This is a genomic window from Pseudomonas pichavaramensis (assembly GCF_050473265.1).
Classification (GTDB): Bacteria; Pseudomonadota; Gammaproteobacteria; order Pseudomonadales; family Pseudomonadaceae; genus Aquipseudomonas.
The window spans coordinates 1-109529 of the sequence record NZ_JBJKFJ010000007.1; the positions used below are offsets into that span (position 1 = coordinate 1).

A 109529-nucleotide genomic window follows, 5' to 3' on the forward strand; every position below is an offset into this window, starting at 1 on the left:
ATGCGTATCTGAAGTGAACTACCCAGGGAGCTCTCTACGCGTTCAGTGCTTCAGTGCTTTGGGCTATTCAACCTCGCTTTGCTAAGCGCACAGAGACCGGGATATCCCGGTCTCTGCGTACACAGGCTTCGTCACGAGCAGTCAGCATTGTTGCTGGATATCACTCGGCTAGCTCATGTGAGTAAAGTCATCGCTACCCAGGCGCATTGAGCGGCGCCTGTATTGCCGTTGTGATTACTCGCCAGCGACCTTACTCGTTCTCTTCCTGGCAATACGCTCGACCAGATACTCGGCATCCCGGGCGATCCCGGAAAAACGCCCTGAGCCCCAGGTGTAGAGCCAAGGCAGGCCAAGGAAATAAAGGCCCGGAACCGAGGTCACGCCACGGCTGTGTACCGGATGGCCACGGCCATTGAAGACGCCGGCGTCTACCCAGGAAAAATCCGGGCTGAAACCGATGCACCAGATGATCGTGGTAATGCCTGCTTCATGCAGATTCAGTTGCGTGCTTACCTGCTGCGGATGCCACACAGGTTCATACGCTTCACCAGCAGGTGCGTCTATGCCCTGCTCTGCTATGTAGCCATCGATAGTCGCGTTGATCCGGTTGTAAACCGCATCCGCCGCATCCAGCTTGGCTGCCAGATCACCGCTGAAGTGCAGCGTTTCACCTTCGAGATCCTGCAGCAGCCCAAACAGCTGCATGCCTTCGCTGGCAAATTTGCGCAGGTCTATATCGCGGCCTCCATCGCGGCCGGTGACATAGTGATTGGTGTTGTCGCGCACGCCTTCACGCAGCGGGTGCTGATCGACACCGATGTCGTAATAGCCCATGTCCGCCAGCCAATCGACCACATCTCGGCCCCGGTAAAAGCGTGCGCAGCGTGGTGCGTCGCCAACCGCCAGATAGACCTTGCGGCCTGCCAGGTGAAGGTCTTCGGCGATTTGAGCACCTGATTGCCCTGAGCCCACGACCAGCACGTTGCCAGCGGGCAGCGCTTGCGGGTTTCGATACTGCTCGGAGTGCAGCTGGGTAATGCCCTTGGGCAGGCGCTCGGCCAGCCGCGGGATGATCGGTGAGTGGTATCCACCAGATGCAACGATGACCTGATCGGCAGTGAAATCGCCGGCGCTGGTCTGTACTGCGTAGCCCCCTTGCGGACGCGGGCTGACACGTTGCACGGCAACGCCCTCACGTACAGGCGCATTCACTCTGCGGATGAAACCGTCGAGGTAGTCGATGATTTCTTCACGCTTCATGAAGCCGTGTGGGTCGTTCCCTGCATAGGGATAGCCCGGCAGCGCACACTGCCAGTTGGGAGTGACCAGGCAAAAGGCATCCCAGCGCTGGGTGCGCCAGCTGTGAGTAAGGCTGTGCTTTTCCAGCAGCAGGTGATCGATGCCCTGCTGTTGCAGGTAGTAGCTGGCAGACAACCCGGCCTGCCCGCCACCCACGATGATGACCTGATGATGAGGCACTTGAACGGATTTGAGATGGCCTGGCATGTGGCGCTCCTTTGGCGACTTGTAGTGATGAATGGCGTTGCTAGAACGAGCTCCAGCCGCTGTTTACCTGTCCTGCATGGGCCGTTTGCATGTCGAGAATCTGCACGTTGCCACCGTCGTAACGGCGCGCGTGGTAACGCAGGGCACTCAGCGTGTCCATGGCCGAGCTGCAGTAGAAGCCCTTCACCGCCCTGACCCGCTCCGAAGCTGTGTTCAGGGCGTTCTCGGCGCGCAGGAGGAAGTCCTCCAGGGCATAACTGGTACCGGCATTGAGGTGCTCGTAGATCACCGTCGAGGGTGAGTAACCGGACATTTCCTGGCCATCCGGCCAGCGCAGCTTGAAGTTGACGGCAGGCATTTCAGCGCCCCTCGTGTGTAGTGATTGATTGGGTGAACCCGGTGAATGGAGTCTCGGCCAGGTCCCAGAACGTCAGCGCCTCACTCCCCTGCTCCACTTTCAGGCAGGCGCTGGAGTCGATGCGGCCAACCCTGGCGCACGTCAGCCCCTCCATGGCAAAGGCGATTTGCACATCGCTCCAGGCGTCTTCGGCAAGCGTCATGAGGAAGCCAAAGCTGGGGAATGCCTGCAGCCAGCGCAGCAGCTCCCCATCAGGCGGACGCGGCAGCGCATCGAGTTCCAGCGTGGCCCCGCAGCCAGTTGGTTCGAGCAACATCAACAAGGTGCCCAACAAGCCGGCATTGCTGATGTCCTTGGCGGCGGCCAGCAGGCCGCTTTCGGCAAGACGCGGCAGCACATCGAGCTGGCTGCGTAGCCGCTCGGGCGAGCGCTGTTCGAAAGCCTTCCAGTACGGCACGCCGGGATGCCACTGACCATCCAGGTCGACGACCATCGCCAGCACCTGGCCGGGGGCGACATGCAGGGTGGACAGCAAACGGTGGGCAATCCCCGTGATGGCCACTGCCAGGCCGGCATGCGCATCTGCACTGTGATGGGTGTGTCCGCCCGCCCAAAGCAGGCCGTAGGCCTGGCAGGCGTCATGAATGCCGCGCAATAACGCGTCGGCCTTGCGCTCGTCGTGATGCCAGTAGGCATTGACCACCGCACTTGGCCGCCCGCCCATGGCTGCGATATCGCTGACATTGGCCATGACGGCTGACCAGCCAGCGAACCAGGGAGCGGACTCGACGAACGCTGGCAGCATGCCCTCGATAGCCAGTAACTGGTAATGATCGCCGCAACGAATGGCTGCAGTATCGTCGCCCGGCAGCGCGTATCGCGCGTCGCCCTCTCGCACCTGGCCGGTAAAGCTGTGGGCTGGCCGCTGAATGGCCTGTTTGGCGCGCATCGCCGGCGTTTCATGCAATGCGGCCAGCAACTCGCCCAATTCGCTGGAGCCTGCCCTGCGCAATGCATCAGCCATGGCGCGGCTCCTTGACGGGCAACAGCGAGACCTCGCGTGGCATGAAGGGGTAATGCTGCAGTTGCGCCTGCATCAGCACATGTGGACGCTCGAGCAGCGTTATGTGTTGCAGACTGTCCCAGTGCAAGCCCTGGAAGTAGGCTTCATTGGTCTGTTGTACGGTGGCCAGGAACCTGCGGCAGCCCAGGTCGATGGCGCGAGAGACGGCCTCGTTGACCAGCGCCTTGCCGATCATCCGGTGGCGGCGGTACTCAGGCTCAACGCACAGTCGACCGCCGTACCAAAGCCCTTTTTCCTGTTCATAGATGCGCACGGCGCCGATGACTCGATCAGCCACGCCGCAGTTGTAGGCGACGGCAACGATCGGCAGCGCCTGGAAGTCGTGGGCATCGCGATCCTGAGCGAACAATCCCTGTTCCTCGGCGAAGACTGCCCGGCGCAGCCGGTAATACGCTTCCCGCTCCCAGCGCTCGGTGGCCGGCTTGACCAGCAGATCGCCAGCGAGAAAATCGCGGAAGGTATCGTCGTTCAGGGCAAAGGCATGTACGGACATGATTGTTCTCCCCTACTCATGGCGTTTCAGGGCTGAACAGGCTCCGCACTTGGCGCAACCAGCCTTGTTCTGTTCGGAGTGCAGCTGGTGCCGTCGCAGGCTGGCACCAATGCGTGGGTAGAGGCGCTGCATGAAGGCGTTGTCAGGCTTCGGATGCTGCGCCAGCGGGGTGCCATCGATGGGTACGAATGGCACGACAAAGGGGTACACACCGAGTGCAGCCAGCCGCTCGGCCATGTCGGTGATGGCCTCTTCGCTATCGCCCAACCCCGCCAGGATGTAGGTACTGACCTGACCACGGCCGAAAACCTCGACGGCGGCGGCGAACGCCGAGAAATAACGCTCCAGCGGCACCTGCGCCTTGCCCGGCATGATGTGCTGGCGCACGGTCTCGGTAACCGCTTCCAGGTGCATGCCCAGCGATACCACGCCGCTGTCGTGTAGCCGGCGAAACCAGGCGTCATCATCGGGCGGCTCGCATTGCGCCTGAATCGGCAGGTCGACGGCGGCGGTGACCGCTGCAGCCGACTCGCAGAGAATCGCCGCGCCCCGATCGGACGTCTGCGGTGTGCCGGTGGTCATCACCATGTGTTTGACGCCGTCGAGCTCTACAGCGGCCTTGGCCACTTCGGCGAGTTGGGCCGGGCGCTTGCGCGCTATGGTCTTGCCGCTGGCCAGGGACTGGCCGATGGCACAGAACTGACAGGCCGTGGCTGCGTCGTTCATGCGGATGCAGTGCTGCAGGAGCGTGGTGGCCAGCACGTCATGGCTGTGCAGGGTGGCGATCTTCCAGTAGGGAATCCCCTCGGCCGTGCTTCGCGAATAAAAGTTCGGCACACCCGGAACATGCACTTGCCCGACCTGCTCACCGTCGCGGTAGATCAGCGCAAGTTCGCCCGCACCTTGCGGCCGCACCACATAGGGTGAATCCATCGATGCCTGGTTGAGCATCGGCACCATGGCGGTATGGCCGTCCAGCGATAGCGCCTTGTGATCCGAAGGGCCGGCGCCACCCTTGCGCGACAGGCCGGGGCTGTCGTCTTGCCAGCGCACGCCGTGACACTGCAACTCGCTAAGCAGGTCGAGCGCGGCGATACGTTCAGAGGCAGGCATCTTCGACCTCCTCCACGCCACGTCGGTCGCTAGCGGCGCCGACGCGTTCATGCACATGCGCCGCGGGGGTGCGGTCGATGAGCAGGCTGAGTAGCTCCGGCCGGCTGTAGTGTCCGACCGAATCCATCATGCGTTTACGTTTGTCGATCAGCGCCAGGTCCAGGTCTGCAATCACCTCCCCTTCACCACTGCGCAGCGGCTCGCCCAGCAACTTGCCTTCGGGGCTGACGATGGCGGTGAAGCAACCTCCTGAGATCGGTCCCAACGCACAACCGGTATCGGCCATGATGCGCTGCTGTTGCTCAGGCTCCAGCCATGCGGTGGCGTTGACCACGAAGCACCCGGATTCCAACGCGTGGTGGCGGATGGTGACCTCGATTTGCTCGGCGAAGATGTCGCCCACCAGTGAACCGGGGAACATCGCGGCGTGGATCTGTTCGCCGTCGGCCATCAACGCATAGCGTGCCAGCGGGTTGTAGTGTTCCCAGCAGGCCAGCGAGCCGATGCGGCCGACCTGACTATCCACCGCACGCAAACCGGAGCCATCGCCCTGCCCCCAGACCATGCGCTCATGGTAGGTCGGCGTGATCTTGCGACGATGCTGAATCAAGCGGCCATCTGCGTCGAATAGCAACTGAGCGTTGTAGATCGTGCCGCCATCGCGCTCGTTGATACCGAGCGATACCACCATCCCAGCCTCGCGGCAGGCTTCACCGATGGCGGCAGTGGTCGCAGATGGCACCTGCACCGACTCATCGAGCAGACGCAGGTGTTCCTTGCCCATCATGAACGGTGGCTGCACGAAGGAGAAATAGGGGTAGTAAGGCACCACCGTTTCAGGGAAAACGGCGAATTGCACACCTTCGCGACCAAGTCGCAGGATGGTCTGGACGATTTTTTCCACGGTCCTCTCGCGACTGTAAAGCACGGGCGAGAGCTGCACGGCAGCTGCGCGAACGATGGCCATGTCGGGTTCCTTTTTCGAACGAAGCCCCTCCAGGCGGAGGGGCAAGAGGGATCAGGCAGTCCAGGTATCGATGATCATCGCGCCTTCACGACGCATCAGCAGGCGCAGGTCCATCACGTCCAGCGGATTGATCGCACGAATGCCCTCGATCAGCGCTTTCTCGGTCTGTCCGTACAGGGCCTGCAGGGCGAATCGGCAGGCGTAGACCTCACCGCCCTCTTCGATGAAAGCCTTGATTTGGTTGTTGACCGCCAGGTGCCCCGGGAACGCTTCGCTACCCAGGGTCGGGAAGCCACGCTGTACACCCAGTTGCACGCCCGGTCCGTAGAGCAGCACCTTGGTCTCGAAACCTTTGCGCAGCAGACGCTTGGCCTGCAGCATATTGACCAGACCGATGGAACCCTCGAAGGCAATGGTGTGGAAGGTGATGAGGGCCTTTTCGCCCGGTTCCGCCTTAACGTCCTCGAAGACTTTCTCTTCGTAATTGACCAGGAAGTCGCCGTCCTTGTATTGGGCGATATCGACGCTCGGCATGAGTGCTCTCCTCTTCTGCTTATCTTCACGGTGGAAGTCACCGTGCTTGCGAGGACTAGAGCGAAGGCTGTGCCAAGTTTTCAGAGAGTTTATTTTTTATATTTTTAATCAATGAGTTAGCCATCTGATTCGCTTTTTTGAGATCTATCTGCGCCTGTTCATCGACTACGAAGTCTCGTATAAAAACGAAAGTTCGTAGAGCTGATCACGAGGTTTCGTAGCATGAATCCCAGCGAGCCAGACTATCTCGCGGGGTGGGCCGACATGGCCTACTCGTCACGGCACATGGTGTTCGAGCACTGCAGCGAGGCCATCGTGCAGTTCGACCCGGTGGCCAATCGATTCGTCGACATGAACATCGCGGCCAGCAGGCTGTTCGGCTATGCCCGTCACGAGTTGCTGAACATGACGGTCACCCGTCTGTTCGGCCATCAGTTGCCGGAACTGATCGTATTCACCCAGGCATTGCTGGAGAGCGGCAAGGGCTGGAGCGACGAGTTCAGTTGCACGTACAAGGATGGCGAGCGAATCATGCTGGAGATCTCCGCCACCACCCTGCTACTGAAGGGTGTGCACTACCTGATTCTGGTGCTGCGTGAGCGCAACGAGCAGCGCTACCTGCTTGACCAGGCGCAAACCGAGCGCACCATGCGTGGCGGCCTGCTCGAGTGGCGCAACATTCTCAACCTGTTCCAGGAAACCGAGCGCGACAACCACCTGTTGCTCAGCGCTGTCGGCGACGGCATCTACAGCATCGATAGCGAGGGGCTGGCCACCTACGTCAACCCAGCAGCCGCCCGCATGCTCGGCTGGGAGCCGGACGAGATGATCGGCAAGAACATCCACCGCATTCACCATCACAGCCATGCAGACGGCAGCCACTACCCGGTAGAAGACTGCCCGATCTACAAGGCAGTACACGACGGACTGGTGCATGAAGGCCGGCAGGAAGTGTTCTGGCGCCGAGACGGCAGTATGTTCCCGGTGGAGTTCACCAGTACCCCGGTGATCGCCGACGGTCGTATCGTAGGTTCGGTTGTGGTGTTTCGCGATATCACCGAGCGCATGAGCACCCAGCGGCGTCTGCACGATGCGCTGGAGGAACTGAAGGAGCTCAAGCAGCGCCTGGAGCAGCAGAATGCTTACCTTCAGGAAGAAATTCGCATCGAGCACAGCTATCGCGAGATCGTCGGCCAGAGCGAACCCATTCTGAAGATCGTGCGGCAGATAGACGTGGTCGGCCCCACCGATGCCAGTGTGCTGATCAACGGCGAGTCCGGCACCGGCAAGGAGCTGATTGCCAGAGCCATCCACCAATCGAGCCGGCGCGCCGAGCATCCGCTGATTCGGGTCAACTGCGCGGCGATACCGGCTGATCTGTTCGAGAGCGAATTCTTCGGTCATGTCCGCGGCGCCTTCACCGGCGCCCTGCGCGATCGTGTCGGCCGCTTCGAGCTGGCCGACGGCGGTACGCTGTTTCTCGACGAGGTCGGCGAAATTCCGTTGGAGTTGCAGAGCAAACTGCTACGCGTGTTGCAGGAGGGTCAGTTCGAACGGGTTGGCGAGGAGCGTACGCGGCGCGTCGATGTGCGCATCATCGCGGCGACCAACCGCGACCTGCGCGCCGAGGTAGAAGCCAAACGTTTTCGCGAAGACCTCTATTTCCGCCTCAATGTATTCCCGCTGCAGTCACCTGCACTGCGTGAACGTCGTGAAGACGTGCCCTTGCTGGCCAGCCATTTCATCGAGCAGATTGGCCAACGTCTCAACCTCCCCGGCCGGCGCCTGAGCAATGGCGATATCAACCGCCTGCAAAACTATGCCTGGCCCGGCAACATTCGCGAATTGCAGAACGTTATCGAACGCGCCTTGATCACTTCTAATGGCCCGGAACTGCGCGTTGATTTGCCCAGCCCTCCGGCCATGCCCAGCGACACGAGCAGCCTGGAGAACGTCGCTCAAGGCTGCGCTGGCGTGCTAACCGAGCAGCAGATGCGTGAGTTGGAAATGAATAATCTACGCGCGGCGCTTGCGGCAGCGGCAGGCAGGTTGTTTGGGCCTGGCGGCGCAGCGGAACTGCTTGGCATCAAACCAACGACTCTGGCATCGCGGCTGAAGAAACTGGGGCTTTCCCGCCTGCAGGACTGAAGCAAAAAAAGACCGCACAGGTTGCCCGGTGCGGCCATAAGTTTTCTTAACCAAAAGAGATGAAGCGGAGCCAGAGCGAGGGTATTTGCAGTTGGATCAAATCCCCTCGCCCTCGGAATCTTCATCGCGGCGAAGCCTACTAGTCGTGCCCATGTCATGGCCCATCGAAGTCATTGATAGTGATCATCGATCAGCTTAAATAGTCTATGTGCCAGCATGCTGGTAACTCTAAGCGCGCCGTCTAGGCCGGGCTTTACCTCGATGTGACGCCCGTTAAGAACAGCACACCAACACCGGGAGCCCCCATGAACAAGAAGCACTGTCTCGCGCTGGCCTGCGGCCTCGCGCTTGGCGGGCCGTTGGCGCATGCCAGCAGCCAGTCGCAAGCCAACGGATTCGTCGAAGACGCCAGTCTCAATCTGTTGCTGCGCAACAGCTACTTCAATCGCGATTACAAGGACCGCACCAATGACGCCAAGACCTGGGGTCAGGGCTTCATCGCCACCTTCGAGTCGGGCTTCACTCAAGGTACGGTCGGTTTTGGCGTCGATGCCTTCGGCCTGCTGGGCATCAAGCTCGATAGCGGCCGTGGCCGCAACTACAGCGCGTTCTTCGACACTGATAGCGACGGCCGCCCTCTGGACGATCTGTCGCAGGCAGGAGGTGCCGTCAAACTGCGCATTTCCAACACGGTGATCAAGTACGGCAACCAGTTCCCGTCCCTGCCGGTCCTGGCCCATGACGACAGCCGCCTGCTGCCACAGTCCTTCACTGGCACGCTGGTTACCAGCAACGAAATCGAGGGCCTGGAGCTCAATGCCGGTCGCTTCACCGCTGACAGCCCGATGGGCGATGCCGCGCGCGACCCCAATCGCCTGAAGAGCATCGATGTGCTCGGCGGTAGCTACAGCGTCAGTGACGACCTGAGCGTGGCGCTTTATCACTCCGACCTCGAGGACGTCTACAAGCGCTACTACGCCAACGTCAATTACAACCTGGCGCTGGCGGCCGATCAGGCGTTGAACTTCGACTTCAACATCTATCGCACCAAGTACGACACCGGCTCCGACGCGGCGCTGGATTTCGGTGGCGACGGCGAAGGTGATCGCAACACCATCTGGAGTCTGGCGGCCAAGTACAGTGTTGGCGCACATGCCTTCATCCTGGCGCATCAGCGCAACACTGGCGATGCCGGTTTCGCCTATGACTATGGTGACGGCGGCAGCAGCATCTACCTGGCCAACTCGTACTACTCGGACTTCAACCTGAAGGACGAACGTTCCTGGCAGGCCAGTTACGAGCTGGACTTCGCCGATTACGGCGTGCCGGGCCTGCGTTACAAGTTCGCCTATGTTCGTGGCGACAATATCGACACCGGTACCGACAACAAGGGTACCGAGCGCGAGATCTTCAACCAGGTCAGCTACACCATCCAGAGCGGTGCAGCCAAGGATCTGTCGATGCGTCTGCGTAACTCGATCTATCGTTCCAGCACCGATGTGGGTCCGGACCTCAACGAGATTCGTGCTTTCGTCGAATACCCGCTGAGCATCCTCTGATGCAGCCTGCCCCGGCTGCGGCCGGGGCAGTTCACTGCTCTCGCAGCACCGATGCGAGCAACTTGGCCGATTCCTCTATCGCCTTTTCCTCATAGGGTGCGAACCCCATCACCAGCCCCGCTGGCCGGGCGTGGCTGACCCAGTAGCGCGACAAGGGTATGACGCCTATGCCGGCGTCGTGCAAGCGCTTGCAGGCGTGCACCTCATCCTCGACCTGCAGACGGCAGGCAATGTCCATTCCCGCACGAATTTCCGGCACCTCGATCAGTCCTTGCCAGTGCTTGTGCGCGGCCTCGGCGAAGGCCTCGGCGCGCGACGCGTAAATCTTGCGCATACGCCTGACATGGCGATCAAAATGTCCCTCGTTGATAAAGTCGGCCAGCACCGCCTGCGCCAGGGTATTGCTGTGTCGAGCCATCAATGTGGCTGCGCGGACGAAGCTCAGGCTCAGATGCTCCGGCACGACCAGATAGGCCAGGCGAATCGAGGGGAACAGCAGCTTGCTGAAAGTGCCGGCGAGGATTACCGACTGCTCTGCCCCCGGCATCGAACGCAGGGCCGGGATGGGTTTGGCGACGAAGCGATATTCACTGTCGTAATCATCCTCGAAGATGTAACTCCCCTGCTGCTGCGCCCATTTCAGCAGGGCCAGTCGTCTTGCCGGCGACAACTCACCGCCAAGAGGCGCCTGACGTGATGGCGTGACATAGGCCAGCCTGGCATTGGGCGCGAGGCGTATGGCTTCCTCGACCTTGATTCCGGCGCTGTCCACCGGCACATCCACACGGTTCACACCGGAGATTTCCATCAACTGACGAGCACCGGGGTAACCCGGATCTTCCATCCACACCTGAGCATCGCCGGGCACCAGCAAGCGCAGACAGATATCCAGCCCCTGCTGGACGCTATTGAGCACCAGTACACGCTCGGGTGACACCTGCACACCGCGGGCGATGGACAGGTAACCGGCGATGGCTTCACGAAGCTCCGGCAGCCCGGCGGGGTCGGAGTCGAGCAACATGGACAGACGCGAACTGCGCAGTTGCTGAGTGTGCAACTTGCGCCAGAGGTCGATCGGAAATGCCTGAATGTCGCCACGGTGCGGAAAGAACGGCCTCGCACCTGTAGGCAAGGTGCGCCGGGCAAATATGGGCTCCAGCTGACTCAGTCGGTTCACCCAGGGCGTATCGGGTGCCGTGCGCATCTCTTCTGTCGCGGCGACGACCTTGCGCCGGACATAGCCGGCATTGAGCGTAGGGTCTGGCAGCACTTCGCTGACCCGCGTGCCGCTCCCCGTGCGTGCTTGCAGGTAGCCCTCGGAAAGCAACTGCTGATAGGCAACCTGCACCGTGCCGCGAGCCAGCTTGTAGTAATCGGCCATGAAACGCGTGCTGGGCAGTTTGCTGCCGGCGGGTAGGCGCCCGAGCAGAATCGCACTGCGCAGCGACTCGTATAACCAGCTCTGCAGGCTGACACCCTCATCAGGTGTTCCCAGAGGCAGAAACACGACCTCGGGAGGTGTTTTTCCGGTCGGCATGGCAGCTCCAAAGTGGACCAATAAAGTACGAAGATATTGGATCAATACTATGATCCAAGCCAGCCGCAAAATCACTTCCGTAGTCAGCCAACGACGTTCTTCTCTACGGGAGCTCACGATATGAAACAACAAATTCTGATCATCGGCGCAGGCTTCGGCGGCATGTGGAGCGCGCTCAGCGCCATTCGCCTGCTGGATCAACACCAGCGCCTGGATGTCACCGTCACCCTCCTCGCTCCGCAAGCCGAACTGCGCGTTCGTCCACGCTTTTACGAAACCGATCTGGCCAGCACCGTTGCCCCGCTGGGCCCGCTGTTCGATGCCGTTGGCGTGCAGTTCGTACAGGGCTGCGCGACTCGCATCGATGCGCAAAACCAGAGCGTTTTCTATCGCGCCGCATCGGGGGAGCAGGCTCAGTTGAGCTATGACCGCCTGATTCTGGCTTCCGGTAGCCAAGTTGCTCGTCCACCGCTGGCAGGCATCGACCGTTTTGCTTTCGATGTGGACAGCCTGGAATCGGCACAGAAGCTCGAAACCCATCTGCAAAGCCTGAGTCAGCGTCCATCCAGCCAGGCACGCAATACGGTGGTGGTGGTCGGCGGCGGCTTTACCGGTATCGAGACTGCCACCGAGATGCCCGCACGGCTGCGCGCCATTCTGGGTAATGAGGCCGATGTCCGCGTAATCATCGTCGACATGGGCACGCACGTCGGCAGCGTCATGGGCGAGCAGATCGCCTCGGTCATCGCCGAAGCCAGCGATACCCTGGGCGTGAGCTGGAAGCTGGGCAGCCCGGTGTCGATGGTTGACGAGCATGGTGTACAGCTCGACAACGGCGAGCGAATAGACGCCAGCACAGTCGTCTGGACCGTCGGGGTCAAAGCCTCGCCACTGACGCAACAGATCGATGGCGAGCGTGATGCCAACGGGCGTCTGCATGTCGACCGCAACCTCAAGGTGCTGGGCCAGAGTGCCATCTATGCCACTGGCGATACGGCATACGCAGCCGTGGACGACTTGGGCAATCATGCCCTGATGACCTGTCAGCACGCCATTGCACTGGGCCGTTCCTCAGGCAACAACGCCGCTGCGGATTTGCTCGGAGTCGAGCCGATTCCCTACAGCCAGCCCAAATACGTGACCTGCCTGGACCTGGGGGCCTGGGGCGCCGTGTTTACCGAAGGCTGGGAACGCAAGGTGGTGCTGACCGGCAAGGAAGGAAAGGAGCTCAAGACCCAGATCAACACCCAGTGGATCTATCCGCCGCAGGCCAATCGCGAGATCGCGCTGGCTGCCGCTGACCCGCTGATCCCGGTAGTCGCCTGACCCAACAACTACAACCGGTCTTGGGCGACATCGCCCAAGACCGGCCTAACGACACTATTCGGAGCCGTTCATGACCGACTCTTATACCCCCGACAGCACGCCAGATGCTTGGGCATCGCCCAGTGTCAACCGCTGGCCCCTGTGGTTGGCACCCACGATCGCTGCGTTCTATCCCTATCTGCTCGATGGATTTCATCTGCTGGTGGCTCGCAGCGGCGTTATCGATCTGGCGGCCGCGCTACTCCTGCTGAGCGTTTTCATCGTCCCTGCGCTGGGTTTCTTTTTCGCTTGCAAGGCAAACGGAACCAGCACGCTCGACACCCGTACCCGGCGCCTCGGCCTGCTACTCGTAGCCGCCCCGACGCTGTACTGCTTCGTCGGCGTGAATCTTTACATGCTCGGCAGCCCTGTCAGCGATGGCTGGATATGGACACCCGCCTGGCTGGCACTGGCGTTGCTTGCCGCCTTCCGCCCTGGCACGGGGGCCGCTCCGCGTACCGTCCGTACCAGTCCGGCTTTGCGTGTAGCCCATGGTGTGTCGGGGCTGCTGGTTACGGTCTTCGTGGCCTTCCACCTGTTCAACCACCTGTTCGGCCTGCTCGGTCCTGAGCTGCACGCAGAAGTCATGGACTGGGGGCGCACCGTCTACCGCTCTGCGCTGATCGAACCGCTGCTGGTCGTGGCCCTGCTGTTTCAGGTTACCACCGGGCTGCGCCTGGTCTGGCAATGGAGCGCGGCTCCCGGCGATCTCTATCGTCTGTTCCAACTCGCGTCCGGCGTATTTCTCGCGGTGTTCATTCTCGGGCACCTGAACGCAGTCTTTGTCTTTGCACGTCTGTGGGCGGGTATCGAAACGGATTGGGCATTCGCCACTGGCGCACCAACTGGCCTGATCATGGATCCCTGGAGCATTCGCCTGCTACCGCACTACGCGCTTGGCGTGTTCTTCGTCCTCGCCCACCTGGGATCGGGGCTGCGCATCGTGATGCGTGCTCACGGCGCTTCTGAGAAGGCCGCCAACACGGTCTGGTGGAGCATCGCAGCCGTATCGGCCCTGGTGTCGCTGGCCATCATTCTCGGCATGACTGGGCTGCGGCTGACTTGAGCGGCGTGCAAGCACATTGGCTTGGCCGCCCGTTCTGGACAGGGCGGCCATCGCGGACATCAGAGCTGCGGCATGAAGCTCGCGCGCATCAATGCCATGTAGTCGTCTTCCGAGGTTTCCCGGCGCGCCTTTACCAGAGGTTCGATATCTTCGGTCGCGACATAACGCAGACGATCACTGCCGTCGCTGGCCGCCTGCAGAATGACCTCGGCGACCTGCTCGGACGTCGCGTTCCGCGTCGCGCGAATGGAGGCAAATACCCGCTCGGCACCGGTAACGAAAGCGGCGTAGTCATCCGGCGTCTCGGTAAGGCTGGCTTCGGCGGCGACCCGCTCGGAGAAACGCGTATCGAGCACCCCGCCCGGCTCGACCAACTTGACCCGTATGTTCTGGCTGGCGAGTTCGAATGCGAGGGATTCGGAGAATCCCTCCAAGGCGAATTTGCTGGCGTTGTAGGCGCAGATCATCGGCAGGCCGAATACACCGGCGCCGGAGCTGATATTGATCAGCGTGCCACGCTGACGCTGGCGAAAATGCGGCAGTATGGCTCTGGTCACCTCCATGACGCCGAAGACATTGACGTCGAACTGCTCGCGAATTTTCTCACGCGACAGCGACTCGAACACGCCATAGAGACTGAACCCGGCATTGTTGACCAGCGTGTCGACGGCGCCGAAGCGTTCGATTGCTGCTGCGATCGCCGCCTGGATGCTGGCCTGGTCCTGGACGTCGAGCCTGGTGACCAGCACGTCCTTCAATGCGCTCAGTTCCCTGCCCGCGCTGACATCACGCATGGTCGCCACGACATTCCAGCCAGCCTCGGAAAAACGTCGCGCGCTGTGCAGACCGAAACCACTGGATGCGCCAGTAATCAGTACCGTCTTTTTCATGAGTGCTCACTCCTGCATGGATTCAGCCGCAGGTTAACGGCGCACGCGGCTGGCGATAATCCGCGCTCTCTTGCACGTGTTGATGAGTGATACCGAACAATGAACCGCCCGGCCTTACTTGAACTCAACGCATTCGTCGCGGTTGCCCGACATTGCAATTTTCGCCGCGCGGCTGTGGAGCTGCAGCTTTCGCCCTCGGCCATCAGTCATGCCGTGGCCGCGCTCGAACGACGTATGGGCGTCAAGCTGCTGCACCGCACTACCCGCAGCGTGGCTTTGTCCGAGGCCGGCGAACAGTTTCTGATACGAATCGGCCCTGCGCTCGACGAAATATCGGCGGCCATGGAACAGGCCAACCATTTCCGGCAGACCCCGATGGGTACGCTGCGCATCAACACCTCAGAAGGTGCCGCACAGATGCTGCTGACACCTCTGATCCTCGCCTATACCCAGCGCTATCCAGACATGCAGGTGGAGCTGGTCACTGACGATGCCATCGTCGACATAGTCGCCCAGGGCTGTGATGCAGGCATTCGTTTGCGGGAGCAGGTCCCCCAGGACATGATCGCCGTGCCGGTCACGGCACCGCTGAAGCTGCTGACTGTCGCCGCACCGAGCTATCTGAACCGACATGGCCGACCGGAAACGCCACAAGCGCTCCTGCGGCACAACTGCATTCGCCGACGCTTCCCAAGCGGCGCCATACATAAATGGGAGTTTGCTCAGGCGGAGCAGCAGTCGCTAATCGATGTCGCGGGGCAACTCACGCTGGGCAATCAGCAGCTGATTCTGCAAGCCGCACTGAGTGGCGCCGGCATCGCCATGCTCAGCGAATTCGCGGCCTCCCCCTACCTGCTCAGCGGCGAATTGGTCCAGTTGCTCGAACCGTGGACACCGACGCTCTCTGCTTTGGCCTTGTTCTACCCGGCCAATCGTCATCCGTCGGCAGGCTTGAGAGCATTCGTCGAGCTGGCCAAGACGCTCGGCACAGTGACCGATCAGGGCCAGTTTCGATGAATACGGGCGCTTACCTGCTGGTTCGGCTCCTTGATGGCAGCACGTAACCATTCACCCGGCGGCTGCCCAACCGTCTGGGCGAAAGTGCGCGAGAAAGACGCCTGCGAGCTGTAGCCCACCGCATCGGCGATGATCTTGATCGGCACGCCTTCACGCAGCATGTCCTGCGCGACTTTCATGCGCCATGCCGTCACGTACGCCATCGGCGCCATGCCCATCACATCGGTAAACAACGCGGCAAATTTCGAACGGGACATATTGGCCCGTTCAGCCAGCCGCTCGACGCTCCATTGCCTGTGTGGTTCCTGATGAATGCAGATCAGGGCCGGCCCCAGCTGACTGTCTTGCAAGGCATATAGCAGACCACTGGATATGCGGCCTTCACCCACCGCGCGGCGTACCAGCAACACGAACACATACTCGAAAAGAAGATTCAGCGCCTTGCTCCGCCCTGGTGCCGGCGTCCGAAACTCACTGACAAGGGAACCGATAACTGGCCCAAGCTGCTCCAGCGCAGCGAGTGGAAAGACCAGGGTCTCCATCAGGCCCAGCGGGAAAGGCTGTTGCCCTGACTGACCGAACTGGAAGGAGGCGCAAATCAGATCCGCCCCCCCTGACTCGTGGGCACGCAATTGGTAGCGGCAACTGCTCGGGCAGAACAATACGCTGGGCTCGTTGATGGCGATGCGTGGCAGGTTCGGCTGCACCATATCGACGCCGCCGCGCTCGATCACGTGAATGAAAGCCATGCCAGGTGGCTTGTCCAGAACCAGAGTCCCCTCTACCGGGCCGGCAAATAACAGCCGTCCTTGAAGGTTGGTTCGCTCGAAGAATTCGGAAAGAACATCCATTTGTGGACGACCTGATAAAGATTCTGTACGCGTGGGGAAAAGTCGAACCGGCAGCGGCTCTAGGATGGTCCCATCGCTACGTAAACAAGGCCCAGCGCACAAGTACCGTGGCGAGTGCACCACTTAATCACAGCCAATGGAAGACCGCCATGAGCCAGTTCACCGCACCTTATGCAGATCCAGCAAACCCCGCACTCCCTGCCACCGGTATGCAACTCGATCTATCCCGAGCCGCACTGGTGGTGATCGATCCGCAGATCGACTTTCTCAGCCCGAAGGGCGTGAGCTGGGGCGTGTTCGGCAAGAGCATCACCGAACACGATACCGTCAAGCATATCGGCCAGTTGTTCGCCGCCGCCAAGACTGCAGGTATCACCGTGGCGGTATCGCCGCACTACTACTACCCGTGTGACCATCAATGGCAGTTTGGCGGCCCACTGGAAAAGGTCATGCACAGTATTTGCATGTTTGATCGCAAAGGTCCGCTGACGCTGGAAGGCTTCGAGGACTCCGGTGCCGACTTCATGCCCGAGTACAAGCCGTATATCCTCGACGGCAAGACCATCATCGCCTCGCCCCACAAGGTTTATGGGCCGGAAACCAACGACCTGGCGCTGCAACTGCGTAAGCATGGCGTATCGCAGATAATTCTTGCTGGCATGGCCGCCAATCTTTGCGTGGAATCACATCTTCGCGAGCTGCTCGAACAAGGATTCGAAGTGGCCGTCGTACGAGATGCCACCGCTGGGCCAAGCACACCGGAAGGCGACGGCTACCTGGCTGCACTGATCAACTACCGTTACATCGCTAATGCTTTATGGACGACCGCAGAAACGCTTGAACACTTGTCCGCCCGTTAGCCACAGGAGGCGCAGCATGCCACGTATCAGCCAGCAGTACCGGCCGCAGGTATTCGGGTTGCTGCAGTCTGCCATTACCAGCGCCATCGCCGCCCTTATCGCCAGCCCCAAAGGGATGGCGATAGGCGCCTTCATCTTCGGTTGGAGCACGACCTGGCTGCTGACCTGGCTAAGCATGATTCCGGTAGTTCTGCTGGCTGCCCCTGCCGTGCGCCGGCTGACCGATCTCATCGTGCAGCGCGACAGTTGAGCCAGCGCATAAACGCTCAGCAGCGCATCAGCCAGGTTCAGGCATCGACCACATCAGATTCGTCGCGGTATATCTGCACCTGCAGCTTCGCGGGCTGATTTTCCCCTTCTATTCGCAACCACTCTCCCGGTGGCTGCCCTACCTGCTGGGTGAAGATGCGGGAGAATGAGGCTTGCGAGCCGTAGCCCACGGCATCGGCGATCACTTTGATGGGCATCCCCTCACGCAGCAGGTCTTGCGCCACCTTGATACGCCAGGCCGTCACATAAGCCATAGGCGTCATGTCCATTACCTCGGAGAAAAGCGCGGCGAACCTGGTGCGCGACATCTTCGCCAGCTCTGCCAGCCGCTCCACCTTCCAGGCCCGCTGCGGTTCCTCATGAATACAGATCAAAGCGGGCCCCAGCTGGCTGTCCTGTAGTGCGTAGAGCAGCCCGTTGGTAATGCGTCCCTCGCTCACGGCACGGCGAACCAGCATGACGAATATGTACTCGAACAGTCGAGTCAGCGCCTTGCCGCGCCCTGGTGCCGGCGTGCGAAATTCGTTGACCAACGATCCGATCACCGGCCCAAGCTGTTCAAGGGAGCTCAGTGGAAACACGAGCGTTTCCTCCAGCCCCAATGGAAACGGCTGCTGGCCTGAGCGTCCGAACTGGAACGAGGCGCAGATCAGATCCACACCGCCAGGCTGGTGCGCACGCAGCTTGTAGCAACACGTGCTGGGACAGAACAAAACGCTGGGTTCACTGATGGCGATGCTGGGCTTGTCGGCATCCAGCATATCCAGTGCCCCTCGCTCGATGACATGAATGAAGGCCATGCCAGGGGGCTTATCCAGCACCAGGGTACCCTCTACCGGGCCGGCGAATAACAGTCGCCCTTGCAGGCTTGTGCGTTCGAAGAACTCGGAAAGAACATCCATATTGGGAAGACCTGATAAAGATTCTCTGCGTTGGTGAAATATCTCGTCAGTAGCAGTCCACGGGCTGGACTGCCATCCGATTAGATAGACAATCCAACCCACGAAAATTCCAACTACTGTTCACCGAAATGAGAACTGCAGGCTCCGTTTTCTCAGGTCTGTGCGGGTGTATCTCCGAAAAAACGCCGGCTAACACCTAAACAGGCGCAACCCGCACCGGGCTTAAATCAGAGATGGCGCGGTCATTACGAACCACTATTGGAGGAAGTACCCGCCGCACGCAGGTACTCTCCATATGCAACCCGGGCTGAAAACATCAGATCAAGCCATAAGAATGGCCATCGTCTTGCGCCTGGGCCTGCATCTTGGCGCGCTCCTGCATGCGTTGAGCGATCTCCTCCTCTACCGCTTTTTGTTGCTCAGGCGGTAAGGCATCGATCTCCTCTTCGGTCATGCCTATTTCCTTGAGAATGCTGTCGCGCAGCTTTTCTGCCGGCGTCATTTCCATATAGGCCTTGAACGCTTCCAGCGCGCCGTTGCTCTCGCCATCACCCAGCGGTTTCTCCAAACGCCCCGAGCTGACGCTGGTTTCCACCTTGCCTTCGGACGCGTTTTGCAGGGCGATACGCAAACGGGCAAAACCCTCTTCCGTGGCCTGCTTGGCGCGAAACTCGCGCTCGGATTCAGCATTCGCCGTGCGTACGGTTTTCTCAGCACTGCGAGCCATGAGATCCAACTCGCCCTGCTGCTCACTTTGCTTGCTGCGAAATCCTGTCAGCGATATTCCGCTGTAACTGCCAATCCCTCCGATCGTGCTCATGCTTGCTCCTTGATTGAGTTGCAATTGCCTGGCGCACTCAATCAAAGTTCATGCCAACAGACGCGAAGCACCTAACCTATTGATAGCAATGGCTTTTGTAAGGGAGTTCAGTACAAGAAGGTGGCAATGACTTGCCGAGAAGCGGCAAGGCATTGCCAGGACATCGTCAGACTCAGTGCCGCTCGTTGATCTGCCGAAAGGCGTTCAGCAGCGCCTGACTGAGGTCGACCGAGGAAAACTTGGTGAGCACCGCATTGGCTCCGACCGAGCGCGCCTTTTCGGTATTCATGGTGCTGTCCAGCGAGGTGTGCAGCAACACGTAGGTGTCAGCGATATCGGCGCTGCGGCGGATTTCCCGCACCAGGCTGTAACCGTCCATCTCCGGCATCTCAATATCGGATACCAGCAACTCGAATGGCATGCCTGCCTGGTGATATTCATGCAGCTGCTGCAGTGCCGCCTGGGCACTGCGCACCGCCGTGCAATCGAGTCCCAATTGGCGCAGGACGTTCAGCGTCTGCTGCAGCGCAACCTGTGAGTCATCGACCAGAAGCACGCGACGCCCCTGCAGTATCTGCCCATCCTGACCATCGAGCAGCTGCCCGACCGGAGCTTCTTCGAGCGCGGGAGCGATATCGTGCAGAACTTTCTCGATATCGAGAATCTGCACAATCGAATCGTCGATCTGGGTGACGCCGGTGATGAAAGCCCGGTTGCCGGAGCCCGCGGGCGGTGGGCGCACGTCGCGGGTGGAACATTGCACAATGCGCTCGACACTTTTGACATGCAGCCCCTGCCGGGAGCGGCTCAGTTCGGTGACGATCAGACAACCATCGTCCTCGTTGGCTGCGCCGCGCTCGCCAATGGCGCGGGCAAGATCGATAACCGTCATTGCCGAGCCTCGCAGCGTGGCGATACCCCTGACGTTGGGTTGTCGATTGGGCAGCTTGGTAAGCGGCGGACAGGGGATGATCTCGTTGACCTTGAGTAGGTTGATGCCCAGCAGTCGGCCGCTATGCAAACGAAACAACAACAGAGACAGCGCGTCGCCGGTGATGAGACTCATGAAACTATCCTTGAACTGACGGTGGGCCTACCGGGTATAGCGACCATGTGGCTGCGGACTTTAATCCGCAGCCAGTTGCAGAGCCACTCGTCCGCGCTTCGGACAGGTTTCCATATAGCGATGTGCGGCGACGAAATCTTCAAACTCGAAAACCTTGTCGATCACCGGGGTGAGCAGGCGGTCCGCAGTCATCTGATTGATGTGCGTGAGCGCACGTTGCACCGCCTCATTGTTGGGCTCGATACCCAACTCCGGGCAGCCGGTGAAATCCAGTACGCAATGACGGAAGAACTGCAGGTGCTTCTTGAACGCAGCGCAGGCCGGAAACGCAGTGTCGTTACCACCGTTGATGCCGTACAGAATGAGCTTGCCTCGCGGCGCAGCGATGTCGCCCAGCAGTTTCATCTGCGGCCCGGCGCATTGATCGAGAATCACCTCGACGCCCTTGCCCTCAGTGTAGCGCTCGACTTCCAGCACCAGGTCCTGTTCCTCGGTGGCGATAACCTTGTCTGCACCAAGCCCCTTGAGAAACTCGCGATCCTCCGCTGAGCTGGTGGAGACGATCACTTTTGCCCCCAGCGCCTTGGCCAGTTGCACGGTCTGCGGTGCCATGCAGTGACTGGCTTCGGTAATCAGTACATGCTGACCCGGCTTGATATGCGCGAGGTCAACCAACGCCAGATAGCCGAACAACAGGCTGCTGTAATGCACACTGGCCTCTACCGGGGTAAGCACCTCGGGATAGCGGGTCAGGGCATTGCTGGGCATCAGCACCAGATCACCCCAGGTTGGATAGCGGTTTGGCGTATTGGCCGGGAAACCGGCGACGGCGGTACCGACTTCGAACTCGCTCACGCCCTCGCCCAGCTCGGCCACGATACCAGCCAGTTCGAAACCAGTGCCAGCCGGCAGCTTGGCCTGCTCGGCAGCCAGATTCTGCCGCCACAGCACGTCTTTCCAGCCCAAGCCGACCGCCTGCACACGCACCAGCACCTCACCGGGGCCGGGCACGGGCGTCGGGACCTCTTCGTACTGGAGCACATCGGCATCGCCGAACTTATGAAAACGGATCATGCGGGACATCGCTTACCTCGAGCTTGATCGCGGATTAACACTTCAATGACTGTGGACTCTATCCGCTGTGCGACGGCGACACTATCAGACTCTATCGATAGTCTTCATGCCTGTCAGTGATTCAGCGTCTTTCAATCCGCTGCACACTGCCCGTACTATTTGCCTGGGCAAAGGCTCTCATTTGCAACGCGGTGCTGACAAGGCCCGTCTCCCCTCGAATGGTACCCGGATGAATCGCAACGACCTGCGTCGCCTCGATCTGAACCTGCTGATCGTCTTCGAGACGCTGATGCACGAACGCAGTGTGACCCGGGCTGCAGAGAAACTGTTTCTCGGTCAGCCAGCCATCAGCGCGGCACTCGCCCGCCTGCGCACACTGTTCGACGATCCCCTGTTCGTACGCACCGGCCGCAGCATGGAGCCGACACCTCGTGCGCAGGAGATTTTCGCCCTGCTCTCGCCGGCGCTGGATTCCATTTCCACAGCCGTCAGTCGCGCAGCAGACTTCGACCCGGCCACCAGCAAGGCCGTATTTCGCGTCGGCCTATCCGATGACGTCGAGTTCGCTCTGCTGCCCGCCCTGCTCCGCCGGCTGCGTGCCGAAGCACCTGGTGTGGTACTGGTGATTCGACGCACCAACTACCTGATGATGCCGGGGCTGTTGGCCTCGGGCGAGATATCCGTGGGCGTGGCATACACCGAAGAGCTGCCGGCCAATGCCAAGCGCAAGGTGCTGCGGCGCAGCAAGGCCAGACTGCTGCGCGCTGACACCGTACCCGGCGCACTGAGTCTGGACGACTACTGCGCCCGCCCCCATGCGCTGGTGTCTTTTGCCGGAGACCTGACCGGTTTCATCGACGAAGAACTGGAGAAGCTAGGACGCAAACGTCATGTCGTACTGGCCGTGCCACAGTTCAATGGCCTGGCTACGCTGCTGGCGGAAAGCGATATCGTCGCCAGCGTCCCCGATTACACCGCGGCGGCCCTGACAGCTGCCGGCGGCCTGCGCGCCGAGGCCTTGCCACTGGAAACCCGCTCGTTCGAATTGCACATGGCCTGGCGCGGGGCGCAGGACAATGATCCGGCCGAACGCTGGTTGCGCTCGCGCATCCAGATGTTCTGTGGTGATCCGGATAGCTTGTGATAACCGTCCGAAAATGCCCTTCGATCGTGCATCAGGAACTTTGCCGCACTGTTATGAATCGAAATTGATTCGACGCCGTCTTTCATCATTCCGGATGATATTCAACTTCGCAGTGTTCGATTCGTTCTGAGTAAAACTCCCCCGCAGACTCCGCCCATCCACAAATCCGACTGGCGGAGTCAGCTATGGAACAACAACACAAGAACATCTGGATATTCTCTCTGGCGCTCGCCAGCGTCATCGCTCTGAGCGGCTGCGAGCAGTCTCCGCAGACCCAGGCCCAAGCGCCTGCCCCCAAGGTCAGCGTCGCCGAAGTCATCGAACAGCCCGTCAACGAATGGGACGAGTTCACTGGTCGCCTGGAGGCTCCCCAATCGGTCGAGATTCGCCCGCGTGTCTCCGGTTACATCGACCGCGTGGCCTTCGACGAGGGCTCGCTGGTGAAGAAAGGCGATCTGTTGTTCCAGATCGATCCCCGCCCCTTCCAGGCTGAAGTCAAACGTCTCGAAGCGCAGCTGCAGCAAGCGCGCGCCAATCAGGCTCGCGCCGCCAACGAAGCGCGTCGTGGCGAACGACTGCGTCAGAGCAATGCCATTTCTGCAGAGCTTGCCGATGCTCGTGCCAGCGCAGCCACCGAAGCCAAGGCTGAAGTTGCCGCTATTGCAGCAGAGCTGGAAAACGCCAGGCTCAACCTTGGCTTCACCCGCATCACAGCTCCAATTGACGGCCGCGTCAGCCGTGCCGAGATTACCGAAGGCAACCTGGTCGGTGCCGGCGAGAGCCTGCTGACCTCTGTGGTATCCACCGACAAGGTCTACGCCTATTTCGATGCGGACGAGCGCGCCTTCCTCAAGTATGTGGAACTGGCGCGTCAATCCGGTAGCGATGCCCGTGGTGCCAGCCCGGTTTACCTCGGGCTGTCCGATGAGAGCGACTATCCGCATCTCGGCCAGTTGGACTTTCTCGACAATCAGGTCAATCCGCGTACCGGCACCATTCGTGGCCGCGCCGTGTTCGACAATCAGGACGGCCGCTTCACTCCCGGTTTGTATGCGCGCCTGAAGCTGGTGGGCAGCAAGCCCTACGACGCAACCCTGATCAAGGATGAGGCGGTCGGTACCGACCTGGGCAAGAAGTACGTGCTGGTGCTGGGCGTGGACAACGCCGTGGCCTATCGCTCCATCGAGCTGGGGCCGAAGCTCGAAGGGCTGCGCATCGTTCGCAGTGGCCTCAGCAAGGGCGAGAAGATTGTTGTGAACGGTCTTCAGCGCGCCTTGCCAGGCTCTACGGTCGATCCGCAACCCGTGTCCATGGCCGATGCCGACACCCTCGAACAGCTGGCCCGTATGCGTCAGGCCTTCGAAGGCAGCCAGGCGCCTCGTATCGCCGCCGAAAAAATCGACGATCGCTCTCCGCGCGGCTGATCAAGACCGCGCCCTGAGGACAGACCCATGAATTTCTCGCAATTCTTCATCCAGCGGCCGATCTTCGCCGCCGTGCTGTCGCTGCTGATCCTGATCGGCGGTGCCATTTCCCTGTTCCAGCTACCGATCAGCGAATACCCGGAAGTGGTGCCGCCGACCGTCGTGGTGCGCGCCAACTTTCCTGGCGCCAACCCCAAGGTAATCGGCGAAACCGTGGCGTCGCCACTGGAGCAAGCCATCGTCGGCGTCGAAGGCATGCTCTACATGTCGTCGCAGTCGACCAACGACGGCAAACTGACCCTGACCGTCACCTTCGCCCTGGGCACCGATCTGGACAACGCTCAGGTTCAGGTGCAGAACCGCGTCACCCGCACCATGCCAACGTTGCCCACTGAAGTGCAGCGTCTTGGTGTGACCGTGGACAAGGCCTCGCCCGATCTGACCATGGTGGTGCACCTGACCTCACCGGATAACCGCTACGACATGCTCTATCTGTCCAACTATGCCGCGCTCAACGTCAAGGACGAGCTGGCACGTCTGGACGGTGTGGGTGACGTACAGCTGTTCGGTATGGGCAATTACTCGCTGCGGGTCTGGCTCGACCCGAACAAGGTCGCCTCGCGTGGGCTGACCGCCACCGACGTGGTGAACGCCATCCGTGAGCAGAACCGTCAGGTCGCTGCTGGCGCGCTGGGCGCGCCGCCCGCTGACGCCGGCAACAGCTTCCAGCTGTCGATCAACACGCAAGGCCGCCTGGTCACCGAAGAAGAGTTCGAAGACATCATCATTCGTGTCGGTGATAACGGTGAAATCACTCGCCTGCGTGATATCGCGCGTGTCGAACTGGGTTCCAATCAATACGCCCTGCGCTCGCTACTGAACAACCAGCCGGCGGTCGCCTTGCCGGTATTCCAGCGTCCGGGGTCCAACGCCATCGAGATTTCCGACTCGGTGCGCGAGCGCATGGCCGAACTGAAGCAGAGCTTCCCGCAAGGCATGGATTACGAGATCGTCTACGATCCGACCATCTTCGTGCGTGGCTCCATCGAGGCAGTGGTGCACACCCTGCTCGAAGCCATCGTCCTGGTGGTGCTGGTGGTGATCCTGTTCCTGCAAACCTGGCGCGCCTCGATCATCCCGCTGGCCGCCGTTCCGGTATCACTGATCGGCACCTTTGCGGTGATGCACCTGTTCGGTTTCTCGCTCAACGCCCTGTCGCTGTTCGGCCTGGTGCTGGCCATCGGCATCGTGGTGGACGATGCGATCGTCGTGGTAGAAAACGTCGAGCGCAACATCGCCCTGGGTAAATCACCGGTCGAAGCCACCCGCCAGGCGATGAAGGAAGTGACGGGCCCCATCGTCGCCACGGCGCTGGTGCTCTGCGCGGTGTTCATCCCGACTGCGTTCATCTCCGGTCTTACCGGGCAGTTCTATCAGCAGTTCGCCCTGACCATCGCCATTTCCACGGTGATCTCGGCAGTCAACTCGCTGACCCTTTCGCCGGCTCTCGCCGCTATTTTGCTGAAGGATCACCACGCGCCGAAAGACCGCTTCTCGCGCATCCTCGACAAGCTCTTCGGTGGCTGGCTGTTCGGCCCGTTCAACCGTATGTTCGAGCGGGCCAGCAATGGCTATGTCGGCACCGTGCGCCGCGTGCTGCGTGGCAGCAGCATCGCCCTGCTGGTCTATGGTGGCTTGCTGGTGCTCGGCTACCTGGGCTTTTCCAGCACGCCGACCGGTTTCGTGCCGCAGCAGGACAAGCAGTACCTCGTGGCCTTCGCTCAGTTGCCCGATGCAGCCACGCTGGATCGCACCGAAGCGGTGATCAAGCGCATGAGCGAAATCGCCGGCAAGCATCCGGGCATCGAGAACACCGTGGCGTTCCCTGGGCTGTCGATCAACGGCTTCACCAACAGCCCGAACAGCGGCATCGTCTTCACCCCGCTGAAACCCTTCGACGAGCGCAAGGATCCGTCGATGAGCGCAAACGCCATTGCGGCCGAGCTCAACGCGCAGTTTGCCGACATCCAGGATGCCTATATCGCCATCTTCCCGCCGCCGCCGGTTCAGGGGCTCGGCACCATCGGTGGCTTCCGCCTGCAGATCCAGGATCGTGGCAACCTGGGCTACGAAGAGCTGTACCTGCAGACCCAGAATATCCTGGCCAAGGCTCGCCAGTTGCCCGAGCTGAACCCGATGTCGGTGTTCACCAGCTACCAGGTCAACGTGCCGCAAGTGGATGCCGCCATCGACCGCGAGAAGGCCAAGACCCACGGCGTGGCCATCAGCGATATCTTCGACACCCTGCAGGTGTACCTGGGCTCGCTGTATGCCAACGACTTCAACCGTTTCGGTCGCACCTATCAGGTCAACGTGCAGGCCGACCAGCAGTTCCGTCTGGAGCCGGAGCAGATCGGTCAGCTCAAGGTGCGTAACAACCGTGGCGAGATGGTGCCGCTGTCGACCTTCGTCAAGGTCGAGGACAGCGCCGGCCCTGACCGGGTGATGCACTACAACGGCTTCCTGACTGCGGAAATCAACGGTGCCGCGGCGCCGGGCTACAGCTCCGGTCAGGCGGAAGCGGCAATCGCCAAGCTGCTCGATGAAGAGCTGCCGATCGGCATGACCTACGAATGGACGGACCTGACCTATCAGCAGATCCTCGCGGGCAACACGGCGATCTTCATCTTCCCGCTCTGCGTGCTGCTGGCCTTCCTTGTGCTCGCGGCCCAGTACGAGAGCTGGAGCCTGCCGTTGGCGGTGATCCTGATCGTGCCGACCGTGCTGTTCGCCGCTATCACCGGGGTGATCATTGCCGGCATCGACAACAACATCTTCACCCAGATCGGTTTGATCGTACTGGTGGGCCTGGCGTGCAAGAACGCGATCCTGATCGTCGAGTTCGCCAAGGAGAAACAGGAAGAAGGTCTGGATCGTGTTGCTGCAGTACTGGAAGCCTGCCGCCTGCGTCTGCGCCCGATCCTGATGACCTCCATCGCCTTCATCATGGGCGTGGTACCGCTGGTGTTGTCGAGCGGCGCCGGTGCCGAAATGCGCCATGCCATGGGTGTGGCAGTGTTCTCCGGCATGATCGGCGTGACCTTCTTCGGTCTGCTGCTCACTCCGGTGTTCTATGTCCTGATTCGTGCTTTCGTGGAGAAACGCGAAGCCAAGAAAGCCGCTCGCCTGCAGGAGTCGCATGCATGAAAGTCTTTGCCCCCGCCCTCCTGACCCTGGCGCTGTCGGCCTGCGCCGTTGGCCCGGATTATCGCGCGCCAGATACCGACCCAGCGCATATCAGTGCACTGGAGGCTGCCGACTACGACCGCTCGCGCTTCGAGACGAGCTGGTGGCAGCAGTTCGACGATCCCACGCTGAACCAGCTGGTGCAGCGCTCGCTTGCCGACAACCGCGAGTTGCGCGTGGCCTTCAGCCGCCTGCGCGCCGCCCGTTCTATTCGCGATGATGTGGCCAATGACCGTTTCCCGACCGTCACCAGTCGCACCAGCGGCGAGTTCGGCAAGGCACAGCAGCCGCCGACCAGCGACGAGCGAGTGCGTCAGGAACGCTACGACCTGGGCCTGGACATGGCCTGGGAAGTGGACCTGTTCGGCCGTATCCAGCGTCAGCTGGAAGCCAGTGAGGCGCGTATCGAGCTGGCCGAGGCTGACTACTACCAGTTGCAGGTCAGTCTGATCGCCGAACTGGTCGATGCCTACGGCACGTTGCGCGGCGCTCAGCTACGGGAAAGCATCGCGCGCGAGAACCTGAAGAACCAGCAGGATTCGCGCGCCATTACCGAACAGCTGCGTGACGCCGGCGTCGGCAACGAGCTCGACGTATTGCGCGCCGACGCGCGACTCGCCGCCACCGAAGCCAGCCTGCCGCAGTTGCAAGCGCAGCAGGTGCGCGCGAAAAACCGTATCGCCACCCTGCTCGGGCAAAGGCCGGAGCAACTGGAGATCGATCTGGCGCCGAAACCATTACCCGTGATCGCCAAGGCGCTGCCTATCGGCAACCCTGCCGAATTGCTGCGCCGTCGCCCAGACATCCGCGCCGCCGAGCGCCAGTTGGCGGCGGCCACCGCAGAAGTTGGTGTGGCGACAGCCGACCTGTTTCCGCGGGTCAGCCTGTCCGGGTTCCTTGGTTTCACCGCCGGCCGGGGCTCGCAACTGGGCGCCTCTGCAGCGCGGGCCTGGGGCGTGGCACCGAGCATCACCTGGGCGGCATTCGACCTGGGTAGTGTAAGGGCCCGACTGCGCGGTGCCGAAGCAGAGGCTGACGGTGCCTTGTCGCAGTATGAGCAGCAAGTGTTGCTGGCGCTGGAAGAGTCGGAAAACGCCTTCAGTGATTACGCCAAACGCCAACAGCGTCTGATTGCGCTGGTACGTCAGGCTGAAGCGAGCCGTGCGGCGGCTGAGCAAGCAGCGATTCGCTATCGCGAAGGTACGGTGGACTTCCTGGTATTGCTGGACGCAGAGCGCGAGCGCCTGGCCGCCGAAGACGCCCAGGCCTCGGCAGAGGTCGAGCTGTATAGCGGCATCGTCGCAATCTACAAGGCGCTCGGCGGCGGCTGGCAGCCACAGGCCTGAAACCTTCCTCCGGTTGGCAGCACGATGCCAACCGGAGATCTTCATCGCTCGTCGCACGGTAGAGCAGCCAATTCGTCACTCCCTGGCTGATTTCACTGTCAAATTAGCAAGTCCGCCACATCTCTCGGCTAAAACTGCGCTTGATTCGACATATTGCCATACATCGGTTTTATATAATTAACCTTGCCTTGTTAGACATAACGCTTAAGAATCGTTTTGTCTTAAAATTCATATAGACCTGATAATTATTAAAGCAGGTTGCTTACTAACTACAGGGACACTAAACCTGTTTCCGAGTACGGAAGTACCCATTTGCTCAAAAGGGTACGGTACCGCCAAGGACTGCCTTTCATTTGAACGAATGGCCGTGAGCTCCGCACTCCAAGCGCCAGCGTCCAAGGGGTTAATATGCTTGGCTCACTTGACTACCAGCACAGGCGCTTGTTGATCATGGAGCCTGTCAGCCACTGCGACCAGCTCATCCCAGAATTGCAAAAAAACCAATGGTTGGTTGATCGCGCCAGCCTCGACAGCAATGTCGACTCTGTTTATGACGTCTGCATGATTTGCCTGCAACCTCATCATCTGGACTGTCTGGATCGGATAAAACAGCTAATCCGTGACAGCCAGACAGAATGGATAGCCGTCATGAGTGACAGTCTGCGTCGCAATACTGACCTGGCAAACTTTATATATGAATGGTTCTTCGACTTTCATACGCTTCCATTCGATATTTCTCGCCTGCATTGCGTATTAGGCAGAGCCTCTGGAATGACCCGCCTCTATCGTCGCAGTACCTTGCCCAAGACGACGGAGGAAGGCGAGCTGCTTATAGGGCGAAGCCGCGCGACCCAGGATTTGCGCCGCTTGATCGACAAGATTTCTCCCAGCGATGCCTGTGTGTTGATAACGGGGGAAAGTGGCACGGGAAAGGAGGTGGTCGCGCACCGCCTGCATCGTCTGTCGCGGCGCGCCAATGGCCCTTTTGTCGCGATCAACTGCGGGGCGATTTCCGAGCACTTGATACATTCCGAGCTATTCGGCCATGAGAAGGGAGCTTTCACCGGCGCCAGCCAGCGCAAGACCGGACGTATCGAGTTGGCGGAAGGTGGCACCCTGTTTCTCGACGAGATAGGTGACCTGCCGCCGGAGATGCAGGCCAGCCTGTTGCGCTTTCTTCAGGAAATGACCTACGAACGGGTTGGTTCCAGCAAGAGCATGACGGCCAATGTCCGGGTATTGGCCGCCACCCACGTGGACCTCGAGGCGGCCATCGCGGCGGGACGCTTTCGCGAAGACCTCTACTACCGCCTAAATGTGCTGCAGATACACACGATGCCATTGCGTTCGCGCAAGGAAGACATTGCCCTGTTCGTCGAACATTTTTCTCGTCAGTACGCGAGCGAGATAGGCCGCCGACCACGGAAATTCAGTGACAGCGCGATGGCCGCACTCATGAATCACGATTGGCCAGGCAACGTCCGTGAGCTGACCAACCGTGTCAGACGGGCTCAGGTTCTGGCAGAGGGCCGCCAGATAGAAGCGCACGACATCGGCCTGGCTATCAAGGCCCCGACTTCCTGCCGCCCCCTGGACGAGTATCTGCTGAGCGCCGAACGCCAGGCGCTCGAAGATGCGCTGACTCAGTACTCGACAAACTTGAGCAACGCCGCGCGCTCTTTGGGTGTATCTCGCCCAACCCTCTACCGTTTGCTACACAAGCACCAACTTCGCTGATGCCTGATCAGAAGTAGTAGGGAAACTTGATACTGAACGAAAAGTCCGGCGCATCCGGAGTCAGTCCGATCGACAGATTGGGCACGATGGTCAGGCTGTCACTGGCCGCGAACGTCATGCCGATATTGAAGTAAGCGGCATTCGCATCACTCCCTGCCACGGTCTGCCAGCCCTGCCCTTCCGGCTTGATCTTGCTTTTCTGGCTGATCAACTCGCTGAATGACATCGACATGCTCGCCCGCTCGTTGAGCGCGAAGGCGACGCCCAAGCCAAACTGGAACCAGTTGCCCAGGCTTACCTCTCCCGGCACCTTGACGCCGCGCTGCGGGCTGATGTCGTCGAAGCTCTCGTCGAAGTTGTAGGTGTAAGACAGGCTGCCAAAAACTACAGTTGGATCGAGCGTCTTGACCAGAGTGACGCCAGGCGTGATCGACCAGACGCCATTACCCGTTGGCAGATCCTCCGGGATGCTCAGGTTATCGTTACCAGGTACACGATCGAGCTTGATGCCATAAGGTTCGACACCCGTTGGTGCCTTGACCCTCAGACTGAGCACCACATCGGGTACACCTTCGCTTTCATCCAGCCACTTGTAAGCGATGCCCATATTCACATCGCCCAACCGTGTATCGCCGGTTACGGTCGCCTCGCTGACCGAGGTAGTCGAACCACCCGCACCCGCTGACTGATAGGTGCTTTCGCGGTAGATCCATGGCGTGTTGATATCCAGTTGCCAGCGTTGGGCCCAGTTGTAGCGGCCGGTCAGATCAAAGGTAAAGGTGTCGGCATTGATCTGGTCCACGCCAATATTGCCGAGGAAGATTGCGTCCAGAGCGAGGAAACCGTTGAGAAACAGCTGACGTGAATCGTAATGACTGTAGGTGATACCGGGTTCGATGCTGAAGGTGCCGCCACCAAAGAAACCACTGGCCTCCTGATAAAGGTTTTCCACGCTCGCCGGTGGTTCTGAGCTGTCCTTCAAGGCTGTTCCATAGCCCGCTGCACCATCGGCGCTCGCCACCTGGCCGTTGCGCGACACCGGCGCGGCTCCACTACCAGCCTGGCCTGCCCTGCCCTCCACCTGGCGCAGACGTTGCTCCAGTACCATCAGCGCATTCTGTTGCGTCTGGTAATGCGCCCTGAGCGCCTCCAGCTCTCGTTGAAGAGCTTCGACCTGAGGATCGACAGAGGCGGCTGATACGCCAAGAGCTAAGCAAATAGTCGAACTGAACCCAACTGCGACGCCACATGCATGACGCATACGTCGACCCCTTGTGCCTAAATGGGCACCTGTCAGTAGCCGTGAGGACGCAAGGCCCGGAGTTGCTCGATGCAGGCATTCAGATTGAGGTTCTGCGGATTGTCACGTAGAGCGACGTTGAGAGCCGCGAGATTTTTGACCTCGTTCAGCGAGCCGGAGATATTGGCGTGCTGCGCGACGCCTCCGCCGATTTGCTGACTGCTGAAACCCTGCCCCTGGTTGGCATGCAGCGTTATATTGATTCCACCTGCGCGGCTGCTCACGCTGACCAGGCCTGCGGCGTTGCTGAAGTCCTGGCTACCACTCCATGGCTGCGCATCATCCAGGTTGGTATCGTCGTTCCCGGTCACTATCCGCAGCCGCAGATCATTTAGTCCGGTATTCAGGTCGCCTGCCGTACGGACGCTCTGTACGATGCCTTGCACGCTGTCGAGACCGGCGCCGCCGCTAATCACGCCACTACCGCTGGTGACGCTTGCTCCGCTCTGCCCTTGAGAGCTTATCTGGCGGATGTACAAGGAAGGCTGAACCTGGCCGCTGACCACGTTCAATGCCACCTGCGCCCCAATCACCTGACCCGCACCGTTCTGCCAGGTAGATGTCATCACCACGCCGAAACTGATGATGCGATCCGGCAACACATAGCGGCCACGCAGCTGGGCGAGTTCCTGATCACTGACCTCGATAGGTTGAAACAGTGTGCCGGCGCCAGCCTGCAGGCTGGCAGCCAGGATGCCAGCGGCCAACCATAGCTTGCTGTACATGACCAACCTCCTGGGGTCGTTCCCCAAGTGGGTTAAAAGAAGTCGCTTTGAATGAACCCGAACTCCATCAATTCCGCATCTTTGACAGGGCTGAAGCGATCGATCCGCCGCTTCGCCGTCAATGGTTCGGGCGGTGAAAGCAGTGCGTTATCGCGGTTGTAGCCCGGCCCGATCAGCGCAAAGACAATGCCGTTCCAGCCTTTGCTGAACTCGCTCAGGCCCATCTTCTTGTGTCCCAGCACCGGGTCGCCGATATAGACGTAGCCACGGTATGTACGCTGCAGCACAACGAAATGCTTGTAGCCGCGCACATCGAGCAGAACGATGGCGGGAATCTTGATGTCAGCCAGTTGATCTGCATTGATCCGGTAACCGCGGGCGCGCAAGCCCAACGTTGCGGCATAGTTCTTCATGTCGAGCATGGAGAATCCTTGCGTACGGACCAAGTCGGCATCGGCGCTCGCCAGCATGCCCCTGATCACGTCCTCCTCGCCAAGCGCCAGGCCGTAGGCCTGATTGAGAATGGTCGCCATGGCCGCAGCACCGCAGCTGAAATCAGTCTGCTGCTCGACCAGGTTGGAAAACCGCCGTTCACGGATGCTTTCCACCTGAACATGGGCCAAGCCCCCATTGGGCAGTACGGCAAGGCGGAGTTCCGCGGCCATGCCCAGCTGGCAGAGAGATAAGCAACACCAGCAGAGAAACAAACGACTCGGGGAGCCAGGCATAAGGCCTCCATCGCAATGAAGCGACGCTGGGGACGTATCACCAGCGCCGCTACTGCTCGCTCTACTGCGCTACACAGGCATTGCAACCGGCAGCGATGGCCAGGCTGTTGCTCTGCTGGTTACCGCCACCTGCAGCAATGTTGACACCCACATTGCCCGATGCGTTGGCCAGCGAGTTGCTCAGGCTGGCGTTGTTGACCACAGGGGTCTGGGGCGTGCGCGGGTTATAGCCACCACCACCGAAGCCAAAACCGCTGGCAACGCTGGGCAGCGCTGCGTCGACCTCGAACACATCACCGTGCTTATTATCGGTTACGTTGCCGTAGGAGGTCTGCTGAACGTTCACCGATGCCTCGGCGATCAGTGCATTCTCCGAAGCCGCGATCGACATATCGTTTTTCTGCTGGTTGAAATTGCCGGCTGCCACGTTGATCGCGACGTTCCCTGTTGCGTCATTGGCACTGTCGAGCACGCTGGCGGTGTTGGGGTTGCCGTAGTTGGTGAGGGTGTTGTCGTATGCCTGCTGATTGACCCCTATGCTGGCGCTGGCACTGCTCGAGGCGAAGCCACCAAAAACGAAGGCGGCATCGGCTGTTGCAATGGCCGCCGCATTGGCCTGCTGGTTGTTATCGCCAGCGGCGACGTTGACCCCGACATTACCGGCCGCACCGTCAAGTGAGCCCTCGATGCTTGCCGTGTTTTTGGTTTCGTTGTTGATTACGTTGTTGTCGTGGTTGATCTGCGTATCCTCTACATTCGCGCTGGCACCATTCGGGTTACCGTAACCGCCTCCAGGCCCTGCTGCATGAGCAGTTGTGGCAAGCATGGCGGCCAGTGCAAGAGCCAGAGGGCTGAGAATTGCTGAATGCTTCATGGTTTATCTCCTTGCTGTTTTGGGGAGTTGGCCTTGTAGCGGCAGGGTTCAATCCACCACCCTGATGCTGATTTGATTGGCAGTACGGTTGCCAATCCCAGCACTCTGGTTCACCTGCACCACCCCTCGGCTACCAGCAAAAGCCTCGTTGCTGATATCAACGTGGCGTTCGCCACCCGGCATCGGTGCGGTTGAAATTGGATCATTGGAGCGCGTTACGCTCTGCGCGAGGACGCTGTCGTCGAGACTCTCAGGCACGGCAATGAGCACCACGCGCGTAGAGTTGATTTGTTGGTTGGCAATGCCTGCAGCCTGATTGACGCCGACGATTCCACGCCCATTACTGAATGAGTTACCGCTGATGGAGGCTTGGGTATCAAGCGGCGAAGTGACGTGCGGCAGGTTTTCCTGCACCTGCACGATGGTGGTCGTCGACATTCCGTGCCCTCCAACGCTAAGGGCACGGCTGTTTACCTGTTGCTGTAGAACGCCCGCAGCCTGATTGATCGCCAGGTTGCCCTGGTAATCCTGGCCACTGGAATCGATTCGCGCATTGATGCTGTCAGCGTGGGCAGAAATGCACGCCATTAGCGCAATCGGGATCAGCAACGGGCGCCTCATATCAGCGCCCTCCCAGATGCTGCAACGGACGCAGGCCTTGCTGTACGCTGCGGTTGACTTGCTCCGAAATGCCATTGCCCCGAGTTCGACTGGAGTGACCCGGGCCCATGACAGAAAAAACCTGGTGCGAAGGACCGGGGAGCTGTGTCCCCAGGTGCCCATCCAGCAACCTGCGGGGAAGAGCCAGTCCGCTTGAGATGCCGGCGAAGTCACGGTCACCCAATTCGCCGGTGACGCTGCTGGTGATGTTCCCCGGGTTGATCAGGCGCGGATTTGGGTCCGGCACTATGGGGTTGACCGTGGCAACGCGAGGCTGAACATCACGACTGATGATCACATCACCCTCGCCGGCCTGGGCTGTATTCAGCAGCACCGCTGCACACACCCAGCAATAGTTGTTCAGCTTCATGCCCAACATCCTCTTCCGGGGGTAGTCCTCAACGTACTACTCCACCATCGAAGGCAATGCATGGCCTGCGCCAGAACTAGTTTCTCTTTTTAAAACAATGCGTTGAGAAATGTCCTCTGAGCAACTCAACTCGATCTGTTAAATATCTGAGATACATCTGAGTGGCTACAGTCTCTGAAACAGGCGCAGAAACCGCTCAAACTCGCGGTTCAGGGGCGAAACGGCCGGGCGTTAAGCAATTGATACAGGTTGATTGATGCGCCCCTCTTGAGCGAATCGGATTGCTCATCGCATATCTGACCCGAAGCAGCGGCGATAAGCCCATCTGCGCGTAAGAGCATTTGCAAGACTGTGTTGCGCTAACGGACGCCCCGCGACGCTCTGGATGCTGATCGCCAAACGAAAGTCAGTCGGATCGGTTATTCATTGAGCATCAGCAATGCTCAGGCCCGCTCCACCCGGTTACGGCCTTGAGCCTTGGCCCGATATAAAGCGGCATCAGCCCTGTGCAGAAGAGTTTGCACCTCACTTCCCGCTTCGCTGTGCATAGACGCCACGCCCACGCTTATGCTGACGTGACCCAGCGGTGACTCGGCGTGCGGCAGCGCCAGCGCTTGCACAGCCGCCACCAGCTTCTCTGCCATGTTCTGTGCGCCAAGCAAATCGGTAGAGGGTGCAAGGAAGACGAATTCCTCACCACCAAATCGGGCTACCAGATCGGTCGTGCGGTTGATGTTGAAGCTCAACAAGCCTGCAATCTGCTGCAGACAGGTATCGCCGGCCAGATGCCCATAGTGGTCGTTGTAGGCCTTGAACCAGTCAACATCGATGACCGCCAAAGCGAGTGGCTCACCGACGCGCTGCGCGCGTTTCCACTCCTTCGCCAGCACCTCGTCGAAATGGCGGCGATTGGCGATACCCGTCAAGGCATCGGTGAGGCTAAGGGCCTCCAGGCGTCTGTTGAGCACTTGCAGTTCGGCAGTGCGCTGGTCGACGCGTTGCTCCAGCTCACGCTCGGAGCGTTGCAAGGTCTCGACCAGTTGCTGTTGCGCCTGCAGCAGCGCTACCTGGGCCTGCAGCTTTTCCCGGCGCATGACATTGATACGGTCGGCCAGCGCGAAGGCCAGCAGCAGCATTTCCAGTGATGAGCCCAGTTGCAGACCATCCACCGTCAACACATTGGTCGGCAGAATGCCCATGGCGCGCAATGTCGTCGTAGCCCCACCGAGAATCAGCAAACCGAAAGCGCCGAGAAAGAAGTAGGCGCTGCGTTGGCGTTTGAGCGCACACGCAAGAGCGACGCCCATCATCACTACGGCGGTCAGCAGGTTGATGACGATGGCCGCTCGCGACACCTGCTCCAGCGCAACGGCATAGACCAGCGGAGAAATCAGATATAGGGCAATCAGCCCCAGCAGTCCGCGATCAACCCAGGGCCAGATGCGTGATGTCTGCAACATGCTACGCATGAACAGCAACATGGTACTCAGGGCCATCGACGCCGCTGAATAGTAGGCGACGTTCGAGTTCAGCGGCAGGCCGGCCAGAGTCCAGTCCGGCGCCATGCCATTTTTGATCGTCAGCCCACACAGGGCGCAAAAGACGAAGGTCACGTACAGCAGATAGATGCGTTCACGTAGCGCAACGAACAACATGAGGTTGAACAGAATCATCGCGATCGCGATGCCCATGTAACCGCTACGCGCCATGTAGTCGTTACGCGCGTGAGCATGGAATGCATCGGCCGACCAGAGCTGCAGCGGTACCAGCAGGCCTATGCTCGACTCGACACGCACATAGACCACCTGCTGCGAGCGTGCCGGCAACTCCAGCGGGAAGACGAAATTACGGTTGTCGTAGGCCTTGCGGGTCTGCGGCCGATCCGCCCCGGTGCGCCAAGTGTGATAGCCACCTTGCCCATCCGGAATATAGGCATCTACCTGGGAAACACGCGGGTTATCGACCACCAGCAGGCGTTGCAGCGGCACGCTGCTGGGGTTGCCAAGAACGAGGCGAAACCAGTAGGCCGAACGGGTAAACCCCAGTGCGAACGATGCGCCTTTGGCCGTCCCGTACTCGAAGCGTTCGCCCTTCTCGTCTGCGCGAACGGCGGTGAATGTCAGCGCACGTGTGGGGTCCTCCAGGATCCCTGCATGAGCTGTCAGCGACAGTGGTTGCTGGTTGAGCTGCGCTGCATCGATATGACGACCATCGGACCATGCGGGCAATGAAAACAGCACCAGGCTCAGCAGAGCCCAGAAAAATAACCGAACGTGGTGATAAATGTTCATTGGGCGATATCGACCAGAACGCGCATGACCGCTCACCGGTGAGCAAAATGACCCCAAAGTCTACAAGACAACTTCGCGGTGTCACACCTACCGCAGCAGGGCCACACCGAGCAATGTGGCGAGCGCGACAAGACTGAGCAAAGCCAGCGCGAAGGCCAGCGTACGCCAGGGTTGCCAGCCCGCCAGATACATCACCGTATGCAGGATGCGTGCGCTGGTAAAAACGCAGAACAAAACGCTGGTCAGCTCGACCGGGGTATGCAGCACCACGGCCAGGGCGCCGAAAACGAAGAACACGGGAATGTTCTCCAGGTCGTTCAACCAAGCCCTGGCTGCTCGTTGGACCTGCGGTAGCTCCTGGGCAGCCGCGTTGCGGGAGAAAACGGCAGCGTCCTCGACATTGGCAAATGCCAGATATCTGAGGCGGAAGTACCCCTGATACAGCGAGATCGCCAGCATTTTCAGGGACAGCACCAGCACGCACAGTCCGTAGATTTGCAAAAGCGCGTTCATGCTTGCCCTGCCCGCTGCTGAACACGCGAATAGCCCGTTACCACGATGTACAGCAGAGGCCCGATGGAGAGGAAAACGCTCGTCAGCGCCAGATACGGCAGTATCGACAGCAGTGAGCGGCCGCGCCTGCGCGCATCCTGGTATATCCAACAGCAGGCCATCAGCCCCAGCAGATACAGATCGATCACCACTTGTGCTGTGTCAGGCCTGGACAACAACGCCAGACCGAAGGCCAGCAACGACTGCTCGGCGATTACCATCGTCCATAGGGTGTAAGCGGAAAACACCAGCAGGGCCGTTAGGGCCAGGTGAGGTCTGTTCATGCGCGGCTCCTGATCGATGACTGACCCGGCACAACTTAATGAGTTTGAGCGCCTTCGCTCAATGACCTGTCAAGTCATAGACAAGGCTGGTCGGGGGTGCCAGAGTCTGGCCATGAATGCCCCACAGTTACCTCTACCGACTCCTGCCGCCAGTGCAGGAACACAACTGCGCCTGTTGCGTCGCCAGGCCAATCTGAGTCAACTCGACCTGGCTCTGATCGCGGGGATTTCCCAACGCCACCTGAGCTGCATCGAAACCGGGCGCGCCAGGCCCAGCCCTGCGACCTTGCACGCATTGTTGATGGCACTGGAGGCGCCCCTGCAGCGCTGCAACGGCATATTTGTGGCCGCCGGTTACGCCCCTCGTTACGGCGCCGCCGCGCTGGTTTCACCGTCGCTGGAGGCTGTTCGTGATGCAATCGACCATGTATTGCACGCCAACAACCCAGCGCCCGCTATTGTTCTGGACAGCCAATGGCAGGTGCTGGCCGCCAATGCCAGCACCGCTGCGCTATTTCACTTGCTGGGCCTGCCGGTGCATGCTGTAGACGGTTTGAACCTGCTGGTCACGTTGCTGCAATCCGGTGGCCTGGGCGATCTGCTGCTCAACGCCGAAGAAATTCGTACGGTTGCCTGGCAACGTGCTTCCCGCGAGGCGTTGGCGAACCCTGACTTGGCATGCCTGCTTGCAGAGCTGCCGGCGCCAGTCGGCCCGCCGGCGGCGACGGATGAAACTGCGCCCCTGGTGATGACGCGCATCGATTCGGCGGAGGGCGAGCTGCGCTTTCTCTCTACCTTCACGACATTCGGTATGCCGCTCGACATCACTGTCGCAGCCTTGCGCATCGAGCACCTGATTCCTGCCGATGCACATACCTGGCGAATCATGACTCAGGCCTATGAGCGTGCGCAGGCCGCAGCGCAATGAATCGACAGTTTGAGGGGGCCAGCATGACACCCGAGCAGATCGCCAACTTTTGCCTGGCACTGCCAGGCGCTCGCGAAGACCTCAAATGGGGCAGCAACCGGGTGTTTTCTATCGCAGGCAACAAGATGTTCGCCATTCTCGATTTTCTCGGCGAGGACCTGGCGTTCAAGGTCGACAGCGACCTGTTCCTCGGCTACATCGATCGTCCCGGTATCCGCCCTGCTCCGTACCTGGCTCGCGCTCATTGGATCAGCATGAACGCCAGCCAGTTGCCACTCGGCAAGCACGAATTGCACCAGCTGTTGACGCGTTCGCATCAGTTGGTAGTGCGCCGGTTGCCTAAACGCCTACAGCCGGGATTGCTACTGGACGAATAAGGGAAGGTGCCGGGCGATATAGGCACCATCGAGCAACAGCAGGTCGATCCAGAACAGCTGATGAGCTGCGACAATCAACCAGAACACAGCTTGATAGGACGCCTTGCGCGTCTTGTGCCTGAAGGCCTGCTGCGCAATCAGAGCGCCCGGCCAGCCGCCTGCAAGCTCCACCAGATGCAAGGTATTCTCCGCTGTGCGGCGGCTACCGCTCTGGGCGCTGCGCTTGTCCAGCCAGTACTGCACGAAGCTCAGCAGACTGGCCAGCAGATAAAGTGGAGCGACCCACCAGAAACCTCTGCCGAGCAACTGCCAGGCACCGAACAGTGGCAAGGCGCAGAGCAAGCCGAAGAGTACAGCCTTGACGGAAAAATTCTGGATAGGGCCCTGGGACGCAGCTCTCTTTGCCCGTCTGACGACAGGCTTACGGGGTGTGGGAGTCGCAGTATCGGCATTCCTGGGTTTGCGCCGGATTGCCTGATTATCGAGGCTTAGACCTCCAGCCAAGCGTAGATGCTCAGCGCGGGGCCGACCTCGTTGATCACGCCCTTCGATGAACAGCACCTCATCCCCGAGCTGCGGCCTGCGCTCGCCGCGCATCGCCGAGATATGGGCGAAAACCTCGGCGCCGCCGTCCTGCGGCTGGATGAAGCCGAAGCCCTTGGCATCGTCCCAAGTTTTCAGGCGCCCTCTGCGCTCGTTGCCGATCACGGCTGCGCCGTGCTCCAGTCGATCAGATTTAGCTGCCAGGTCGCGAGAATGAGCAAGCCGAAGGCGATCCGGTACCACGCGAATACCGCGTAACTGTGATTGGTAATGAACTTGAGCAAGGCGCGTACGGTGATCATCGCCACGATAAACGTGCTGACGAAGCCGATGGCGAATATCGGTAGGTCGCTCACCTGCAGAATGTCACGGTACTTGAACAGCGAATAAACAGTGGCAGCGACCATGGTCGGCATGGCCAGAAAGAATGAGAACTCGGTGGCTGCCTTGCGCGACAGGCCAAAGACCAGGCCACCAATAATGGTGGCGCCTGAGCGTGAAGTGCCAGGAATCAGTGCCAGACACTGAGCGAAGCCGACCTTCAACGCCAGCTTCCAGTTCATGTCATCCACCGACTCGGCCTTGATCGAATGCACCCGCTTTTCCGCCCAGAGCATGATGATGCCGCCGATGATCAGCGCCATGGCCACGGTGATCGGATTGAACAGCCAATGTTCGATCAGGTCGGCGAAGGTCAGGCCGAAGATGACCGCCGGGATGAACGCCAGCAGCAGGTTGAAAGTGAAGCGCTGGGCCTTCGGATCGCTGGGTAACCCCACTACTACACCCAGTACTTTCGCTCGAAATTCCCAGATGACCGCCAGAATGGCGCCGAGCTGAATGATGATCTTGAAAGCTGTTGCCGTTTCCCCATTGAAGCCGAGCAGATCGCCGACCACGATCAGGTGCCCCGTACTGGAAATCGGCAAGAACTCGGTCAGGCCTTCCACTATGCCCAGAATCAGGGCCTGAAAGGCCATCCAGATATCCATCAACTCCCCCAAAGCGCGGCGACTCACCTACGCGTAAAACTAGAACATGGAACATAGGCCCCGCCGTGGGACACAAAGCCGTCGCGGAGGTTCCTCGCGAGGTCTAGCTCGGTGCTCGTTCAGGTTCTGCGCCTAGCTGCCGAAATGCTATCAGACAACTAGAGTGAATAATGCCTCGATGTGACAGTATTGCCTTGCCCTCCGAACGAGGCTGCCCTGATCCCGACAATTACAACAATCAGGAACACGTCCATGAACAGCTTGCGTAGTCTTCCCATCAGCCGCCGCTTGTGGCTGATCCTGGTGCTGGCCATCCTGACACTGATCCTGCAGGGGGCCTACATGCTGCGACAGATCCATACCGATCTGTACGCGGGTAAATCTGAGAAAACGGAGCATGTGGTGCAGAGCGCCGCAGGCATTCTCAAGCACTTTCACGAGCTGGAGGTGGCCGGCACTCTGAGCCGCGAAGTGGCCCAGAAGCAGGCCATGGAGGTGATTCGCGGCCTGCGCTACGACGGTCAGGAGTACTTCTGGATCAATGATCAGACCCCGGTCATGCTCATGCATCCGATGAATGCCAAGCTCGAGGGCCAAAACCTGTCCGCGTTCAAGGACCCGGACGGCAAGGCGCTATTCAACGAAATGGTCGCCATCACCCGTAGCCAAGGGGCGGGTCAGGTCGATTATCGTTGGCCCAAGCCAGGTGCCAGTGATCCGGTGCCCAAAATCTCCTACGTTGAGCTGTTCAAACCCTGGGGCTGGATCATTGGTTCCGGCGTCTACGTCGATGACGTTCAGGCCGAGTTCAGGACCCAGGCGTTGAGTGCGATGGGCATCGGTTTGCTCATCGCCGTGCTGCTCGCCGCGCTGGTCGTGCTCATCACCCGCAGCATCGTCCAGCCGTTGCAGGCCGCTGTAGAGGCAATGGCCAATATCGCCAGTGGTGAAGGCGATCTGACCCGCAATCTCGACAGTCGGGGCCGTGATGAGCTGACCTCGCTGGCCACCTATTTCAATGCCTTCACCGACAAGCTGCGCCAGGTTATCCGGCAGATGCTCGACTCAGCCGGTTCTCTGGATCAGGCGGCTGCCTCGCTTGGCGACATATCCAGCGAAGCACAGCGACACAGCCAGCAGCAGGCGCAGCAGATGGAACTGGTGGCAACCGCAGTGAACCAGGTGACTTACGGCGTACAGGATGTAGCGAAGAATGCCGAGCATGCATCCGGCGAGATGCAGAGCGCCGAGAGTCAGGCCAGCCAGGGACAGCAGAACATCGACGCCAGCCTGCGCCAGATCGACCAACTGTCGAGCACCATCGACAAGGCCGTGGAAGTGATCCAGTCGCTGGCCAGCGAAAGCACGCAGATCGGTAGCGTCCTGGAAGTGATCCGTTCGATTGCCGAGCAAACCAACCTGCTCGCCCTCAATGCGGCCATCGAAGCGGCTCGCGCCGGCGAACAGGGTCGAGGGTTTGCCGTGGTTGCGGACGAAGTTCGCCTTTTGGCGCAGCGCACCCAGCAATCCACTGCCGAGATTCAGGGCATGATCGAGCGCCTGCAAGGCAACTCCGAGGCCGCCGTGAAGGTCATCCACGAAAGCAGCCGCGCCTCGCAACTCACCGTGGAACAGGCCAGTCAGGCTGGCGAAAGTCTTGCGCAAATCGCCCAGTCGCTGCGTAATCTGAGTGGGCTGAACGCTTCCATCGCCAGCGCTACCTTGCAACAATCGCACGTGGTGGAAGACATCAACCAGAACGTCACCCAGACGGCAGCATTGGCCCATAACACGGCCGAAGCGGCCGAACAGTCGAGTGCTGCCAGCCAGCACCTGAAACAACTGGCTGACCAGCTCAATCGCCTGCTGGGGCAGTTCCGCGTATGAGACGTTCATGAGCAACATGCAACATCAGGAGGTCGACTTCAGTCGGCCGCAGAACCAGGACCTGATCTGGGATCTGGACAGCATGGCCCGGCGAGAGCTGGCCGAACGTTTCATCAAACTGTTCGAAAATCGTCTGTGCGTGTACTCCGAATCGGTGGGGCAGCTGTATACCAACTACAGCCTGCACTTCCCTACCGATCTCGGGCGCAAGATGGTCGTGCTGCCCAATCCCTACGCATTTCACGATACCCTGCATGGCATCGACAGCCAGGCCATCCGCAAGACCGGGCTCTGCGTGTTACCCGGTAAGGTGCTGGGCAAGCCTGGGCTGCTGCTCAGCACGCAGATCGTCGATGGCGGCCCTGCTCCCAAGACCATGGACTTCAAGCCGGCGCTGGCCCAGATCATCAGCAAGCAGAAGGCAAAGGGCGATCTGTTCCTGCCAGTGCTGATGAAAGGTGATTTACGCGAGTTCGACCAGCAGATGCCTTACATCCACCTGCACCGTTTGCAGCTGGCCCGCCTGGAACGACTGTCGAGCTTCGAACGCGACGACATCCAGCAAACCATCACCCGCAAGCTGCTGATGCTGTACCGACAAGCCGACAGCCTGGTGTGCTGAAAGCAGCCAGCCCAGTACAATCGCCTCCCTTTTTTCACCTTTGCGAGGATGCCGGATGTCCTGGCTCGAACTCATTGCTGCCGGGCTCGGCATCATCGCGGTCTGGTTGACGGTCAGGCAGAACCCCTGGTGCTGGCCCATCGGCCTGGCGATGGTGCTGCTGTACGCCTGGCTGTTCTATGACTGGCGGCTGTATTCCAACCTGCTTCTGCAGGTGTTGTTCGCGGGATCGCAGCTCTACGGCTGGTGGCAGTGGACACGGGGCGGAGACCAGCACGATGGGCGCAAGGTCAGCCAGCTGGGGCTCGTCAGCATGGCAACAGGCCTGTCGATCGGAGCCCTGGGCGCCGGGCTGCTCGGTTATCTCATGGCGAACTACACCGATGCCAGCGCCCCCTGGCTGGATGCGGCGCTAACGGCGTTCAGTCTGGTCGCGCAACTGTGGATGGCACAAAAACGCCTGCAATGCTGGCCACTTTGGGTGGCGGTTGACCTCTGCTACGTCGCCTTTTTCCTGCATAGCCAGCTCTATCTTACCGCCGGGCTCTACGCCGCATTCACCGCTCTGGCCATCAGCGGTTGGCTGAGCTGGCGTCGCGATCCAGCCTTGCAGCGTGCGTTATGAAGGTACTGGTACTGACGGGGCCGGAGTCCAGCGGCAAGAGCTGGTTGGCCGCGGAAATCCAGGCCCGCTTCGGCGGAATGGTGGTGGGCGAGTATGTGCGCCATTTCATCGACCAGCACCAGCGCGACACCTGCTACGCCGACATCGACGCCATCGCGCGTGGCCAGTTGGCCTGGGAGGACACCGCGCGCTCAGCGCAGCCGTCACTGCTGATCCTCGATACCCATCTGCTGAGCAATATGCTCTGGAGTCGCTGTTTGTTCGACGACTGCCCGAACTGGCTGGAAAACGAGTTGCTGGCCCGCCGTTACGACCAACATCTGTTACTTGATCCTGCCGGTGTGCCCTGGGTCGAGGACGGCCAGCGATGCCAGCCATTGCTGGCTGAGCGTCAGGCTTTTCATCGCGCCTGCCACGACTGGTTGCACGACAACGGGCAACGCTTTATCAACCTCTCCGGTACCTGGAGCGAACGTCGCGAAGCCGCCCTGGATCATGTGGCGGCGCTGCTCGGCTTAGCGGATCAGTACGCTGGCCCAGGCCAGTAGCAGGCTGACGCACACAACCAGGGTCAGAGGGGTACGCAGCGCCGGATACCACTGCGGCGCCAGCCCTACCCTCACGGCGTGCATATCGGCCAGATAAAGCCCAATGAAAGACAGCAGAAAGATCGGCAGCGTAAACGCCATGGGCAGGCCACTGGCCAATGCGGCCCAACCGAGCAACGGCGGGATTACCGACAAGCCCAGTTGCAGCTTGGCGTTCTCGTCGGTTTCCTCGGCACGCATCGCCAGGCCCCAATGGATCGCCCCCATGAAAGCAAGAATCACAGCGGAGAAATCAAGCAGGGCTGCCAGTACGAAGGGACGCCAGCCCAGTGGAATGATCCAGATTCCGGCCGCACCGCCGACAAATGGCGCAAGCCCGGCATAACCTAACAATACAGCCAGTTTCGGCGGCTTTTCGGCGTCGAACGGATGCATGAAGATCTCCTGCGATACGTGTGCAGTGCACCTTAGCAGTGTTTCCCTGGTGATACAGCCAGCCCTCTCAGCGCAACCGATGTTTGTGCAACAACCGATAGAAGGTTGGACGAGAAACGCCGAGTGTTCGGGCGGCCTGACTCATATTGTGGGTGTAGCGACCCAATACATCATTCAACGCCTGCCGTTCGGCTCGTAAGATGTAGTCCTCGAGCGTTACAGGGGCATTTTCCAGCGCCTGAGGCGCATCGAGCCCGAGATCTGCGGGAAGTATCTGTCGCCCTTGCGCCAGAGCCATCGCTCGCAGCAAGCGATGGCGCAGCTCGCGGACGTTACCGGGCCAGTCATATGCCGTCATGGCCGCTACCGCTTCGTCACTGAAGCGCCGGTGCTGGCGCCCTATTGCCGCGCCGTGACGCCTGGCAAAGTGCTCGGCCAGCAACAGCAGATCGCCTGGCTGTTCACTCAGGGCTGGGGTCGTCAGTTGTCGGGCGCTCAGTAGCCGATAGAGATCGCTGTGGAAACGGTTCTGCTGCACCGCGTCCTCGAGCTCACCTTGGTTCAGGGTAATCAGACGCAGGCTGGGCTGAGCCTGCAGGCAGCGTAGTAGTCGCAGCTGTTCGTCACCAGAGAGGGCCGTGATGTTCTCGATCAACAGGCTCGTTGCGGCGGCTGCAGCCAGAGTCGCTGAATGCCCGGATTGATCAAATAGCCCTCTAGATAGCTCCGCTGCGTCGACACATATCATTTGCTGCTTTGCACACGCCGCCCGCTCATGAAGTAGTTGCGCCAAAAGGTGCTTGCCGCTGCCGCGCTCGCCCCTGATCAGCAATGGCCCATCTCGCCCGCCTTGCTCGTCCAGTTGCTTACGCAGATTACGTGCCTGCCCACGGTTACCGAGAAACTGCAATGCCTTCCTGTCTTTCGGGCGAAGCAGCCGCGCACCTGCCTGAGCCTGCTGCAGGCTTGCGGACAAGCGCGAAACATCCACGGGCAACGAGAACGCGGCAAAAAACCATTCACCGACCAGCTCGTTTATGTCGACCGGTATCAGGGTCGGGTTAGCCACCAGTGCAACGCAGCACAGCCGTGTTCGCCGTAGTTGCGCGAGCAACGTGGGTATCGGCTGTTCATGCAGGTCAAACAGCACGACCTCGTCCGTCGACGCAGCGAGTGCTCCCGGCTTACAGAAGCGTATCGACCAGCCCACATCCTGCAGAGGCGCAAGCAGCGCCTCGCATGTGCCTATTGGCTCGAGCACCAGTACATGCCGGGATGTGCCGGAAACAGCCTCCAACATACTCCATCCTTGGCGCCATTATTTTGTAATCCCAATAAAAACAATGATTTGGCGCTCACATGTGTAACGCTAGCAAGAACTTTGACGCCGCATGGAACATTTCCTTATATCCCTAGTTCCAGTTGGTTATTGCGGGTTCCTCAACAAGACCGCGATGGCAACTTGCCAACCGCTCACAGGATTGGCATAACAGGCCACTTAATAAGAACGCCACAAGGAAGTTCTGCGATGCGTCTGCTGCGCCGTACCCTGAAGCTCATTGCACTGTTGGTCCTGATCGGCCTGGCGGTCGTGCTCTATTACGTGATCAATCCCAATTTGCCGAGCTTCGAGCAGCCGAAAGAGCTGCATTATCTGCAGCAGTGGAGCGACGAGCAGCGGCAGACCTACTACTACACCCCGCAGGGCACCACAGTTAAAGGGCTGCGCTACGACTGGTTCACCGCCCTGGAAATGCCTTTTGGCACAGACAAGTTCGCTCGCCCCGACTACCTGGCCCGTTTCGGTTTTCTGACCGCCCCTGGCCAGCAAGCCAGCGAGTTGAATCCCGGCAACCTCCCTGTCGGCTTCGCCCGCCATCAGGACGATGAAAGTGGCGAGCACTTTCTCGACATCAGCTGTGCCGCCTGCCATACGGGCGAGTTGCGCTACAAAGGGCAGGCCGTTCGTATCGACGGTGGCGCCGCCCTGCACTCCCTGGCATCCACGGTACCCACGCTGCGCGGAGGCGGCTTTGGCCAGGCGCTGGGCATGAGCATGGCCTTCACCTACTACAACCCGTTGAAGTTTCGCCGCTTCGCCCAGGAGGTTCTGGGCGACCAGTACTCGCAGGGACGAGATCAGTTGCGAGAGGACTTCAAACAAGTGCTGGACCGTTTGCTGGCCACGGCCATGAACGACTGGCACCGCGGGCTGTATCCGACCGAAGAAGGGTTTGGGCGCACCGATGCATTTGGCCGTATTGCCAATACCGTATTCGGAGACGTACTGGATGAGTCCAACTACCGCATTGCCGATGCCCCCGTCAGTTATCCGCATCTATGGGATATCTGGAAGTTCGACTGGGTGCAGTGGAACGGCTCCGCCATGCAGCCGATGGCACGTAACGTTGGTGAAGCGCTTGGCGTGGGCGCCAGCCTGCATTTGCTGGACGAACAGGGCAAAGGTGTCGCCGAAGCGGACCGCTACGCCTCAAGCGTGCGCCTGCACGATCTGTACACGCTCGAGGAAACGCTGAAACACCTGCAGCCGCCGACCTGGCCAGAGACCGTGTTCGGCAAGGTAGACCTGCCGCTGGCCAGCCGTGGCAAGGCGCTGTATCTGGAAAACTGCGCCTATTGCCATGCGCCCGATCCCAAGCCGCGCGACCAGCGCCTGGCGCCCTCGCGTGACCCCGAATGGCGGATGCGGGTCGTGCCGACGTCGATCGTGGGCACTGACCCGACCACGGCCGACAACATCGCCGACCATCGTTTCGACATCAGTCGCCTGGGCTGGACCAAGGCCGAGTTGTCGCAGTTGGACGTCAAGCTGTTCGGCAGCAAGCTGGAGGATGTCGATTTCAAGAGCATCTCTAGCGCCAAGGGGTTGGCCTACATCACCGCCTACGTAGAAAATCGAGCCTATCAGGACGCCGGTATTGGCCCTCGCCAGCGCCAAGAGATGGATGGCTATGGCCTGGCCATCGGCGTGCAGGAGAAGCGCGGCTACAAGGCCCGGCCACTCGACGGAATCTGGGCGACGCCGCCATTCCTGCACAACGGTTCGGTAGCTAACCTGTTCGACTTGCTTTCGCCCGTCTACGAGCGGCAAAGCCAGTTCTGGGTTGGCAACTTCGAGTTCGACCCTGTGCGCGTGGGTTACCGCAGTGAGGCCTTCCCGGGTGGCTTTCTGCTCGATACCCGGGTGACTGGCAATGGCAACGGCGGTCATGAGTTCCGCGACGGCTGCCGCCAGGAGGGCGTAATAGGTCGGGCACTGTCACCAGACGAGCGCCTAGCACTGATCGAATACCTCAAGATTCTCGGCAACACCGGGTTGGAAAGTCAGCTCAGTGAGGTCGCCGTACGCCCCTGGACGCCCGGCCCGAGCTGCGAAGGCTGATTTCAACCGACACCGTCTAGAACAAGGATTGCACCGATGTTGAAACGTTTTTGGCTCTGGCTCGGTCGCCTGCTGGGCAAGCTGCTGCTCACCGTCGCACTGATTGGTCTTGTTGGCTGGGGCGTTGGAGAAACCTATTACGCCTGGAAGTTCTCGGGGCCGGTGTCGACGCAGGAAGAGATTCCTGCTGGAGAAGCCGCGCTGACTCGCGTGATCATCGAGGATGCAGTACGTATCGTAGAGCAGCACCGCGACAACACTCGGGTGCTGCGCGATGCTCATGCCAAGGCGCACGGCTGCGTCAAAGCGGAGGTCCAGGTACTGGAGGATCTGGATGAACCGCTGCGCCAGGGCGTATTCAGCGAGCCGGGACAGACCTGGCAGGCCTGGATGCGCCTGTCCAACGGCAACGCCTATCCGCAATTCGACCGTGCCCGCGATGCTCGGGGCATGGCCATAAAACTGCTCGATGTCCCTGGCGAGAAACTCATGAAGAGCCCGCAGCATGCCAGCGAGCAGGACTTCGTCATGTTCAACCACCCCGCCTTCTTCGTGCGCGACGTAGCAGAGTACCGCAGCAACTTCGCGGCGCAGGCCGATGGCAAGAAAGTGCAGGCCTTCTTTCCCAGCTGGGACCCACGCACCTGGGAGGTGCGCCACCTGATCATCGCCCTGAAAACGCTGGCCCCTGCGCCGGAAAGTCCGGTCGCTACGACCTACAACTCCATTGCCCCGTTCAAGCTGGGCGAGCTGAACATCAAATACCGTGTGGTGCCAGCACCGCAGAACTGCCCACCCTACGAGTTGCCGGAGCAGAACACCGCCCTGCCCAACTTTTTGCGCAATGCACTTTACCAACAGCTGTCGCTCGACCGTGCACCCGCCTGTTTCGAACTTCAGGTACAAAAACAGAACGCGCAGTACTACATGCCTATCGAAGACACCTCTGTTGAATGGGATGAAAAGATATCGCCTTTCGAAAGCGTCGCCCGTATTACCGTAAAGCCTCAGGACTTCGATAGTCGCGAACAGAATCTGTTCTGCGACAATTTGTCCTTCAACCCGTGGCATGCACTGCCAGAGCATCGACCTATTGGCGGGATAAACCGTCTACGCAAGTCGGTATATGAGGCCGTAAGCGCCTATCGCCATCAGCGCAATGCCCCGCCCTCCTCTACAGCCCCCGCTACCAGTGACCCTGCGCCGACCAAGGAAGAAACATCAACGGAACTTTTGTAGTGACAAGTTGTAGCTGGCGAGACGCACGAAGTTCCTAACAGGACACGTCCGACAGGCAATAAAAACTTTTTTCAAAAGTGTGTGACTTATTGGTTCACTGAGTTCATCAACAACACTGAAAGGCCAACTCGATAACGGGCTGGCCGCAATTAATTGTTGGGATCAACTCGGAGAAACCGAACCCATGAACACACCGCTGCGTTTCAACGAAGCCCTGCTGATTGCTGATCGCGCTTTCCGCCCGTTCCAGTGCGTGGCCTGGGCTCCGCAGGACGGCACCGGAGTCGTCAGCATCAGCGTCATCGACCGCACCAACAACCGTCTGCTCGGTCGCCAGCTCTCCAGCGCGACCTACAGCGACCCGCAGCAGCTGGAAGATGCCCTGCAGCGCTCCCGCGACGAGCTGCGCAGCCAGGGTTTCGACCTGGCGCCCTGGAGCATGCCGGAGTAAGCCGTTTGCGCGGCGCTCTACCTTGTTGCGTATAGCCTCGGACAATTGCAGACTGCTGCATCCAGCGCCCCTGCCGAGGCTATCGCCATGCTTGAACTGCGCCCCAACTGCGAGAATTGCGACTGCAATCTACCCGCCAGCGCCGATGCTCTGATCTGCTCCTTCGAGTGCACCTTCTGCCGTTCCTGCGCCGAGTCGGCTCTGGGGTTACGCTGCCCAAACTGTGGCGGCGAGCTGGTCAAACGCCCCATCCGTCCAGCCGAAAAGCTTGAGCGCTTTCCTGCCTCAACCAAGCGGGTACTTAAAGCCTGAAACGACGAAGGGGCGACCAATGTCGCCCCTTCGCTACGCCACGCACCCACTCAGTAATAGGCATTCTCACGATTGCTGTGATCGGTCACGTCACGCACACCCTTGAGCTCAGGAATACGCTCCAGCAGGGTTTTCTCGATACCCTCCTTGAGGGTGTAGTCGGCCTGACCGCAACCCTGGCAGCCGCCACCGAATTGCAGCACTGCGATACCTTCATCGACTACGTCGACCAGGCTCACCTGACCGCCATGACTGGCGAGGCCGGGGTTGATCTCGGTCTGCAGGTAGTAGTTGATGCGCTCGTTGAGCGGGCTGTCCTCATTGACCATTGGCACCTTGGCGTTTGGCGCCTTGATGGTCAACTGACCGCCCATACGGTCGGTGGCGTAGTCAACGACTGCCTCTTCCAGGAACGGCTCGCTGAGGCCGTCGATCCAGGCAGTGAAGCTGGCCAGGCCAACAGCGGTGTCTTCCGGTTTCTGCTCACCCGGCTTGCAGTAGGCAATGCAGGTTTCCGCGTAAGGCGTACCCGGCTGGGTGATGAAGATACGAATGCCAATACCCGGAGTGTCCTGCTTGCTCAGCAGCTCAGCCAGGTAATCATGGGCGGCATCGGTAATGGTAATGGTGCTCATGGCAACTCCTCACGGTCGTATGGCGAAGTGTACGCCAAGTAACGCCCTGAATATAGTCCTACTAATTTAGTCGGGTTATAGGCTGCAGGTCTCGCCTGCTCCTTCTGGCCTCGATCCAGGCCTTGGCCTGGACGAAGAAGCGTTTTTCGATCAACTCGTAGCTGCCCCAGGCCGCTAAGGCGATTAGCGGTATGCAAGTCGCAATGACGATGGCGGGCTCAAGGTTCAAGCTGGCTTGCAGGTACCAACCCAGTGACAGCACGATCACATGCAGCAGGTAGACGGAGTACGAGCAATCGCCCAGTTGCGTCAGCAACCGATTACCCTTGAACCAAGGCTCCATGGCAATGCAGGCCGCCACGATCAATGCGCTTGGCACCCCCCAGTGCAACAGTCTCCTGGAGTTGTCGAGGCAGTAGATGGCAAGTAACGACCCGGCGACAACTAGCAGCGGCAACCATAACCCATGACGTATCCAGCCGCGCTTGTAGGCCGCCCCCAGCAGCATGCCGAAGACGAACTCGAAAACGATACTGTTGCGATAGAAATCGCTCATCCATTGCTGGCTCGCCAGCAGGCTGAAGAGCGCAAGCGCCACCACGATGAACAGCAACCGCAGGCGCTCAGTGACGATGAAAGCCATGGCGAACAACAAATAGAAGAACATCTCGTAATTCAGCGTCCAGCCGACATTGAGCGTGGGATAAAGACCAAACCCTGCCGGGTTCTCGGCGGGGATGAAGAATAACGAGAGCAACAGGTGGTGCAGGTCGAACTCCTGCACCGGCATGACCGGGTTGGCCAAGGCAATGATCAGCGCCGCGATTAATGAATAGAGCCAATAGGCTGGGACAATCCGCAGCACACGGTTGAGCATGAAGCGCCAGGGCGTGATCGTCTTGCCATGAGTGGAGAGATAGATCACCAGGCCGCTGATGACGAAGAAGATGTCGACGCCGACCGCCCCTCGCTCGGCGAATAGATGACCGACGAAGCTGTCGGCATGGAAATCGAAGAACACCTGCATGACATGGTGGAACACCACTACCCAGGCTGCCAACGCCCGCAGTGCCTGCACTGAAACCAGCATTAAAACGCGACTCCCCTTCAGCTGACTCGAACACGTGGCTGCCTGGCACAGGCAGCCACAGGGTCCGACCGCAGCGACGGGAGAAAGGTCGGAGCGCCAACGTCACGTCGACGAGCTGCAACCAGCGCAGCCGGTCGCCGTGCAGGGTCTCAGAGATTCTCGTAGCGGTTCATATCCAGCACCCCCGCCTCCAGCGGCTGGGTTTCACCAATTCGTTCGGACAGATCATGGAAATAGCGCCAGAACTCCGGATGGCTGCGACGCACGCCCCAGCGCTCGACGATGCGCTCGAAGGACGCACTGTCGGTCACGCCCTCCAGCTGTCCGACGAAGTCATCGATCTCGCCGGCTTTCAGTGTGAAGATAAAGTTCGGATAGCTGCTCAACACTTCCGGGTAGATGGTCAGGGTATCCAGACGCGGCTGGTAGCGCAGTTCCTCGCCCAACATGAAGGCGACATTACTGTGTGCGCGGTTACGCAGCACGCTATAGATTTCGCGTGAGCCGTCGTCCAGCTCCACCCGCAGCATCGTCGCTTCCGGAAGCCGATCGATCACCTGCAAACCGCCGGCAGGCCGACTGGTCAGGCGTGCCAGTGTCTGTTCGACATGCTGCAGCTCCTTGGAAATACCTTCCCGGTAGCAGCGTGCACCGCTACAGCGGTTGATGGGATCGGGGCGGGCATTGAGCTTGGCATGACGTGTCAGCAATTGCTCGGCGAACTGCTTCTTGGGGTCTTTGCCTGCAAGTTCGAGCGCACTGGCAGAGCGATGGTCGACCGACGTGTAGTCCAGCAGCATCTTCAGCTTGCCGCTGTTCTGATACCAGTCGTCCAGATAATCCTCTCGCGAGCCGGCAGGCAGCAGGCGCAGGAAATTGACCTCGGCGCCATTGCGAATCAGGTCGAAGTACAGGCGGGTCTGCGCCTGGTGCGACACATTGCCGAACACATCGAAGTTCACCACCAGTTGGTAGTAAGTGCGCTCCAACAGCGGGTAGTCCATCCACCAGATGGTCTGCGGAACTTCGCCAAGCAGGCCTTTGCGTACCGAGGCACTGTCATGCTGGCGGAAGATCGACAATAGCGCGTTGTCATTGCCACTCCATATGTGCGTCCAGCCCGCTGCTGGCGCACCCGCGTAGGCATCCTGACGCAGATCTTCGTATTCGTTACGTTTGTCGCGGTAATTGCGCCATAGCCCCAGCAGGTCGCCAATGTCGTCGAACTGGCCGGGCATGGCCAGCAGTGGCGTGGCCTCTCGCTGGTACTCGGCGTCGGTGACATACAGGTCATGCTCCGGGGCCTGGAACAGCGCCCAGAAGTTGTCGCGAATCACGTCGGTAGCAATCTGCCCGCGGCACACCGGGCCACGGATGAAAGTACGCACGAAGTATTCGGCGTTATCCAGCATGAACTGATAACGCGCACGCGCCGGAATCGCAGCGAAGGTCTCGAAGGGGTTGGCACGGCGTTGTGCGCCGTAGCCCGGGACCGCATCGAGCGTCCAATCATCACCAAAGAACAGATCTCTGACTCGCGCCAGCTTGTCATCACTCAGGGGATAGGTGATGTGCGTCTTGTGCACGATAACCCCCTGGATCGGCCACAGGCGGTAGTAGAACTCGGTACCCGGATCGTCATTGGGGCGGCGCGTGGCGATCGGGTCGATGGGCTTACCGCTGGGCGTGCGCGAACGCACCATCTGGAAGAAGTGCCTATTCTCGCCCTCTTCAAAGTACAGATGGGCCAGGAACAGGTGCTCGTACAACCAGCGCGAAACCAGATCCTGTCGGGCGCCTGGCGCATTGAGGAACCTCTCCCAGGCCTCGACCTGACGCAACTCCGCGGCGCTCGGCTCGGGCATTTGCTCAGTGACCGGAGCGCCCTGTTGCAGCCATTGTTCCAAGGTGGCGTACTCGGCGTCGCTTAGGCCGGTTACGGCGAACGGCATGCCGCCGTGAGGATTTTTCTCCGCGTAGGCGGCGAATTCGCCCGGCGCCGGGCAGGTGTTGCTGCGCGTGATGGCGATATCCAGGTTATCGGGTAACTTGGCATTGGGTTCCAACGGCTGAGCACGCCCCAACTCCAGCATGTTCTTGATCAGTGCGGCCTGGCCATTGGCCGGGTCGAGAACCGAGTGAAAGTCGCGCTTGCGCCACGCTGCTTCCCCTTGTGCATCCAGATAGAGACGCGTGGTCGGCTGTGCCTTGCTGCGCGTACCGTCGTAAACCGGTTGCTTACTGGCGCCCCGCAGAATGCCCTCGCCACTGCCCAGGTTGAGTTGGCAAGGCGCGTCATAACAGGTGTGGCAAGCCACGCACTTGTTGGTAAGAATGGGTTCAACGTCATCGACATAGGAAACCGACTCAGCGCGCGCCAGAGCGGCTGCACAAGAAAGGAACAACAGAACTACAGGCTTGAGCATGGCAACATCCTTGATGACGAAGGCGCGATTCTAACGATACGCTTGCCGCTGCAACATGAATCAAATTCATGAGAAACGCGTCAGCGCTCCAAAACCCTGCAGCTTTGTTATCATCGCGGACCTTTGTTTTCGCCTTGCTCAGGTAGTTCCCCATGTCAGATCGTAGCGCCCGCCTAAAAGCACTCCAGAATGCTCTGAAAGAACGCATCCTGATCCTCGATGGCGGCATGGGCACCATGATCCAGAGCTACAAACTGGAAGAGGCTGACTACCGTGGCGAGCGCTTCGCCGACTGGCCGAGCGACGTCAAGGGCAACAACGACCTGCTGCTGCTGACCCAGCCGCGCATCATCGCCGAGATCGAGAAGGCCTACCTCGACGCTGGCGCCGACATTCTCGAGACCAACACCTTCAACGCCACCCAGGTGTCGCAGGCCGATTACGGCATGGAGTCGCTGGTCTACGAGCTGAACGTCGCCGGCGCCCGCGTGGCCCGCGAGGTGTGTGACGCCAAGACCCTGGAAACCCCGGATCGCCCGCGCTTCGTCGCAGGCGTTTTGGGCCCGACCAGCCGCACCTGCTCGATCTCCCCGGACGTCAACGACCCCGGCTACCGCAACGTCACCTTCGACGAGCTGGTGGAGAACTACACCGAGGCCACCCGCGGCCTGATCGAGGGCGGCGCCGACCTGATCCTGATCGAAACCATCTTCGACACCTTGAACGCCAAGGCGGCGATCTTCGCCGTGCAGCAGGTGTTCGAGGAAGATAACGTCGAACTGCCGATCATGATCTCCGGCACCATCACCGACGCCTCCGGCCGTACCCTGTCCGGGCAGACCACCGAAGCCTTCTGGAACTCGGTGCGCCACGCCAAGCCGATCTCCATCGGCCTGAACTGCGCCCTCGGCGCCAAGGAGCTGCGTCCGTACCTGGCCGAGCTGGCCGCCAAGGCCGACACCCAGGTTTCCGCGCATCCCAACGCCGGCCTGCCCAACGCCTTCGGCGAGTACGACGAGACCCCGGAGCAGATGGCCGCAGTGGTCGAAGAGTTCGCCGCCAGCGGCCTGCTCAACATCATCGGCGGCTGCTGCGGTACCACTCCGCCGCACATCCAGGCCATCGCCGAGGCCGTGGCCAAGTACGCGCCGCGCGTGATCCCGGAAATCCCCAAGGCCTGCCGCCTGTCGGGCCTGGAGCCGTTCACCATCGACCGCAGCTCGCTGTTCGTCAACGTCGGTGAGCGCACCAACATCACCGGTTCGGCCAAGTTCGCCCGGCTGATCCGCGAGGAGAACTACACCGAAGCCCTGGAAGTCGCCCTGCAGCAGGTCGAGGCCGGCGCCCAGGTGATCGACATCAACATGGACGAAGGGATGCTCGACTCCCAGGCCGCCATGGTCCGCTTCCTCAACCTGATTGCCGGCGAGCCGGACATCTCCCGCGTACCGATCATGATCGACTCCTCCAAGTGGGATGTGATCGAAGCCGGCCTCAAGTGCATCCAGGGCAAGGGCATCGTCAACTCGATCTCGATGAAGGAAGGCGTCGAACAGTTCAAGCATCACGCCAAGCTGTGCAAGCGCTACGGCGCCGCCGTGGTGGTGATGGCCTTCGACGAGGTCGGCCAGGCCGACACCGCCGCACGCAAGAAGGAAATCTGCAAGCGCTCCTACGACATCCTGGTCAACGAAGTCGGCTTCGCCCCCGAAGACATCATCTTCGACCCGAACATCTTCGCCGTGGCCACCGGCATCGAGGAGCACAACAACTACGCGGTGGACTTCATCGAGGCCTGCGCCTACATCCGTGACGAGCTGCCCTACGCGCTCAGTTCCGGCGGCGTGTCCAACGTGTCGTTCTCCTTCCGTGGCAACAACCCGGTGCGCGAGGCGATCCACTCGGTCTTCCTCTACTACGCGATCAAGAACGGCCTGACCATGGGCATCGTCAACGCCGGCCAGCTGGAGATCTACGACGAGATCCCCAAAGAGCTGCGTGACGCCGTGGAAGACGTGGTGCTCAACCGCCACGAAGGCAGCACCGAGGCGCTGCTGGCCATCGCCGACAAGTTCAAGGGCGACGGCGCCGCCAAGGAAGTGGAAAACGAAGAGTGGCGTTCGCTGCCGGTGGCCAAGCGTTTGGAACACGCGCTGGTCAAGGGCATCACCGCCTTTATCGTCGAGGACACCGAAGAGTGCCGCCAGCAGTGCGCGCGCCCCATCGAAGTCATCGAAGGCCCGCTGATGAGCGGCATGAACGTGGTCGGCGACCTGTTCGGCTCGGGCAAGATGTTCCTGCCGCAGGTGGTCAAATCCGCCCGCGTGATGAAGCAGGCCGTGGCGCACCTGATCCCCTTCATCGAAGCGGAGAAAGGCGACAAGCCGGAAGCCAAGGGCAAGATCCTCATGGCCACGGTGAAAGGCGACGTGCACGACATCGGCAAGAACATCGTCGGCGTGGTGCTCGGCTGCAACGGCTATGACATCGTCGACCTGGGCGTGATGGTGCCGGCGGAGAAGATCCTGCAGACCGCCATCGCCGAGAAGTGCGACATCATCGGCCTGTCCGGCCTGATCACCCCGTCGCTGGACGAAATGGTCCACGTCGCCAAGGAAATGCAGCGCCAGGGCTTCCACCTGCCGCTGATGATCGGCGGCGCCACCACCTCCAAGGCGCACACCGCGGTGAAGATCGAGCCGCAGTACCAGAACGATGCCGTGGTCTACGTCACCGACGCCTCGCGCGCCGTCGGCGTAGCCACCCAGCTGCTGTCGAAGGAGCTGAAAGCCGACTTCGTGCAGAAGACCCGTGATGAATACGTGGTGGTGCGCGAGCGCACCTCGGCCCGCGCCTCGCGCACCGAGCGCCTGGGTTACGCCGATGCCATCGCCAACAAGCCGGCCTTCGACTGGGCCAGCTATGTAGCACCGAAGCCGAGCTTCACCGGCGCCCAGGTGCTGGACGACATCGACCTGGCGACCCTGGCCGAGTACATCGACTGGACGCCGTTCTTCATTTCCTGGGACCTGGCCGGCAAGTACCCGCGCATCCTCACCGACGAGATCGTCGGCGAAGCGGCCACCAGCCTGTTCAACGACGCCCAGGCGATGCTGAAGAAGCTGATCGACGAGAAGCTTATCAAGGCCCGCGCCGTGTTCGGTTTTTGGCCGGCCAACCAGGTCGCCCATGACGACATCGAAGTCTACGGCGACAGCGGCGAGAAGCTGGCCACCCTGCACCACCTGCGCCAGCAGACCATCAAGCCCGACGGCAAGCCCAACCTGTCGCTGGCCGACTTCGTCGCACCAAAGGAAAGCGGCAAGACCGATTACGTCGGTGGCTTCATCACCACCGCCGGCATCGGCGCCGAGGAAGTGGCCAAGGCCTATGAAGCGCAGGGCGACGACTACAACTCGATCATGGTCAAGGCCCTGGCCGACCGCCTGGCCGAAGCCTGCGCCGAGTGGCTGCACGAGCGGGTGCGCAAGGATTACTGGGGCTACGCCAAGGATGAGCAACTGGACAACGAGGCGCTGATCCGCGAGCAGTACAAGGGCATCCGCCCTGCCCCCGGCTATCCGGCCTGCCCCGATCACACCGAAAAGGCCACCCTGTTCAAGCTGCTCGATCCGGCGGCCGACTACAACAAGGCCGGCCGCAGCGGTGTGTTCCTTACCGAGCACTACGCCATGTTCCCGGCGGCAGCGGTTTCCGGTTGGTACTTCGCCCATCCGCAGGCGCAGTACTTCGCGGTCGGCAAGGTCGATCAGGATCAGGTCGAGCAGTACAGCAAACGCAAGGGCCAGGATATCAGCGTCAGCGAACGCTGGCTGATGCCGAATCTGGGGTACGACAGCTAATGAAAAGAGCCCGCGAATGCGGGCTCTTTTCATTCAATGAGCCGCATCGGCAGTCACGCCGGTCAGCGGTGGGTCACTCCAGCCAGCGAAAAAGCCGAACTACCAGCCGCACAGGACTCTCCAAGGTATACCGAGCCGAATGGCTCTAACCACGGAGCGACGACATGTACAAGCACAGCATTGCAGTACTGGCCGTAGCGGCTACGTTGACTGGCTGCTCGACCTTCGAGAATCCAGCCGACTATGTGACCTTCCGTAACGAGCCGCTGGTCAAGCAAGTCGACCACGGCATGACCCGGGACCAGGTGGAGGCCTTGGGCGGACCGCCTTCATCCGAAGTTCGCAACGATGTCACCGGAGGCACCTGCAACAACTACGTGCTCAACGTAGACGGGTTGGAACAGCCTTATTACGTGGACTTCGACGTCAACGGTCGGGTCGATGGCAAGGGCTTCATGAGCTGCGCGCAGCATGAGGATAACCAGCGGCGGCTCTGAATGAACGAGGCCCCGCTGGCGACGGCGGGGCTTAAAAGATCAGCATAAGCAGACCGATGACGACGATCAGGCCAATGAGAAAGATAATGCCGATGGTGCTACCAAGAAATTTCAGCATGCTGACTCTCCTTTTAGGGGTTCATCAGCTGTGACCGTGCCCCGCCTGATCGCGTTTAGTCTTTTTAACGGACGCGGCTCACATGGCAGGACATATACGGGTCAGGCGCCGGGACGGCGGACGATCTTGATGCTGTATTCCATCTGCGGCTTGCGCGTCATGCTCACCGCCCGTCGCGTGACGGTGTCCAGCGTGATGTTCCAGAACCCGCTGGAGGGGACGCGGATCTTCGCCGGAAACTTGATGAAGGCTCCGCCGTGGTAGCTGTGCCGGCCACGATTTCTGAACGCTCGGAAGTTGGCATCGTTCATCAGACGGATATTGCAGGGCTGCGAACACTGGATGACCACCAGATCGCCCTCTTCCAGATGCTCGCGTTGATGGATGAATTTCATCGCTATCGCTCGGTGGTGAAACGGGGGCGCAATAGTGCCGTAAGCGGCGCTTCATCGCCAGCAGCGCCGATGAGTCACTTGCGCACGACAGCAGCACTACCTAGCATGCGCGCCCATCACAGTACCTCGTCAATCCCATGAAAGCCCTGCTCGATCGCGTGCCCACGCTAATTGCCTGGATTCAGCGTTATCCCGGCCTCGTTGCCCTGTTCGGGTTCTGTTCCGGTGTCGCCAGCTTCGTCCTGGTGGACCGCCAGGCTCATCTGGCCAAGGTACTAGGCGTCGTACTGCTGCTCAGTTGGCTCTGGCTGATGATGGAAAGCCTGCTGCGTGAACGCATCGCCCGGCGTTTTGGCTTCGAGCTGCCGCTACCGTTGCTGCGTTATGCGACGCAGATGATCCATCAGGAAAGCCTGTTCTTCGTCCTGCCGTTCTTCTTCATTACCACCACCTGGAACAGTGGTCAGCTACTATTCAGCGGCTTGCTCGCCGTCGCGGCACTGGCGTCGATCACCGACCCCATCTATTACCGCTGGCTGGCGCCACGGCGCTGGCTGCTGCTGATTTTTCACAGCCTGGCGCTGTTTGCAGTGATGCTCACGGCGTTGCCGATCATCTTTCACCTCAGCACGCCCCAGAGTTATCTCATCGCCCTGCTGGTGGCCACGGTACTGGCATTGCCCAGTCTGCCGGGGCTGATCGGTTTTGCCGGCTGGCGGCGCATCGTCCTGTTGGCCGCATTACCCCTGGTTATGGCCGGTGCTGGCTGGATGGCACGAGTATGGGTACCGCCAGCGACCCTGTGGCTGACTGAAGTGGCGATCAGCGATCGCTTCGACGGCACGCAACGCACCCCGGGCGAGAGCCTGCAACGCATTACGGCCGACCAACTGCGCACCAACGGCATCTATGCCTACACCTCGATCAACGCGCCTCGCGGGCTGAACGAGCGCATTTATCACGTCTGGCAGCACGATGGCCGCGAGGTCGAACGCATCGCCCTGGACATCCACGGTGGTCGCAAGGAGGGTTATCGCGCCTGGACGCACAAGCTCAACTTCCCCAGCGCACCTGAAGGTCGCTGGCAGGTGCGGGTCGTCACCGAGGCCGGGCAGATGATCGGTGTGCTGCGCTTCGAAGTGGTCGCGCCAGCGAAGCCATGAACGGCTATCTGGCTGGCACTGCAGCGTGCGTGCGGCGCCAGGCTGAGGGCGACTGCCCAAACTCGTTGCGAAAAGCCTTGGAAAAGGCGGCGAGATCGGCGTAGCCCAGAACGTCGGCGAGTAGGGTCAGGGGCATGCTGGAGGCCTGCACATGCCAACTGGCGGTATCCATCTTCACCCGGTGTATCAGTTGTTTGAACTTCAGCCCCTCGGCTTGCAGCCGGCGCTGCAGCGCACGGGGATGCAAACGCAGCAGTTCAGCGATGTGCACGAGCGAGTGCTGCCGTACGCCGAGGGTTTGCACGATCAGACTGCGCACCTGCAACTCGAAGCTGTCTTGCAGACTATCAAGGTGGTCGCGCAGATAATCGTCCAGGCGCTGTTCATCGCCCCTGGCCATGGCCAGGACGGGACGCTGCAACACGTTGGCATCGTAGACCAGACAGTCGTATTCCTGATCGAAATGCACCTCGCAGCCCAGGTGACGCCTGTAGCAGGCAAGCGATGCGACGGGGCTGTGACTGAACGCGATCCGCAATGGATACAGATTTGCCCCGCCCATGGCACGTACCATTCGGGCACAGGCAGCTATCGCCATTTCGCGATATTGCTGGCCACCCTCCTCAGCGAAAAAATGCTCGATACGGCGCACCTGTACCTGGTCGTTGATGATCGACAGGCGCCAGTGCTCAGCCTTGTTATGCAAGGCCAAGTAGCGCTGCGCGGCGGCGAACGCGCCATGCAGATCGGCCTCACGCACCAGCAAGCGACCAAGCAGGCCAAGCATCTGTACGCCCTGATGCCCAGCCACGCGCAGCCCAAGATCAGGACAGTCCAGCTGCCGCGCCGCTTCGGAGAGCAGGCGAATCAGCTGCTCGATGCGGATCAGCCGGTCGCCGTCCGCCAGTGCCCTGCGGTCCAGGCCAACCGCCGCCAGCAGAGCATCCAGACTGCCGCCCAGCGCCGTGACCTCGGCGGGCAAGCCGGTCAAGGCTGCGCTGCGTACCTCGTAGCGAATGCTCATGGCCACTCCGTAAACGGGTTGCCTGAAGAAGATGCGCTGCTTGTCGTGTCATGACAAGTCGAAAGACTGCAAGCAGCTTAGTCTCGCCTCACAACAACAAAAAATACGAGGTGACCCGTGGCTCAGTACGACCTGATTGTGCAAAGCGGCCGCTACTTCGACGGTAGCGCAGCCCCCTCCTCCATTCGCAGCCTGGCCATCAAGGATGGCCGCGTCGCCCTGATCAGCGCCGAGCCGCTCGATGAGAGCCTGGCGGAGCGCGTCATAGACGCACGTGGCAAATGGATCACCCCCGGCTTCCTCGACACCCACACCCATTACGATGCCGAGCTGATCGTCGCCCCCAGCTTGTCCGAGTCGGTGCGTCACGGCGTGACCACGGTACTGGTCGGCAGTTGCTCGCTGAGCATGGTCTGCAGCCAGGCCGAGGATGCATCCGACATTTTTACCCGCGTTGAGACCGTACCACGCGAGAAGGTCTTGCCGATCCTGCAGGCACGCAAGACCTGGAACAGCCCACGGCAGTGGCGCGATTTCATCGACCAGCACCCCTTGGGGCCGAACCTGGTCAGCTTCCTCGGCCACAGCGACCTGCGCGTGGCGGTGATGGGCCTGCACCGCGCCACCGACCGTCATGTCGTGCCCAGCCAAGATGAACAGCAGCGCATGGAAGCGATACTCGAAGAGGCGCTGGATTGCGGCTTTCTCGGTCTTTCCACCATGTGCCTGAAATGGGACAAGATCGATGGCGACCGTGAGTGGTCGAAAAGCCTGCCCAGCACCTATGCACGCTGGCGTGAGATACGTCGCCTGAATCGCCTGCTGCGCCAGCGCGGCCGCGTACACCAGGGCGCACCGAACGCAGCGAACCCATTGCAGATCACCCAATACATCGGCGAAGCCATCGGTCTGCTGCGCAAGCCGCTGAAGACCACGCTGATCTCCCTGCTCGACCTCAAGGGCAACCGCAGTCTGGCGCTGCTTGCCCGCGTTTCCGCCTGGCTGACCAATCGTCTCGGCGGCGACTTCCGCTGGCAGCTGCTGCCTACGCCCTTCGCCATCTATGCCGACGGCATGGATATCGTGCTGTTCGAGGAATTCGGCGCGGGCGAGATGGCCCTGGACGTCAAGGATCAACTGGAACGCAACAACCTGCTGCAGGATGAGCAATACCGCCGCACCTTCCGCAAGTACTACGCCGACAAGCTGTCGCCACGGGTCTGGCAGCGCGACTTCGGCGATGCGGTGATTCTCGGCTGTCCGGACACCTCGCTGGTTGGCAGAAACTTCGCTGAAGTGGCCCGCGAGCGTGGCCTGCATGTGGTCGATCTGTTTCTCGACATGGTGGTGCAATACGGCCGTCAGTTGCGCTGGTTCACCGTGATCGGCAATCACCGCCGGGACAAACTGCGCGAGATGGTGCGCAGCCCCAATACGCTGATCACCTTCTCCGACGCCGGCGCGCACATTCGCAATATGGCCTTCTACAACCTGCCGCTGCGTTTTCTCAAACTGGTCAAGGACAGTCACGAAGAGGGCCAACCTGTAATGAGCCTGGAACAAGCCGTGCATCGGCTGACCGGCGAACAGGCCGACTGGCTGGGTATCGACGCCGGTTACATTCGCCTGGGCGACCGCGCCGACCTGGTGCTGCTCGACCCCGAGGGCCTACGGCAGAATCTGGAACAGGAGAACTGGGACGAGATGCAGGGCTTCGGCATCCCGCGCATGGTCTGCCGCAATCAGGGCTGCGTCAGCCATGTGCTGATCAACGGAAAACTGGCCGTGGATGCCGAATGCGTGAGCCCACTGCTGGGGCATGCGCCGGGCTATGGCCAGTTTCTCCCAGCCCGCTGAAACGCGCTACGCACGGGCGCGCCACGGTGGTAGCATGCGCGCCCCATGCAGCTCACCGAACTTTCTCGCCGTCTCGCCGACCTCGGCGCCAAGCCCCAGCATATCGGGCGCATCACCCGTGCCTGGCTGCAGGGCAAGGCGCTGGACACCGGGACCAAGCACCAGAAGACCGAAAACTTTCTTCCGCTGACAGTACGCGAAGGCTTGCCGGCGATCGCCGCGAGCCTCGAGCAACTGGCCAGGGTCAGCACCGAGCACCCCGGTGCAGACGGTTCGTCACGTCTGCTGGTGGAGCTGGCCGACCGGCAGATGGTCGAGAGCGTGCTGCTGCCGCGTGACGGTCTGTGCATCTCCAGCCAGGTGGGCTGCGCGGTGGGTTGCACCTTCTGCATGACCGGCAAGAGTGGCTTGCTGCGTCAGCTCAGCAGTGCCGAGATGGTCGCCCAGGTGGTGCTGGGCCGCCGTCGTCGCGCCGTGAAGAAAGTCGTATTCATGGGCATGGGCGAGCCCGCGCACAATCTCGATAACGTGCTCGAAGCCATCGATCTGCTCGGCACCGAGGGCGGTATCGGCCATCGCAATCTGGTGTTCTCCACGGTCGGAGACCCGCGTGTATTCGAACGCTTGCCCCAGCAGCGCGTGCGCCCTGCCCTGGCCCTGTCGCTGCACACAACCGATGCCGCACTGCGCCAGCGCTTGCTGCCGAAAGCACCGCGCATCGACCCGGAACAACTGATGGAGCTGGGCGAAGCCTACGCGCGCGCCATCGACTATCCGATCCAGTATCAGTGGACGCTGCTCAGGGGTATCAATGACAGTCAGGCAGAGCTCGATAACATCCTGCGTCTGTTCAAGGGCAAGTTCGCGGTGCTCAACCTGATCCCGTACAACAGCCTGGAAGACGACGAGTACCAGCGCCCTGACGGCGAGCGCATCGTCGAGATCGTCCGCTACCTCCACAGCCGCGGCGTGCTGACCAAGGTACGCAATTCGGCTGGTCAGGATGTCGATGGCGGCTGCGGCCAGCTACGTGCCCGAGCAGTGGACGTGATCAACACCAGCCGCCTGCATAAAAATCGCGCCTGAGGCTCAAGAGCGGCGGCTGCGCGCCGATAACGCGCTTGCAGAGAGACCACACGTCCAGCCGGCAATACAGCGGCACTGCAGTAGGTTTGCAATAAACCGCATTGCATGGATGCAGCCCCGTCGTTTTGGCGCTCAGGAGCCCATTCATGAAAATCGCCCACAAGGTCGGTATCGCTGCCGCTACCGTGCTGTTCCTTACTACCAGCCTGCTGTCGCTGTCCCAGGTCAGCCAGGTGCGTGACACCCTGCGCAGCCAGGCAGAATCCAGTATCACCGAGTCGAGCACTGCCCTGGCCGGTCAGATCGAGAACTGGCTCAACGCCAAGCTGCGCCTGATGGATCTGCTCGCAGAAACCATCAACAGCCAGTACAGCCCCGAGGCCACCCAACGAGTTCTCGACCTACCGTTGCTAAAGGACGAGTTCATCCTGGTGTTTGGCTCACTCGACGCGACAGGCCAGACGCTCAAGAACACTCCCAGCTGGAATCCGCCCGCCGACTACGATGGCCGCGTACGCCCGTGGTACGCGACCGGCAAAGCCGCCAACAAGGCGGTGCTGACCGAACCCTACGTCGACTCTACCACCGGCGAGACACTGATTTCGGCTGTGGCCAAGATCAGCGACAGTGGCAAATTTCTCGGCGTCTTCGGTGGCGACATCCGTCTCAACAGTGTCGCGCAGGCGATCAACACCCTGGACTTTGATGACGCTGGCTATGCCTTTCTGCTCAGCCGCTCGGGCAACATCATTTCCCACCCGCAGGCCGACTACAACGGCAAGCCGGTCAGTGAGCTGTTCGATGGCCAGAGTCCGGCGTTGAACAAACACCTGCAAGAGATCGAGGCCGGCGGCAAGAACCTGCTGGTGACCTTCACCCCGCTGCCGAACCTGCGGGGTATGGACTGGTACATCGGTGTGGTGCTCGACGAAAGCGTGGTAATGGCCGAGGCCAATCGCCTGACTTGGCTAGCCGTGGTCGGCACCGGAGTGGGTGTGGCCATCAGCCTGCTAGTGCTGGGCCTGCTGATGAACAGTCTGCTCAAGCCTCTCGGCCTGCTCAGCACCTCGCTGCGCGAGATCAACAGCGGCGAAGGCGACCTGACCCGTCGCCTGGCAATCACCAGCAATGATGAAATCGGCGAGTTGTCGCTGGAGTTCAACCGTTTCCTGCAAACCCTGCAGACGCTGATCGGCGACGTGATGGGCAGCTCGCACCAGGTACGTGAGAGCACCGCATTGACCTCGCACGAGTCGGAACAGGCCGCACGCCGCCTGCAGGAGCAGCTGCAGGAGCTCGACCAACTGGCCACCGCCATGCAGGAAATGGCCTCCACTGCCGAGGAAGTGGCGCGCAACGCTCAGGCAGCAGCACAGGCGGCCGTCGCGGCCAACGAGGAAACCGAAAGCGGTGTGCGCGTGGTCTCGCAGTCGAGTTCGGCGATTCGCCACCTGGCCGACGAGATGGACCAGACCAGCCACGCGATCAACGAGCTGGCCAAGCTCAGCCATAACATCGAATCGATCCTCCAGGTGATCACCAGCATCGCCGAGCAGACCAACCTGCTGGCCCTCAACGCTGCCATCGAGGCCGCGCGTGCCGGCGAGTCCGGTCGCGGCTTCGCCGTAGTCGCCGACGAGGTGCGCTCGCTGGCTTCGCGCACGCAGCAGGCGACCCAGGAGATTCGCCAGATGATCGACCAGTTGCAGGGCGGCGTGCGCCAGGCGGAAAGCCGCATGCAGCAGAGCCGCGATACGGCCAGCAAGACCGCCGAAGAAGCCGGCGCGGCCAACGACATGCTCGGCCGCATCCGCGAGGCGATCACCCGCATCAACGACATGAACCTGCAGATCGCCACCGCCGCCGAGGAGCAGAGCGCGACCACCGAGGAAATCAACCGCAACACCACCAACATCCGCGACATCAGTCATGAGCTGGCTGGCGGCGCCGAGCAGCAGGTGCGCCAATGCGCCTCGATGGTGGATCAGGTAGGTCAGCAGGATCGTCTGCTGGGGCGTTTCAAGGTCTGACGCCAACGAGCGCCGCAAACGCCGCGTGCCTGCCGGGGCTCGCGGCGTTTTGCTATTCAGCGCTGACCCGGTTCAGACGCCGCTTTTGACCTTGCTCCAGATGCGCGTGCGCACCCGGTCGATCTTCAAGGGCATAGCCTCCAGCGTGTACAGCTTGTCCATCACCGATTCCGGCGGGTACACGGTCGGGTCAGCCTTCAGGCCGGGCTCGACCAGCGCATTGGCCTTGGCGTTGCCATTGGCATACTTCACGTGATTGCTGATGGCCGCCATCACCTCCGGCTGCAGCAGGTAGTTCATGAAGGCGTAGGCGCCCTCCTCGTTACCGGCGTCGGCCGGCATCGCCACCATGTCGAACCAGATCGGCGCGCCCTCCTTGGGGATCTCATAACGGATCTTCACTCCGCTGCCTGCCTCGGCGGCTCGCGCACCGGCCTGCATGATGTCGCCGGAAAAACCGACGGCCATGCAGATTTCACCATTGGCCAGGTCACCGACGTACTTGGACGAGTGGAAATAACGCACGTTCTTGCGCATTTCCATCAGCAGCGCCTCGGCACGTTTGTAGTCGTCAGGGTTCTTGCTGTGATGGGGCAAGCCCAGATGATGCAGCGCGATAGGCAGCATCTCCGGACCGTTGTCCAGAATGGCAACGCCACACTGGCTGAGTTTGGCCAGCTTGCCGGGGTCGAACAGCACGTCCCAGCTGTCCATCGCCGCATCGTCGCCCAGCACCTCACGCACCTTGTCGACGTTGTAGCCAATGCCGGTGCTGCCCCACAGATAAGGGAAGCCATGCTCGTTGCCGGGGTCGTTCACCTCCAGTGCCTTCATCAGCACCGGATTGAGATTGCTCCAGTGAGGCAGCTTGCTGCGGTCCAGCTTCTTCAGCGCACCGCCCTGAATCTGCCGGGCCATGAAATGGTTGGACGGAAACACCACGTCATAGCCTGAACGCCCGGCCATCAGCTTGGCGTCCAGCGTCTCGTTGCTGTCGTAGACATCGTAGTGCGTCGCCAGGCCGCTGCTCTGCTCGAACTGCTTGAGCGTGTCCGGGGCGATGTAGTCAGTCCAGTTGTAGATGCGCACGCTGTCGGCAGCATGGGCGGTACCGGCCAGCAACAGGCACGGTAGAAGTTTCTTCAGCATGGGTTACCTCGTGAGTTGTTGTTCTAGGCAGTCACTGAAAAAAGCGCTCGATCAGAAGATCAGCACGTAGGTCTTGCGCACCGTTTCTTGTATGTCCCAGATACCCAGGGTGTTGGCCGGCATCATCAGTGCGTCACCTGCGGCGATTTCCATCGTCTCGCCGCCGTCCGGGGTGAAGGTGCAGCGCCCGGCGATGAAGTGGCAGAACTCCTGCTGCACGATCTGCCGGCGCCAACGTCCCGGCGTGCACTCCCAGACGCCGGTCTCGACGCCATCGCTGCGCTCGACGCTGGTAGTCGATGCCACTGCCACGGGCTCGCTCAGCGGCACGGCCACCGGGTTGGACGCCTCCAGGACGATGCTCTGGGTGTTACGAAAATGGGTAATGTTCATATGAGTTCCAGGTTGAAGGTCGGTGAGAGCCGCGCACTCGCTCAGCTCATCAGGCTTTCCAAGCGCCCCGCCACGGCTTGCGCCAGGCGCCGGCGCCAGGCCGGGCTGCGCGGGTTGGCGAGCACCTCGTCCTCGTGGACAAAGCTGCGGATGATCGCGTTGTAGCCCAGCCAGCGGCAGGGTTCGGGCTCCCAACGACTCAGGCGGGAAATCGGGCTGCCGGTCAGTACCCAGGGTTGGCGCAGCAGCTCGCTGTCATGCCCGAGAATCAGGTCGGCCAGGGTTCGCCCAGCCAGGTTGGTGGCCCCCACGCCCTCGCCGCCGTAGCCGCCGGACAGGGCGATCCGGTTGCGCGCATCGCGCAGCATGTGCGGCTGGAAGCGCCGCGCCATGCCAAGGTTGCCGCCCCATGAGTGGGTGAAGCGCACGTTGCGCAACTGCGGGAAGATCTCCCCCATCAGGTAGCGGCGCAGGTCCAGTTCGTCCTGGTTCAGGCTGAAGTCGCTGCGCAGGCGTCCACCAAAGCGATAGCCGCCACGCGCGCCAAAGATCAGCCGATCATCCAGGCTGCGCTGGCCATAAGTAACCTGCCGGCTGAACTCGCTGAACGCCTGTCCACGCTCCAGGCCGATTCCCGTCCATACATCCGCAGGCAGGGGCTCGGTGGCAACGATCAGGCTCTGTACCGGCAACTGGTGATTACCCAGCGGCGGCAGGGTCGCGGCATAACCCTCGATGGCCGGCACCACCCAGTCGGCCATGACGCGGCCCTGGGTAGTGCGCACCTCACCGGGCTGCCAGTCGATCACCGGGCTGCGTTCATACAGCTCGACGCCCATACCCACCACGCAGCGGGCCAGCCCGCGCACCAGCCTGGCGGGCTGAATGGTCGCGCAGTGCGGGCTGTACAGCGCGCCGTATGCATTGGCCATGCGCAACTGCTCACCCAGCTCGCTCGGCGCCAGCCAACGGTAGTCCTCCTCACCCAGCCCCAGAGCGCGCAGCTCGGCGAGATACTCGCGCAAGCGCACTTCTTGCTCCGGGTAACGTGCGGCGCAATAAAGTACCCCGCCCTTGCGCAGGTCGCAGTCGATGCCCTCGCGCTCGACTACCGCCGCCACTTCATCGGGAATGCCGTGCAACAGATCGAACGAGGCCTTGCGTTCGGCCGCGGGCAAGGTGGCCAGCATGCGATCCTCGCCAAGCAGGTTGCCCATCAACCAGCCACCGTTGCGCCCAGAGGCGCCGAAGCCTGCGGTCTCGGCCTCCAGGATAACCACGCGCAGCTGCGGCGCCTGACGCTTGAGGTAATAGGCCGTCCACAGCCCGGTGTAGCCCGCGCCGATGATCGCCACGTCTGCCTGCAGGTCCGCCTGCAAGGCGGCTCGCGCCTGCAGAGGCTCGTCGAGCTGATCCATCCACAGGCTGATGTTGCGCCAGGAATTCATCCTCGCCTCCGTCATCAATCGATGACGCAAGGCTAGAGGCGTCGATCAGTCGCTGTCTTGCGTGCGTGCCCGCGAGGAAATTTTCTTGAGATAGGCCTTTGGCGACAGCCCGGTATGCCGCTTGAAGCAGGTGTAGAACGCCGACAGCGAGTTGAAGCCGGCCGCGAAGGCCAGTTCATCGATGCGTTTGAGGTCGCTGCCGCCCTGTAGCCCATCAAGCAGGTATTGCAGGCGGGCGCGATTGACGTAGCGGTAGAAGCTTTCGCCTAGCACTTGGTTGAGCAGATGGGAAATCTGGTTGCGGCTGTAGCCTGTCGCGGCCGCTACCTGTTGCAGGTCCAGCTCGGGGTCGAGAAACGGCTGGTTGCGCTGAAAATAGTCCTGCAGGTCCTGCGCCAGTTGCCCGAGCTGACGAGTCGACAGGCCCAGGCGACTGATCGCGGGCCGCGAGGCGCCACCCTCACCCGCGCCGCGCGCCTCACGCACCAGGGTCGCGTATTCGTTGATACGCCAGATCAGGCCGTCGCGCACAGTGATGGCCTCACCGGTGCGGAATGACACCAGCCCTTCCCCACCCTGCAAGCTGGTGCAGTACTGAATGAACGCGGTATGGCCGTCGATACGGATGCGATCGACATGCTCCAGCAGCTCGCCCGGACGGCGCGGCAGGTTGTTTTCCACGTATTCACGCAGATCCGCCAGGCGCATGCAGCGTTGCTGATAGAAGTCGTTGTATTCGATGTCCGGGTGGTACAGAGCCATCACGGTTTCAAGGTCACGGTGCTTCCAGCTCAGGTGGTAGCGCAGGATGGTCTCGCGGGTGCGCTCGGTCTGCGCGGCATCGTCGGGGAAGAGGTTTTCAGGCATGGTCGGTATCGGTTGTCGGCGCCCTGTCAGATTGCCTGATTCGCTCGAGCCAGCCTAGGCCGGTGTGCCGATTCGCGGAGCGCAGACTATGCTTGCAACAGCAACGCAGAGGCTGACCATGAACGATCAGGAGAAAGACCCCGAACTAGCACCGCTGACGTTTCGGGAAATGCTGCAGAGCGTGCTGGCTGCCGCGCTCGGCGTGCAGAGCGGCAAGAACCGTAGCCGCGACTTCAGCCGCGGCAAGCCCAGCCACTTCATCTTGCTCGGCCTGATTTTCACCGCGTTATTCGTGGTCATCCTGCTCGGGGTGGTGAAGTTGATTCTGCACCTGGCGCTAGGCTGAGCAATTCAGCAAGCGTCAATCGAGCAGCCGTAACGCTGTCTGATCACTGGGTGGCGCCCGGATTACCGGGGCGCGATATCGATGACAAAACGCAACAGGCCGTCCCTCATTGAGTGACGGCCTTTGACTTGCCCTTCACTGCCCGCTGACCCAGAAAATCGCCGTACCGACCGCGATCAGGATCAGGCTGAAGATTGCCCAGGCGTCAATGACGCTGTCGCTATTCTCGACTTCGCTATGCTCGTTCATGGCTTCCCCTGTTCTTGTACTTGTGGGTGTCGCACACTGCATTTAAGACCAGCCCTGCCGTTCGCTCAAACCTTCTGGTTATGCTTTGCGTCTCTCTTATTCCCTAAACTCAGGTTTATATATTCAAACATCACTTTTACGCATAAACCTGAGCTGGTATCGTGCCCCGGCTCCTCGGGGAGTGCGCGGCCGTGCGCGCTGATTGGCAGTAAGCAGCCTGAAAACAGGACCCTTCATGTACGTATATGACCAGTACGATCAAAAGATCGTCGAGGATCGCGTCAAGCAGTTCCGCGATCAAACCCACCGCTATCTCGCAGGAGAGCTGAGCGGTGAGGAATTCCGCCCCCTGCGCCTGCAGAACGGTCTGTATATCCAGCGTTTCGCGCCCATGCTGCGCGTCGCCGTGCCTTATGGCCTGCTGTCGTCCGCTCAGGTTCGCGTGCTGGCGCGCATTGCCCGCGACTACGACAAGGGCTATGCCCACATCAGTACCCGTCAGAACGTGCAGTACAACTGGCCGGAACTGGAAGATGTACCGGAAATTCTTGCTGAGCTGGCCACCGTGCAGATGCACGCCATCCAGACCAGCGGTAACTGCATCCGCAACACCACCACCGACCAGTTCGCCGGCGTGGCCAAGGACGAGATCGTCGATCCGCGCCCCTGGTGCGAGATCATCCGTCAGTGGTCGACCTTCCACCCCGAGTTCAGCCACCTGCCGCGCAAGTTCAAGATCGCCGTCAACGGCGCCGTGAGCGACCGTGCCGCCATTGAGGTGCACGACATCGGCCTGGAAGCGGTGAAGAACGACGCCGGTGAGCTGGGCTTCCGCGTTTCCGTTGGCGGTGGCCTCGGCCGTACCCCGATCGTCGGCAGTTTCATCAACGAATTCCTGCCGTGGCAGCACCTGATCACTTATCTCGATGCCATCCTGCGCGTGTACAACCGCTATGGCCGTCGTGACAACAAGTACAAGGCACGCATCAAGATTCTGGTCAAAGCCCTGACCCCCGAAGTCTTCGCCGAGCGCGTCAACGCCGAGTGGACGCATCTGAAAGATGGCCCGATGACCCTGACCGACGCTGAAGTCGCGCGCGTTGCGGCGCACTTCATCGATCCGGCCTATCAGGCGCTGAACGACGAAGACGTCCTGCTCGCCCAGCAGGACACCGAGCACCCGGGCTTTGCCCGCTGGCGCGAGCGCAACACCTTCGCCCACAAGAAGCCTGGCTACGTCGCCGTGACCCTGTCGCTCAAGCCCACCGGCGTGGCGCCGGGTGACGTCACCGACAAGCAGCTCGACGCCATCGCCGATCTGGCCGACCGCTACTGCTTCGGTGAAGTGCGCAACAGCCACAACCAGAACATCATTCTCGCCGACGTCGAGCAGCGTCAGCTGTTCACCCTGTGGGGCGAGCTGCGCGAGCAAGGTTTCGCCACGCCGAACGTGGGCCTGCTGACCGACATCATTTGCTGCCCGGGCGGCGACTTCTGCTCGCTGGCCAACGCCAAATCGATTCCGGTGGCCGAAGCCATCCAACGTCGCTTCGATGATCTGGACTACCTGTTCGACATCGGCGATATCGACCTGAACATCTCCGGCTGCATGAACGCCTGCGGTCATCACCACGTCGGCCATATCGGCATTCTCGGCGTGGACAAGAAAGGCCAGGAGTTTTACCAGGTCTCGCTCGGCGGCAACGCCGGCCGTGATGCCAGCCTGGCGCAGATCCTCGGCCCGTCCTTCGCCCAGGACGACATGCCGGACGTGGTCGACAAGATCATCAAGGTCTACGTCGAGCAACGCACCGAAGAAGAAAGCTTCCTCGATACCTACCGCCGCATCGGTATCGACCCGTTCAAGGAGCGCGTCTATGCAGCGAATCATTAAGAACGATCAGGTCATCGACGAGACCTGGCACCTGCTGGCCAAGGACGTGACCCTGGACGCCATTCCCAACTGCGACGACGTCATCGTGCCGCTGGCGCTGTGGGTCGAGCATGGCCACGCCCTCAAGGCCCGCGACGGCGGCCTGGGCGTGTGGCTGGAAGCCGGCGAGGAAATCGAAGAGATAGCTGACGACCTGGCGCACTTTCAGGTCATCGCTCTGAACTTCCCCGCCTTCACCGACGGTCGTCACTCGTCCACCGCCTACCTGCTGCGCACCCGCTATGGCTATAAGGGCGAAGTGCGCGCCATCGGCGATGTGCTGCGTGACCAGCTGTTCGCCCTGCGCCGCGTCGGCTTCGATGCCTTCGCCCTGCGTGCCGACAAGGACCCGGTCGACGCGCTGAAGGCCTTCGAGGACTACAGCGAGGTCTACCAGGCCTCCGCCGACCAGCCACAGCCGCTGTTCCGCCGCCGCGCCTGATCGCCGCAGGCAGCACTGCAAACGCCCCGACTGGTTCGGGGCGTTTGCGTTTCTGGCCTACCGTTGGCGTAATCCGGTCGAACCGTCGCCAACCTGTGCAGTCGGACTCTATAAGCCCACCGCTTGAGGAGAGACCGCCATGAAGCACAATTGGGACCTTATCGAGCGCCTGCTGCACGAGGCGCAGAATTCTGCCGGCAAGCCCTTCGCCCCTCGCCGCTACGCCGAAGACCTGGCTGACGAACAGGACCAGGCTGGCGATCCGGTGAGCGATCTTGACCATCTGCGTGCCGAATCCACACGGTACGAGGCTCGTCTGCTGGAGAACGGCTTCATCGAACCGCGCCCGGAGAGCGAAGGTGGTAACGGGGAGAACTTCGTACTTACCGCTCGCGGCGCGCAGCTGCTGAGCATGCTCGACAGCAGCATTCCCGGAAGTGAGCGCCCGCGTGAGGTGCTTGACGAAGCCGGCGAAGCCGCGCTTACACCTGAAGTATTTGATCGGCTGGCGCCTAAGGCCAATCTCAGCGAAACAGCCAGCCAATGAATCTGCTGCTGATGCAAGAACGAAAACGCCGCCCCATTTCGTGAGGGCGGCGTTTTCGCAGGATTCGAAATCAGGCAAGGCGCCTGTCCCGAATCAGTCCTCGCGGTAGCGGCGCAGTTTCAGTGCCTTGCCAGCGACGCGGGTGTCCTTGAGTTTACCGAGCAGACGGTCGAGGCCCTCTTCCGGCAACTCGACCAGGCTGAAGGTTTCACGGATCTGGATGCGGCCGATGGCTTCACGGGCCAGGCCACCTTCGTTGAGGATGGCGCCGAGCAGGTTCTTGGCAGCGATGCCGTCACGATTGCCCAAGGCGGTACGGCAGCGCACGCGACCTTCGGCCAGCGGCATCGGTGCACGACGCTCGCGGTATTCGCCACGCTCGCCACCGCGATCACCACGGTCGTTGTCACGCTCGCGACGTTCACGCGGTGCGCCCACACCCGGCACCAGCGGCTGCTCGCGCTCGACGCTGGCCAGATCCAGTGCCTGACCGTTGGTGGCTTTCTTCAACAGCGCTGCGGCCAACGCGCGCGGGCTACAGCCAATATCGGCGGTCAGACGGTCGAGCAGGTCGCCATGGCTGGCTTCGGCATCGGCCACCAGCGGCGCCAGGCTGGCAGTCAGCTTCTTGATGCGCGCATCGAGCACCTGCTGCGGGTTAGGCAGCTTGACCTCGCCAACCTTCTGCCCGGTCACACGTTCGATCACCTGCAGCATGCGACGCTCACGCGGAGTCACCAGCAGCAGCGCACGGCCTTCGCGACCAGCACGGCCGGTACGGCCGATACGGTGCACGTAGGATTCCGGGTCGTACGGCATATCGACGTTGAATACGTGGGTGATGCGCGGTACGTCGATACCACGGGCGGCCACGTCGGTGGCGACGACGATGTCCAGGCGGCCATCCTTGAGCGAGTCGATCACGCGCTCACGTTGCGCCTGGGCGATGTCGCCGTTCAGTGCAGCGGCCTTGAAGCCCTTGGCTTCCAGCGCGGCAGCCAGGTCCAGGGTGGCCTGCTTGGTACGCACGAAAGCGATCAGTGCGTCGAATTCTTCGACTTCCAGCAGGCGCAGCACGGCGTTGGTCTTCTGATCGGCGTGGATCATCAGGTGCGCCTGCTCGATGCGCGAGACGGTTTGGGTCTTGGCCGCGATCTTGATGTGCTGCGGCTCGCGCAGATGCTTCTCGGCGATGGCGCGGATCGAGTGCGGCAGCGTGGCGGAGAACAGCACGCTCTGGCGGCTTTCCGGCATGGCTTCGAAGATGATCTCCAGATCATCCATGAAACCCAGCTTGAGCATTTCGTCGGCTTCGTCGAGCACCAGGTGCTGAATGGTGGACAGCACCTTCTCGTCACGGCGCAGGTGGTCGACCAGACGGCCCGGAGTGGCGACGATGATCTGCGCGCCCTGGCGAATGGCCTTGAGCTGCGGGCCCATCGGCGCGCCACCGTAGACGGCGACGACGTTCACGCCCGGCATCTGCTTGGAGTAGGTTTCGAAGGCGGTGGCCACCTGCAGGGCCAGCTCGCGGGTTGGCGCCAGAATCAGCACCTGCGGCTCACGCTTGCTCGGGTCGACTTTCGACAACAGCGGCAGTGCGAAGGCGGCGGTTTTACCGGTACCGGTTTGCGCCTGGCCGATCATGTCGTGGCCGGCGAGGATTACCGGAATGGCCTGCGCCTGGATCGGCGACGGCTCTTCGTAACCTACGGCGGTCAGAGCGGCGAGAATATTGGGGTGAAGGCCGAGCGCGGCGAAGCCGCCGGTTTCCTGGGTCATGGGTCTGCCTCAAGTGCATCCGCAAAGACCCATGTTCCAAAGCTGCGCATGCCGTGCAAGACCTTGTGGGTCACCCTGGCAGCCTGGTTCGGCGGGGATTTGCGAAAACGTGATGAAAGTGAATCGTCAAGGATAGTCCGCAGCGGGACCGGCTGCCGGAGTCGGGCTCCGGGCGAATTGCACTACCTGAACGTGGCCGGAAAATTGGCCGGCGCGCACTATACCGGAAATTCCTGACCCGGGTGCTGGTTTTTGCGGTTTTTCAGGCGACGAACCGCTTAACGGTGCATCAGGTGGCCGGGCGCATCGCCTCGATCAACGGTTGCAGCGAATAGCCCAGGCGCGGCGCCAGCTCACCCGCTCGCGCCTGCAGGCGGCCCATGTTCAGGCGCTGATCAAGATCGGCGGGGATCAGCAGCACCACATTGCCCTCCTTCACCGGGCATTCCCAGTAATGCCGATGGTAGAGGCCGCGCAACAGCGCTGCACCAAGAGGTTTGCCATCGTTGCTGGCCCACTGGTTGATGATCAGCCAGCCGCCGGGGTTGAGTTTGGCCTGGCACTGCTCGAGAAAACGCCAGGCCAGGTGACCGACACCTGGCCCCTGGTCGGTATAGAGGTCGAGGAAGATCAGATCGGCGGTTTCCGCACTGGCAAGCAGCTCGGTGGCGTCGCCGATGCGAATGGTCAGGCGCGGGTCGTCGTCCAGGCCGAGAAACTCCATGGCCAGGCGCGGCACATCAGGGCGCAGCTCGATGGCTTCGACATCTTCCAGCGGCAGGAACTTGAGGCAGGCCTGAGTCAGGTTGCCGGCGCCCAGACCGAGGAACAACGCGGTCTCCGGTGCGTCGTGGCACAGCGCGCCGAGCAGCATGGCGCGGGTGTAGTCGTACTCCAGCCAACTGGGATCGCCAACGAATACACAACTCTGTTCGATCGCGTCGCCAAACTCGAGAAAACGATAGGCGCCAATCTGCACCACGCGAATCACACCGAAGGCGTCGCGCACTTCGGTCAGCAGCACCTCGTCCTGCAACTGCAATTCTTCGCTCGGCGGCAATCCCGGCATGGCTCCCTCTCCAACAGTGACATCCCGTACCACAAGAGGCGGGCTAAAGGCGCCAATTGTCATTGAAGCAGGCGCCCCAGGTCACGCGATAATTCGACCACTTGCGCTGCTACTCATAACAATAACGAGGTTCGCCATGTACGCCATCATAGGCGCCGGCCCCATGGGCCTGTGCACGGCCCGGCATCTGAAGAAACAGGGTATCGACTTCGTCGGTTTCGAGCTGCACAGCGACGTCGGTGGCCTGTGGGACATCGACAATCCGCACAGCACCATGTACCACTCGGCGCACCTGATCTCTTCCAAGGGCACCACCGAGTTCCGTGAATTCCCCATGCGCGCCAATGTCGCGCCCTATCCGCATCACAGTGAGATGCGCCGCTATTTCCGCGACTACGCCGGGCACTTCCGTCTCTACGAGCACTACCAGTTCGACACGCGCGTCGTGAAGCTGGAGCGCCTCGCACAGGGCTGGCGACTGACCAGCGAGCGTGACGGCGAACAGCGCGAATGGCAGTTCGAGGGCGTGCTGATCGCTAACGGCACCCTGCACACCCCCAACCTGGCGCAACTGTCCGGTGACTTCCAGGGTGAGCTGCTGCATTCGAGCGCTTACAAGCGTGCCGATATCTTCGCCGGCAAGCGCGTGCTGGTGGTCGGCTGCGGCAACTCGGCCTGCGACATCGCCGTGGACGCCGTGCACCGCGCCGCATCGGTGGACCTGTCGGTACGCCGCGGCTACTACTTCCTGCCCAAATTCATCCTCGGCAAGCCCACCGACACCTTCGGCGGTGCGATCAGGCTACCGCGCCGCCTCAAGCAGTCGGTCGACGGTCTGCTGGTGCGCGCCCTGGTGGGCAAACCCTCGCAATACGGCCTGCCAGATCCCGATTACCGCCTGTACGAATCGCACCCGGTGATGAATTCGCTGGTGCTGCACCATATCGGCCACGGCGATATCCGCCCCCGTGGTGACATCCGCACGGTGAGCGGCCACTGCGTGACCTTCGCCAACGGCGAGCAGGCGGAGTACGACCTGATCCTGATGGCCACCGGCTACCGGCTGGACTATCCCTTCATCGCCCGCAGCGAGTTGAACTGGCCGGAGAATGCCGGCGCGCCACAGCTGTACCTCAACGTCTTTCACCCCGAACACGACGACCTGTTCATGCTCGGCATGGTCGAAGCCTCCGGCCTGGGCTGGCAGGGGCGTGACGAGCAGGCCGAGCTGGTCGCGCTGTACATCCGCCAGCTGCAGGCCGGCAGCCCTGCAGCACTCACGCTGCGTCAGACCATTCGCGCCCAGGCTTGCCAACGCCTGGACGGCGGCTATCAGTACCTGCAACTGGAGCGCATGGCCTACTACGTGCACAAGGACAGCTATCGTAAACGCATCGCCGAACACAGCGCGGCGCTGCGTCGAGAGCTGGCTGGAGACGCAATACGGGGGGTATGAACATGGAGCAGGTCACTATCGCCTTCAACCCCGGCAGCCTGGTGCTGATCAACCTGATCGTCGCGCTGATGATGTTCGGCGTCTCGCTCGACCTGCGCGCCGAGGACTTTCGGCGCATCGCCCGAGCCCCCAGGGCGCCGATGATCGGCTTGCTGGCGCAGTTCCTGTTGCTGCCGGCGTTGACCTGTCTGGCTTGCTGGGCATTGGCCATCCAGCCGGAGTTGGCCTTGGGCATGACGTTGATCGCCGCCTGCCCGGGCGGCAGCTTCTCCAACATCATGACCTGGATGGCCCGTGGCAACGTCGCGCTTTCGGTGAGCATGACAGCGGTGTCCAGCGTTGCGGCCAGTGTCCTGACGCCGCTGAACTTCGCCTTCTACGCCTGGCTCAATCCGCACACGCGCCCGCTCCTGACGCAGATCGCCCTCGATCCGCTGGGGTTGCTCCTGCTCGTACTGCTGGTACTGGGCGTGCCGCTGCTGGCGGGCATGTGGGCCGGCCGGCGTTTCCCACAACTGACACTGATGCTGGAAAAACCGCTGCGGCTGATCGCCCTGCTGGTGATGCTGGCGTTCGTGGCACTGGCCTTCAGCCGCAATCTGCAGCAGTTCACGCAACACTTCCACCTGTTCTTCTGGCTAGTGGTGGCGCACAACGCGTTGGCGCTGGGCATCGGCTACCTGAGCGCGCGACTGAGCGGCCTGCCTGCCGCCGACCGGCGTGCGCTGACCCTCGAAGTCGGCATCCAGAACTCGGCATTGGGTCTGGTGATCATCTTCACCTTCTTCCCGCAGGCCAGCGGCATGCTGCTAATCGCTGCGTTCTGGGGCTGCTGGCACCTGATATCCGGGCTCGGTCTGGCCTGGTTGTGGTCGCGACGTCCCCTCCAGCCTGGGGCGCCGCTGGCGCCATTGGTCAACCTCGGAGACAAATGATGCGAGTGGTTCTGATCACCGGCGCCGCCAGCGGCCTCGGCTGGCAGCTCGCACGCGCCTGCCATGCTCAGGGCGACGCCTTGCTGCTGACCGATATCGACAGTCAGGGCCTCGCCGCCCGTGTCGACACGCTGGGCGCCGAGCGCGTTCTCGGTGTACCCGGCGACATCACCGACCCGACGCTGCATGAACGCTTGCTGGAGATCTGCCGCCAACGCTTCGGGCGCCTGGATGTGCTGATCAACAATGCCGGCATCACCCACCGCTCACCCACGGCGCGTACAGCGCTGGCGGTGTTTCGTCAGGTCATGGCCGTGGATTATCACGCACCGCTGGAGCTGACCCTGGCCGCCCTGCCCCTGCTGCGCGAAAGCCGTGGCCAGGTCGTGGCCATCGGTTCCATGGCCGGCTGGATGCCGGTGCTGGGGCGCGCGGGCTACTGTGCGGCGAAAAGCGCACTGAGCCAGGCCTTCGAGGTATTGCGCGCCGAGATCGGCCTCGACGGCATTGGCCTGCTGATGGTCTACCCGAGCTTTCTCGATACCCCCATCGATCGCAATGCACTGGGCGCAGACGGCCAGCCGGCCCGCCATGCGCGCTCGACCATCGGCAGCGTACGCAGCGCCGAGTGGATGGCCAAGACGATCCTCGTTGCCCTGCAGCAGCGCCGCGAACGCCTCTTCCCCGATCGCGGCAGCTGGCTGGCAAGCCTGCTCTGGCGGGTGGCCCCCGCGCTGTACTACCGACAGATGAGCCGGCGCTTCGCCGGAGAACTCGGGCGATGACGCTTCGCTGAAAACTTCCATCTTTGACGGCATACCCGGCGGGACGCTGCTTGGCTACTGCACGCCCGCCCCGGGCACGGCACTGCGTTACGGCCGCACGCTGTCGACATCGCGGTGTGCTGCCTCGAACACCGCCAGTGAACAATCTGCGACCATTCCCGCGTAGTGAAGTGCAGCGCCACCGATACACCTACGGACAGCAAGGCTTATCGGTTACCATGCGCCTCCGCCTGATCAACGTTAGAGATGCCGCATGCAGCACGCCTGGAGCCCTGAAAGCTGGAGGGCCAAGCCCATCCAGCAGCAGCCTGAATACCCTGACGCCAGCCACCTCACCCGTGTCGAACAGACCCTGGCCGGTTACCCGCCGCTGGTCTTCGCGGGCGAAGCACGCGAACTGCGCCGCCAGTTCGCTGAAGTAACCCAGGGGCGTGCCTTCCTGCTGCAGGGTGGCGACTGCGCCGAAAGCTTCGCCGAATTCTCTGCGGCGAAGATTCGCGACACCTTCAAGGTGCTGCTGCAGATGGCCATCGTCATGACCTTCGCTGCCGGCTGCCCGGTGGTCAAGGTCGGACGCATGGCGGGTCAGTTCGCCAAACCGCGTTCTGCCGGCAGCGAGACCATCGACGGTGTGACCCTACCGGCCTACCGTGGCGACATCGTCAACGGCATCGGTTTCGATGCGGCGAGCCGGATTCCCGACCCGGAGCGCCTGTTGCAGGCCTACCACCAGGCCACGGCCAGCCTCAACCTGCTGCGCGCCTTCGCCCAGGGCGGCTTTGCCGACCTGCACCAGGTGCACCAGTGGAACCTCGACTTCATCGCCAATTCGGCGCTGTCGGAGAAGTACCACCAACTCGCCAGCCGTATCGACGAAACCCTGGCCTTCATGCGCGCCGTGGGCATGGACAGCGCGCCGCAATTGCGCGAAACCAGTTTCTTCACCGCCCACGAAGCGCTGCTGCTCAACTATGAAGAAGCTTTCGTACGCAAGGACAGCCTCACCGGCCGCTGGTACGACTGTTCCGCGCACATGCTGTGGATTGGCGATCGCACCCGCCAGCTCGATGGTGCCCACGTCGAGTTCATGCGCGGCATCGAGAACCCCATCGGCGTGAAGGTCGGTCCGAGCATGGACCCGGACGAACTGATTCGCCTGATCGACACCCTCAACCCGGAGAACGATCCGGGCCGCCTCAACCTGATCGTGCGCATGGGCGCGGACAAGGTCGAAGCTCACTTCCCGCGCCTGCTTCGCAAGGTGCAGAGCGAAGGCCGCCAGGTGCTGTGGAGCTCCGATCCGATGCATGGCAACACCATCAAGGCCAGCAGCGGCTACAAGACCCGTGACTTCGCGCAGATTCTTGCCGAGGTTCGCCAATTCTTCGCCGTGCACCAGGCTGAAGGCACCCACGCAGGCGGAATCCACATCGAAATGACCGGGCAGAACGTCACCGAGTGCATCGGCGGCTCGCGACCGATCACCGAGGACGGCCTCTCCGACCGCTACCACACGCACTGCGACCCACGCATGAACGCCGACCAGTCGCTGGAGCTGGCGTTCATGATCGCGGAAACCCTCAAGCAGGTACGTCGCTGAGCGAACGCGCCCTGGCTGCTAGCCACTGGCCAGGGCGCGAACCGGCTCGCACATCTTCCGTGCGTTATGCGGCATAATGCCGACCCCAACGCGAGCACCGGACGGGTGCCAAGCTGCTATGCCCTGCCGGGAAGGACTCGCGGCCATCACCACCAACAAGGACGATGCTTCATGCAACTTCGTACCACTCTCTCCGCTTTCGCCCTCTCCAGTGCCGTTCTGCTGAGCGGTTGCCAGAACATGTCCACCGATGCCATGTTGCAATCCGGCCTGATGGCCGTACAGGCCGCCACTCTCAGTGATGCGGAGGTCCGCGGCATGTCTGACCAGGCCTGCGCGGAAATGGACGCCGAAGCCAAGATCGCCGGCCCTGAAACCACCTACGGCAAGCGCCTGAACAAGATCGCCGCCAACCTCGGCAACCAGGTCAACGGCACGCCGGTCAACTACAAGGTCTACCTCGATGACGAGGTCAACGCCTGGGCCATGGCCAACGGCTGCGTGCGCGTATACAGCGGCCTGATGGACGCGATGAACGACAACGAAGTCGAAGGTGTATTGGGTCACGAGATGGGCCATGTCGCCCTGGGCCACACCAAGAAGGCCATGCAGACCGCCTACGCCACATCCGCCGCGCGTAGTGCCGCTGCCTCTTCGGGCAACAGCACGCTTGCCGCGCTGTCCTCTTCCGAGATTGGCGCACTGGGCGAACAACTGGTCAACGCACAGTTCTCGCAAAGCCAGGAAACTGCGGCCGATAACTTCTCCTTCGACCTCCTGACCGAGCGCAACATCCCGCGCGAAGGCCTGGTCACTGCTTTCGAGAAACTGGCCAAGCTGGGTGGCGGCGACAGCAGCATGTTCTCCTCGCACCCGGGCTCCACCGAGCGCGCCAACAACATGCGTAACCGTCTGGCTGGCAAGTAAGTAGAACCCTGGGGCTGCATCGCGCAGCCCCAGCCTTATGGAGTCCACGCCATGTCGATGTTGAGCAGATGCCTGATTATTGCGTTACTGCCGCTCACTGCCTGGGCCGATTACGACGCGCAGTATCAGGATTGCCTGAATGCCAACGGCACGATCAACAACTCCATCGTCGCCGGCTGCGCCGAAGGTGTATCGGCAGCGGTAAAACGCGACATGAATCGTGTCTATCAGCAGCTGTTCCTCAAGCTGCAGACCAATGACCCGCAGAGTGCCGAACAGCTGGAAGCAGCACAGAAGGCCTGGCTGATCTACCGCGACGGTCAGTGCGACCTGCAAGGCAAACACGTCGGCTCGCCGATGTACTACACCTGCCTCATGGCACTGAACATCCAGCGCGTCAGCGAACTGCTGTTCCTGCTGGAGCACGCTGGCTAGCCAAGCAGCCCCTGCTGTTTGACGCCTGGCGCCAGCCATACTTCGGCAAGGCCCAGCCACTGTGCTAGCCCACGCAGCGCATCGCTCAGCGCTTGTCGCGCCTCCTCGCTCAGCACCACCTCCTCAAGGTGCACGGCATGTACGGCCAGACGCCCCGCTGCACGCTCGCTACGCAGATCCACCCGCGCCAGCAGGCGCTCATTATGCAGAAACGGCAGCACGTAATAGCCGTACACCCGCTTGGCCTGAGGCGTGTAGATCTCCAGGCGATAGCGGAAACCGAACAATCGCTCGGTCCGCTCGCGCGCCCAGATCAGCGAGTCAAAGGGTGACAACAGAGCACTGTGTCGCACACGTCGCGGAATACGTGGCTCGCCGCGGCAATAGCCGGGCTGCTGCCAGCCCTGCACCGCCACTGGCAGCAACTCTCCTGCCTCCACCAATTCGGCGACTCGACGCTTGCTGTCGCCCGCTTCCAACCGGTAGTAGTCGCGCAGGTCCTTTTCGCTGGCCACGCCAAGGGCGTCAGCGGAGCGCAACAGCAAGCGACGCTGCGCTTCCTCCTCATCCAGCTGCGCGTGATCGAGCAGCTCGCGGGGAATGACGCGCTCCGGCAGATCGTACAGACGCTCGAAGCCGCGACGCCCAGCCACTGTCACCTCACCAGCCGCGAACAGCCACTCCAGCGCTGTCTTCTCCGCACTCCAGTCCCACCAGGGGCCAGCCTTCTCGCTACGCGTGCTGAGACTGCCGGCACCCAATGCACCTCGTTCGCGCACCGCCTGCAGCACCGCATCGATGACATCGCGCCGCTCTGCCCCGAACTTAGCCAGCTGAGCGTAGATACCCTGGCCGTCCGCGGCACGGCGCATGCGCCAGCGCAGCAGCGGGTAGAGCTCCAGTGGCAGCAGTGACGCTTCGTGCCCCCAGTACTCGAACAGCCGCCGACGCCGTGCCCGCCCCCAGGCCAGCTCGTCAAGGTGCTCGGCCTGGTAGTGGCCAAGACGGGAAAATGCCGGCAGATAGTGCGAGCGCACAACCGCATTGACCGAGTCGATCTGTAGCACACCCAGACGCTCGATCTGCGCCTGCAGTTGCCGGTGAGCGATGGCGCCACGTGGCGTGCGACCGAAGCCCTGAGCAGACAGGGCCAAACGACGCGCTTCGGCAAGAGAAAGTGAGAGGGTCATGATGCGCCAGCCTATCAGGCTGGCGACGCGAACGCATGGCGGAAGGTGAACGCATGCGTCGTCGCGCCGTGCTCGCGCAGATGCGCAAGACGCTCGGCCGCCTCAGCCACATCAGGGCGATGCCCTGCCGGTATCCACCACAGCACCTGGTGCGCCTGCTCGACGCGCTCGAACCATTCCCGTCGGCGCTTGAGCATCTCGGTATGCGCAGATTTGTACACGTAGTCGCTGAGCGACTGGACGTCCTGCCAGAGCGACATATTGACCAAGACGTCAGCCCCGAAAGGCCTGATCGCCGTGGCGTCCCCCGCCTCGTCCTGCAGCCGCCAGACAAAACCCGGCGCGGCCTCGGCCAGAGCGTTGATACGCTCCAGATTGGCGACGAAATCGACCATCTGCGGCGACTCCAGAGGGGCCTTCATCAGCGCGATGTTGAGCTGAGCCAAATGATGAACGGACACGAGCTGCCTCCAGGGTCAAAGCGTTTGAGACTGGCCGCGCAGACCGGCAAATCGTCGTTTCAGCCAGCGTTCGCTGCTGACCAGCGTGATACCTGCCAGCACCAGAGCCGCACCGATGATGAAGTTGAGCGTGAGCGGCTCGTCCAGAACCAGCACACCGAAAGTCACACCAAACAATGGCGTCATGAACGAGAACACCGCCATGTTCGAGGCCAGATAACGGCGCAACAACCAGAACCAGGCCAGATAGGTGAAGAACGACACCAGCACGCCTTGCAGCAGAACGCTACCAATGGCCAGTGGCGTCCAGCGCACCTGATCGAGGTCGACCATCGCCAGGGCATAGCCAAGCAACAGGACGAATGCCACCGTCAACTGATAGCTCAGGGTGAGCCCTGCCGGGGCTTCGGACAGGCGCGAACCGCGCACGACCACGGTAGTGGCACCCCAGGCTATGCCTGCACAGAGCCCGAGCGCATCGCCAAGCAGAATGCCGGCGTCTATCTCGCTCCAGTTGCCGCCCACGCCAAAAGCCATCACCACGCCGCCAAAACACAGCGCGATACCCAACCACTGCAAGCGACGCAGGCGCTCGCTGGGTAATAGCAGGTGCAGCCCCAAGGCCGAGAAAATCGGCGCCGTATAGAGAAATACCGCCATGTGCGACGCCGAGGTGTAGCGCAGCCCCAGCGCAATGAAGAAGAACTCCAGCGCAAACAGCACACCAGCCAGCAACCCGGCCACCCAGGTGCAACCGAGCCACGGCCGCCAACCGCCCTGCCATAGCAACAGCGCCCCGACCAGTGCCGCAGCAATGCCTGAGCGCAAGGCCACCTGCAACATCGGTGCAATGTCACCGGCAGCCAGTTTGATCGCCACTTGCTGACTACCCCAAATAGCGCACAACAGCAGCATCAGTTGAAACAGGAAAAAGTCCGCATTCTTACGCACCACGGTCATTCAGCGACTCCAGTCATTCCACTCACTTTCTCAACGGATCATCCCAGAACGGCCGTTCGGCCTCTTGCAGGGCATCGGCTCGGGACAAACCCAGATCCTTCAATGCCGCGCCATCGAGCCGCGCCAGTTGCCTGCGCTCACGCGCCAGCTGGTGCCAGCGCCGCAGCATACGCCACAAACTCGCCCATGCGGGCACGCGCTCGAAGTGGATGGAATGAACCCATACGTAACCTTTTTGACCTTTCATCTTTTCGCCCTCCCTGTGGGGTTGGCGTCAGTCTCAGGCCAAGCTTATGATCAATCCAACGAATGTTTCTTATGCTACCCATCTCAGAGATTGATGAATGGCCTATCACCCCAGTATCGATACCGAGCTGTTACGAAGCTTCGTTGCCATTGCCGACACAGGCGGCTTCACCCGCGCCGCCGAGACGGTCAACCGCACCCAGTCGGCGGTGAGCATGCAGATGAAAAGACTCGAAGAAGATGTGGTGCAACGCCCGCTGTTCGAGCGCGATGGCCGTCAGGTTCGCCTGACCCCCGAGGGACAGGTCCTTCTCGGTTATGCGCGGCGCATTCTCAAGCTGCACGGTGAAGTGCTCAACACACTGCGTGAGCCACATATGGTCGGTGCCGTGCGCATCGGCACACCGGATGATTACGTGATGCGCTTTCTGCCGGAGATTCTCTCGCGCTTCGCCCAGGCCTACCCGCTGGTACAAGTGGAGGTGCACTGCGAACCCTCGGGGCAGCTGCTGCTGCGCCAGGATCTCGACCTGACCATCGTCACCCGCCAACCCGGCAAGGAGATCGGCCAGCTACTGCGCCAGGAGCGCTTCGCCTGGGCGGTCGCGCAGGGTTTCAACCCGCACGAGCAGAATCCCATGCCGCTGGCGATGTTCAATGCCGATTGTTTTTGCCGGGAATGGGCCTGCAATGCGCTCGATGCCATGAGCAGGCCCTATCGCATCGCCTACACCAGCCCCAGCCTGTCCGCGATCTTCGCGGTGGTACGCGCGGGGCTGGCGGTCACGGCGCAACTGCAGAGCCTGATCACCCCGGACCTGCGCATCCTCGGTGAAGCCGAGGGCCTGCCGCTGCTGCCGCTGACCAGCATCGTGCTGCTGCGCAACGAAAGCAGCCAGTCGCCCGTTACCGAGTGCCTGGCTGACCATATCGTCGAGGGCTTTCGCCTATAGCCCGCCGGCCTCCAGCCCCAGCATCAGCGCACAGATCAGCAGGAACACGCAGAACAGACTACGAAGCAGGCGCTCCGGCAATGAATGGGCCAGACGCACACCCCAGCTGATGCTGAGCAACCCGCCAACCGCCAGAGGGACGCCCATCCACCAATTGACATGCTGGTGCAAGGCGTATGTCAGCAGCGTAACCCCCGTGCTGGGCAGTGCCAACGACAAGGAAAGCCCCTGCGCCACAACCTGAGTCGTGCCGAAGACGCTGGTCAACACAGGTGTGGCAACCACCGCGCCGCCTACACCAAACAAACCGCCCATGGCCCCGGAAACGCCACCGAGCACACCGAACCAGCCCCATGGATGGCGCAGCTCTGCGCTGCTCGGTGTTTGCGCCATCATCATACGCAGCAGGTTGTAGGCAGCCAGCGCGAGCAGGAAGCCGATAAAGGCCCAGCGCATGGTGCGCGAGTCCAACTCCACGGCGTACAGAGAGGCCAGCCAGGCGCATACCAGGCTGGTGCCGCCAAGCAGCAAGGCGTGGCGCAAGTCGATGCGATTACGCTGGTTGTAGCGCCAGATCGCCAGCATCACATTCGGCACAACCATGACCAGAGCCGTGCCCTGAGCCAGTTGCTGATCCAATCCGAACAGCACACCCAGCACTGGAATGGCGATCAGGCCACCACCAATACCAAACAACCCGCCAACGGTGCCCAAGGCAGCACCCAGTACAAGATTCAACAGAATATCGATCAGACTCATGACACCTCCACGCCAGGGCCGCATGTTAGAGAGGTGTAGCTAGTATGGAAACGCACAAGACTGCAAAATGGCTTTGCTAAATACGCACAGGCAAAGTTCGCCATGAACCCCGATGCATTGACCGATCAACTGGAACTCTTTCTAGACGTACTGGAAACCGGCAGTTTTTCCGCCGCCGCCAGGCGTCACCCATTGACGCCTTCGGCAGTCGCTCGACGCATCGATGCACTGGAACGTGCACTGGGCAGCAGCCTGTTCAGCCGCAGCACTCATGCGGTACGCATCACGCCAGCCGGCCTGGCTTTCGCCGAACGCGCCAGGCGGATTCTCGCCGAGCTGCACTTGGCTCGCGCTGAAGCGGTATCGCTGAGCAGCGCCCCAGAAGGATTGATACGCATCGATGCGCCGACGCCCTTCGGCCGCCGTCACCTGGCACCGGCGATCGCCGACTTTCTGCGCGCCAATCCAGGCCTGGACGTGCAGCTGCGTCTGATCGACAGCTTCATCGACTTGCACGGCGAACACCTGGGCGAGGTGGATATCGTCGTGCGCATCGGTCCGCTGCCCGACAGCCGCCTGGTTGCCACACCGCTGGCATCGATGACACGCGTTGTCTGTGCCAGCCCGGACTACCTGCGTCGCCGTGGCATCCCACGTAGCCCGCTGGAGCTGGAACAGCATGACGGCCTCGACTGGGACAGCCTGGCTCCACCCTACGCCTGGCGCTTCGAAGTCGACGGCAAATTACAGCTATGCAAGCCCAAACGCCTGCGTCAGACCAGTAATAACGCCGAGACCCTTCTGTTCAGCGCGCTCGCCGGCCTCGGTGTCGCGCACCTGCCAACCTGGATGAGCAGCGAGCACCTGCAACGCGGCGAGCTGATTCCGCTGTTCTGCGAGAACGGCTTGCCGGCAATAGAACCGGTCAGCATCTATGCCCTTCGCCTTGAGCGCGAAGCCAGCCCGCGCACCCGCCTGTTGCTGAGTTTTCTCAAACAGCGTTTCGGCTTTCCGCCGCCCTGGGATCTTGCACTGCAGGCGAGCCTGGCAACCCCTCAGCAGTAGAACGGCAAGCGCCGCAGGCACAAAAAACCCGGCGCATTGGCCGGGTTTTTCGCAGCGCCGGGATTAAGCCGGGGCTTGGGTGCGGCCCTTGTAGGAGCCGTCACGGGTGTCGATCTCGATCCAGTCGTCGATATCGACGAACTCGGCAACCTTGATCTCGGTACCGTTACGCAGCTTGGCAGGCTTCATCACCTTGCCGGAGGTGTCGCCACGGGCAGCGTTCTCGGTGTAGACAACCTGACGCACGATAGTGGTCGGCAGGTCAACGGAGATCACTTTGCCTTCGAAGAACACGGCTTCGCAGACGTCGGCCATGCCTTCTTCGATGAACGGCAGAACGCTTTCCAGATCTTCGGCACGCAGTTCGTAGGAGTTGTACTCTGGATCCATGAACACATAGTCCTCACCACTGATGTAGGACAGGTTCACTTCCTTGCGCTCGAGAATCACCGGCTCCATCTTGTCGTCGGCTTTGTAGACGGTCTCGGTCTTGGAACCGTTGAGCAGGTTCTTCAGCTTCATCTTGACGATGGCGCTGTTACGGCCGGACTTGGTGAACTCGGCCTTCTGGATCAGCCACGGCTGGCCGTCGATCAGGGCCACGCTGTTGACTCTCATTTCCTGTGCAGTTTTCATGCGAATTTCCGAAATATGCGGGAGGTACAGAATTCTAAGCCGCCTATGATAGCCAATTTCGGTGAAAGTGTTCCAGCGCCGTGGCGAGATCGGCTCTGGCGGCCTGTAGATCGCACCAACGGTCGGCATGCGCCTGAAGCTCCGGCCAACAATCAAGCAGCCCTGCCCAGGCGCCTTTCACGTTTTGCCCGGCATTCCAGGCCCGCCAGAACTCGGCTTGCGCATTGGCTGCCTGCACGCTCAGCCCAACGCTGTGTAGCGCCAGAAATGCCTCGAGTTTTTCCAGGTGAGCATTTTCTTCCTGTGGGTAGATATGCCAGAGCAGCGGCCGGCCGGCCCACTGCGCACGAACGAACGAGTCCTCACCGCGCACCGCATTCAAATCGCACGTCCAGAGCAGGCGGTCGTAATCGTCCTGAGCGATGAACGGCAATATATGAATGTGCAGACTGCCTCGCCGACAATGATCTCCGGGTAGCAACTCCGCGTCTCCGAGCCAACGCTGCAGGTCACCCAGGATCTTGCCCTGCGGCACCAGCAACTGAGTGGTTCGCGAGTCGGCAACCAGTGCATCGAGCCAGCTGGCCAGGCCGGCATTTTCATAAGCGAACAGAGAAATCATTCGCGCCTCAGGCTCGCGCGTTACCCATAGAGCCTTGAGAAACAACCGCTGAGCCAAGGGGTCGGCCTGAAAAGCATTTCTACGCGCCAAGAGATCAGCCTCGCGCAATAGCCCACCCGTGCCATCCACGAACCCAGGGAAAAAGAAGAACTTCTGCAAGCCACCAGGCTGCAGAGAGGCTAAAGCGTGACAACCCGCGACCCAGTCTTCAGCACTGAGATATTCCAGGTTCAACCAGAGTCGCTTCGCAGCACCCATGGCCGCTATATAGCTGGATGGCAATTGACAGGCGAACGCCTCAACCACTACATCCGCTGGCTCTACAAGAGGGAAAGGCTCCGACCACTGACGCACCTCGACGCCAGCCTGATACTGCTGCTCGGCACAGGAGCTAGCCTCGGGACACAGGCGCACGAAAGCCGGCAATACATCGACCCACAAACGCACTGCATGCCCGTGCTCGGCAACCAACTGCCGCGCCAGCCGCCACGTCACGCCGATATCACCGTAGTTGTCCACCACGCTGCAGAAGATGTCCCACTTGGCCACGCTGCGCCCCTCACAAAATGTTCGCCATTCTACCTGCCGAACAAGAAAAAGCCCGCCAAAGGCGGGCTAAGGGGAGCGCCGGAGCGAGCGCAGGTAAAACGGAGTCAGGCCAGTAAGGAGTCGCCTTCGCGATGAGTAATGTTGCTGAGCATCCAGACGGCCTTGCACGCCAGCGCGGCATCGCGCGATGCAAAAGGGCCGGCCTTGGGCTGACCATCAACCATCAGCAGCCAGCACGCCATAAGACCATCGGATCGGAGCTCTGCCGGCACGGCACTACCTACCAGGGAAACCACATCGATACGGGGCATGATGACCTCCAACTCAACTCTGTCTGTGTTGGAGCAAACATTAGGCCGATGCACCGCCAAGCGGAAATCAGTGCTCTCGATAGTAACCATGGTTTTTGCCAATGACGGCCGGCATGGACGCGCAGCGAAGCCCCACCACTAATGGAAGACGACAGGCTTCCTTCGCTGCAATTGGGGCGCGCAGGCGCCACTCTGGCCAGGAGTTTTTAGACCATAAACAAGAAACCCCGAAAGCCGAGAGGCTCTCGGGGTTTCTTGTTTATGGAAGTGGCGGTGAAGAAGAGATTCGAACCCGTTTCAGTAGCGTGTCAGTCCGTGTCAAACCCGCTCAATACGGGCTTTGCGCTCCCCTCGCCGGCTCGATTCGTCGCTATTCAGCTCTATGATTTCGACACTTTTTCGACACCCGAGCGGCCTAACCTGCATCGACCTGCTGCCGAAAGCGTTGCATTGCAGCCATCACCCTGTCGCTCTGCTCGGGACCAATCAGTGCCTCTCCACAAGCGTTGCACCAGTCGGCGTCAACTTCGGTGATAACCGTTGCCTGCTCCCGGTACGTATAGGGCATTTCTCGCCTTTCCCGCAGCAGATCCGCGCCATTACAAACAGGACACTTCATAGGCACCTCCGCACGTTAGCGGCCATCATTCCATGAACCAAGCCAACGGGTGTAGACTTTGGCAAAATTTGGCAAGAGGCACGCCCAATGAGCACCATGAACATCTCCCTGCCGGACGCTCTCAAAAGCTTCGTTGATGAACAAGTGAACCAGCGCGGTTACGGCACCAGCAGCGAATACGTCCGCGAATTGATTCGTAAGGATCAAGACCGCCAACACCTTCGTGGCCTGCTACTTGCCGGTGCTGCATCTGCTCCCACCGCCCCGGCCGATGCTGACTACTTCGAATCGCTCCGTGCTCGCGTACGGAACGCCCAAGGATGAAGCAAAAGCCCGTCATCCCGCGAGAGCTAGCCAACCGAGACGTAGACAACGCCATTGCCTACTACCTCGAAGAACAAGCCGAGAAAGCCGCACTAGGCTTCGTTGATGCCCTGGAGCGAGCCTACAAGCAAATCAGCCGCCACCCTGCTTCCGGCTCTGCTCGCTACGCCCATGAGCTGGATCTGCCCGGCCTACGCTCCTGGCCACTCCAGCGCTATCCCTACCTAGTCTTTTACGTCGAGCAAGACACTCATATTGATGTTTGGCGCGTACTGCATGAGATGAGAGACATTCCGAGCTGGCTCACCACATAATGAGGAGAAGGACACAGATCGTCGCAGAGGGATAATGCACCACCACGTCAACATTGCTTAAGACGGCAGCATAGCTGTCACGCAACAATAGAAAGCTTAATTTCGAGCTTAAAGATTAAAAACCCTTAAAATCATGGACTATCATCCCTGCCTTGTCAGATGTCTCCTGCAAATAAATGACAAAATCTTTGAAGTCCTTTTCACTTCTAACTCTTAAAAATTTTGACCTTAGCATGTAATAACCGTTCTCACCAACATATGGCCGCACTATCTCCATGGTATCAACAGAGTATTTTCTTACATCTTTAATGGCACTTAACTTTGCACCTTGAATCATCGAGATAGAAAAAAAACCGCCAGCCATTAGCAAGCACGCCCAACTTACAAAACCATTCATGTCCTTACCCTCAGGACTATCAGGCGAATGCATGATTCCAACGCGGATATGCATTCCATATAAAAAAACACCAAGGGAGAATAGCACCAACATAAAGACATAAGCATCAGTGACTGAATTTCCACCATGTAAATTTGCTGCCGATGCATAAACCGAATCCGAATAAGACTGTGAAAAACCTGATATAAATCCAGTCATCCACTCCGCAAACCGGCTAAGCGCCGGGGAAAGAACCCTCTCCCACAGCCCGCTACCCAAAGCCCCAACAAGCAGCGCACCAAACAAGCTCAATAGAACTTTAAAAGTCTTAACCACTTACAACCTCACTCATTTTGATTAATTCTTAAGTTAGCCCATAGGATTAAAGCTGCTCGCCGCAGAGCAATAGCGTGTTTTCATGCGATCACTGCTTGTCTTGCGGTCACTGTCGTAGCGGGCACGCCAGGTTTTGCACTCTTCATGAAAGTGCTGCTTGGCCGCCTTGCGGCATTCGCGGTAGTCGATTGATCCGCGCCGATGGTTGGCGCATACGCTACTGCCGTCGATGTAGTTGTTCACCGATAGCCATTCCGCCAGGTAGTTCGTGCCGCCGTTCCAGCTCTTGATCCACTTGGAAGTATGCTCGCGGCTTACCTGCTTGGATTGGCGCTGCTGTGTTTGCTGGGGTGCCTGGGCTATGCGATGGGTTGCGGGCGGTGTGTAGGTGCTGGCTGGCTGCTTGGGTGTGTAGTTGTTGTCATTGAAGACATTCTGCGCACTGGCAACCGCCCTGGCCTTTTCTTCTTCTGTCCACTCCATCAAGGCGTATGGCTGAGGCTGATTGGCAGACTGGTGTGCAACCCGTTGCGCGGGTGGATCAAGGGAAATGGATGGCAGCCTTAGGTTCTCTTCCGACTCGCTGTAGGGCTGTGGCGCCGGTTGCTGGCTGAACAGGGGTTTGCCGTCTACGTGGATCGCCTGCTTGAGCTGATCCACATTGATCACAATTGGCTTGGCAAACATCGCGATCACGCCCCAGGTAATCACGGACCCCACGCCCAAGATGGCCACCATTCGCCATGGGCCGGGCTTTTTCTTGCTGCGTAGATAGTCTGGTGCGTCGTCCCAGTCTGATTTCATGTTGCCTCCTTGCCAAATAATTAAATCACCTCCATTACCTATTCTTTCCCTCCCCCTGGTTCAAGTTTTATTTTTTTATAAAATACGCCATCTTCTGAAACAACCTTTCGCACAAGGATATCTTCTGCAATTTCATCGTCACTCAGTCTAGCCGAAACAAGCGTGTCTCCGTACGCAGCCAGCACTACATATTGAGCCCCGTTCAACTCATGCATATAGAACTCTCTTTTATTTTTAGCATGAAAGCTTCCCGCACCGTAACAGAAACTATAAAACATCAAGCCAAAAGTTATGCAGACCAAAACTCTAGATATACCAGACACATCCCGAAGACTATCCCTGATAGTTAAAGGCGACTCCAGACCAGCTAAAACCCCTCTAAGCCGATCCAAATACTTCCCTTCCCCAAAAAACAATGGCGCCATGTAAATAAAGCATAGTGCGACTAAAAAACCAAAGGCAAGAAGGTACATCTGGCTTCTTTTAAATGCTACACAGAAAGCAACCAGCAATGGAGCCAGAGAAAACATCCCAACGTATCCTAACGACTTAACAAACGCATTATTTGAGTCAGTAGCCCCCCTGATAATATGCACAATGTACAAGGCCAAGCTCGCATACATAACAACAACCATCAGACTTAGCATGATCGACTTAAAATCTATGCTAACAAAGTCCATTGAATATGAGTAAAAGTCAGCATATCCTCTTTCATACCCAAGAGCGGCAAACCACCCTAAAACTGGAGCACCAGCCAGTATATAGTTCTCGGAAACGAATCGTCTCAAATCCATATTGAGTATTCTTATCCTATATGTTTCGATCAATCTTATACTTACTTTCGGGTATACCAGCGCCTAGCTACTTCTTCTGTAATCGCTATCCCGCGCCTTGATCGTGCAAGTTTGAATCGGCCTCTTCGTATCCAGGCGATACCTGGCCTTTTGCAGGGTCTACCTCACCCCTCCACAGCCACAGCTCGTATTGAGGGAATACTTTCAGCAGCTCCTCTAGATCCTCGATCCGGGTCTTCACCTTCCGATTGGTCGCCACGGTCTGCCACCGTTGGCGCTCCTTGATCGTAGTGGCCTCAGCTAGCTTGGTGGCCCCAATGTGCCTCACAAGGGTTCTAAGCCTTTCCTCGATCATTCCAAAAAGCTCTTATGGTTGATGAATAATTTATTGATAAATAATTCATCAGAGGCCATCATGGTCCCGCACTGATAAATAATTCATCAAAAGGACATTTTGTCCTAATGACACGAATAGTGACGGAACGAGCATGGAACTGGAAGAGCTGGAACCTTCGAAGCTGATAGGCCCGCAACAGGACGTGGAAACCGTCGAGTCCTGGGCCGACCGTAACGGCCTGACCTACGGCACCGCGCGTGCCTGGGCAATGAAAGGCGTTCTCCCCACCGTAAAGCTAGGCAAGCGCCGCATGGTCAACAGCGCCCTGCTCCGCACCTGGCTGCTGGAACAGGAGTGGACGGCATGAATCCTCCTTTCTATACGCAAGCCGCCTTCGCCGCCCTGGTGGGTGTTCCCGTCGAACAGGTCGCGCACTGGATCAGAACCGGCGCCGTCGAGAGCGTGAAGCTCGGCAAAACCCGCGTGGTGCTGTTCACGGGGGTGAACCAATGAGCCGCACTGACCCGCAATTCAAGCTGCGCATGCCGCCCGAACTCCGCGCCCAGGTTGAGCAAACCGCCAAACAGGCGAACCGCTCCCTGAACGCTGAAATCGTCACCCGCCTGCAAGCCAGCTTCGCCCAGGCAAAGCCCGAGGTGTCGGCCAATGAAGAGTCTCAGCCAGTACCTACGCCAGCCGCACCCCGCGAACTGCGACTGCTCTGTGTGCTACGTCAATCGAAACTGGGCGACGCTCCCAACATCGTCGAACTTGGATACCTGCCGATCCACACCATGCACCGACTGCCACCCCGCGCAATGGTCCGTGGTAAATGGTCGGACCCACGTTACGCCGGCCTATACCTGCGAGAAACACAAGCCGTCGAGCCGACCGCCGAAATACTGGAGCGTTGTGCTCGACACCGGCAAGCCAACACCCTTCGTGCCGCTGCGCGAACCGTTCGAACTGGTGGGGTGAGTGCATGATCACTGAATGGATCAACTCGCTAGAGGCCGTTCTAGAGGGACTGGTAATCCTGCTGCTACAGGTCATGTACCTCTTCGTTCTTGCCGCCTCCGCTGTGGGCATCGTGGCTGTGCTTTGCCTGCCCCTGATCATTCTCTACTGCAAGTACCTAGACCGCGTAGAGGCTTTAGCCAAACGCCCCGCCCCCAGCGATCCGGCCAACGCCGCCGATGCTGAACAGGTCAAGGGCCGCGCCCCCGGCTTGTCCGAACACGCTCCACCGTTCGGCCAAACGGAGGCACGGGCGGAGCGCACCCTTGAACGCCCACCACCTTAAATAGCCTCCGCTCGTGAGTGTGGGGCAGCTCCACCGCCCCGCGCTCCCGAGCCCTCGGCGGCAAGAGTGGGATTACAAGGGCAAAGCCCTTGGTGTTAACGAACTAACAGGCTGCACAAGCGGCAACTGAAACCCCGGCAAGTCGAGAACCACCCTCGGGCAAAAACGAAAGTTTGCCCGTGCGGGATCGCTCGGCCTGCTGAAAGGCAAAACCGCGCAATAACGCGCAACTAAGCGAGGAAACACAAATGGCACGTTCGACTATGGAAGTTGCATTTCTCGGAACTCAGAAACTGGCGTTCAACCAAAACGGCACCGACGTAAAAATCGTCAAGGTGTTTTACGGCGATGAGCCAGACGGCATCACCGAAAACGGCCTGTCCATTGTGAGCATGGATGTGCCTGCCGACGTTGCAGATGAGGTGTTCGCCTCTGGTGCCCAATTTGCCCCGCTCGAAACGGTCCGCATCACTTTCGAAGTGGCGCGAGCTGGCAAGCAGAAAGGTAACAACCTGGCTGTGCATATCGAGGCGGTGAACCCGAAAGGCCAAGCCAGCAAACCCGCTGCCCCGCAAGCCACCCAACAACAGCCCAAGCCGACCGGCACCCAGCCGGACGCGGCCAAGGCCTAACGGGAGGGCGCCGCCGTGCTGATCGTTGATCGCGTGACGTGTGATTGCTGCGGGCAGCCCATGGGCCAGCTCTACAACCAGCCGTCCTCACAGCCCGACCTGCTGCCCGATCTGACCCAGGCGCCCCACCAGACCCTGTGCCCTGACTGCCTCGATCTGGCTGAGGTCGCCCGCGACCCCAGCTTGGCCGAGTAACAGGGGGCGCCATGGATTTCATCGTGTGCGATGGCGTGTGGGAAAGCGCGGGGCAAACCCCGGTTTGCAACGGCACCCTCTCGACCGTCTCGCTCGGTGAGATAAGCCCATCCGGGCTAACCGCTGAAGACCATGCACAGATCCGCGAACAAGCCCTGGTGCTGTTCGCCATCGTCTTCGGCGCTCTCGTGCTGAAAAAGGCACTCAACCTGTAGGAGACACACCTATGCAACACCTGAAAACCCTGCGCCGCTCGCTCGGTGCTTCCGCCGCTGTTGGCCTGCTGGCCATGCAGCAAGCCCACGCCGAACTTCCGTCCGGCGTGACCACTGCTCTGACCGATGCGCAAGTCGATGGTGTCGAGGTCGCGGGCATCGTCCTGGGCGTCATCATCGCGATCGCCGCCTTCAAATTCATCCGCCGCGCGCTGTAAGGCCGGCCCCCACCAAAAAGCCCGGTAACTGGTTATCGGGCTTTTTCACATCAGGATTCCACCATGCCCCTGGATGCCAACATGCTGACCACCATCATCATCGTCATGGCGTTCTGGGCTCTGTTCTTTGGGCGGGTTTGAGATGCGCCACAACATCATTGCGGCCCTACACTTCGCCATAACCCTGGTTTTGCTCAGCCTTTCTGTGAGTGCCAGTGCTCAAGACTACTACTGGCAAATAAGCTCCTACGGCACGACTGGTCGCGGCTCTAGCCCCGTAGCAGCCTGTCAAGACTGGGTGACCAATCGGGGGCCTCAGGGCTCTCCTACAAACTATGCCCGGGTATCCATAGTTTCAGACACGCATTACATCTGCTATCACAGCCCCTCAGGCACAGGTGAGTTTTCAGCAGGTAGCATTAATCGTTATGGCGACACCTGCCCCTCTGACCATACGTTAAATACTACTGATCCAACCCAGCCTACATGTATCCCGCCCGATCCTGATCCAGAGCCCGGTGCCTGTGAAGCCAAGGCTGGCCAGAACACCACTTGGTCCATGCTCCGCCCTGATCTCAACGGTCTCGGCCCTATCGAACATGGCTGTGAAGCCGGTTGCCGTATCGCCCTTGGCACCTCGCAATGTGCACCTGTCTCCGAAGGCGCTACCACTGGCGTTTGCTGGGGCGTAGGCACCTTCACCGGCGCTGAATGCGAGCCCGGCGACAACCCCACCGGCGGCACCCCGCCGACCGATCCCACCGACCCAACTGACCCGACCGACCCGCCGCCAGATTGCGGCCCTGGTCATTCGTGGTCCGGCACAACCTGCGTGCCTGATGAACCCGAAGAATGCGACCCCAGCACCGGCGCAGTCTGCCCGCCTGATGATGGCGACGGTGACGGTGAGGATGGTGACGACGGCGATGGCGACGGGGATGACGGCGACGGGGATGGAGACGGTGACGGCGAAGGAGATGGCGACGGCAATGGCGAAGGTGACGGCGAATGCGATCCCGCGACCGACCCGAACCAATGCAAGGGCAACGAAGGCGGTGGCGACTGCGACCCGAAAACAGACCCTAACCAGTGCAAGGGTGACGATGAACCCGAGTGCGACCCAAAGACCGACCCGAACCAATGCATCAAGCCCAACGTCGAGGGTGAAGCCTGCGACACCGAGCTGAAGTGCGAAGGCGACGTTATCCAGTGCGCCATCCTGCGCAAACAGAAAGAGCAACTGTGCCAGTGGGTCTACAACGATCAGGTTCGCAGCGACATCGAGTCCGAACTGGCCGGTGAGGACTACCAGATCAAGGAAGAGTCCATCGCCGTCAGCGGCCTGTTCACCGAAGCCGTGAACCAAGGCCGCTGGCTGCCGCAGTCCTGCCCATCACCACAAACCGTTTCCATCATGGGGCGCAGCTACTCGTTTAGCTGGGAACCCGCCTGCCGTTTCGCCGAAGCCATCGGCCCGCTGATTGTCGCCCTGGCTTCGATCTTCTTTGCCGTCTCCATCGGACGCGGAATCAAGGGGTCTTGATATGCCACTACTACCACTGCTTGCCACCTTCCTCGGCTCCATCGTCTCCGGGCTGGTCTTCCGGGCGTTGGCTTCCCTCGGCTTTGCCTATGTCAGCTATGTGGGCATCGGCCAGCTGATCGACACCGTAGACGGCTACATCAAGGGCCTGTTCAACGGCATCCCCGCACCGGTCGCCGCCATCCTCGGCATGGCCAAGGTGGATGTAGCGATCAACATCGTTATCGCCGCCATCATCGCCCGCCTGCTGTTGGCCGGCATGGACCGCGTTACCGGCACCATCACCGGCCTCGCCCTGCTCAACAAGGCGGGTGGCTGATGTTCATCCTGCGCACCGGCCTGCAGGGCAACGGCAAGACCTTAAACACCATCAAGGAAGTGGACATCAAAGCGGCGAAAGAAGGTCGCCCGGTCTACTACCACAACATCCGCGGTTTCGATCCCAATGCCGAAGCCCTGGAAGCGGTGTGGACCGAGTTCGACAAGCCTGAGGAATGGTTCAAGCTGCCGCAGAACGCCATGATCGTCATCGACGAAGCGCAGACCTTCTTTCGGGTGCGCCCTGCTGGCTCTGCCGTCCCGGCCTACGCCAGCGCCCTGGAAACCATGCGCCACCGGGGCCACGAACTGCACTGCATCACGCAAAACCCCGGCCTGATCGACACCCACTTCCGCAAGCTCTGCAACTCCCACATCCACTACGTACGCGGCCACAAAGGCAAGGTCATCAAGCGCTGGGAATTTGAGCGCGTGAACATGGAGGTGGAGAAGAAAAACGACTTCACCGATGGCCAAGCCACTCGGATCTTGCTCGATAAGAAGTACTTCGGTGTTTACCAGTCCGTTGCCGAAGGCTCTGAACATCACATGAAGTTCAAACCGCCTCGGGCGCTGTTCGTCTTCATCGCCTGCATCATCGGCATCGGTTACTTCGGCTACGGCATCTATGAGCGGCGAATTAATCCGGACCGGCTTGAGGTCGAACCCGTCAGCCCGGCGCGCGCAACAGCAGAGCCAATGGGTGACCTCCTACCCCAGCCGACAACCCAGGGGCAAGCGCAGGCACTCACCCAGGAAGAGTACGTTGCACTGCGTGTGCCTCGGATTCCTGATGTGCCCAGCTCGGCGCCCATCTACGACGAAATCACCCGGCCCATCACCTACCCGAAGCTGTCCTGCGTGTACTCGTCCGATCCGGACATGGTCGGACGCAACCATAAGCGGCTGGTGATTGGCTATCGGGACGGCAAGGTCTACGGCTGCCGCTGCAACACCCAGCAAGGCACCCGCGCTGTCGTGTCCTTTGAGGCCTGCATGGCCTACGTCGAAGAAGGTGCCTTCGATCCGGCCAAGCCTGACCGAATGCCCCAGCAGCAACTGGATGGCCAGATCGTCCAGGGCCAACCGCCCGCAGAGTTCAGCAACCCCGGTTCGCCCCAGCAGCCCGCAGCAGGATCGCGGGTAACGGTCGTGCCGTACGACAGGGAGCGATTCCTGTGGTGAGTCATGCACGCCAAAGCCAACGCAACGCCATGCGCGGCGGCGTGGTTGCGTGCGAGGCACGAGCGCGCGTGTGCGCCGCCGCGCGGGCGCTGACGTCCCTGTAGCACGTCAGATAAACCAAGGTTAAACGTGTCAATTCGGCACTATTTGGAGCATTAGAAAATGGCAGTTAAAGACCAACTCCGTGTGAACCGTGAGTTCAAGGAAACGCCAACCGGACGCCTGTTCTTTGACCATCAGTCAGCCCGTATAACCGACCTGTCTAACGTCCGAATCCTGGCCTGCAGCGTCGATACCGTCCGCCAGTTGTATCGTGGCCTGATCCGTCCGGAGATCATGTGCCTGTTCGACAAGCCAGGGACCATCGTCGATTTCGCTGGCCAGCGCTGGCACTCGGGTCGCGTCAGCAAAGACTCCGGTTACCAGTACAAGCTCCAGAATGCTGACCTCGGGTTCATCCTGCTGGTGAAGAACTTCAACGCCAAAATCGAGAACATCGGCCCACACCTGAAAATCGAAGTGTCGCCCCATGCCATCGACCAGTTTTGCCCCGAGCGCCTGCAGGAACGCCTGGATTACTACGCCAGCCACGTGCTGACCAACGTCGAGCGCAACCAGTGCGCCGTTCACCTCGCACTAGATCTGCAAGGCTGGCAACCGCCTGCTGATCTGGTCGCCCGTATGCACTGCCGCGCACGCGCTGCCCGCGATATTTCCGGCATCAAGGAAATCCAGTGGACGCTGGAGTCAGCCACCTACGGCAAAGGCCAGTCCTACCTGTTCGGCTCGGCTGGTGGTGTCCAGCTGGGTATCTACAACAAGACCGAACAGGCCCGCTCCATTGACAAGCTCGACTATTGGGAAGGCATCTGGAAACGTCGCGACAGCTTCGACGAAGCCGACCCGGACAACTACAACCCGGAACAAGACGTGTGGCGTGTCGAGCTGCGTTATCACCACTCCGTCATCCAGCAATTCGCCTCCGGCTCGTTCGACCTGCAGACCAGCCAGATCATCCAGACCGATAGCTATGCAGCCTTCGCCCCGCACCTGGACGGCCTCTGGCGCTATGGCCTGCGCCAGTTCAAGCTGCTGGCTCGCCCTGGCTACTTCGAACCCATCTGGACCCTGATCCGCGAAGACGTCCGCGTCGATCTGCCGGTCGATTCCCTCGTCGATGAAACCGAATACAAGCGCCAGTACAAAACGTCTCGGGGCTTCTCGGGGAAGAATGTCGAGCTATTCCTGGGAAACTTCGTCAGCCTGCTGGCACGGGAGCGAGTGGGCGCTAGAAAGGCTTTCTACCGGCTCAAGGATTGGGAATGCTGGCCGGTAATCCGCGATCACTATGCCGCCAAGGGCATGGATGAAGACGGGCTGTACAAGCACATCAAGGCCATTCTTGAAGAACGGCATATTCGCTGGGGTCGGGCCGTCTGATGGCTATCGAGCAACTGGCTGACGGTCGCTGGAAAGTCGATGTTGAACCCATCAAGGGCCGGCGTTTCCGCAAGACCTTCAAGACCAAAGGAGAAGCCCTGCGCTTCGAAGCGACCTGCAGGGCCAATTGCATCGACTCGCCAGCCTGGACGCCCAAGCCGAAGGACCGTCGCCGCCTCTCCGAACTCTGCACCCGGTATCACGAACTGCACGGCCATGCCCTGGCTGACGGTGCCGCAATACTCCGCACCCTGCAGAACCTGGCTAAAGACCTGGGCGACCCCATCGCGGTCAAGCTAACCGGCAATGCTTTCTGCGAAACCCGAAACGCACTGCTCAAGGCTGGCATTCAAGGTAAGACGCTGAACAACCGACTTGGCTACCTGAAAGCACTGTTCAACGAACTGCACCGCCTGGGCGATATCGATTACCCGAACCCGTTGGCCAAGGTCCGTCCGTTACGCCTGCAGGAACGCCCGATTTCGTTTCTATCGACCTGCCAGATAGCCGAACTGCTCGAGGCCCTGGATGATCGCACCACCAGTCCGGGTATCGGCTTGATCGCTCGCGTCTGCCTGAGTACGGGTGCCCGCTGGGGAGAAGCCCAGGCGCTGACACCTGAGCGAGTGCGAAACGGCATGGTGACCTTTGCCAACACAAAGTCGAAGCGAACCCGGTCGATTCCGATTGATAAGGCCCTGGAAAAGTCCCTGCAGATCTACTTCAAGCGCCACGGTCTGTTCACCAACTGCATGCTGACCTTTAGCCGCGTACTGGAGAAGACCTCGATCAAGCTCCCGGCCGGCCAGGCCACGCACGTACTGCGGCACACCTTCGCCAGTCACTTCGTCATGCGGGGCGGGAACATCCTGACGCTGCAGAAAATCCTGGGGCATACGTCACTGGCAATGACCATGCGCTATGCGCACCTGTCGCCAGATCACCTGCAGGACGCATTACGACTTAACCCACTAACCGACGAGGGGCGTTAACATGTCGTACGTTTTGGCGTACGCTTGCAGCATGACTCAGGAGAACTGCTCCATGCGCACCCTTACAGCAAGCGAAGCACGCACTAACCTCTATCGGCTGATGGATCAATCTGCCGAATCTCACCAGCCCATTCTGATCTCTGGCAAGCGGACAAATGCTGTCCTGCTCTCGGCTGAGGATTGGGACGCCATTCAGGAAACCCTGTACCTGCTCTCTATTCCTGGCATGCGCGAATCCATCAAGGAAGGCATGGCAGAACCTGTAGACGAATGCGCTAAGGAACTGGACTGGTGACTTGGCAGCTCGTTTACACGAAACAGGCACAGAAAGACGCACAGAAGCTCGCTTCGGCGGGCTTGAAAGACAAGGCAAAGGCACTGCTGGAGGTCGTGCGAGAAAACCCGTTCCAGAACCCTCCGCCCTACGAAAAGCTTGTCGGAGATCTAGCCGGCGCTTACTCCAGACGTATCAACATTCAGCATCGCCTGGTCTATCAGGTGCTGCAGGATGAACAGACCGTCAAAGTGCTCCGTCTCTGGTCACACTACGAGTAAATCGGGCTTTCGACACTTTTTCGACACCTGCCGAAAGCCAGAAAGCAAAAAGCCCCGAAAACTTGTTAGCTTTCAGGGCTTTAGGTATTGCGAAAGTGGCGGTGAAGAAGAGATTCGAACTCTTGATACGGTTTCCCGTATACACACTTTCCAGGCGTGCTCCTTCAACCACTCGGACACTTCACCGGATCTCGACGTTTTGGCGTGTAGCCCGTCGAGGTGCGCTAATGTAGTCGAATGTTTTGCGGATGGCAAATTTTTTTAAAGGATTCATGCGCTTAAGAGCGCAGCGGGTTTTCGTCGTGCTCACTGGAGGTAGATTCGTCAAAGCGGATGTGGCCGAACAACAGAAAACCAAGGGAAGCGAACAGCCCCACACCGAACACCGCCAGCACACCGGCCGGGCTACGTAGGTAGAGGCTGTCGCCGAGCAGAACGGCTGCCAGCAGCAGGCCAAGCACTGCGGTCACGTAAAGAATGGAATAGAGGCTGTTCATGGGCGTCTCCTTCATTTCGACGTCACCGTAAGTGCAGCCCTGCCAGGCGGCCAATTACCATTTGGCATCGCTGTCATAGGCAAAAGCACTGACCGGCCGGTCAGTCACGGCGCTTTACCGAAGCGGTTCGGCTGAGTACCTTCTGCCCACATTCGGCCCCGCGCCGCCAATAAGGAAAACTGCCATGAGCGACCTGATCAGCTATCAATTCGAAGACGGCATCGCCACCCTGACCTTGAGCAATGGCAAGGTGAACGCTATCTCCCCAGACGTGATTGCAGCATTCCATGCTGCACTCGATCAGGCGGAGCAGGATCGCGCCATCGCCATCATCACCGGCCAACCCGGGATTCTTTCGGGCGGCTACGATCTGAAAGTCATGACATCAGGCCCGCAGAATGCCATTAACCTGGTAGCCGCTGGCTCCACCCTGGCGCGTCGCATGCTCGCTCACCCCTACCCGATCATCGTGGCCTGCCCGGGCCACGCAGTGGCCAAAGGTGCTTTCCTTCTTTTGTCTGCCGATTACCGTATCGGTGTTGAAGGTCCGTTCAACATTGGCCTGAACGAAGTGCAGATCGGCATGACGATGCACCACGTCGGCATCGAGCTGGCACGCGATCGCCTGCGCAAGTCGGCATTTCATCGCTCGGTGATCAATGGCGAGATGTTCGACCCAGCCGGTGCGATGGATGCAGGCTTCCTGGACAAGGTCGTGCCTGGCGAACAACTGCTGACCACCGCGCAAGCCGTGGCCCAGCATATGAAGAAGATCAACATGACAGCGCACAAGAACACCAAGCTGAAAGTGCGCAAAGCGTTGCTGGAAACCCTCGATGCAGCGATCGAGATGGACAAACAACACCTGATGTAAGGTGCGCCCACCACGCTCAGGCATAAAAAACGCCGCGACCTCTAAAGAGCCGCGGCGTTTTCTATTGAGCAGCGCTTAAACAAACATCCTCAGCCGGAGTAATCCAGAGCCGTCCAGGCCCTGCTCAACCCCTGTACCAGTACACATCCTGGATTGCTGAGCTGTTCGTTGAACTCGGCCGGGAGCAAGGTCGTTTCCCCCTCTGCAGCGCCATGACGCTCGGTCAGCCACTGCAGCTTGCCGCAGTTTGGCGTCTCGATGACGTAACTGGCCGCAATACTCGAGTGGTGGCTAGGTACCCGAACCACATCCAGCACCCTGCCTGCCTCTTCGACTCTCTGACCGTCGGAAACCAGTACAGCCCAGGCCTGCTCGCCCTCGATCACCAGGTAAGCACCATTGGCCTGTGGCCGCTCGACCTGCGGTTGAGCGCATCCACTCAGCAGGACCAATAGCACAATCGTCATCAGCATCTGTTGCATTGCCAATACCCCTTGCAAGGCGCTCGCTCCTCGGAACGAGCAGGTTGTCGTCGCCTGAATGAGGCCACTATCACCCAATACTGTTTATTTGTACAGTGTTTTTCGTTTACCCTTTCAACCCGGTAAATGATCGATTGCACAGGAGCGCCATCATGCTGGACGTACTACAGCTGAAACACCGAGTGAACCGCATGCCGCTGGAGCGTGTGCGTGACATGGTCGATGAGCTGTTGCTCGAGGGCATCGTCATGGAGAACCGCACGCCCTTCAATCGCCAGCACTTCAATACCTGCTTCGCCGAGATCGAGGCGCTGCTGCAACGCGCTGGCTACCATCGCCAACTGGACGTGGTTGGCTATCAGGGACTCGCCTACGCCCTGTTCGACCCAGGCCGCTGGGAGGCCGTAGAGGTGCTGCACTGGCTGCGTGATTTCGTCGAACTGAAGCAACAACATTCTTGCAGCTGACCTGCGCAGCAACGCTCCGAAATCGGCCAGCGCTCAAGTTGCTGCACAGTATTTGGGCAGTTCATGCCGGCGGCAGACTCTACTCAAGCGCCAGCTGTTTTTTTCTATCCCATTGAAAAATATGACGATACTGGCGCAGCCATCATGCTTGCCAGCAATCTGGCAAAAGCCTTGCTAAGGGAAACGCAACCACGCTCCTGATCGCCAACGGCGGTGATTCGGGCACACCGACAAAGACGTCAAAGACACCTCGTTGCCATCGGCAGCAGGCTGTTTGCGACGTCTTTTTTCGTTTCTGCAAGTCGAGGAATTGCCATGCTCCATCGTCTATCGCCCAATCGCCGCCTTTCTCTGCTGGGTTTTACCCTCAGTCTGTTGGCCGCCCCTTTGCTACACGCAGCCGAGCCGGAAAAAGCCGAACTGAAACTGGGCTTCATCAAGCTCACCGACATGGCGCCGCTGGCCATAGCCTACGAGAAGGGTTTCTTCGAGGATGAGGGGCTGTACGTCACCCTCGAAGCACAGGCCAACTGGAAGGTGCTACTGGACCGGGTGATCGACGGCGAGTTGGATGGCGCGCACATGCTCTCCGGTCAGCCGCTGGGCGCCACCATTGGCTTTGGCACCAAGGCCGAGGTGGTCACCGCCTTCACCATGGACCTCAACGGCAACGCCATCACCGTTTCCAACGAGGTCTGGCAGGCGATGAAGCCGCAGGTGCCGATGGCCGATGGCAAGCCGGTGCACCCGATCAAGGCCGACGCCCTCAAGCCGGTGATCGAGCAGTACGCCGCCGCCGGCAAGCCGTTCAATCTGGGCATGGTGTTCCCGGTGTCGACGCACAACTACGAGCTGCGTTACTGGCTGGCCGCCGGCGGCATCAATCCGGGTTACTACGCGCCGCAGAAAGGCGACATCAGTGGCCAGATCGACGCTCAAGCACTGCTCTCGGTGACCCCGCCGCCGCAGATGCCAGCCACCCTCGAAGCCGGCACCATCAGCGGCTACAGCGTCGGCGAGCCGTGGAACCAGGCCGCCGTATTCAAGGGTATCGGCGTGCCGGTCGTGGCTGACTACGCAATTCGCAAGAACATGTCGGAGAAGGTTTTCGGTGTCTCGCGCACCTGGGCCGACGCCAACCCGGAGACCCACAAGCGTCTGGTCAAGGCGCTGATCCGTGCCGGCAAGTGGCTGGACGAGAACAACAACGCCAACCGCGCCGAAGCCGTGGAGATTCTCTCGCGGCCGGAGTACGTCGGTGCCGACGCCAAGGTGATCGCCAACTCGATGACCGGCACCTTCGAGTTCGAGAAAGGCGACAAGCGCGAGGTGCCGGACTTCAACGTGTTCTTCCGCTATCACGCCACCTATCCCTATTACTCCGACGCCATCTGGTACCTGACCCAGATGCGCCGCTGGGGGCAAATCGCCGAGGCCCAACCGGACAGCTGGTACCTGGAAACCGCCAAGCGTGTTTTCCTCCCGGATATCTACCGCGAAGCGGCCGCCGAGCTGGTCAGCGAGGGCAAGGCCGAGGCCGCCGACTTCCCGCCGGCCGATGAGGACGGCTTCCGCGAGCCGCTCGCCGACACCATCGACGGCATTGTCTACGACGGCCATCAGCCCAACGCCTATCTCCAGCAGTTCAGCATTGGCCTGAAGGGCGATAACACGCTCTAAGCATGGCCGCGCCGCCCCGCGCAGCCACAACCGACCAGAGGACAGGACGATGAGCAACCCCAACGTCGCCACCCCAATCCAGCAGACGCTCAAGACGGCGCGTCACAGCGCCCTGATCAAGCGCCTGGCCAGCAGCCTGATTCTGCCGGCACTAGGTATAGCCGTGTTCCTGATGTGCTGGCAGGGCCTGGCCAACCATATCCAGACCAGCCTCGGCCAGTTTCCCGGACCGCTGCAGGTCAGCGAGCAGTTCACCGGGCTGATGGCCGCTCACCAGCGTGAACAGGACAAGGCTGCCGCCTTCTATCAGCGCCAGGAGACACGCAACGCGGCCCTGCTGGCGAAGAATCCCGATGCCGAAGTGAAAATTCGCCCCTACACCGGCAAACCGACCTTCATCCAGCAGATATTCACCAGCCTCTACACCGTGGCCGCCGGTTTCGCGATCGCCTCGTTGCTGGCCGTCCCGCTGGGTATCGTCTGCGGCCTGAGCAAGTCCCTGTACAGTGCGCTCAACCCACTGATCCAGGTGTTCAAACCGGTCTCGCCACTGGCCTGGCTACCGCTGGTGACCATGCTGGTCAGCGCCCTGTACGTCAGCGATGACCCGCTGTTCGCCAAGTCCTTCCTCACCTCGGCCTTCACCGTGGCGCTGTGCTGCCTGTGGCCGACGGTCATCAACACCACGGTGGGCGTGGCCGGCATCGACAAGGACCTCAACAACGTCAGCAAGGTGCTGCGCCTTTCACCACTGAGCCATGTACGGCGCATCGTCCTGCCGGCCGCACTGCCGATGATCTTCACCGGCCTGCGCCTGTCCCTGGCCACCGGCTGGATGGTGCTGATTGCCGCGGAGATGCTGGCGCAGAACCCGGGGCTGGGCAAATTCATCTGGGACGAATTCCAGAACGGCAGCTCCAACTCCCTTGGCCGGATCATGGTGGCGGTGATCGTCATCGGCCTGATCGGCTTCGCCCTCGACCGTCTGATGCTTGTCCTGCAGCGCCTGTTCAGCTGGGACAAGAACGCCGTATTGCGCTGATCCAGGAGACCTTCTATGAGCCATTCCCACCTCGAACTGACCAACGTCGGCATCGACTTCCCCACCGACAAGGGCCTGTTCTGCGCGTTGCAGAACGTCAATCTGAAGATCGACAAGGGCGAATTCGTCTCACTGATCGGCCATTCCGGTTGCGGCAAGTCGACGGTGCTCAACATCGTCGCCGGCCTCCATCAGGCTACCAGCGGTGGCGTAATCCTCGATGGGCGTGAGGTGACCGAGCCCGGCCCGGAGCGCGCCGTGGTGTTTCAGAACCATAGCCTGCTGCCCTGGCTGAGTTGCTATGAAAATGTTGAGCTGGCCGTACGCCAGGTGTTCAAGGGCAGTAAGTCACGGCAGGAAATGCGTGACTGGATCGAGCATAACCTGGCCCTGGTGCACATGACGCACGCCCGCGACAAACGCCCCGGAGAAATTTCCGGCGGCATGAAACAGCGCATCGGCATCGCCCGCGCTCTGGCCATGCAGCCCAAGGTTTTGCTGATGGACGAGCCATTCGGTGCGCTCGATGCCCTGACCCGCGCCCACCTTCAGGATTCGCTGATGGAGATCCACGCAGAGCTGGGCAACACGGTGATCATGATCACGCATGATGTCGACGAAGCAGTTCTGCTCTCCGACCGCATCGTGATGATGAGCAACGGCCCGGCGGCGACCGTCGGTGACATACTCAAAGTCGAGCTGGAACGCCCGCGCGAGCGCATGGCGCTGGCACACGATAGCGGCTATCACAACTATCGCGCAGCCGTGCTGGAGTTTCTCTACCAGCGTCAGCAGCGCCCGGCGGCTTAACCGCATGACGCCGCTCAGGCTCCAGAACCTGGGCGGCGGAACCTCTGGGCTGCCGAGTGGACGAACATCTGCCTTCAACCGACAAGCAGAGAAATCCGTGCTAGACCTCACCACCTGGAATCTTTCGATTCCTACCGAACCCGCCCCCACCACCATCAGTACCGAACGACTGAATAACAGCTATGAGAGTCGCTACTTTCGGCGCAACACCGATGGCAGCGTGACCTTCTGGGTCCCGGTAACCGGCTCGCCCACCGCCGATGCCCGCTACCCGCGCAGCGAACTGCGGGAAACCCTGCGCGATGGCAGCCTCGACAACTGGCTGCATGCCAGTTCCGACAGTTACCTCAGCGCC

General features: G+C 60.6%; 116 protein-coding genes, 1 tRNA gene and 2 pseudogenes (1 of these 119 running past the window's edge). 65 read left to right on the forward strand and 54 right to left on the reverse strand.

Features of this window, described 5'->3' with window-relative positions; genetic code table 11:
- Window positions 1–234 precede the first annotated feature (234 nt).
- From ACJRW5_RS12785 to ACJRW5_RS12815, 7 genes are read right to left on the reverse strand one after another with little or no spacing between them, the layout of a single operon-like run.
- On the reverse strand, window positions 235–1506 hold the full coding sequence (locus ACJRW5_RS12785) for an MSMEG_0569 family flavin-dependent oxidoreductase (RefSeq protein WP_484570889.1): 1272 nt from the start codon (window positions 1504–1506) through the stop codon (window positions 235–237).
- Window positions 1507–1546: 40 nt separating this feature from the next.
- Entirely contained in the window at window positions 1547–1864 is a 318-nt protein-coding gene (locus tag ACJRW5_RS12790) for an MSMEG_0570 family nitrogen starvation response protein (RefSeq protein WP_484570890.1), read from the reverse strand.
- A gap of 1 nt (window position 1865) precedes the next feature.
- The gene (locus tag ACJRW5_RS12795; RefSeq protein ID WP_484570891.1) at window positions 1866–2888 is read right to left on the reverse strand and encodes a sll0787 family AIR synthase-like protein; all 1023 of its coding nucleotides are present in this window, start codon (window positions 2886–2888) and stop codon (window positions 1866–1868) included.
- Complete coding sequence (locus ACJRW5_RS12800; RefSeq protein ID WP_484570892.1) at window positions 2881–3441, reverse strand: MSMEG_0567/Sll0786 family nitrogen starvation N-acetyltransferase; 561 nt, start codon at window positions 3439–3441, stop codon at window positions 2881–2883. The genes ACJRW5_RS12795 and ACJRW5_RS12800 overlap by 8 nt, the downstream gene beginning before the upstream one ends.
- A 12-nt stretch (window positions 3442–3453) precedes the next feature.
- Window positions 3454–4554, reverse strand: a complete 1101-nt coding sequence (locus ACJRW5_RS12805; protein WP_484570893.1) for an MSMEG_0568 family radical SAM protein — start codon at window positions 4552–4554, stop codon at window positions 3454–3456.
- On the reverse strand, window positions 4541–5521 hold the full coding sequence (locus ACJRW5_RS12810; RefSeq protein WP_484570894.1) for a Nit6803 family nitrilase: 981 nt from the start codon (window positions 5519–5521) through the stop codon (window positions 4541–4543). Before ACJRW5_RS12810 ends, ACJRW5_RS12805 begins: the two co-directional genes overlap by 14 nt.
- A gap of 51 nt (window positions 5522–5572) precedes the next feature.
- Window positions 5573–6055 (reverse strand): MSMEG_0572/Sll0783 family nitrogen starvation response protein, encoded by a 483-nt coding sequence (locus ACJRW5_RS12815; protein ID WP_484570895.1) that lies wholly within the window; start codon window positions 6053–6055, stop codon window positions 5573–5575.
- Window positions 6056–6277: 222 nt separating this feature from the next.
- On the opposite strand from ACJRW5_RS12815, the gene ACJRW5_RS12820 reads away from it, so the two are divergent.
- Window positions 6278–8203, forward strand: a complete 1926-nt coding sequence (locus tag ACJRW5_RS12820; RefSeq protein ID WP_484570896.1) for a sigma 54-interacting transcriptional regulator — start codon at window positions 6278–6280, stop codon at window positions 8201–8203.
- A gap of 305 nt (window positions 8204–8508) precedes the next feature.
- Window positions 8509–9762, forward strand: coding sequence for an OprD family porin (locus ACJRW5_RS12825; protein WP_484570897.1), 1254 nt, complete (start codon window positions 8509–8511; stop codon window positions 9760–9762).
- Between the two features lie 31 nt (window positions 9763–9793).
- Here the strand turns inward: ACJRW5_RS12825 and pdxR are convergent, their stop codons facing one another.
- Complete coding sequence (gene pdxR / locus ACJRW5_RS12830; RefSeq protein ID WP_484570898.1) at window positions 9794–11299, reverse strand: MocR-like pyridoxine biosynthesis transcription factor PdxR; 1506 nt, start codon at window positions 11297–11299, stop codon at window positions 9794–9796.
- A 120-nt stretch (window positions 11300–11419) separates the two neighbouring features.
- Between pdxR and ACJRW5_RS12835 the strand changes: the two genes are divergently transcribed.
- Window positions 11420–12625: an NAD(P)/FAD-dependent oxidoreductase gene (locus tag ACJRW5_RS12835; protein WP_484570899.1), complete on the forward strand. Its 1206-nt coding sequence runs from the start codon at window positions 11420–11422 to the stop codon at window positions 12623–12625.
- Between the two features lie 70 nt (window positions 12626–12695).
- Complete coding sequence (locus tag ACJRW5_RS12840; protein WP_484570900.1) at window positions 12696–13730, forward strand: hypothetical protein; 1035 nt, start codon at window positions 12696–12698, stop codon at window positions 13728–13730.
- A gap of 59 nt (window positions 13731–13789) precedes the next feature.
- On the opposite strand, the gene ACJRW5_RS12845 is transcribed toward ACJRW5_RS12840, so the two are convergent.
- Window positions 13790–14620 (reverse strand): SDR family oxidoreductase, encoded by an 831-nt coding sequence (locus ACJRW5_RS12845; protein ID WP_484570901.1) that lies wholly within the window; start codon window positions 14618–14620, stop codon window positions 13790–13792.
- A 99-nt stretch (window positions 14621–14719) separates the two neighbouring features.
- Between ACJRW5_RS12845 and ACJRW5_RS12850 the strand changes: the two genes are divergently transcribed.
- The gene (locus tag ACJRW5_RS12850) at window positions 14720–15637 is read left to right on the forward strand and encodes a LysR family transcriptional regulator (RefSeq protein WP_484570902.1); all 918 of its coding nucleotides are present in this window, start codon (window positions 14720–14722) and stop codon (window positions 15635–15637) included.
- Here the strand turns inward: ACJRW5_RS12850 and ACJRW5_RS12855 are convergent.
- On the reverse strand, window positions 15619–16488 hold the full coding sequence (locus ACJRW5_RS12855; RefSeq protein ID WP_484570903.1) for a helix-turn-helix transcriptional regulator: 870 nt from the start codon (window positions 16486–16488) through the stop codon (window positions 15619–15621). The two genes, ACJRW5_RS12850 and ACJRW5_RS12855, sit on opposite strands and share 19 nt — an antisense overlap.
- A gap of 149 nt (window positions 16489–16637) precedes the next feature.
- Here ACJRW5_RS12855 and ACJRW5_RS12860 point away from each other — a divergent pair, with 149 nt between their 5' ends.
- On the forward strand, window positions 16638–17348 hold the full coding sequence (locus ACJRW5_RS12860; RefSeq protein WP_484570904.1) for a cysteine hydrolase family protein: 711 nt from the start codon (window positions 16638–16640) through the stop codon (window positions 17346–17348).
- A 16-nt stretch (window positions 17349–17364) separates the two neighbouring features.
- Window positions 17365–17598: a DUF2798 domain-containing protein gene (locus tag ACJRW5_RS12865; RefSeq protein WP_484570905.1), complete on the forward strand. Its 234-nt coding sequence runs from the start codon at window positions 17365–17367 to the stop codon at window positions 17596–17598.
- Window positions 17599–17635: 37 nt separating this feature from the next.
- On the opposite strand, the gene ACJRW5_RS12870 is transcribed toward ACJRW5_RS12865, so the two are convergent.
- The 4 genes from ACJRW5_RS12870 to ACJRW5_RS12885 form a co-directional block, all read right to left on the reverse strand.
- Window positions 17636–18520 (reverse strand): helix-turn-helix transcriptional regulator, encoded by an 885-nt coding sequence (locus tag ACJRW5_RS12870; RefSeq protein ID WP_484570906.1) that lies wholly within the window; start codon window positions 18518–18520, stop codon window positions 17636–17638.
- A gap of 316 nt (window positions 18521–18836) precedes the next feature.
- Window positions 18837–19340, reverse strand: coding sequence for a hypothetical protein (locus ACJRW5_RS12875; protein WP_484570907.1), 504 nt, complete (start codon window positions 19338–19340; stop codon window positions 18837–18839).
- Window positions 19341–19512: 172 nt separating this feature from the next.
- On the reverse strand, window positions 19513–20406 hold the full coding sequence (locus tag ACJRW5_RS12880) for a chemotaxis protein CheW (RefSeq protein WP_484570908.1): 894 nt from the start codon (window positions 20404–20406) through the stop codon (window positions 19513–19515).
- Between the two features lie 60 nt (window positions 20407–20466).
- Window positions 20467–21489: a zinc-dependent alcohol dehydrogenase family protein gene (locus tag ACJRW5_RS12885; protein WP_484570909.1), complete on the reverse strand. Its 1023-nt coding sequence runs from the start codon at window positions 21487–21489 to the stop codon at window positions 20467–20469.
- A gap of 220 nt (window positions 21490–21709) precedes the next feature.
- Between ACJRW5_RS12885 and ACJRW5_RS12890 the strand changes: the two genes are divergently transcribed.
- From ACJRW5_RS12890 to ACJRW5_RS12910, 5 genes are all read left to right on the forward strand, one after another.
- Window positions 21710–22624: a LysR family transcriptional regulator gene (locus tag ACJRW5_RS12890; protein ID WP_484570910.1), complete on the forward strand. Its 915-nt coding sequence runs from the start codon at window positions 21710–21712 to the stop codon at window positions 22622–22624.
- Between the two features lie 185 nt (window positions 22625–22809).
- Window positions 22810–24048 carry a multidrug efflux RND transporter periplasmic adaptor subunit MexE gene (gene mexE / locus ACJRW5_RS12895; protein WP_484570911.1) on the forward strand — a complete coding sequence of 413 codons (1239 nt, stop codon included), beginning with the start codon at window positions 22810–22812 and terminating at the stop codon, window positions 24046–24048.
- Between the two features lie 27 nt (window positions 24049–24075).
- Entirely contained in the window at window positions 24076–27255 is a 3180-nt protein-coding gene (locus ACJRW5_RS12900) for an efflux RND transporter permease subunit (protein WP_484570912.1), read from the forward strand.
- Complete coding sequence (locus ACJRW5_RS12905) at window positions 27252–28640, forward strand: efflux transporter outer membrane subunit (protein WP_484570913.1); 1389 nt, start codon at window positions 27252–27254, stop codon at window positions 28638–28640. The genes ACJRW5_RS12900 and ACJRW5_RS12905 overlap by 4 nt, the downstream gene beginning before the upstream one ends.
- 408 nt (window positions 28641–29048) lie before the next feature.
- A complete protein-coding gene (locus tag ACJRW5_RS12910) occupies window positions 29049–30377 on the forward strand; it encodes a sigma-54 dependent transcriptional regulator (protein WP_484570914.1) in 1329 nt (442 codons plus the stop codon).
- 7 nt (window positions 30378–30384) lie between these two features.
- On the opposite strand, the gene ACJRW5_RS12915 is transcribed toward ACJRW5_RS12910, so the two are convergent.
- The 9 genes from ACJRW5_RS12915 to ACJRW5_RS12955 all read right to left on the reverse strand — a co-directional run bounded on the left by ACJRW5_RS12915 (window position 30385) and on the right by ACJRW5_RS12955 (window position 38161).
- The gene (locus tag ACJRW5_RS12915) at window positions 30385–31638 is read right to left on the reverse strand and encodes a coiled-coil domain-containing protein (protein WP_484570915.1); all 1254 of its coding nucleotides are present in this window, start codon (window positions 31636–31638) and stop codon (window positions 30385–30387) included.
- Between the two features lie 32 nt (window positions 31639–31670).
- A complete protein-coding gene (locus ACJRW5_RS12920) occupies window positions 31671–32402 on the reverse strand; it encodes a hypothetical protein (RefSeq protein ID WP_484570916.1) in 732 nt (243 codons plus the stop codon).
- 32 nt (window positions 32403–32434) lie between these two features.
- Window positions 32435–33067, reverse strand: coding sequence for a C39 family peptidase (locus tag ACJRW5_RS12925; RefSeq protein WP_484570917.1), 633 nt, complete (start codon window positions 33065–33067; stop codon window positions 32435–32437).
- 124 nt (window positions 33068–33191) lie between these two features.
- Window positions 33192–34004: a hypothetical protein gene (locus ACJRW5_RS12930; RefSeq protein ID WP_484570918.1), complete on the reverse strand. Its 813-nt coding sequence runs from the start codon at window positions 34002–34004 to the stop codon at window positions 33192–33194.
- Window positions 34005–34052: 48 nt separating this feature from the next.
- Window positions 34053–34613, reverse strand: a complete 561-nt coding sequence (locus ACJRW5_RS12935) for an adhesin (RefSeq protein WP_484570919.1) — start codon at window positions 34611–34613, stop codon at window positions 34053–34055.
- A 13-nt stretch (window positions 34614–34626) separates the two neighbouring features.
- Window positions 34627–35034, reverse strand: coding sequence for a hypothetical protein (locus ACJRW5_RS12940; protein WP_484570920.1), 408 nt, complete (start codon window positions 35032–35034; stop codon window positions 34627–34629).
- Between the two features lie 443 nt (window positions 35035–35477).
- Entirely contained in the window at window positions 35478–37262 is a 1785-nt protein-coding gene (locus ACJRW5_RS12945) for a sensor domain-containing diguanylate cyclase (protein WP_484570921.1), read from the reverse strand.
- 150 nt (window positions 37263–37412) lie between these two features.
- Window positions 37413–37838 carry an MAPEG family protein gene (locus tag ACJRW5_RS12950; RefSeq protein WP_484570922.1) on the reverse strand — a complete coding sequence of 142 codons (426 nt, stop codon included), beginning with the start codon at window positions 37836–37838 and terminating at the stop codon, window positions 37413–37415.
- Window positions 37835–38161, reverse strand: coding sequence for a DUF2834 domain-containing protein (locus tag ACJRW5_RS12955; protein WP_484570923.1), 327 nt, complete (start codon window positions 38159–38161; stop codon window positions 37835–37837). The genes ACJRW5_RS12950 and ACJRW5_RS12955 overlap by 4 nt, the downstream gene beginning before the upstream one ends.
- Before the next feature lie 112 nt (window positions 38162–38273).
- Here ACJRW5_RS12955 and ACJRW5_RS12960 point away from each other — a divergent pair, with 112 nt between their 5' ends.
- A complete protein-coding gene (locus ACJRW5_RS12960) occupies window positions 38274–39089 on the forward strand; it encodes a helix-turn-helix domain-containing protein (RefSeq protein ID WP_484570924.1) in 816 nt (271 codons plus the stop codon).
- A gap of 23 nt (window positions 39090–39112) precedes the next feature.
- On the forward strand, window positions 39113–39466 hold the full coding sequence (locus ACJRW5_RS12965; protein WP_484570925.1) for an MmcQ/YjbR family DNA-binding protein: 354 nt from the start codon (window positions 39113–39115) through the stop codon (window positions 39464–39466).
- Here ACJRW5_RS12965 and ACJRW5_RS12970 read toward each other — a convergent pair.
- Complete coding sequence (locus ACJRW5_RS12970) at window positions 39452–40174, reverse strand: DUF1294 domain-containing protein (RefSeq protein ID WP_484570926.1); 723 nt, start codon at window positions 40172–40174, stop codon at window positions 39452–39454. The genes ACJRW5_RS12965 and ACJRW5_RS12970 overlap by 15 nt on opposite strands.
- Complete coding sequence (locus ACJRW5_RS12975) at window positions 40171–41001, reverse strand: undecaprenyl-diphosphate phosphatase (RefSeq protein ID WP_484570927.1); 831 nt, start codon at window positions 40999–41001, stop codon at window positions 40171–40173. The genes ACJRW5_RS12970 and ACJRW5_RS12975 overlap by 4 nt, the downstream gene beginning before the upstream one ends.
- A gap of 252 nt (window positions 41002–41253) precedes the next feature.
- Here ACJRW5_RS12975 and ACJRW5_RS12980 point away from each other — a divergent pair, with 252 nt between their 5' ends.
- Genes ACJRW5_RS12980 through ACJRW5_RS12995 form a run of 4 tightly spaced genes read left to right on the forward strand, consistent with a single transcriptional unit; the run spans window position 41254 to window position 44683 of the window.
- The gene (locus ACJRW5_RS12980; protein ID WP_484570928.1) at window positions 41254–42888 is read left to right on the forward strand and encodes a methyl-accepting chemotaxis protein; all 1635 of its coding nucleotides are present in this window, start codon (window positions 41254–41256) and stop codon (window positions 42886–42888) included.
- Window positions 42889–42895: 7 nt separating this feature from the next.
- Window positions 42896–43510 carry a hypothetical protein gene (locus tag ACJRW5_RS12985; protein WP_484570929.1) on the forward strand — a complete coding sequence of 205 codons (615 nt, stop codon included), beginning with the start codon at window positions 42896–42898 and terminating at the stop codon, window positions 43508–43510.
- A gap of 55 nt (window positions 43511–43565) precedes the next feature.
- Window positions 43566–44135, forward strand: coding sequence for a nicotinamide riboside transporter PnuC (gene pnuC, locus ACJRW5_RS12990; RefSeq protein ID WP_484570930.1), 570 nt, complete (start codon window positions 43566–43568; stop codon window positions 44133–44135).
- Complete coding sequence (locus ACJRW5_RS12995) at window positions 44132–44683, forward strand: AAA family ATPase (protein WP_484570931.1); 552 nt, start codon at window positions 44132–44134, stop codon at window positions 44681–44683. The genes pnuC and ACJRW5_RS12995 overlap by 4 nt, the downstream gene beginning before the upstream one ends.
- Here ACJRW5_RS12995 and ACJRW5_RS13000 read toward each other — a convergent pair.
- Window positions 44651–45118: a DUF3429 domain-containing protein gene (locus tag ACJRW5_RS13000; RefSeq protein WP_484570932.1), complete on the reverse strand. Its 468-nt coding sequence runs from the start codon at window positions 45116–45118 to the stop codon at window positions 44651–44653. The genes ACJRW5_RS12995 and ACJRW5_RS13000 overlap by 33 nt on opposite strands.
- Window positions 45119–45185: 67 nt before the next feature.
- Complete coding sequence (locus tag ACJRW5_RS13005; protein WP_484570933.1) at window positions 45186–46418, reverse strand: sigma-54-dependent transcriptional regulator; 1233 nt, start codon at window positions 46416–46418, stop codon at window positions 45186–45188.
- 228 nt (window positions 46419–46646) lie between these two features.
- Between ACJRW5_RS13005 and ACJRW5_RS13010 the strand changes: the two genes are divergently transcribed.
- From ACJRW5_RS13010 to ACJRW5_RS13025, 4 genes are all read left to right on the forward strand, one after another.
- Entirely contained in the window at window positions 46647–48521 is a 1875-nt protein-coding gene (locus ACJRW5_RS13010) for a di-heme-cytochrome C peroxidase (RefSeq protein WP_484570934.1), read from the forward strand.
- Window positions 48522–48557: 36 nt separating this feature from the next.
- On the forward strand, window positions 48558–49760 hold the full coding sequence (locus ACJRW5_RS13015) for a catalase family protein (RefSeq protein ID WP_484570935.1): 1203 nt from the start codon (window positions 48558–48560) through the stop codon (window positions 49758–49760).
- Window positions 49761–49944: 184 nt separating this feature from the next.
- Window positions 49945–50211, forward strand: a complete 267-nt coding sequence (locus tag ACJRW5_RS13020; protein WP_484570936.1) for a hypothetical protein — start codon at window positions 49945–49947, stop codon at window positions 50209–50211.
- A gap of 87 nt (window positions 50212–50298) precedes the next feature.
- On the forward strand, window positions 50299–50523 hold the full coding sequence (locus ACJRW5_RS13025) for a DUF1272 domain-containing protein (RefSeq protein ID WP_484570937.1): 225 nt from the start codon (window positions 50299–50301) through the stop codon (window positions 50521–50523).
- A gap of 50 nt (window positions 50524–50573) precedes the next feature.
- Here ACJRW5_RS13025 and nfuA read toward each other — a convergent pair whose 3' ends face one another.
- The 3 genes from nfuA to ACJRW5_RS13040 all read right to left on the reverse strand — a co-directional run bounded on the left by nfuA (window position 50574) and on the right by ACJRW5_RS13040 (window position 54674).
- Window positions 50574–51158: a Fe-S biogenesis protein NfuA gene (gene nfuA, locus ACJRW5_RS13030; protein WP_484570938.1), complete on the reverse strand. Its 585-nt coding sequence runs from the start codon at window positions 51156–51158 to the stop codon at window positions 50574–50576.
- Window positions 51159–51219: 61 nt separating this feature from the next.
- Window positions 51220–52248, reverse strand: a complete 1029-nt coding sequence (locus ACJRW5_RS13035) for an acyltransferase family protein (protein ID WP_484570939.1) — start codon at window positions 52246–52248, stop codon at window positions 51220–51222.
- Between the two features lie 149 nt (window positions 52249–52397).
- Window positions 52398–54674: a fatty acid cis/trans isomerase gene (locus tag ACJRW5_RS13040; RefSeq protein ID WP_484570940.1), complete on the reverse strand. Its 2277-nt coding sequence runs from the start codon at window positions 54672–54674 to the stop codon at window positions 52398–52400.
- 152 nt (window positions 54675–54826) lie between these two features.
- Here ACJRW5_RS13040 and metH point away from each other — a divergent pair, with 152 nt between their 5' ends.
- Window positions 54827–58537 carry a methionine synthase gene (gene metH, locus ACJRW5_RS13045; RefSeq protein WP_484570941.1) on the forward strand — a complete coding sequence of 1237 codons (3711 nt, stop codon included), beginning with the start codon at window positions 54827–54829 and terminating at the stop codon, window positions 58535–58537.
- 164 nt (window positions 58538–58701) lie between these two features.
- A complete protein-coding gene (gene osmE / locus ACJRW5_RS13050; RefSeq protein ID WP_484570942.1) occupies window positions 58702–59034 on the forward strand; it encodes an osmotically-inducible lipoprotein OsmE in 333 nt (110 codons plus the stop codon).
- Between the two features lie 31 nt (window positions 59035–59065).
- Here osmE and ACJRW5_RS13055 read toward each other — a convergent pair whose 3' ends face one another.
- Together ACJRW5_RS13055 and ACJRW5_RS13060 are read right to left on the reverse strand one after the other, a co-directional pair.
- Complete coding sequence (locus tag ACJRW5_RS13055; protein WP_484571149.1) at window positions 59066–59152, reverse strand: small membrane protein YohP; 87 nt, start codon at window positions 59150–59152, stop codon at window positions 59066–59068.
- 101 nt (window positions 59153–59253) lie between these two features.
- Window positions 59254–59547, reverse strand: a complete 294-nt coding sequence (locus ACJRW5_RS13060; RefSeq protein WP_003246948.1) for a DUF1883 domain-containing protein — start codon at window positions 59545–59547, stop codon at window positions 59254–59256.
- A gap of 137 nt (window positions 59548–59684) precedes the next feature.
- On the opposite strand from ACJRW5_RS13060, the gene ACJRW5_RS13065 reads away from it, so the two are divergent.
- Window positions 59685–60710 carry a DUF5924 family protein gene (locus ACJRW5_RS13065; RefSeq protein ID WP_484570943.1) on the forward strand — a complete coding sequence of 342 codons (1026 nt, stop codon included), beginning with the start codon at window positions 59685–59687 and terminating at the stop codon, window positions 60708–60710.
- A 4-nt stretch (window positions 60711–60714) separates the two neighbouring features.
- Here the strand turns inward: ACJRW5_RS13065 and ACJRW5_RS13070 are convergent, their stop codons facing one another.
- A complete protein-coding gene (locus ACJRW5_RS13070; protein ID WP_484570944.1) occupies window positions 60715–61734 on the reverse strand; it encodes an AraC family transcriptional regulator in 1020 nt (339 codons plus the stop codon).
- 117 nt (window positions 61735–61851) lie between these two features.
- On the opposite strand from ACJRW5_RS13070, the gene ACJRW5_RS13075 reads away from it, so the two are divergent.
- From ACJRW5_RS13075 to ACJRW5_RS13090, 4 genes and pseudogenes are all read left to right on the forward strand, one after another.
- A complete protein-coding gene (locus ACJRW5_RS13075) occupies window positions 61852–63591 on the forward strand; it encodes an N-acyl-D-amino-acid deacylase family protein (protein ID WP_484570945.1) in 1740 nt (579 codons plus the stop codon).
- 45 nt (window positions 63592–63636) lie between these two features.
- Window positions 63637–64677: an RNA methyltransferase gene (locus ACJRW5_RS13080; RefSeq protein ID WP_484570946.1), complete on the forward strand. Its 1041-nt coding sequence runs from the start codon at window positions 63637–63639 to the stop codon at window positions 64675–64677.
- Between the two features lie 146 nt (window positions 64678–64823).
- Window positions 64824–65849 (forward strand): annotated as a pseudogene (locus ACJRW5_RS13085) (HAMP domain-containing protein); the annotation flags it as partial.
- Window positions 65850–65879: 30 nt separating this feature from the next.
- Window positions 65880–66707 carry a methyl-accepting chemotaxis protein gene (locus tag ACJRW5_RS13090; RefSeq protein ID WP_484571150.1) on the forward strand — a complete coding sequence of 276 codons (828 nt, stop codon included), beginning with the start codon at window positions 65880–65882 and terminating at the stop codon, window positions 66705–66707.
- 72 nt (window positions 66708–66779) lie between these two features.
- Here the strand turns inward: ACJRW5_RS13090 and ACJRW5_RS13095 are convergent, their stop codons facing one another.
- Genes ACJRW5_RS13095 through ACJRW5_RS13110 form a run of 4 tightly spaced genes read right to left on the reverse strand, consistent with a single transcriptional unit; the run spans window position 66780 to window position 70564 of the window.
- Window positions 66780–67856 (reverse strand): polyamine ABC transporter substrate-binding protein, encoded by a 1077-nt coding sequence (locus tag ACJRW5_RS13095; protein WP_484570947.1) that lies wholly within the window; start codon window positions 67854–67856, stop codon window positions 66780–66782.
- 51 nt (window positions 67857–67907) lie between these two features.
- Window positions 67908–68249 (reverse strand): cupin domain-containing protein, encoded by a 342-nt coding sequence (locus ACJRW5_RS13100; RefSeq protein ID WP_484570948.1) that lies wholly within the window; start codon window positions 68247–68249, stop codon window positions 67908–67910.
- A 41-nt stretch (window positions 68250–68290) separates the two neighbouring features.
- Entirely contained in the window at window positions 68291–69697 is a 1407-nt protein-coding gene (locus tag ACJRW5_RS13105) for an NAD(P)/FAD-dependent oxidoreductase (RefSeq protein WP_484570949.1), read from the reverse strand.
- Between the two features lie 45 nt (window positions 69698–69742).
- Window positions 69743–70564 (reverse strand): helix-turn-helix domain-containing protein, encoded by an 822-nt coding sequence (locus ACJRW5_RS13110; protein WP_484570950.1) that lies wholly within the window; start codon window positions 70562–70564, stop codon window positions 69743–69745.
- Between the two features lie 118 nt (window positions 70565–70682).
- On the opposite strand from ACJRW5_RS13110, the gene ACJRW5_RS13115 reads away from it, so the two are divergent.
- The 4 genes from ACJRW5_RS13115 (at window position 70683) to ACJRW5_RS13130 (ending at window position 74081) form a co-directional block, all read left to right on the forward strand.
- Window positions 70683–70910 carry a DUF2970 domain-containing protein gene (locus tag ACJRW5_RS13115; RefSeq protein ID WP_484570951.1) on the forward strand — a complete coding sequence of 76 codons (228 nt, stop codon included), beginning with the start codon at window positions 70683–70685 and terminating at the stop codon, window positions 70908–70910.
- 484 nt (window positions 70911–71394) lie between these two features.
- Complete coding sequence (locus tag ACJRW5_RS13120) at window positions 71395–73053, forward strand: nitrite/sulfite reductase (RefSeq protein ID WP_484570952.1); 1659 nt, start codon at window positions 71395–71397, stop codon at window positions 73051–73053.
- A complete protein-coding gene (locus tag ACJRW5_RS13125; RefSeq protein ID WP_484570953.1) occupies window positions 73037–73534 on the forward strand; it encodes a DUF934 domain-containing protein in 498 nt (165 codons plus the stop codon). The genes ACJRW5_RS13120 and ACJRW5_RS13125 overlap by 17 nt, the downstream gene beginning before the upstream one ends.
- Before the next feature lie 139 nt (window positions 73535–73673).
- On the forward strand, window positions 73674–74081 hold the full coding sequence (locus tag ACJRW5_RS13130) for a transcriptional regulator (protein WP_484570954.1): 408 nt from the start codon (window positions 73674–73676) through the stop codon (window positions 74079–74081).
- A 93-nt stretch (window positions 74082–74174) separates the two neighbouring features.
- Here ACJRW5_RS13130 and ACJRW5_RS13135 read toward each other — a convergent pair whose 3' ends face one another.
- Together ACJRW5_RS13135 and ACJRW5_RS13140 are read right to left on the reverse strand one after the other, a co-directional pair.
- On the reverse strand, window positions 74175–75863 hold the full coding sequence (locus tag ACJRW5_RS13135) for a DEAD/DEAH box helicase (RefSeq protein ID WP_484570955.1): 1689 nt from the start codon (window positions 75861–75863) through the stop codon (window positions 74175–74177).
- A gap of 289 nt (window positions 75864–76152) precedes the next feature.
- Window positions 76153–76932 (reverse strand): spermidine synthase, encoded by a 780-nt coding sequence (locus ACJRW5_RS13140; RefSeq protein WP_484570956.1) that lies wholly within the window; start codon window positions 76930–76932, stop codon window positions 76153–76155.
- A 136-nt stretch (window positions 76933–77068) separates the two neighbouring features.
- Between ACJRW5_RS13140 and ACJRW5_RS13145 the strand changes: the two genes are divergently transcribed.
- From ACJRW5_RS13145 to ACJRW5_RS13170, 6 genes are all read left to right on the forward strand, one after another.
- Window positions 77069–78388 carry a flavin-containing monooxygenase gene (locus ACJRW5_RS13145; RefSeq protein WP_484570957.1) on the forward strand — a complete coding sequence of 440 codons (1320 nt, stop codon included), beginning with the start codon at window positions 77069–77071 and terminating at the stop codon, window positions 78386–78388.
- A complete protein-coding gene (locus ACJRW5_RS13150) occupies window positions 78385–79323 on the forward strand; it encodes a bile acid:sodium symporter family protein (RefSeq protein WP_484570958.1) in 939 nt (312 codons plus the stop codon). The genes ACJRW5_RS13145 and ACJRW5_RS13150 overlap by 4 nt, the downstream gene beginning before the upstream one ends.
- Entirely contained in the window at window positions 79323–80108 is a 786-nt protein-coding gene (locus tag ACJRW5_RS13155) for an SDR family NAD(P)-dependent oxidoreductase (protein ID WP_484570959.1), read from the forward strand. Before ACJRW5_RS13150 ends, ACJRW5_RS13155 begins: the two co-directional genes overlap by 1 nt.
- Before the next feature lie 253 nt (window positions 80109–80361).
- A complete protein-coding gene (locus ACJRW5_RS13160; protein WP_484570960.1) occupies window positions 80362–81708 on the forward strand; it encodes a class II 3-deoxy-7-phosphoheptulonate synthase in 1347 nt (448 codons plus the stop codon).
- Between the two features lie 171 nt (window positions 81709–81879).
- A complete protein-coding gene (gene loiP / locus ACJRW5_RS13165) occupies window positions 81880–82635 on the forward strand; it encodes a metalloprotease LoiP (protein WP_484570961.1) in 756 nt (251 codons plus the stop codon).
- 51 nt (window positions 82636–82686) lie between these two features.
- A complete protein-coding gene (locus ACJRW5_RS13170; protein ID WP_484570962.1) occupies window positions 82687–83070 on the forward strand; it encodes a lysozyme inhibitor LprI family protein in 384 nt (127 codons plus the stop codon).
- On the opposite strand, the gene ACJRW5_RS13175 is transcribed toward ACJRW5_RS13170, so the two are convergent.
- From ACJRW5_RS13175 to ACJRW5_RS13190, 4 genes are read right to left on the reverse strand one after another with little or no spacing between them, the layout of a single operon-like run.
- Window positions 83067–84260, reverse strand: coding sequence for a winged helix-turn-helix domain-containing protein (locus ACJRW5_RS13175; RefSeq protein WP_484570963.1), 1194 nt, complete (start codon window positions 84258–84260; stop codon window positions 83067–83069). The two genes, ACJRW5_RS13170 and ACJRW5_RS13175, sit on opposite strands and share 4 nt — an antisense overlap.
- A 14-nt stretch (window positions 84261–84274) precedes the next feature.
- Entirely contained in the window at window positions 84275–84721 is a 447-nt protein-coding gene (locus tag ACJRW5_RS13180; protein ID WP_484570964.1) for a DUF3291 domain-containing protein, read from the reverse strand.
- A 15-nt stretch (window positions 84722–84736) separates the two neighbouring features.
- A complete protein-coding gene (locus tag ACJRW5_RS13185; RefSeq protein ID WP_484570965.1) occupies window positions 84737–85681 on the reverse strand; it encodes a DMT family transporter in 945 nt (314 codons plus the stop codon).
- Between the two features lie 22 nt (window positions 85682–85703).
- Window positions 85704–85928, reverse strand: coding sequence for a DUF1127 domain-containing protein (locus ACJRW5_RS13190; protein ID WP_484570966.1), 225 nt, complete (start codon window positions 85926–85928; stop codon window positions 85704–85706).
- A 97-nt stretch (window positions 85929–86025) separates the two neighbouring features.
- Here ACJRW5_RS13190 and ACJRW5_RS13195 point away from each other — a divergent pair, with 97 nt between their 5' ends.
- Entirely contained in the window at window positions 86026–86880 is an 855-nt protein-coding gene (locus ACJRW5_RS13195) for a LysR family transcriptional regulator (RefSeq protein ID WP_484570967.1), read from the forward strand.
- Here ACJRW5_RS13195 and ACJRW5_RS13200 read toward each other — a convergent pair.
- On the reverse strand, window positions 86875–87639 hold the full coding sequence (locus tag ACJRW5_RS13200; RefSeq protein WP_484570968.1) for a sulfite exporter TauE/SafE family protein: 765 nt from the start codon (window positions 87637–87639) through the stop codon (window positions 86875–86877). The genes ACJRW5_RS13195 and ACJRW5_RS13200 overlap by 6 nt on opposite strands.
- 102 nt (window positions 87640–87741) lie before the next feature.
- Here ACJRW5_RS13200 and ACJRW5_RS13205 point away from each other — a divergent pair, with 102 nt between their 5' ends.
- Window positions 87742–88704, forward strand: a complete 963-nt coding sequence (locus tag ACJRW5_RS13205) for a LysR family transcriptional regulator (protein WP_484570969.1) — start codon at window positions 87742–87744, stop codon at window positions 88702–88704.
- Between the two features lie 63 nt (window positions 88705–88767).
- On the opposite strand, the gene efp is transcribed toward ACJRW5_RS13205, so the two are convergent.
- The 4 genes from efp to ACJRW5_RS13225 form a co-directional block, all read right to left on the reverse strand.
- Window positions 88768–89340: an elongation factor P gene (gene efp, locus ACJRW5_RS13210; RefSeq protein WP_197855771.1), complete on the reverse strand. Its 573-nt coding sequence runs from the start codon at window positions 89338–89340 to the stop codon at window positions 88768–88770.
- A gap of 43 nt (window positions 89341–89383) precedes the next feature.
- Window positions 89384–90511 carry an elongation factor P maturation arginine rhamnosyltransferase EarP gene (gene earP / locus ACJRW5_RS13215; protein ID WP_484570970.1) on the reverse strand — a complete coding sequence of 376 codons (1128 nt, stop codon included), beginning with the start codon at window positions 90509–90511 and terminating at the stop codon, window positions 89384–89386.
- Window positions 90512–90615: 104 nt separating this feature from the next.
- Entirely contained in the window at window positions 90616–90822 is a 207-nt protein-coding gene (locus tag ACJRW5_RS13220) for a hypothetical protein (protein ID WP_484570971.1), read from the reverse strand.
- A gap of 415 nt (window positions 90823–91237) precedes the next feature.
- Window positions 91238–91441 carry a type II toxin-antitoxin system MqsA family antitoxin gene (locus ACJRW5_RS13225; protein WP_484570972.1) on the reverse strand — a complete coding sequence of 68 codons (204 nt, stop codon included), beginning with the start codon at window positions 91439–91441 and terminating at the stop codon, window positions 91238–91240.
- Window positions 91442–91528: 87 nt separating this feature from the next.
- Between ACJRW5_RS13225 and ACJRW5_RS13230 the strand changes: the two genes are divergently transcribed.
- Together ACJRW5_RS13230 and ACJRW5_RS13235 are read left to right on the forward strand one after the other, a co-directional pair.
- Entirely contained in the window at window positions 91529–91765 is a 237-nt protein-coding gene (locus ACJRW5_RS13230; protein ID WP_152488766.1) for a type II toxin-antitoxin system ParD family antitoxin, read from the forward strand.
- Complete coding sequence (locus ACJRW5_RS13235) at window positions 91762–92079, forward strand: type II toxin-antitoxin system RelE/ParE family toxin (RefSeq protein ID WP_484570973.1); 318 nt, start codon at window positions 91762–91764, stop codon at window positions 92077–92079. The genes ACJRW5_RS13230 and ACJRW5_RS13235 overlap by 4 nt, the downstream gene beginning before the upstream one ends.
- 115 nt (window positions 92080–92194) lie before the next feature.
- Here the strand turns inward: ACJRW5_RS13235 and ACJRW5_RS13240 are convergent, their stop codons facing one another.
- Genes ACJRW5_RS13240 through ACJRW5_RS13250 form a run of 3 tightly spaced genes read right to left on the reverse strand, consistent with a single transcriptional unit; the run spans window position 92195 to window position 94389 of the window.
- A complete protein-coding gene (locus ACJRW5_RS13240) occupies window positions 92195–92791 on the reverse strand; it encodes a hypothetical protein (protein WP_484570974.1) in 597 nt (198 codons plus the stop codon).
- Window positions 92792–92824: 33 nt separating this feature from the next.
- On the reverse strand, window positions 92825–93595 hold the full coding sequence (locus ACJRW5_RS13245) for a hypothetical protein (RefSeq protein WP_484570975.1): 771 nt from the start codon (window positions 93593–93595) through the stop codon (window positions 92825–92827).
- A gap of 38 nt (window positions 93596–93633) precedes the next feature.
- Window positions 93634–94389 carry a hypothetical protein gene (locus ACJRW5_RS13250; RefSeq protein WP_484570976.1) on the reverse strand — a complete coding sequence of 252 codons (756 nt, stop codon included), beginning with the start codon at window positions 94387–94389 and terminating at the stop codon, window positions 93634–93636.
- 488 nt (window positions 94390–94877) lie between these two features.
- Between ACJRW5_RS13250 and ACJRW5_RS13255 the strand changes: the two genes are divergently transcribed.
- The 16 genes and pseudogenes from ACJRW5_RS13255 (at window position 94878) to ACJRW5_RS13330 (ending at window position 103322) form a co-directional block, all read left to right on the forward strand.
- Window positions 94878–95093: a hypothetical protein gene (locus ACJRW5_RS13255; protein WP_013715705.1), complete on the forward strand. Its 216-nt coding sequence runs from the start codon at window positions 94878–94880 to the stop codon at window positions 95091–95093.
- Window positions 95090–95239 carry a hypothetical protein gene (locus tag ACJRW5_RS13260; RefSeq protein ID WP_484570977.1) on the forward strand — a complete coding sequence of 50 codons (150 nt, stop codon included), beginning with the start codon at window positions 95090–95092 and terminating at the stop codon, window positions 95237–95239. The genes ACJRW5_RS13255 and ACJRW5_RS13260 overlap by 4 nt, the downstream gene beginning before the upstream one ends.
- Window positions 95236–95358: pseudogene (locus ACJRW5_RS13265) on the forward strand (Arc family DNA-binding protein); the annotation flags it as partial. The gene ACJRW5_RS13260 and the pseudogene ACJRW5_RS13265, both read left to right, overlap by 4 nt.
- A gap of 34 nt (window positions 95359–95392) precedes the next feature.
- Window positions 95393–95704: a lysogeny maintenance protein PflM gene (gene pflM, locus ACJRW5_RS13270; protein WP_484571151.1), complete on the forward strand. Its 312-nt coding sequence runs from the start codon at window positions 95393–95395 to the stop codon at window positions 95702–95704.
- A 4-nt stretch (window positions 95705–95708) separates the two neighbouring features.
- Window positions 95709–96029 carry a hypothetical protein gene (locus tag ACJRW5_RS13275; protein ID WP_484570978.1) on the forward strand — a complete coding sequence of 107 codons (321 nt, stop codon included), beginning with the start codon at window positions 95709–95711 and terminating at the stop codon, window positions 96027–96029.
- A 248-nt stretch (window positions 96030–96277) separates the two neighbouring features.
- Window positions 96278–96661, forward strand: coding sequence for a hypothetical protein (locus ACJRW5_RS13280; RefSeq protein ID WP_484570979.1), 384 nt, complete (start codon window positions 96278–96280; stop codon window positions 96659–96661).
- A 15-nt stretch (window positions 96662–96676) separates the two neighbouring features.
- Window positions 96677–96856: a hypothetical protein gene (locus ACJRW5_RS13285; protein WP_484570980.1), complete on the forward strand. Its 180-nt coding sequence runs from the start codon at window positions 96677–96679 to the stop codon at window positions 96854–96856.
- Window positions 96857–96867: 11 nt separating this feature from the next.
- On the forward strand, window positions 96868–97071 hold the full coding sequence (locus ACJRW5_RS13290) for a hypothetical protein (RefSeq protein ID WP_037046859.1): 204 nt from the start codon (window positions 96868–96870) through the stop codon (window positions 97069–97071).
- Window positions 97072–97082: 11 nt separating this feature from the next.
- Window positions 97083–97289 (forward strand): major capsid protein, encoded by a 207-nt coding sequence (locus ACJRW5_RS13295; protein ID WP_484570981.1) that lies wholly within the window; start codon window positions 97083–97085, stop codon window positions 97287–97289.
- Between the two features lie 559 nt (window positions 97290–97848).
- Window positions 97849–98832, forward strand: coding sequence for a virulence factor TspB C-terminal domain-related protein (locus tag ACJRW5_RS13300; protein WP_484570982.1), 984 nt, complete (start codon window positions 97849–97851; stop codon window positions 98830–98832).
- A gap of 1 nt (window position 98833) precedes the next feature.
- Window positions 98834–99151, forward strand: coding sequence for a DUF2523 domain-containing protein (locus tag ACJRW5_RS13305; protein WP_484570983.1), 318 nt, complete (start codon window positions 98834–98836; stop codon window positions 99149–99151).
- Complete coding sequence (locus ACJRW5_RS13310) at window positions 99151–100335, forward strand: zonular occludens toxin domain-containing protein (RefSeq protein ID WP_484570984.1); 1185 nt, start codon at window positions 99151–99153, stop codon at window positions 100333–100335. Before ACJRW5_RS13305 ends, ACJRW5_RS13310 begins: the two co-directional genes overlap by 1 nt.
- A gap of 162 nt (window positions 100336–100497) precedes the next feature.
- The gene (locus ACJRW5_RS13315) at window positions 100498–101775 is read left to right on the forward strand and encodes a hypothetical protein (RefSeq protein ID WP_484570985.1); all 1278 of its coding nucleotides are present in this window, start codon (window positions 100498–100500) and stop codon (window positions 101773–101775) included.
- A complete protein-coding gene (locus ACJRW5_RS13320) occupies window positions 101775–102767 on the forward strand; it encodes a phage integrase (protein ID WP_484570986.1) in 993 nt (330 codons plus the stop codon). The genes ACJRW5_RS13315 and ACJRW5_RS13320 overlap by 1 nt, the downstream gene beginning before the upstream one ends.
- Before the next feature lie 52 nt (window positions 102768–102819).
- Entirely contained in the window at window positions 102820–103062 is a 243-nt protein-coding gene (locus ACJRW5_RS13325) for a type II toxin-antitoxin system Phd/YefM family antitoxin (RefSeq protein ID WP_074678909.1), read from the forward strand.
- Window positions 103059–103322, forward strand: a complete 264-nt coding sequence (locus ACJRW5_RS13330; protein ID WP_074678285.1) for a Txe/YoeB family addiction module toxin — start codon at window positions 103059–103061, stop codon at window positions 103320–103322. Before ACJRW5_RS13325 ends, ACJRW5_RS13330 begins: the two co-directional genes overlap by 4 nt.
- A 96-nt stretch (window positions 103323–103418) precedes the next feature.
- On the opposite strand, the gene ACJRW5_RS13335 is transcribed toward ACJRW5_RS13330, so the two are convergent.
- Both ACJRW5_RS13335 and ACJRW5_RS13340 read right to left on the reverse strand, forming a co-directional pair.
- Window positions 103419–103508, reverse strand: a tRNA-Ser gene (locus tag ACJRW5_RS13335).
- Window positions 103509–103600: 92 nt separating this feature from the next.
- Complete coding sequence (locus ACJRW5_RS13340; RefSeq protein WP_484570987.1) at window positions 103601–103819, reverse strand: hypothetical protein; 219 nt, start codon at window positions 103817–103819, stop codon at window positions 103601–103603.
- Between the two features lie 184 nt (window positions 103820–104003).
- Here ACJRW5_RS13340 and ACJRW5_RS13345 point away from each other — a divergent pair, with 184 nt between their 5' ends.
- Window positions 104004–104693: a crotonase/enoyl-CoA hydratase family protein gene (locus tag ACJRW5_RS13345; protein ID WP_484570988.1), complete on the forward strand. Its 690-nt coding sequence runs from the start codon at window positions 104004–104006 to the stop codon at window positions 104691–104693.
- A gap of 89 nt (window positions 104694–104782) precedes the next feature.
- Here ACJRW5_RS13345 and ACJRW5_RS13350 read toward each other — a convergent pair whose 3' ends face one another.
- Window positions 104783–105175: a hypothetical protein gene (locus tag ACJRW5_RS13350; protein WP_484570989.1), complete on the reverse strand. Its 393-nt coding sequence runs from the start codon at window positions 105173–105175 to the stop codon at window positions 104783–104785.
- Window positions 105176–105327: 152 nt separating this feature from the next.
- Between ACJRW5_RS13350 and ACJRW5_RS13355 the strand changes: the two genes are divergently transcribed.
- The 5 genes from ACJRW5_RS13355 to ACJRW5_RS13375 all read left to right on the forward strand — a co-directional run.
- Window positions 105328–105642 carry a transcriptional regulator gene (locus tag ACJRW5_RS13355; protein ID WP_484570990.1) on the forward strand — a complete coding sequence of 105 codons (315 nt, stop codon included), beginning with the start codon at window positions 105328–105330 and terminating at the stop codon, window positions 105640–105642.
- Window positions 105643–105957: 315 nt separating this feature from the next.
- Window positions 105958–107322: a CmpA/NrtA family ABC transporter substrate-binding protein gene (locus ACJRW5_RS13360; protein WP_484570991.1), complete on the forward strand. Its 1365-nt coding sequence runs from the start codon at window positions 105958–105960 to the stop codon at window positions 107320–107322.
- Window positions 107323–107371: 49 nt separating this feature from the next.
- Window positions 107372–108364, forward strand: coding sequence for an ABC transporter permease (locus ACJRW5_RS13365; protein ID WP_484570992.1), 993 nt, complete (start codon window positions 107372–107374; stop codon window positions 108362–108364).
- Between the two features lie 15 nt (window positions 108365–108379).
- Complete coding sequence (locus tag ACJRW5_RS13370) at window positions 108380–109174, forward strand: ABC transporter ATP-binding protein (RefSeq protein ID WP_484570993.1); 795 nt, start codon at window positions 108380–108382, stop codon at window positions 109172–109174.
- Between the two features lie 97 nt (window positions 109175–109271).
- A protein-coding gene (locus ACJRW5_RS13375; protein WP_484570994.1) for a polysaccharide lyase family 7 protein crosses the window boundary here: on the forward strand, window positions 109272–109529 show its 5' end (the start). It continues 432 nt past the right edge of the window; 258 of the gene's 690 nt are visible here — the first part of the coding sequence; its start codon is at window positions 109272–109274; its stop codon lies beyond the right edge, outside the window.

Excerpts from the sequence above, each read along its gene's own strand:
- ACJRW5_RS12785 (WP_484570889.1), bottom strand. The coding sequence starts at position 1,506 with ATGCCAGGCCATCTCAAATCCGTTCAAGTGCCTCATCATCAGGTCATC.
- ACJRW5_RS12790 (WP_484570890.1), bottom strand. The coding sequence starts at position 1,864 with ATGCCTGCCGTCAACTTCAAGCTGCGCTGGCCGGATGGCCAGGAAATG.
- ACJRW5_RS12795 (WP_484570891.1), bottom strand. The coding sequence starts at position 2,888 with ATGGCTGATGCATTGCGCAGGGCAGGCTCCAGCGAATTGGGCGAGTTG.
- ACJRW5_RS12800 (WP_484570892.1), bottom strand. The coding sequence starts at position 3,441 with ATGTCCGTACATGCCTTTGCCCTGAACGACGATACCTTCCGCGATTTT.
- ACJRW5_RS12805 (WP_484570893.1), bottom strand. The coding sequence starts at position 4,554 with ATGCCTGCCTCTGAACGTATCGCCGCGCTCGACCTGCTTAGCGAGTTG.
- ACJRW5_RS12810 (WP_484570894.1), bottom strand. The coding sequence starts at position 5,521 with ATGGCCATCGTTCGCGCAGCTGCCGTGCAGCTCTCGCCCGTGCTTTAC.
- ACJRW5_RS12815 (WP_484570895.1), bottom strand. The coding sequence starts at position 6,055 with ATGCCGAGCGTCGATATCGCCCAATACAAGGACGGCGACTTCCTGGTC.
- ACJRW5_RS12820 (WP_484570896.1), top strand. The coding sequence starts at position 6,278 with ATGAATCCCAGCGAGCCAGACTATCTCGCGGGGTGGGCCGACATGGCC.
- ACJRW5_RS12825 (WP_484570897.1), top strand. The coding sequence starts at position 8,509 with ATGAACAAGAAGCACTGTCTCGCGCTGGCCTGCGGCCTCGCGCTTGGC.
- pdxR (WP_484570898.1), bottom strand. The coding sequence starts at position 11,299 with ATGCCGACCGGAAAAACACCTCCCGAGGTCGTGTTTCTGCCTCTGGGA.
- ACJRW5_RS12835 (WP_484570899.1), top strand. The coding sequence starts at position 11,420 with ATGAAACAACAAATTCTGATCATCGGCGCAGGCTTCGGCGGCATGTGG.
- ACJRW5_RS12840 (WP_484570900.1), top strand. The coding sequence starts at position 12,696 with ATGACCGACTCTTATACCCCCGACAGCACGCCAGATGCTTGGGCATCG.
- ACJRW5_RS12845 (WP_484570901.1), bottom strand. The coding sequence starts at position 14,620 with ATGAAAAAGACGGTACTGATTACTGGCGCATCCAGTGGTTTCGGTCTG.
- ACJRW5_RS12850 (WP_484570902.1), top strand. The coding sequence starts at position 14,720 with ATGAACCGCCCGGCCTTACTTGAACTCAACGCATTCGTCGCGGTTGCC.
- ACJRW5_RS12855 (WP_484570903.1), bottom strand. The coding sequence starts at position 16,488 with ATGGATGTTCTTTCCGAATTCTTCGAGCGAACCAACCTTCAAGGACGG.
- ACJRW5_RS12860 (WP_484570904.1), top strand. The coding sequence starts at position 16,638 with ATGAGCCAGTTCACCGCACCTTATGCAGATCCAGCAAACCCCGCACTC.
- ACJRW5_RS12865 (WP_484570905.1), top strand. The coding sequence starts at position 17,365 with ATGCCACGTATCAGCCAGCAGTACCGGCCGCAGGTATTCGGGTTGCTG.
- ACJRW5_RS12870 (WP_484570906.1), bottom strand. The coding sequence starts at position 18,520 with ATGGATGTTCTTTCCGAGTTCTTCGAACGCACAAGCCTGCAAGGGCGA.
- ACJRW5_RS12875 (WP_484570907.1), bottom strand. The coding sequence starts at position 19,340 with ATGAGCACGATCGGAGGGATTGGCAGTTACAGCGGAATATCGCTGACA.
- ACJRW5_RS12880 (WP_484570908.1), bottom strand. The coding sequence starts at position 20,406 with ATGAGTCTCATCACCGGCGACGCGCTGTCTCTGTTGTTGTTTCGTTTG.
- ACJRW5_RS12885 (WP_484570909.1), bottom strand. The coding sequence starts at position 21,489 with ATGTCCCGCATGATCCGTTTTCATAAGTTCGGCGATGCCGATGTGCTC.
- ACJRW5_RS12890 (WP_484570910.1), top strand. The coding sequence starts at position 21,710 with ATGAATCGCAACGACCTGCGTCGCCTCGATCTGAACCTGCTGATCGTC.
- mexE (WP_484570911.1), top strand. The coding sequence starts at position 22,810 with ATGGAACAACAACACAAGAACATCTGGATATTCTCTCTGGCGCTCGCC.
- ACJRW5_RS12900 (WP_484570912.1), top strand. The coding sequence starts at position 24,076 with ATGAATTTCTCGCAATTCTTCATCCAGCGGCCGATCTTCGCCGCCGTG.
- ACJRW5_RS12905 (WP_484570913.1), top strand. The coding sequence starts at position 27,252 with ATGAAAGTCTTTGCCCCCGCCCTCCTGACCCTGGCGCTGTCGGCCTGC.
- ACJRW5_RS12910 (WP_484570914.1), top strand. The coding sequence starts at position 29,049 with ATGCTTGGCTCACTTGACTACCAGCACAGGCGCTTGTTGATCATGGAG.
- ACJRW5_RS12915 (WP_484570915.1), bottom strand. The coding sequence starts at position 31,638 with ATGCGTCATGCATGTGGCGTCGCAGTTGGGTTCAGTTCGACTATTTGC.
- ACJRW5_RS12920 (WP_484570916.1), bottom strand. The coding sequence starts at position 32,402 with ATGTACAGCAAGCTATGGTTGGCCGCTGGCATCCTGGCTGCCAGCCTG.
- ACJRW5_RS12925 (WP_484570917.1), bottom strand. The coding sequence starts at position 33,067 with ATGGCCGCGGAACTCCGCCTTGCCGTACTGCCCAATGGGGGCTTGGCC.
- ACJRW5_RS12930 (WP_484570918.1), bottom strand. The coding sequence starts at position 34,004 with ATGAAGCATTCAGCAATTCTCAGCCCTCTGGCTCTTGCACTGGCCGCC.
- ACJRW5_RS12940 (WP_484570920.1), bottom strand. The coding sequence starts at position 35,034 with ATGAAGCTGAACAACTATTGCTGGGTGTGTGCAGCGGTGCTGCTGAAT.
- ACJRW5_RS12950 (WP_484570922.1), bottom strand. The coding sequence starts at position 37,838 with ATGAACGCGCTTTTGCAAATCTACGGACTGTGCGTGCTGGTGCTGTCC.
- ACJRW5_RS12955 (WP_484570923.1), bottom strand. The coding sequence starts at position 38,161 with ATGAACAGACCTCACCTGGCCCTAACGGCCCTGCTGGTGTTTTCCGCT.
- ACJRW5_RS12960 (WP_484570924.1), top strand. The coding sequence starts at position 38,274 with ATGAATGCCCCACAGTTACCTCTACCGACTCCTGCCGCCAGTGCAGGA.
- ACJRW5_RS12965 (WP_484570925.1), top strand. The coding sequence starts at position 39,113 with ATGACACCCGAGCAGATCGCCAACTTTTGCCTGGCACTGCCAGGCGCT.
- ACJRW5_RS12975 (WP_484570927.1), bottom strand. The coding sequence starts at position 41,001 with ATGGATATCTGGATGGCCTTTCAGGCCCTGATTCTGGGCATAGTGGAA.
- ACJRW5_RS12980 (WP_484570928.1), top strand. The coding sequence starts at position 41,254 with ATGAACAGCTTGCGTAGTCTTCCCATCAGCCGCCGCTTGTGGCTGATC.
- ACJRW5_RS12985 (WP_484570929.1), top strand. The coding sequence starts at position 42,896 with ATGAGCAACATGCAACATCAGGAGGTCGACTTCAGTCGGCCGCAGAAC.
- pnuC (WP_484570930.1), top strand. The coding sequence starts at position 43,566 with ATGTCCTGGCTCGAACTCATTGCTGCCGGGCTCGGCATCATCGCGGTC.
- ACJRW5_RS12995 (WP_484570931.1), top strand. The coding sequence starts at position 44,132 with ATGAAGGTACTGGTACTGACGGGGCCGGAGTCCAGCGGCAAGAGCTGG.
- ACJRW5_RS13000 (WP_484570932.1), bottom strand. The coding sequence starts at position 45,118 with ATGCATCCGTTCGACGCCGAAAAGCCGCCGAAACTGGCTGTATTGTTA.
- ACJRW5_RS13005 (WP_484570933.1), bottom strand. The coding sequence starts at position 46,418 with ATGTTGGAGGCTGTTTCCGGCACATCCCGGCATGTACTGGTGCTCGAG.
- ACJRW5_RS13010 (WP_484570934.1), top strand. The coding sequence starts at position 46,647 with ATGCGTCTGCTGCGCCGTACCCTGAAGCTCATTGCACTGTTGGTCCTG.
- ACJRW5_RS13015 (WP_484570935.1), top strand. The coding sequence starts at position 48,558 with ATGTTGAAACGTTTTTGGCTCTGGCTCGGTCGCCTGCTGGGCAAGCTG.
- ACJRW5_RS13020 (WP_484570936.1), top strand. The coding sequence starts at position 49,945 with ATGAACACACCGCTGCGTTTCAACGAAGCCCTGCTGATTGCTGATCGC.
- ACJRW5_RS13025 (WP_484570937.1), top strand. The coding sequence starts at position 50,299 with ATGCTTGAACTGCGCCCCAACTGCGAGAATTGCGACTGCAATCTACCC.
- nfuA (WP_484570938.1), bottom strand. The coding sequence starts at position 51,158 with ATGAGCACCATTACCATTACCGATGCCGCCCATGATTACCTGGCTGAG.
- ACJRW5_RS13035 (WP_484570939.1), bottom strand. The coding sequence starts at position 52,248 with ATGCTGGTTTCAGTGCAGGCACTGCGGGCGTTGGCAGCCTGGGTAGTG.
- ACJRW5_RS13040 (WP_484570940.1), bottom strand. The coding sequence starts at position 54,674 with ATGCTCAAGCCTGTAGTTCTGTTGTTCCTTTCTTGTGCAGCCGCTCTG.
- metH (WP_484570941.1), top strand. The coding sequence starts at position 54,827 with ATGTCAGATCGTAGCGCCCGCCTAAAAGCACTCCAGAATGCTCTGAAA.
- osmE (WP_484570942.1), top strand. The coding sequence starts at position 58,702 with ATGTACAAGCACAGCATTGCAGTACTGGCCGTAGCGGCTACGTTGACT.
- ACJRW5_RS13055 (WP_484571149.1), bottom strand. The coding sequence starts at position 59,152 with ATGCTGAAATTTCTTGGTAGCACCATCGGCATTATCTTTCTCATTGGC.
- ACJRW5_RS13060 (WP_003246948.1), bottom strand. The coding sequence starts at position 59,547 with ATGAAATTCATCCATCAACGCGAGCATCTGGAAGAGGGCGATCTGGTG.
- ACJRW5_RS13065 (WP_484570943.1), top strand. The coding sequence starts at position 59,685 with ATGAAAGCCCTGCTCGATCGCGTGCCCACGCTAATTGCCTGGATTCAG.
- ACJRW5_RS13070 (WP_484570944.1), bottom strand. The coding sequence starts at position 61,734 with ATGAGCATTCGCTACGAGGTACGCAGCGCAGCCTTGACCGGCTTGCCC.
- ACJRW5_RS13080 (WP_484570946.1), top strand. The coding sequence starts at position 63,637 with ATGCAGCTCACCGAACTTTCTCGCCGTCTCGCCGACCTCGGCGCCAAG.
- ACJRW5_RS13090 (WP_484571150.1), top strand. The coding sequence starts at position 65,880 with ATGGGCAGCTCGCACCAGGTACGTGAGAGCACCGCATTGACCTCGCAC.
- ACJRW5_RS13095 (WP_484570947.1), bottom strand. The coding sequence starts at position 67,856 with ATGCTGAAGAAACTTCTACCGTGCCTGTTGCTGGCCGGTACCGCCCAT.
- ACJRW5_RS13100 (WP_484570948.1), bottom strand. The coding sequence starts at position 68,249 with ATGAACATTACCCATTTTCGTAACACCCAGAGCATCGTCCTGGAGGCG.
- ACJRW5_RS13105 (WP_484570949.1), bottom strand. The coding sequence starts at position 69,697 with ATGAATTCCTGGCGCAACATCAGCCTGTGGATGGATCAGCTCGACGAG.
- ACJRW5_RS13110 (WP_484570950.1), bottom strand. The coding sequence starts at position 70,564 with ATGCCTGAAAACCTCTTCCCCGACGATGCCGCGCAGACCGAGCGCACC.
- ACJRW5_RS13115 (WP_484570951.1), top strand. The coding sequence starts at position 70,683 with ATGAACGATCAGGAGAAAGACCCCGAACTAGCACCGCTGACGTTTCGG.
- ACJRW5_RS13120 (WP_484570952.1), top strand. The coding sequence starts at position 71,395 with ATGTACGTATATGACCAGTACGATCAAAAGATCGTCGAGGATCGCGTC.
- ACJRW5_RS13125 (WP_484570953.1), top strand. The coding sequence starts at position 73,037 with ATGCAGCGAATCATTAAGAACGATCAGGTCATCGACGAGACCTGGCAC.
- ACJRW5_RS13130 (WP_484570954.1), top strand. The coding sequence starts at position 73,674 with ATGAAGCACAATTGGGACCTTATCGAGCGCCTGCTGCACGAGGCGCAG.
- ACJRW5_RS13135 (WP_484570955.1), bottom strand. The coding sequence starts at position 75,863 with ATGACCCAGGAAACCGGCGGCTTCGCCGCGCTCGGCCTTCACCCCAAT.
- ACJRW5_RS13140 (WP_484570956.1), bottom strand. The coding sequence starts at position 76,932 with ATGCCGGGATTGCCGCCGAGCGAAGAATTGCAGTTGCAGGACGAGGTG.
- ACJRW5_RS13145 (WP_484570957.1), top strand. The coding sequence starts at position 77,069 with ATGTACGCCATCATAGGCGCCGGCCCCATGGGCCTGTGCACGGCCCGG.
- ACJRW5_RS13150 (WP_484570958.1), top strand. The coding sequence starts at position 78,385 with ATGAACATGGAGCAGGTCACTATCGCCTTCAACCCCGGCAGCCTGGTG.
- ACJRW5_RS13155 (WP_484570959.1), top strand. The coding sequence starts at position 79,323 with ATGCGAGTGGTTCTGATCACCGGCGCCGCCAGCGGCCTCGGCTGGCAG.
- ACJRW5_RS13160 (WP_484570960.1), top strand. The coding sequence starts at position 80,362 with ATGCAGCACGCCTGGAGCCCTGAAAGCTGGAGGGCCAAGCCCATCCAG.
- loiP (WP_484570961.1), top strand. The coding sequence starts at position 81,880 with ATGCAACTTCGTACCACTCTCTCCGCTTTCGCCCTCTCCAGTGCCGTT.
- ACJRW5_RS13170 (WP_484570962.1), top strand. The coding sequence starts at position 82,687 with ATGTCGATGTTGAGCAGATGCCTGATTATTGCGTTACTGCCGCTCACT.
- ACJRW5_RS13175 (WP_484570963.1), bottom strand. The coding sequence starts at position 84,260 with ATGACCCTCTCACTTTCTCTTGCCGAAGCGCGTCGTTTGGCCCTGTCT.
- ACJRW5_RS13185 (WP_484570965.1), bottom strand. The coding sequence starts at position 85,681 with ATGACCGTGGTGCGTAAGAATGCGGACTTTTTCCTGTTTCAACTGATG.
- ACJRW5_RS13190 (WP_484570966.1), bottom strand. The coding sequence starts at position 85,928 with ATGAAAGGTCAAAAAGGTTACGTATGGGTTCATTCCATCCACTTCGAG.
- ACJRW5_RS13195 (WP_484570967.1), top strand. The coding sequence starts at position 86,026 with ATGGCCTATCACCCCAGTATCGATACCGAGCTGTTACGAAGCTTCGTT.
- ACJRW5_RS13200 (WP_484570968.1), bottom strand. The coding sequence starts at position 87,639 with ATGAGTCTGATCGATATTCTGTTGAATCTTGTACTGGGTGCTGCCTTG.
- ACJRW5_RS13205 (WP_484570969.1), top strand. The coding sequence starts at position 87,742 with ATGAACCCCGATGCATTGACCGATCAACTGGAACTCTTTCTAGACGTA.
- efp (WP_197855771.1), bottom strand. The coding sequence starts at position 89,340 with ATGAAAACTGCACAGGAAATGAGAGTCAACAGCGTGGCCCTGATCGAC.
- ACJRW5_RS13220 (WP_484570971.1), bottom strand. The coding sequence starts at position 90,822 with ATGCCCCGTATCGATGTGGTTTCCCTGGTAGGTAGTGCCGTGCCGGCA.
- ACJRW5_RS13225 (WP_484570972.1), bottom strand. The coding sequence starts at position 91,441 with ATGAAGTGTCCTGTTTGTAATGGCGCGGATCTGCTGCGGGAAAGGCGA.
- ACJRW5_RS13230 (WP_152488766.1), top strand. The coding sequence starts at position 91,529 with ATGAGCACCATGAACATCTCCCTGCCGGACGCTCTCAAAAGCTTCGTT.
- ACJRW5_RS13235 (WP_484570973.1), top strand. The coding sequence starts at position 91,762 with ATGAAGCAAAAGCCCGTCATCCCGCGAGAGCTAGCCAACCGAGACGTA.
- ACJRW5_RS13245 (WP_484570975.1), bottom strand. The coding sequence starts at position 93,595 with ATGAAATCAGACTGGGACGACGCACCAGACTATCTACGCAGCAAGAAA.
- ACJRW5_RS13250 (WP_484570976.1), bottom strand. The coding sequence starts at position 94,389 with ATGGATTTGAGACGATTCGTTTCCGAGAACTATATACTGGCTGGTGCT.
- ACJRW5_RS13255 (WP_013715705.1), top strand. The coding sequence starts at position 94,878 with ATGGAACTGGAAGAGCTGGAACCTTCGAAGCTGATAGGCCCGCAACAG.
- ACJRW5_RS13260 (WP_484570977.1), top strand. The coding sequence starts at position 95,090 with ATGAATCCTCCTTTCTATACGCAAGCCGCCTTCGCCGCCCTGGTGGGT.
- pflM (WP_484571151.1), top strand. The coding sequence starts at position 95,393 with ATGAAGAGTCTCAGCCAGTACCTACGCCAGCCGCACCCCGCGAACTGC.
- ACJRW5_RS13275 (WP_484570978.1), top strand. The coding sequence starts at position 95,709 with ATGATCACTGAATGGATCAACTCGCTAGAGGCCGTTCTAGAGGGACTG.
- ACJRW5_RS13280 (WP_484570979.1), top strand. The coding sequence starts at position 96,278 with ATGGCACGTTCGACTATGGAAGTTGCATTTCTCGGAACTCAGAAACTG.
- ACJRW5_RS13290 (WP_037046859.1), top strand. The coding sequence starts at position 96,868 with ATGGATTTCATCGTGTGCGATGGCGTGTGGGAAAGCGCGGGGCAAACC.
- ACJRW5_RS13295 (WP_484570981.1), top strand. The coding sequence starts at position 97,083 with ATGCAACACCTGAAAACCCTGCGCCGCTCGCTCGGTGCTTCCGCCGCT.
- ACJRW5_RS13300 (WP_484570982.1), top strand. The coding sequence starts at position 97,849 with ATGCTCCGCCCTGATCTCAACGGTCTCGGCCCTATCGAACATGGCTGT.
- ACJRW5_RS13305 (WP_484570983.1), top strand. The coding sequence starts at position 98,834 with ATGCCACTACTACCACTGCTTGCCACCTTCCTCGGCTCCATCGTCTCC.
- ACJRW5_RS13310 (WP_484570984.1), top strand. The coding sequence starts at position 99,151 with ATGTTCATCCTGCGCACCGGCCTGCAGGGCAACGGCAAGACCTTAAAC.
- ACJRW5_RS13315 (WP_484570985.1), top strand. The coding sequence starts at position 100,498 with ATGGCAGTTAAAGACCAACTCCGTGTGAACCGTGAGTTCAAGGAAACG.
- ACJRW5_RS13320 (WP_484570986.1), top strand. The coding sequence starts at position 101,775 with ATGGCTATCGAGCAACTGGCTGACGGTCGCTGGAAAGTCGATGTTGAA.
- ACJRW5_RS13325 (WP_074678909.1), top strand. The coding sequence starts at position 102,820 with ATGCGCACCCTTACAGCAAGCGAAGCACGCACTAACCTCTATCGGCTG.
- ACJRW5_RS13340 (WP_484570987.1), bottom strand. The coding sequence starts at position 103,819 with ATGAACAGCCTCTATTCCATTCTTTACGTGACCGCAGTGCTTGGCCTG.
- ACJRW5_RS13345 (WP_484570988.1), top strand. The coding sequence starts at position 104,004 with ATGAGCGACCTGATCAGCTATCAATTCGAAGACGGCATCGCCACCCTG.
- ACJRW5_RS13350 (WP_484570989.1), bottom strand. The coding sequence starts at position 105,175 with ATGCAACAGATGCTGATGACGATTGTGCTATTGGTCCTGCTGAGTGGA.
- ACJRW5_RS13355 (WP_484570990.1), top strand. The coding sequence starts at position 105,328 with ATGCTGGACGTACTACAGCTGAAACACCGAGTGAACCGCATGCCGCTG.
- ACJRW5_RS13360 (WP_484570991.1), top strand. The coding sequence starts at position 105,958 with ATGCTCCATCGTCTATCGCCCAATCGCCGCCTTTCTCTGCTGGGTTTT.
- ACJRW5_RS13365 (WP_484570992.1), top strand. The coding sequence starts at position 107,372 with ATGAGCAACCCCAACGTCGCCACCCCAATCCAGCAGACGCTCAAGACG.
- ACJRW5_RS13370 (WP_484570993.1), top strand. The coding sequence starts at position 108,380 with ATGAGCCATTCCCACCTCGAACTGACCAACGTCGGCATCGACTTCCCC.